The organism is Mesotoga sp. H07pep.5.4, from assembly GCF_003664935.1.
GTDB classification, from domain to species: domain Bacteria; phylum Thermotogota; class Thermotogae; order Petrotogales; family Kosmotogaceae; genus Mesotoga; species Mesotoga prima.
Genome location: NZ_JFHM01000006.1, coordinates 296 through 115638, shown reverse-complemented (window position 1 = coordinate 115638; position 115343 = coordinate 296). Strand labels below are relative to the sequence as shown.

Genomic DNA, 115343 nt, shown 5'->3' with positions numbered 1-115343 from the left:
TGGATCTTCAGATCGGGTCCGACGACGATAACCGCTCTACCCGAGTAATCTACTCGCTTTCCAAGCAGGTTTCTTCTGAATCGTCCCTTCTTGCCCTTCACCAGATCGGTGAGCGATTTCAGTGGACGTCCAGATTTGTCGGATACGGCCTTCCCTACCCTGCCATTGTATATGAGTGAGTCGACTGCTTCCTGAAGCATCCTCTTTTCATTTCTGATTATTATGTCGGGAGCACCTATCTGCAGTAGCTTCGCAAGCCGATTGTTCCTGTTAATGACCCTTCTGTAGAGGTCGTTGAGGTCGGTGGTGGCAAACCTTCCACCCTCTATCTGAATCATAGGACGTAGGTCCGGCGGGATTACCGGGACGACGTCCATAACCATCCACTCGGGTTTGTTGCTTGAAGCTATGAAGTCTTTAACATATTTAAGCCTTCTGAGAAGCTTCAGAGCTCTCGCACTGCTTTTGGGGATGGTCTTCAATTCATGTTCTATAGCTACCTGAAGCTCTTCCAGATCTATACTCTGCAGCAACTTCTTAATCGCAGCAGCTCCGTAATCACAGGTTACCTTTCCGGGATAGAGCTCTTTGTAGGCCTCATATTCATTTTCTATGAGGACTTCACCGATACTTCTCCCAGTCTCCTCAGAAACAGTGGGATCAATCTCAGTGATTATGACTATTGGCCTATCGCTCTCTGTATCCGTTTCCACTTCGAATTTCCCGGGATAGTACTCATCGAAGATCTTGTACTCCGTTGCCGAAAGGACTTCATCTTCAAAAAGGAATCTGTCGGCAAGAGTATCACCCTTATGGACTTCATCGTCATTCTGGACGTATATAAGCGAGCCTTCGAAGACAGGGTACTTTTTTTCTATTCCCGTTTCGTTTGTAACGACTACCCAGTTGAGCTCTCGCTCGGTACTGCTGTCAAGTCTTTCTATCCTGACTTTCCCGTCGATATCCGTTGTAACCGGTCCGTGGGGAGCCTTCACCTTGTAACCCTGCTCGACTTCGAAACTGAGCTTCTTCGTGTAGATCTCATATTCAGTCTGGTACATCGTCATACCTGGAAAGAAGTCGGTATCCTTCGGGTCGGTAACTACATACAGCCTTTCGATTACCCTCTTCGATCCATAATAGATGATGTTCTCGAGATCCTTCGCAGGAATGTTCAGAAGCGAAGAAAGAACACTGGGTGCACTCTTCAAGTACCAAACATGTGTCACAGGAGCGGCCAACTCAATGTGGCCCATTCTTCTTCTGCGTGCTTCTTTAGATTCGACTCTGACGCTGCAGCGTTCACATACGGTACCCTCGTACTTCTTACCCTTGTACTTGCCACATGTGCACTCGTAGTCTTTCGTCGGTCCAAAGATCTTCTCGCAGAAAAGCCCGTCCCTCTCCGGTTTGAAGGTACGATAGTTTATCGTCTCGGGTTTCTTCACTTCCCCGCTTGACCAGCTCCTAATTCGTTCCGGTGAGGCGATATCGATTTCCAGTTTGTTGACCTTTCTTTTGTATGTGCTTACTGGCATCTGCTTCCCTCCTTGAGGGGTAGCTCCCTTCTATTGATTCTCATAATTTGTCCACATCCAGCTCGACATTGTTTTGATCGAAAACCTTAACGTCGAGTGAAAGTCCCTGTAGCTCTTTAATAAGGACCTTGAAACTCTCCGGAATCCCGGGTTCCGGGATGTTTATCCCTTTAAGTATCGCTTTGTAGACATCGTTTCTTCCCTTGATGTCGTCCGACTTAATTGTCAGCATTTCGTTCAGAGTGTGAGCTGCTCCATAAGCTTCGAGCGCCCAGACTTCCATCTCTCCAAACCTCTGCCCTCCGAAGTGAGCTTTCCCACCAAGGGGTTGCTGATGAATGAGCGAGTAAGGCCCGGTAGATCTGGCATGTATCTTATCCTTTGCTATGTGAACAAGTTTAAGCATGTACATGACTCCCACAACAATAGGATAGTCGAAAGGATTGCCGCTTCGTCCATCTCTCAGAGTGACTTTACCGGTCTTCAGATCCTCACTGTCTCCATCCTCAAGGCCAAACCTCTTTCTCGCTTCGTAGAGTTCGGTCATGATTTCTTCTTCAGTAGCTCCATCAAATATTGGAGTTGCAAAATAACGATTAGTGAGCTTTCCAAGCCATCCTAAGTGGGTTTCTAGAACCTGACCAACGTTCATTCTTGATGGAACTCCCAGAGGTGACAGAACAAGCTGAATTGGCGTCCCGTCTGGAAGGAATGGCATATCCTCCTTCGGGATAATATTCGAAACGACACCCTTATTGCCGTGTCTACCGGCAAGTTTATCACCCACATCGAGTGGCTTTCTGATGCCGACGAAAACCTTCACAAGCTTGTTAATGCCGGAACCCAGTTCGGATACCTCTTCCTTTTCGAATACCTTTACATCTATTACTCTGCCTTCGACGCCATGAGGAAGTTTGAGGGATGAATCCTTGACGTCCCTTCCTCTGTCACCGAAGACTGATCTGATTATCTTTTCTTCGGGAGTGGTTTCAGACTCGCCTTTGGGAGTGACTTTGCCAACTAGAATGTCTTGAGAAGTCACATAAGCTCCGACCCTAACTATACCGCTCTCATCAAGGTTTTTCAGCGATTCCTTCGAGACGTTCGGGATATCTGCAGTAATTTCTTCTGGACCAAGCTGAGTGTCTCTGGCAATTGTTTCGTACATTTCGACATGTATGGTTGTAAAGGTGTCGTCTTCCAATAGCTCCTGATTGACAAGAATAGCATCTTCGAAATTGTATCCTTCCCAGGGCATGAAAGCCACAAGCACATTCTTTCCAAGAGCAAGTTCTCCCATTTCAGTTGATGGGCCATCGGCAATCGGAGTTCCTGTCTGGACGATCTCGCCAACGGAAACTATTGGTCTCTGGTTTACTGCCGTGTCTTGATTTGTTCTTACGAACTTGTGCAACGTATATACGTCTTCTATAGGCTTCCCTCTCTCGTCGAGTTCTGGCTTGCCCTTTTCATCTATTCTCTGGACGATTATTCTTCTTCCGTCTACACTAACCACCTTTCCTCTGTGCTTAGAAAGAACCACGTATCCCGAGTCTCTCGCTGCAACTCCTTCCACACCGGTTCCTACAATTGGTGCCTCGGCCTTGACAACAGGCACGGCCTGCCTCTGCATGTTAGACCCCATGAGGGCTCTGTTCGCGTCGTCATTTTCAAGGAAGGGTATCAAAGATGTCGAGATAGAGACTATCTGTTTGGGCGAAACCGACATGTAATCGACTTCCTCCCTGTTAACATATCTCACTTCACCTGCATATCTAATCTCGACATTTTCATCGACGATATTACCCTTTTCGTCCATATCTACAGTGGAATGAGCGATATTGTAACGCTCTTCTTCATCTGCGGCTAAATATACAATATCGTTAGTAACGGCTCCTTTCTGAACCTTTCTGTACGGAGTCAAAAGGAAACCGTACTTATCTATCTTTGCAAAGGTCGCCAATGAAGTCATCAACCCGATATTGGCACCTTCGGGGGTTTCTATTGGACACATTCTCCCGTAGTGCGAGTGATGGACGTCACGAACCTCGAATCTTGCGTGTTCTCTCTTAAGTCCACCAGGTCCAATAGCAGACAGTCTCCTCTTGTTAGTCAGTTCGGCAAGAGGATTAACCTGGTCCATGAACTGAGAAAGCTGACTTGTCGCAAAGAACTGATGAAGCGTAGTCATTAAAGTTCTTACGTTAACAAGGCTCTGAACAGAAATCTTGTCAAACGATGTGTATATTGTAAGCTTTTCTTCCAGAAGCTTATGTATTTTTATGAAAGCCTTCTCGAACTCAGTTTCCATGAGCTCACCGACTGTCCTCACACGCTTGTTTCCAAGATGGTCCTTGGTGTCAAGCAACTCCGGCCTGCTTTCAATCTCGGTCAGATGTCTTGCAGCAAGAACGACATCAAGGACAGTGAGAATAGAGGATTCTTCTGAGTAATCTGTATCTTTTGAGACTTTCTTTCCTTCAACTTCCTTTAGATAGTCCTGGTAGACCTTCTTCAGCCTGCTGTTTACCTTGTACCTTCCTACATCGGAAAAGTCGAAGCGATCAGGGCTGAAATACAAATTGGCAATGTAGCTCTTTGCGGCATTTATTCTTGGAATTTCGCCAGGCCTCAGTTTTCTGAAGAGCTCTATATAAGCGTCGTCCTCAGTCATACCTTCGCCGTATGTCTTCTGCAAAGCATTGAACGTTTTCATTGCAATTGGAAGCGGCATCTTTATGGTCTTCACATCTGCTTCAATTGCTCTAGCAATAATCTCTTCGGTTAGCAGTGTCCCTTTTTCTGCAATCAAATCACCACCAGGCGTCTTTACGTCCTCTAGGATCATACTCCCCACGTTTGCGAGCAATTCATCTTCGTCAGACCCGTCGTATTCGTTTTCGAAAAGCCTCAGAAGGTCAAGGTCGTTTTCATAACCCAGCGCTTTCAAAAATACGAAGAAGTTTAGTTTCCTTCTTCTGTCTATCCTTGCCTGCATGATCTGCTTGTTGGGATTCAAGAGAATTTCGAACCAAGCTCCCTTAACGGGAAGGAAGTGAGCTACATAGATTGGCAAAGAACCAGAAACTGCCTTTGTAGGCTCATCCACGAAATAAACGCCTGGAGACCTTACAAGCTGATTAACAATTACCCTTTCAGCGCCGTTGATTATGAAAGAGGCGTTATCAGTCATATATGGCAAGTATCCAAAGAAGGCCTCTTCCTCTTTGATCTCTCCAGTGTAGAGGTCAGTGATTCTTACCGTTACATAAAGTGGAACCGAATAAGTGAGACCCTTGTCTTTGCACTCCTGAATGGAATGCTTTGCCTCACCGATTCTGGTTGCTACAAAATCCAGAGAGAAGCCTTTCTCGCCCTTCTTAAGGTCCGAACGCTGGATCTGCGACTTGATGGGTGAATACTTCTTCAGAACATTCAGAAGACCTTCATTGATAAACCACTCGAAGGAACGAGTCTGGATCTCAATGAGATTCGGGATTTCAAGAGGTTCATACACTCTTCCAAAGACCCACCGCTCACGTTTGCCAAAATTGGCCTTTCTCATTAGATCACCTCTCGTATGTTTGAGCACACCAAACCCACATCAGAGCGTCTCCCTGATGTGGGTATATTTATTATACAGACAATATGTAACCAGACAATTGCTCAATTACTTCAGTTCGACTTCGGCGCCAGCTTCTTCGAGTTGCTTCTTCAATTCTTCTGCCTCCGCCTTTGGAAGGTTTTCCTTTACAACACCCTCCGGTGTTCCAGCCTTTTCCACAAGATCCTTGGCCTCCTTGAGTCCGAGTCCAGTTATTGATCTTACTACCTTGATAACATCGATCTTCTTTGCACCAAAAGACTTCAAAACTACCTTGAATTCTGTCTGCTCTTCTTCTTCCTCTGCTGCCGCCCCACCATTTGCAGGAGCTGCCGCAACTGCAACTGGAGCCGCCGCGCTCACTCCAAATTCCTCTTCAAGGGCTTTAACAAGATCTGAAAGTTCTGCCACTGTCATTTCTTTTATTGCGCTTATAAGTTCTTCCTTTGTCATCTTACCACACCTCCGCGTGAATCATTCAGCTTTTTTATCCTTTATCGCATTCAAAGCATACAGGAACTTTGTTAGCACTCCATTCAGAGTATAGACAAAACCGGTAATTGGGGCAGCAAATCCGCCTACGACCATGGCGATCAACTGCTCTCGAGACGGCAGCTTTGCGAGGTCTGAAGCCCGGTCACCTGTGAAGAATCTTCCTTCAAGATATCCAGCCTTTATTAGCGGAAGAGTCTTGTTATTCTTATTGAAGTCGGTGATTATCTTTAGGGCCGCGATAGGATCTACATCCTCAACAGTTAGCACTGCCGTTGTACCGCTTATCGAGTCCTTCCATTCGCTTTCTTCGAATCCGGCCTTGTTAAGAGCGAGTCTTACCAGCGTATTCTTTTTTATCGTGAACTGAGCTCTCTCTTTGTAGTTTTCATAGAGCTTGTCTCTAAAAGTAGTTATGTTCTCTACTTTCATGCCTTTATAGTCCGCGAATAGAATCAATGATGAATCCTTGTAAGCTTTTGTAAGACTCTCGACGATTTCTTCTTTTCTCTCTCTTGTTAGCACTTTCGCACCTCCTTTCAGAAAAGCGGCCCCAAAACGAGGCCGCAGAAGGGCAGATCTTCTACACGCCTCGGTAGGTGGCTTACGCTCTTAAATACCTACTGTCTCTGGCATTGAAAATATATCTCAGTTTAGACTAGTTATTTCTCGGTTTCTCTTGCAAAATCGACTTTTATACCTGCACCCATCGTTGTGGTCAGGAATACCCTCTGCACAAATCTCCCCTTGGAACCAGCCGGTTTCATCTTCATAATCTGATTGAGTGCAGAGACGAAGTTCTCGCGCAGTTTTTCCTTGTCAAAAGACTTCTTCCCTATGGGAAGATGAAGATTTCCAGTCTTGTCGTTCTTCACTTCTAATCTTCCCGCTTTGAAACCCTTAACGGCATCTTCAACGTCAGCGGTCACAGTTCCAGCCTTGGGTGACGGCATTAGTCCGCGTGGCCCTAGGACTTTTCCAAGTTTTCCAATATCTCTCATCATGTCCGGAGTTGCTATTGCAACATCAAAATCAGTCCAACCACCTTGAATCTGCTGAACAAGATCATCTGATCCTACAAAATCCGCACCACACCGTTTTGCAGTCTCAGCCTGTTCCCCCCTAGCGAAGACCAAAACCCTGACGTCTTTCCCGGTGCCATTTGGCAATGCAATCGTTCCCCTAACCTGCTGATCAGATTTTGCGGGGTCGATACCCAACTTCAAATGCATCTCGACTGTCTCGTCGAATTTCGTCGGTGGAAAGTTTTTCAGTAAATCTATGCTCTCGTCCACTGAATAACTAACGTTTCTATCAACGGACTTTCTTGCCTGAATGTACCTCTTTGATCTAACCGGCATTCAGATCCCCCCTCAACCTATTATTTCGATGCCCATATTACGGGCTGTACCTGCAATTATCTTTGCAGCGGCATCGACTGTTCTGGCATTGAGATCGGGCATCTTAATCTTAGCAATTTCCTCAAGCTGAGCACGGCTAATCTTACCTACTTTGTCTCGATTGGGGACTCCCGAGCCTTTCTGAATACCCGCGGCCCTGAGTAGCAAGAAGCTTGCTGGCGGGGTCTTGAGGATGAAACTGAAGGATCTGTCTGCGTAGACAGAGATAATTACTGGAAGCACCATACCGGCCTTGTCGGATGTTTCCGCATTAAACTGCTTACAGAAACCCATAATATTCACTCCATGCTGACCGAGAGCCGGTCCAACAGGAGGTGCCGGTGTAGCCTTTCCCGCTTCAAGCTGGAGCTTGATTTGGGCTATCACTTTCTTAGCCATATTTGCCTACCTCCTTGTGGTCAACGGGCTTAGCCCTCCCACTCTTTCTCAGAATCAAACAATCTTTTCTACCTCAGATAAACTGAGAATAACCGGTGTTTCTCTTCCAAATATGCTGACAACAACCTTAAGTTCCTGTCTGTCCGGATCTAGATCCGTTACCTTTCCAACGAAATCTTCAAATGGGCCAGAGTTTATCCTTACAACTTCGCCAACGTCAAATTCGACTTCAATCTTTACCGGCCCGCCCATGTGTTCTTCATACTCTTCAATGCCAACCAATCTAAGAAGAGCCTTAATTTCCTTTTCCTTAAGTTGAACGGGTTGACCGCCAACTGAAACAAAATTGACTACGTTCGGAGTATTCTTGACGAGATTCCATGTTTCCTCGTTCATTATCATTTCAATAAAAACATATCCGGGATAAAGCCTTGTCCTGGTTATTTTGAAGATCTTGATCTCTTTACGTCCTGGAAGGTCGGAGATCTCTACTCTACCTTCCGTCTTAGAGAATATTCTCCTCGTCTCGCCAAACATCTGACCACGCTTCACATGGTTGCCTTTCTTTGCGACTTTGGCGTCATAGCTATCCGGGTGAACGAGATAGACGTCTTCTTCTCCATTCTCTTTGTCGACTACAATCCGTTTCATCTTCTGCGTATAGACGATCTTTCCGTCAAGCTCACAGAAATATTCACCCTGCTTTGCCAGAGGCATCCCTTGCCTTATTCTTGCGCCCGCCTTAATCCCGGTCTCTATCTTTGCGCTCTCAGGAATGTAGTAAGTCTTTGTGTAACGCCTGTCGGCAGTTTCAATGAATATCACGCGATAATTCTTGACTTCAGCGACTGTACCATCATTCTTGACCTTTATCTCAACTTCTTCGGCGACGGGATCCCCTTTGGCAACATCTTCATTGTCCTTAACGAGAAGCCTTGCGTTTGCGGGAACTATGTATTTTTCTGCCGCGACATTCGTTCTATCAAGCTTCGTTTCCTCTGGAACTAGGATTTTACCAAACATGTGCGAAAAACCGAAAGACTCTATCTTAATCTGAATTGCCTCTCTGATAGAGTTTTCAAGGCCTGAGTATGTTTGAATTATGAACCATTTCTTTCGCACAATTAATCACCAACATCGAACAGCATTAAGCAGCGCCTGTCAAAAAATTCAAAAGTGATCCGATCGCATTAGTGAAGAGAACATCTAGAAGTGCTAAAAACGCACCTACTGCAATCAGTATGACGAGCACGGCGCCGGTAGAAGAGATCATCTGCTCCCTATTAGGCCATGTCACCTTCTTAACTTCGTTCTTCACTTCGGAAAGGAACTTCCAAAACTTTGCCTTGGCCATGGGATTCCTCCTGACTCAGTTGAGCCGACTCAACCTTACTTGGATTCTTTGTGCTCGGTATGTTTCCTGCACTTTGGGCAGTATTTACTCGAGTCCAATTTGTACTTTTTTTGGCGGTTCTTGAACCTGTAATAGTTTCTAGTACCACACTCGGAACACTTCAATGTTACAAGAACCTTATTTCCCTTTGTTTTCTTTGCCATTGCATGCACCTCAACAGTAGCAAAATTAATGGTGGTAAGGGGTGGGTTTGAACCACCGAAGGCGTTCCGCCAGCGGATTTACAGTCCGCCCCCTTTGACCACTCGGGCACCTTACCACCGATAGTTAACCTATGGAGCCAACGAAGGGACTTGAACCCCCAACCTGCTGATTACAAATCAGCCGCTCTTCCGATTGAGCTACGTTGGCCCGACGCACGATACCTATTATATCTAATCACTTTATCCCTGTCAACAACTCAAATAAAGAATCTCTTTATCTGCGAAGCGAGTCCACACTACTAATAGTTTACTTAACCTTCGGGACGAGAATCATTAGCATTTCTTCATTTCTTATTCTAATGTAGCCTTCTTCAAGTTCCTTCAGGGCTATCGTGATCTTATCCCCGGCAGCCCTTACGGTAGAAGGATCAAGCTTCGGTCTACCGAAGTCCTCCAGATCCTCCGCTCTCTTGGCAGCGGCTACTGGAATAGCGTACTTGTGCCTTATTCGCTTAAGAAGCAAATCGTAATTAATTATCATATGTTTTCTCCTCAAACAAGAATCTTTCTCCCTTTTCTCTGACCATTCTATCAACACGCAACCTTTCGGCGGTGATGATTGCTTCAAATTGACTTACCGAATGCTTTAAATTATCATTAATAACGAGATACTGAAAGTTCTTCACCTGCTCAAGTTCCCATTTTGCATCTTCAAGCCTTGTTCTTAGAGATTGAGTGTCTTCTGTTCCCCTTGACTGAAGGCGATTGATCAGCTCCTCGTAAGAAGGTGGTGCGACAAATATATAGACGGCGTCTCGGAGTTTGCTCATTAATGACATGGCCCCCTGAATGTCCACATCAAGCAGAATATCTCTGCCCAAATCTACGCTCTTGCTGACCTGATGTCTAGAGGTCCCATAATAATTCCCATGGACTTTTGCCCATTCTAAAAACTCATCTTCTTTCTGAAGTCGTTTGAATTCCTCCGGAGTGACAAAAAAATAATCCTTTCCCTGAACTTCCTCAGGCCGTCTTTCCCTCGTTGCATAAGAAACTGAAAAGTCTAGATTATTGTTGGATCGGAGTACTTCTCTGAGTATCGAGGTTTTTCCGGCACCTGAAGGACCGCTCATCACAAAGACTATACCTTTCATTCTTCGAAATTCTGTCCAGAAACTCTGATATCTTCCAGAAGCTTCTCGATATCGCTGAAAGTCTGCATAAATCTGGAAGCAATCGTCTCGGGCTGAATCGCAGAAAGTATTATGTGATTGCTATCAGTTATTACAATCGCTCTGGTCTTTCTTCCATATGTAGCATCAATCAGTTTTCCTTCGTCCTTCGCAACTTCCTTCAACCTCTTCAGTGGCGCCGATTCGGGGTTCACTATCGCAATGACTCTGTCTCCGATGATAACATTCCCGAACCCGACGTTAATGAGTCCGTACAAGTGAAACACCTCCTACTCTATGTTCTGAACTTGCTCCCTAATCTTATTTACTAGCGTCCTTCCTTCAACTGAGAGATTTGTTATGGCCAGCTTCTTTGACTTTGAAGCAATTGTCGAGAGTTCACGATGCATTTCCTGACAGATGAAATCGAGCTGCACACCGCTTTCCTTCTCAGAAGCCATGACTTCTCTAAATGATTCAATGTGTGAGATAAGCCTTACAATTTCCTCAGAAATATCTGCCCGTTCTGCAAGGAGCGCCACCTCTTGCTCCAGTCTGTTATCGTCGAGTTGACTATCAGAAATCTGCTCTACCTTCTTCTTCAGAAAGTCACGATAATAGAGAACCATATCCTTAGAACTATCCTGCAGTTCCCTTCCAATGGACTCGAGCTCGCACAGGTATTCATTCAATGCTGAGGCGAGATTCTCACCTTCTCTTTCTCGATCACCGTTGAGGACACTAATTGCCTCCATTAGGAGTTCTTCAATTACGCTCCAGATTTTCTTCGCGAGATCTTCCGATGGCTTGCTTCGCATAATTTCTTTGAACCTCGCCATTGAATCAACAGTCACGTCCCCCGCAAGCTCAAAGCGCTCTTTTATTGATTTCAAGGAGTTATAGACAGAGGAGGCTATTCCGAAATCTGGTTGAAGAAGATCATCACTGTTGACCAGAGAAATATCGATTCTCGCCCTTACAGTTCCCCGCTTGAGATTCTCTTTAATAACCCTGGTAACATTCATTTCAAGCTCAGAGAAAGCATCTCCTATGTTCACATCCACGTTCAAGTACTTTGAATTGACTGTCTTCAACTCAACAAATACATTTACATCGCGAACGGTCTTCTCGACCCTCGCAAATCCGGTCATGCTTCTGAGCAATTATTATCACCTCAAAGGCGTTTAGGTCAAACTACAGTCAATTATAACCGTTTGTGGCTAAAATTTCAAAAGAGGAACCGTTTTCTTCAGTTTTTCTATCAAAAACGCCACATCTTCCTCGGTTGTGAACCGAGACATGCTGATCCTAATTGAACCTGAAGCAAGAGAGGAATCAAGTCCCATAGAATCGAGAACGTACTGGCCTCCATCTCCTCTAGAAGAACATGCCGAAGAAGTACCAACAAAGACACCTTCTTCAGAAAGCGCATTAACCAGAACCTCGGATCTGATTCCTGCGAAAGAAGCGTTGACTGTATTGGATATAGAGTTTTCCGGTGTATTCACAACTCCATCTAGTTCCTCAACGGTTTCTTTTATCCTATGCTGATACTCTCTCAACCTGGAAGATGACTCTTGTGTGCACTCAACGGCTCGCTGCAAGGCTGTAGCGGCTATAGCTGTACCGGGGACGTTCTGTGTTCCCGAACGCATTCCCCTCTCCTGACCGCCACCGGTAATTAATGGTCTAATGGGCGCTCCCTGCCTAATATAAGTGACTCCGACACCTTTGGGACCATGAAACTTGTGCGCAGAAAAAGAGGCGTAGTCACAAAAGCAGCTAACGAAATCAATGGGGATCTTCCCAATCGTTTGAACGGCATCCAGATGAAAGAGAACGTTCCGTTTCCTAAGCTCTTCGCCAATCTCCTCATAGGGTTGAATAGCGCCGGTTACGTTATTTACTGCCATCAAGGAGACAAGAAAAGTCTCTTCGTCAACCTCGTCGAGAAGCTTTGCAACTTTGACAATTCCGTTTCTCTCGGGTCCGACCGTTGTATAATCAATGTCTGAACTTGCTTTTAAGTCTTTCAAAGTATTCAGAACTGCTTTGTGTTCGATCGATGTAGTAACGATTCTCTTTTTTCTTCCTTTGAAAAGAACGCTGGATCTTAGAATCCAGTTAATGCTTTCCGTTGCGCAAGAAGTGAAATAGATTTCCCTAGGATCTGAAGAAAGCGAGCGGGCAATCTTTCGGCGTGCTTCCTCGAGGTACCGAGCCTCTCTTAGCCCAAAAGAGTGCATGGAATTCGGATTAGCATACTCTTCGACGCACAGTTTTGCGAATCTCTCCGCGAGATCACTTTCCATTTTGGTAGTGGCATTGTTGTCGAAATAACGCATTAGGATTTTATCATCTCCTCGAAATCTCTTTCATCAATGATCTTGATTCCGAGGTCGCGCGCCTTCTGTTCTTTAGAACCGGGATTTTCACCTAAGAGCAAGAAATCGGTATTCTTTGAGACCGACGAAGCAACTTCTCCACCCAGTTTGATAATTTTCTCCTGTATTTCCTTTCTAGAGTATCCCGGAAGCGTTCCCGTAACCACAAACTTCATTCCCTTCAACGGTTTTGACCCAGGTGAATCTTCGTCCTGAATGTTAACGTATTTCAATAGCTCCTCGACCTCTTTTTTGACTTCCGGAGAAGAGAAGTACTTTTTGATATCTTTGGCCAGCTGGTCACCGATGCCTGAAACGTTTCGCAGTTCCTTTTCGTCTGCAGAGACAAGTCCACGAAGACTACCAAAGTAGTTCGCAAGATCTCTTGATGTCTTTGATCCCACTCCTGGAATACCCAGGCCAGTTATCAGCTTGAAGAGGGGATTGCTCCTGCTCTTCTGGATGGCTTCAATCAGATTGCTTGCCGTCTTCTCACCAATGCCCTCTCCTAGACTAAGAAGATCATCCTTGTTAAGCTTATAGAGATCCGATGGGTTTTTCACAAGGCCCGCCTCAACAATTCGCTCGACCAGTTTCTCGCCCAGTCCCTCGATATCCATCGCATCCCTGGAACAGAAGAACTGTATTCTTCTGATTAATTTCGCTGGGCAGGTGGGGTTCAGGCACTTCAGAGCAACATCCTCTTCTTTCTCTCTCCCCACTTCTCCGCCACAAACAGGACATCTAGAAGGCGGGATTATCCTTTTTTCTTTACCGGTCCTCTTTTCCGGAATACTTCTAACGATTTGCGGGATGATCTCTCCAGCTTTTTGGACTATTACTGTGTCAAAGAGTCTTATGTCCTTCTCACTAATAAAATCGAAGTTGTGCATGCTTGCTCTCTTTACGGTAGTACCTGCAAGTTGAACCGGTTCGAGCTCAGCAACCGGTGTTATAGTTCCAGTCCTGCCAACCCCGAAGGTAACATTGATCAACTTTGTCATAGCCTGCTCGGCAGGGAATTTGAACGCTATAGCCCATCTAGGTGCTTTTGTCGTGTATCCTAATTCCTCCTGAGCATGGAGATCGTCAACTTTTACTACCGTGCCGTCTACCGCGTAATTGAGACTAGATTTCGACTCCGACCATTTCTTCCAAAACGCTATCACACCATCTGTACCTTCAGCTAATTCACTGTTTGGCTCAACTCTCATGCCGATACTCTTCAAGAATTGGAGCTGTTCGCTCTGACTTTTCAGTTGAAACTTTGATGGCTCAACGACATGATAAAAGAACGCATTTAATCGTCTCTTAGCGACCTCTCTGGGATCGAGTTGTCTCAGAGTTCCGGCCGCCGCATTCCGAGGATTGGCGAAGACCTGAAGTTCACCTTTCGAACGAGCTCTGTTGATCTCGTGAAATACATCCTTTGGAAGATAGACTTCACCTCTCACTTCAATTGAAAGATCTTGCCTAAGACGCAAGGGAATAGATTTAATAGCCCTGATATTCTCGGTGACATCCTCTCCAACAAAGCCATTTCCTCTTGTGGCACCTCTCACAAGAAGGCCATTATCGTACTTCACTGAGATTGAAAGGCCATCGATCTTCAACTCGCACATATAGCGTACTATCTCGATTTGGAGCTCTTCCCTTACTCTTTTGTCAAACTGAAGCACTTCCTCTTCCGAGTATGTGTTATCGAGAGAAAACAGTCTATATTCATGAACTACTTCCTTGAAAGAAGCAACGGGTTTCAAACCAACTCTAATGCTTGGCGAATCAGGCGTTTTAAGCTCAGGGTACTGCTCTTCAAGATCAATGAGTGTTCTAAGAAGCCTATCGTATTCGGAATCAGGGATCTCGGGATCGTCCAAAACGTAATACCTGTAAGCATGATAATCTATTTCCTTTCTCAACTCTTCGATTCGCTTTCTAGCTTCTTCAAACGTTATCATTTTGATCCTCCCCGAAAAGAATAACAATCGAGACCGCGTACTCTCGTTCATGGGATATGCTTACTGTAAGGTCAGAGTTCTTTATCAATTGCTTCAGTTCATCGGACGGAATTGGTCTCCCTCCTTCATCAGTGAGAAACTGAATCTTGGAGAATTCGATGTCTTTTCTACCAAGAGCCTTTACAAAGGCTTCTTTAGCCGCAAAACGACCGGCAGCAAACTCCATTCTTCTCCGTTCTCCGCCTAGAGAATCATAGATAACTTTTTCATCTTTACCGAGAATTCTTTGTGCTATAGATTCAGTCATACGAGAGATTTCTACTATGTCGATTCCTGTTCTAATATTCAGGTTCAAACCTCCACAACTGTAACACCACTTCCGCCTTCTGAGGGTGTTCCGATCCTGAAACTCTTCACTCCTTTTGAACGCCTAAGGTAAGCCCAGACACCTTCGGCAAGTTTGCCCGTCCCTTTCCCATGAATTATGTAGCCTTGTTTCTTCCCGCTGGCTTTTAGCATCTGAAGAAAATCATCAATGAGAATTGGAACATCCTCGGTGATATTGCCTCGAATATCTATCTCCTGGCTCGAGTTTCCACTATCTAATTCAAACGAAGACATTTCTGATTCGACTACCGGCTTTCCAACCACTCGGACACGTGATAACGGAACTTTCAGGGTAATCTTGCCCGAATCTATCACTACCCTGTCACCATCTATTTCGCTAACGATCCCTTCAGCTCCGCTTTCCAGAAGCTTAACTATGTCGCCAACTTCCGGAATCTGAGAATCGGTTTTTTCTGGATAAGATGCCCCAAAATTCCTGACCTCTCTTTTTAGGTTGTTAAGTCTCTTCACAGCTTCAACTTTCTTTCTTTCACCGGGAGCCCTTGAAAGGCTTATAGCCATCTCGACATCCTTAATGATCGATCCCAGCTTTTTTTCCAGTTCATCGATTTCCTTACTTACTTCTCTGTATCTCTTTTCCTTTATCATCGATAATTTTTCTTCGAACTCCTTTGTCCTTCCTTCTAGTTCTCTTTTAGTTTTGTCGAGATCTCTTCTTTCCTCTTCCAGTAAAGATCTCTCTCTATGGAGCTTTCCAATTACAGCTTCGAGATCTCTGGCTTCACTATCGATATAGGAGCGGGCTCTATCAACTATTTCTTGTGGAAGGCCAAGCCTACTCGAGACTTCAAGAGCATTTGAAGAACCGGGAATACCCATCAATAAACGATAAGTAGGTTTAAGAGTGGATATATCGAATTCAACACTGGCATTGACAACATCGGAACGCTCCATTGCATAAAGCTTGATTGGGGTCAAGTGGGTGGTAAGGATCAGCCTGGATCTCTCCAGTAGTCTTTCAATGATTGCTATTGATAGAGCCGATCCCTCAACGGGATCGGTACCTGCACCCAACTCATCGAGCAAAACAAGCGAATTTTCATCGGCGTCTCTAATTATTCTGATTATTCTGGATATGTGTGATGAGAATGTACTTAAACTCTGCTCAATCGATTGCTCGTCTCCAATATCGGCGAATAGTCTACTAAAGAGTGGAATCTTCGACAACCCATCTGCAAGAACAGGAAGACCGCATAGCATCAGGAGTACCGAAAGACCTATCGTCTTCATTGCAACAGTCTTTCCTCCAGTATTCGGTCCGGTAATAAAAACACCGTTAACCCCCTCTTCCATGGTGAAGGTGATCGGTACCACCACTTCATCATCGATCAACGGATGTCTCGCATCTTTAAGAAGAAAAAGTCTTGAAGGGGACGGCTCTATGAAGACACCCTGTCGACTCTTTGAGTATCTACATGCTGCGTAAAGACCGTCAAGAACACCAAGTGCCTCAAGCGAAGGCTCAAGCCTTTCAAATGTGCTAAAGAAAAGAGTCGTCAATTCTCTCAGTATCCTTCTGATTTCCTCCTCTTCTCTGGATAACAGAATCCTCATAGAATCATTTAGAGTGATAAGCTCCTGAGGCTCGAAATATACCGTTGCACCGCTACCGGAAGCACCATGAATAATACCTTGATGCTCATTCTTCTTGCTCGCCGAAAGCGGCAAGACATAGCGGCCTTCTCTGGTCAAAATAAGACTATCAGTCAAGCTATCTTTGTATCTGTTCATTATTGAATCAAGTCTTCCCCTGAGGTTTCTATTAAGGTTTTTCAGTTCGTTTCTGATTTCTTTTAGTAAAGGAGAAGCATTATCCTTGATCTGACCATCCTCAGAAATCTTCTTTCTTACCTCACCTATAAAACCACGTTCGCAGGATAGAAGAGCGGCAACCTCATAAACTGCGGGGAAATCTGGAGAGACCCGATCGAAGAACTCTCTTAAACGGCAAACGTTATCCATAGTCACGGCGCTTCGGAAAAGCTCTTCACCACCAAGGCTGAATCCGCGTTTCACTTTTGTAATATAGTCGCTGAGATCGTGAAAAACCGTGAAAGGCGGTTCCCCTTCCCTAAGAAGTATTTCGTTAAACTCACTGGACCTTGTGTATAGAACTTCTGCGTCCTCAGCCTTGGGTCGCAGAGATTTCACTCTCTCTTTGCCGTATTTGGAAGTTGCCTTCTGAGCGATGTCATCAAGAACTGAATCGAATTCCAGCAGCCGGATCGAATCATCGAACAATGAATCCATCGGGCAGTTCCACCTTTCTGACAATCTTTGGCATCAGTTTCTCTCTGTTCTTTCTATCGTAGAGTGCGATTAAGGTATAGACAACGGCAATAGAAGCAAAAGCAACTACAAGAGCCAATCCTTCAGACTTCAAGACCATATTCATTACTATCAAAGTAACGAGAAAGACTGCCAACGGAATACCGTAAACTATCATGGATACTTTAGTAGCACTCATGTCGTTCATCTCAATCTCAACGGTGTCACCTGGATTAACCTCCACTCCGTTATGCAAAGCCCTTATCGTAATCTTTTTATCGCTCGAAGAAACACTGCAACTGCTCCTTGATCCACAAGTAGAACAGGCCTCTGTACGAGCTTTTTCAAGGAGCACGACATCTCCCTTAAGCTCCTTCACAATAGCTAACTCTCTCATGTCCACCTCCGCTAGAAGCGGTAACTAATCTCTCCACCTGCGTGAAAAACTGGAAGTGTTTCCATTCCGAAGAACTTCTCCAGTTCCAGGCCGACTGCTGCTCCGAAGGAGAGAAATCCGACCCGAACATATACAATGGGAGTAATCGAGAAGAAAATACCAAACTTATCAACGTTAGTTGTTATCAGACCTGCTCTTGAAACAACTCTTAGTCCGACAGCCGATTCCTCTGTCAAATCATATGCTAGACCGGCAAAGAGCTTGAGCAATGTATTGAAGTGACCATTTATGTAGAAATCCTCTGATGAAACTGGAGAAACAAAGGAGAAATTACCTCCCAGCTCAAGAGAATTCTTCCCTGTCTGGCTTAATACATAAGCCACATTGATTCCATCATATACCAGTTTATCTTCAGAGCCAAACCCGGAATAGTGAATTCCATCTATAATTAACGAAGCTAGACCTAAAGAGCTCATCAGAAATACTATCAGTAAAGCAATCACAGCCTTCACACGACACCTCCAGTTCATCGAAATTATAGCATGCTATTTGGTGGTGTTGCGAAGGCAACGTGTTCTCTCTTACCATTTTTAAAGTATTAGCTGAGCAGGGCCGCAACATATCCCACGGTCCTGTACCTGTCTCCCATCACCTCACCGCTCGTTGTACTACAAAGCACTTCCATCGATTCAAAAGAATTTCTCACTGCTACAATTGGGCCAAGACCACAAGCCGTTATCCTCTTTTCTTGCGACAGTTCGTAGGACTCTCTGTACTTCCCATCCAAAATTAGGCTTAAAAGCTGATTGTCCTTTTCCATCGTTACCTCATGGGCCTCGTAGTGGTTCAAATCCGAAGAGGCAATCACCAAAACATCATTCCGCCCCATTAACTCCTTCTTTATGATCTCCGACAGACTCAAAGCAACTTCTACTCTCTGATCCGTCATTATCAAAGGAACAATCTTAAAATCCGAGTAAAGGAACTGCAGAAATGGTAGCTGGACCTCAATAGAGTGCTCATATAAATGAGCAGAAGTATCTGGCATTATCATTCCATTTGACTCAGCCATTAGTGACCTGCCAAAATCGTGATCTATCTCGACACTACCCAGAGGCGTTTGCCAAGCCCCTTCGAGCCACAACGACAGCTTCGTACCCAAGCCCGTGTGGTTTGGTCCAACAATCAAGATCGTTGATGGTTTAACGAGCGCGCCCGCCTTCCAGTATGACCATGCGGCTACCGGACCACTAGCCATATAACCGGCGTGCGGCACAATCAGACCGATAGTTCCTTGATTCTTCTCCCAGCCATGTGGAAGACTTCCCGGTCCAACAGGATGGAAAAAACAGTTCCTTATCTGACTTTTGAGTTCCTCTTCGTTATCAGCGTAGAACTTACCGCTAACAACGGGTCTCCTTATCAAGGCTCAACCACCTCCGCTGTGATGAAGATAACCAGTTCTCTCTTATCAGAGGTCTTGTTCTCGGTGGTGAACAGCTTTCCGATAAAAGGCAGATCACTAAGGAAAGGCATCTTGTTGACCGTAACGGTATCCTTATTTGCAACAAGACCTCCAATTGTCAGTGTGTTTCCGTCTGAAATAATCAGCCTGCTGTTTGCCTCTCTAGTCTTCTCACCATAAAGAGTTCTAGTCCCGTCAACGTATTTCTCCGGTTCGCTTACCTTAATGAAAAGATCAAGGAGTATCTTCCCATCATCATTTACCGTAGGAGTTATTCTCAGCTCCACCCCTGTATTCAGGTATTCAATAGTCTCTATCTCCACTGGGTTACCATCGACATACTCAATTGTGCGCACGAGGTAAGGAATCGTATCTCCAATGTGAATCTTGGCTTCTTCACCACTCATCGAAACTATAGAAGGACTTGATATAAGGTCAGAATCGTTGTCACTATCGCTGAGATCACCCTCTATCTTCATAGTTCCGGTATTCACAAGATCATCGATCAGCTGTGTGATATCTAGATAATCGATAATGCCAAAATCAAGATCAATGGAACCGTTTTCGATGAGGATCTCGGGAGCGTTGATTCCGATAGAAGTTTTGATCTCTCGCTGTATTTCGTCAATCAGGGACTCATCAACAAGCCTTGTTTCTATTCTCACCTGCTTCTTCGGCTGTGAAAGGGCTGAACCGATTTCATCGAAGATGTTGTCCACTCTAGACTTTGCAAGCCCTCTGACGACTATATAACCGTTTACGGGATCGGAAAGGACTTCTCCCCCATAGAACTCAATGAGTCTAGTTAACTCTTCGACATTGTGATAGACGCGGTAGACGAGCTCGACATCCGTCGGTTCCTCTCCGGCTTTCTGCTCCTTCTTGGTTACAGCATAAATATCATCGATTCTGACTATTTCGACTGGCTTCGTTGCATTGATCACCTTGACCAGTTTATCCCAGCTGAGGTCTTCTATCGACATAGTGATATTCTCGACGATTTTGTCAACGAAAAGAAGCGATATTCCCAGTTTTTCAGAAACAGTTCTCAGAAGAGCTTCCAGATCTTGATCAGTCACCCTTATGCTCACCATCGAATCTTTAACAACAACGCCTTTCTCGAGAGGATCGATCGCCTTTCTAGACTCCTGAACGTCTCTTACCATCTCTTCGGCTGCGTCTAGCAGGGCCGAACTCTTTGACTTGATAAGCAGCATCTGGAGATCTGCGAAGGTCTGAACGGTGATTCCTTCGATTGACTCTCTCAAAAGATCTGCAAGTTCTTGCGGATTGACGGTCAGATCGGTAATATATCTCGAGATCTCTCTATCGGCGGCAGCCTCTTCAATCGTCCTAGTAATTATCATCAGCGACTCGGGATCGCCGATAAGTAACCACTGTCTGTCAAGGTCGATGTAATCAACTTCAAGACTGAGCTTTGAGATTATCTCCTGAAGCTGATTATCTGAAACAAAGCTCTTTTCGACTCTCACCGACTCTCTCTTCGAATCAACTGCAAGTATACTCAAAGCCTCTCTCGCATTTTCCAGACCCACCTGCGTTCCTATTCCGATAAGCCTTCCAGAGTATTCGATAATCGATCTCAATTGAATCTCTGCAGCCTCCAGGAACTGCGTTATCTGTTCTATACTCCAACCGCTGACAGGTGGAAGATCTTCGATCCTTACCTTTTCAGTTCCTTCAGTGCTACCAATGGTCTGATTCAACTCCGTTATCAACTGTCTTGCAAGATCGACATGTACGCTTTCTCCAACCACTAGAAGCCTATTATCGAACTTGCCTATGAAAACCGATACTCCAATGCTCTCCAGTGCGTCTTTCAGATCATCCATTCCAGACCTTTCACTGCCTTCAGGGCCATATACTCTTGACAAATCGTCATTAAAGGCTTGCCCTACGACTACAATTGAATAAGACAGGAATTTAGTATCCTCTGTCACCGCTTTGGCAAGTATGTCCCTGAAACTTTCTACATCCTCCATATTTCCGACAAATAAATACCTCGTTGGCGTTATCTGAGCAAATGAGATCTCAAGTAGAAGTTCATTAGCGATCGTCTGGAGGATCTCAGGAGTTATGCTTGCAGGTAGATCGATGTATGCGAAATGCACCTGCTGGTTATCCAGCAAGTAGTCGATTATGCTTTGTGCACCGTCCAATGAGTCTGCGCTTCCTATCAGGAGGTATCCTCCACTCACATCAAAAACCCCCGAAAGCTCAATCTCTTTTGCTAACAAATAAGTCTTCAGTGTCTCTGCATCGACACCGGATAGTTTCTTCACAAATCTGAACTCGTTGACGATTCCCGATCTTTCGTTAACCAAACCACTGAGAACCTGTTCGAATTCACCTATGTCTTCAGCCGTCCCAATCATAAAGACTCTCTCTCCAACAGGCTCGAATTTCAGTTTAAGCTCCATCAAACCGGCAATTGATTCGAACTGGTTGATCTCCGTGCCCTCGGGCAGCGCAAAGGTTATGTAAGAGACGGAACCGTCGGCAGAAGTCCCGCTCGCATCGATTCCTATACGGAGAGAGGAAATCAGCTCTTGCGCTCTAGCAAGTGACGCTTTCGTCCCGACTATTATTGCATAGTCACCTGCCTCGATTACACCTACAGGTATCTGAATCGATGTGAAGGCGGTTTGGAGCTGGCTGGGAGTAAGATTCTTCGGGAGAATCGTTATTGTGTAAGAGAGCGGTCCTTCGTCTACACCGGCGCTCTCTCCAAGAGAATCATACACATCTACGGCCATTTCTACATCGGCTTCGCTTCCGACGAAGACAAAGACCGTTTCGCTTTCCAGAATCTCTACCTCCACCCCGATCAATCTGAAGAGCTGACTCAAAAGCTCGGAAGAAACTCCCTCCTTTGATTCAAGGACTTTGAAGACGTTCCCTTCACCTGAATCTCCCGTCGATACCTGAACGAGTTTTTCTATTATTGTAACTGCGTTTTCTATCGATTCTCTCGTTCCGATTATCAGGAGGACGTTGCTAACGGCGTTTATGTCGACTCTTAGATCGAGCTTTTCGAAAACAGTTGTGAGAGAGTTTATGTCAAACCCCTTAGGGAAGGAAAGAGCTTCGAACTCAATCTCCTCAGATTCCGGTTCTGTATTCTTCGTCTCAAATCTGGAGAAAAGCTCAGCGGCTTCCAAATTGTCCTCACCTGAACCTATGAAAACGAGATAATCTCCGACCTCCACAATCTTCACCGAGATATTGAGGGAGGCTAGCAATTCTCTGAACTGATCCACTGAGATCTCTTCAACGAACTCAACGATTGTGTATTCGGGGCTTTGTACTTCCTCTATCCCGAGGGTCGCCGAAATGGAATTGACTAACTCTCTGAAGCTATCTACGTTTCTTTGAGTTCCAATCACGAATAGGTCTTCACCGACTGGAAGGATCTCTACATTAAGCGAAAGCTTTTCGACCAGAGCTGCGATCTCCGTCATTGAAAGCTCTTCACTGATAGGAATCACAGAGTAGACTACTTCATCCTCAATAGGAGTGCCTTCCGGAGTGAGATACTCAACTATTTCATTGGCAGTTCTCAAATCACTGTCGGAACCAATTAGCATTACTTCTCCATCTACCTGAACAGAGGATATGCCTAGCGCCATATCTCCCATAATTTTCTCAAACTTTTCCAGTGTCAAATCTGCAGGAAGCTTGATTAGCCTATAAGAGATCCCCTTGCCAAGATTGCTTCTTATCACTTCGTCCAGTAGGGCAACTGCAAGGTTAACGTCTTCTTCAAGACCGGAAATCGACATACTCTGTCCAAGTTTTGTGTAGGAAAGATTGAACCCGGCCGAAATCAGTATCTCTCTCAGCTCTTCGAATGTCATACCTGAAGGAACAGGATAGAGAGTTGTAAGCTTCTTCGTCTTGAGTTCGAGGCCCTCCATGATATCGGGCAGCTTGGAAAGCTCAGATTCCGGTCCAATCAACAGGTATCCCTGACTGTTTTCGTGAAATACCTGAACCGCCAGATTCATAGCCTCAAAGAATCCAGAGAGAGTCTCTCCCGTCCATCCTTCAATTCTGGGATAGAACTGCGCCGTCAGTTCTTCAGTAGACGGGGCAGATCCAATCTCTTTCAAGAGACCTTCAAACATCTCAATATCATCTTCGGTACCTACAGCAACTAATTTGTCTCCCTCTCCGTAAATTGTGAGCGAGGAGTTCATACTTGAGAGGAGCTTGTTAAGGAAGTCGGTGCTAAGGGAGATTCCAGTGAATATCCTCGAATGGCGAACTTCCTCAGAAGGTTTTTCGGAAACAAGCTCGGAAAGAATAGCCCTGATCTGCTCGATGTCTTTTTCTTTCCCGTAGACAACGAAGCTGTCCCTGATCTCTAGAACGGAAATCTCCATTTCCAGAGTATCTACAATCCCTGTAAGCTCCTCGAGAGTGACCTCGCGGGGAACAATCACCGTTACTCTATGTTCGCTGATTATATCTTCTCTTATTTCTGCGAACCTCATGATCTCGTTCTCGCTCCCGATTACTACTAGCTTCCCTGCAACCGAAAGCGGGAAGACGTTTATATTGAATGCCGAAACAATTGACTGTGCTGCAGCCAGGTCGAATCCGTCCGCGACTTCAACTACCAGGTAGCTCTTCTCACCATCAACCACCTGAACCTCTCTCCTTGAAAGTATAGAAGTTATAGTGTCAACGGCCTTAGCTACTTCTTCACCCTGACCTACAGCGATTACGCCCGTGGGGGCATTCAGTAGATCAACGCGTATTCCTAATCTCGAGAATATTGCTCTAAAGCTTTCGACTTCTTCGGTGGGGATTTCTACGAAGTTAAATACATCGGGTTCCTCTCCCTTGGGCAAAACAACTCCCTCGGAAAGCTCGCTGAAAATCCTCACAGTCTGAATAACGTCATCTTCCGGTCCAATGACCATCGATCTCCCATCTACGATAACTACAGTTACCGCAAGTCCCATTTTTTCGAGCATGCCCTGAAGATTCTGAATCGAGGGAACAGTATCAACTATTTCGTAGTGTGGCTTCTCCAGTCCTGATAACCTGACCGTTTCAGAGTGAATTCTGTCCAGTATGGCAGTTGGACCCACTATTAGATAACCGGACTGAACCGGAGTCACACTGACTTTTGCCCAATCCTTCTCTCCGAGGAAACCTCTCAGGTAGGTAACAAGTTTTCCATCTTCCCAACCGGCAGGATTATTGAAGAACCTTGATTCAATCGTCTCATCCTCTTCGGCCTTAGAAAGCACTGATAATATGACATCATTAGCTTTAGCCGACTCTTCCTCGGTCCCCACCAATACTACTCCGGATGGCGAGGTAAGTAGCTGGACATCCATCTCAAGACTATCGAGAATGGCTGAAAACTCATTTATTCTATCATTCGGTATTTCCGTAAAAGAATACTTCAGTTCTTCATCCTTTTCGAGAGTTACCGTTCGTTCATTAATAGAATTCACGACCTTCGCGGCACTTTCGAGGTCCTCATCATAGCCGACAAGTATGACGTTGTCTCCAAAGCTAAGCGCAGTTGCTTCAATTTTCAGCTCTGCTAATACCTGCCGTATAGTATCAAATGCTCCCTCGCTTGCAGGCATTATTTGGAAATCATATTTTCTTGAACTTGATGGCGCTTCCAGTCCGTTACTCAGAAGTCTTATTACCTCAACAGCCTCTTCTACGCTCTCTTTCTTGCCAACTACGAGGAATTCGTCTTCAACAGGCAGAATCGTTACCTTCAATCCAAGCCGTTCAAGAAGTGAATCCAGTTGCTCGACTGCGGGAAGCGAATTCTCGATAACGAAGAAGGGATCCTCAATTCCAGCCAACCTCGAAGCCTCGTTGACTAGTTTTGATACAACTTCCTGGGGACCGACAACAATGTAACCACTGGAAGATGGTGTAATAGTTATTCTAGAGAAGTCGTCCTCGCCGAGAAAGTCAGCAAAGTAGCTTGCATATTTCTCATCGTTCCAGCCAGGGATTAGCGCAGCAACGTTGGAAACTCTTCCCGGCTCCACCCCCTCACCAGCTACGGCTTCCCTTTCCAGAATCTCGTTTACCGTCTCCAATGCTACTTGAACCTTGCTCCCTTCACCGATCATGATAACTCCAGTAGCGGATGGCAGAAGCTCCACTCCCGAATCAAGTTTGTCCAGAATCGTCTGATAAATGGCAATATCTGCGCTTTGTATCCCAGTGAAGGCGTATGTCGGTTCATAAACCTGCGGAGTCGTTCTCCTGCTGAGAATATCTTCAACAACCGTCTCTGCTCTAGCCACTGCCTGATGTGAGCCGATCGCTATGGCTCCAGAGGGCGATGAAATAAGGGAAACATCTATCGTGAGGCTTTCAAGAATTGCATTGAAGCTTTCGATGTCGTCTTGAGCGATGTCTAGAACGCTGTATTCCATTGCTTCCGGTGAAGCAACATCGAATTTCACACTTTCCATAAGCTGTTCTATTATTATTCCGGTTTGTCTTACGTCTTCCCCCGACCCGATAACGATCGTCGAGCTACCCATTTCTACCAGATCAACGAGTACTCCCAGTCTAACCAGCAGCCCTTCCAGATCATCTACAGGAGGCACTCTTTCAATCACTGTAAATGCAGGGTCTTCGAATTCTCTCAACCTTGATATTTCAGCCTCCACAACGTCTGCCAGAGCTCTTGGAGTAAGAGCAACGAATCCTGTGGAAGATGAAACAATGGAAATCCTCTCAAACTCATCGGCTCCAAGAAAGAGTCTCAGATATTCATTCAAACGAGTAAGATCCCAGCCAGGTATCATTTTTATTTCCAGAGAAATCCGTTCTTCCCTGTCTACTTCCTGAGATTGAAGCTGCATGTAAAGTGCCTTGAACTTCAGCAGGTCTTCTTCGCTGCCTATTGCAATCAGTTTGTCTGCAACGCTTACCGCAAATACTCTGTAAGCTAGAAGTTCTAGCGCAGGTTGTAGTGATTCAACTGTAATCCCGGCTGAAAGAGGCAGAAGAAGATAACTCTCATATTTCTCTTGAAGAGGAACTTCTTTCGTATCTCTAGAGTTGATTGCTTCGATCAACTCTTCCGCGCGATCCAAATCTTGTTCGGCTCCGATTGCAACTACTCCGGCTGGAGTGTCAAGCAGTTCAACTCCAATACTCAAGCGTTCAATTATAGGCAGAAGCTGATCTATGGAGTCCTTCAGAACATCAACAAACCTGTAATCCATTTCCAGTTCAGCCGTTACACTTTCAGAATGGGCCATCACCGATTCGACAACATCAAGAGATCTTGAAAGCTCTTCCGTCGACCCTACCGCAATGACTCCATTCGAGATCTGAACAAATTCGGAGGTAATACCGAGTTTCTCCATAACCGTCTCGAGTGGCGCAATATCTTCTGGTTCGATCGGGAGGAAAATGAATGTCTTCGAAGTTGCGGTCTGCTCTGTGGGCTTTCCCTCTGGGTATATAGCATCGATGAGCTGATCAATCAACTCACCCGTTTGAACAACACTGTCATGATTTCCGACGATCAAGTATTTGTCTTCAACGGGGATAATTTCGACTCTTATTCCTAGCGCTTCAATAAGCAGTTCCAACTGATCGAGAGGAGTCAATCCCTGCTTCACAATGAAGTAGGGGTCCTGAATTTCGTTCAGTCGCGCAACCTCGGCTTCAATAGTTTCAAGAAGATCAATGGGTCCGACGGCGATGTAACCACTTACTGTTGGAGCAATAGAGATTCGAGAATATAAATCTTCGCCCAAGAAGTCGCTGAGATAACTGGTGAATACCTCGTCGCTCCAGCCTGCAACTCTTCGGACGAAGGTAGATACGTTCTTGGAATCTTCAGTACTATCGAATACCTGTTTCTGATCATGAATTGTCTGAACTGCCGTTCTGGCTTTAGAGACCTCTTCAGACGATCCAACTACGATGACACCCGACGGAGATGGAAGCAACTCTGCATCGATGCCCATTTTCTCCAGTATTAAGGAGTAATCTCCTATTTCCTCGAAAGCTGCCGGCACGAATTCAAACACAGCCTGTGCTAAAGCCGTAGAAGGTCTCTTCTGGAGAATCGATTTGGAAGTTTCTATTGCTTTCGAAACCTCTTCTTCTCTACCTACTACAAGGACCCCGGAAGGGGATTCAAGCAACCTAACATCGATCCCAATGCTTGAGAAGATCTCACCAAAAACCTGCGAATCCTTGCTTTCGATTGTAGAAAGCTCAAATACAGTTTCTTTAGATTCCGGGTCCTCTCCGATAGCCTCAACTAATTTCGATATGAGTTCTTTTGCTCGTGCAACATTGTATTCCGATCCAACAACTACAAAATAGTCGTCGACTTCCAGAATATCGACAATGATGCCGAGCCTCGAAAGAAGTGAATTGATTTCATCAATCTGAGGCATCTTGCTTTCTATCGAATAGGATGGACTCTCGATTCCCCTCAGCCTCTCGAATTCGTTCTCTACTCTTTCAACGATCGACTCGGGGCAACTGATTATGTATCCTTTGGCCGTCTGAACGAAGGAGATATTTGCAGTCTTTTCTGGTCCAAGAACTACGCCCAGATAAGATAGAAGACGTTCGGAATCCCATCCAGGAACCCCTGCAATCTCCCTTGATACGAAGGCTCCTTCAACGCTCTCGGTAGTAAGTATCTGATCGTACAATCCGTTGAAAAGCTTTAAATCCTCGCTATCTCCAACAACGACAATCTTGTCATAGATTGGCGTGATAACAAGATCCATACCGAAAACATCTATCATTGAGTTGAGCGAGGCAATTTCCACTTCAGGCTTCGAGAAAATGATCAGATATGATTTCTCGCTTTCAATGTCTCCCTGCTGAGGAAGTATTGATGTCTCCTTATTCATAATCTCTTCGACGATCTTCTTTGCCTTTGCGAGCTGCGCCTCTACACCAATCCCTATGACTCCCGCCGGTGACTCTACAAGATCTATTTCGTACCCTAACAGCGAAAGTATCTCGTCAAGGGTATCGACTAGGGATGGCTCTATATCTATCAAACTGTAACTTCTGGGTCCCGTCTCGATTGTCTCGATTCTAGAAAGAATCGAATCAATCACGACCATCGCTTCTTTCAACCTATCTTCAGTGGCTACAATCGCGACTCCAGATGGCGTGTTGACGAACTCAACTGACAGGTTTAGTTTGTCCAGAAGATCACTTATTCCCTGCACTTCCGAATAAGGAATGTCTATAAATCTATACTCGTAAACAGTCTCACTTTCCGAAACTTCCCCTTGAACGGGTAGTCCGCTGCTAAGCTGTCTTACAAGCCTGGAAGCCTTTTCGACATTGACTTTTGAACCTACAATCATGAACTGGTTGTCGACAGGAACTATTGTTACGGCTATTCCAAGCCTCTGCAAAAGAAGCTCGAACTGAGCAAGTGACGGAATGGAAGTTTCCAGTCTGTAAGAAGGTTCTTCAAATCCTCTAAGTTTTTCAGCTTCAGCGGAAATTGCTTCCAGAACAGACTCCGCTGCAATGACTATGTAGCCGCTTCCCGATGTGGTCAGAGTAATCTCTGAAAAAAGCTCAGTTCCAAGAAAGTCGTTGAGATATGTCCTGAATTTCTCAATATCCCAACCGGGAATAGCTTCGATCTGCAGGGATAACCTGTTCTCCTGACTAGACATTCTATTTTCAACCATTTCTTTGATTCTAGGTATTCTCTCTTCGATAATGGTTTCTATCTCGGCGAGTCTCTCCGGGTAAGCACTGACTACCAGCAATCCTGCCGACTGAATGAAGTCTGCCGTTTCATTCTCCACGAGAATCGTCTGGAGTAACTCGCCCAGACCTGAAGAATAGATTTCGGGAGCGATTTCAAGAATGGATTCTTTTGTTACCCTGTATATCTGCCTTTCGTGCTGTTCCAGTTCAAGAATAGCCTTTTCCATTATTTCCGAAGGCGCATACATGAAGACCAATCTATCTGCAATCTGCTCAACTGTGTACTCATCTTGGACAAGACCCTGTGCCGAGTAGAAGGTTCTGAGAAAGGCCGAGACTTCCTCAAAGGAATCATTAGCTTTTAGTTCAAGATATGTGCTAGAGTAATCTTCGAAAGTGATCCCAGTGAAAAGTGAGAGGAGATACTCTGCTGTTCCTATTGAATTCCTGGAGCCTTTAAGAATGTAGCCCTTTCTTTCGCCCAAGGGCTCGATTAGTGCTCCAGTTATTCGCTCCACTTGAGATCTCACAGACTCCTCTATTGTTAAGTGATAATTCACTATCGTGTAGGAAACCTCCGCAGATATTCCCGAAAAAGAATCCACAGTCTTTTCTAGAACTGGAACTAGATAGTTTGGCAACTCGAATGTTACCTTTCCGATAGGCTCAAATGCTCTATCTACAGCTATCTCTTCATAAGGGGCATAGCTTTGAATAATACTCAGTATGGCGCCAACAAGAGTATTGCCTTCTGTCAAGCCGGACCCGCCAACACTCCCTAGTTTCAGCACATCTTCGATGAGAAAGAAGTTGTCCGGTAGCGTTATTGTTTTTCTTACTTTACTTGAATCTAGATCCTCAGATGTAACATTTTCTCTATAAAGCTCTAGATATTCATAAAGAGCATTTACCTGAGAATCATTCCCGGAAAGAATAAGTTTGTTGAATTCAGGAATGCTTATTATTGTCAGACTCTCAGAAAAAAGCGTTGCATTCAATTTCCTTGCGAGGTCTAAATAAGAGTTGAGAGGAGTGTCTTCCACATCTGTTATCTCCCACGGAATGGTAAATTCCTTCGTAACCGTATTAGTTGTAAGAGCAGCAGAAAGACTCATATGGGTTTGGAGATCTCCGAAAACCATGAGAGAAGCTTCATTTGGCAGATACTCAATAAAACTGTTCACGGGAAGAGTCTTTCTCAATCTCTCAATCTGCTCAGAAACGGTTTCACCCTCCAGCTTAAACTCCACACCAATATAAGTTTTCCAGAACGCGTTTACCAGACTCTGTACTTCTTCAGGTGTCCCGAGGTAGAAGGTTCCATCTGTCAAATAAGAGTAAGCGACCCTGTCTCCAAGAGAAGTGAGAATGTTTCTGAGGATGTCCTCTGGCATCGCAAGTGAAAAACCGACGACGACCTCCTCATCTCTCACACTTGGAGATATTATGTAGGAAAGGTCAAGCATTTCCTCGGAAAAGAGATACGTCATGGCAGTTGACAAAGTCATTCCGTATGTTGTGAACTTCTCGATGTCAACGTCAATCTTAGATCTGAAAAATCTAAGCGTTACGATGTTCTCCCTGATTGTGACTTGTGGCTCGTCGATTGCAGGAATCAGCAAGGCGACATTCACTGAAAGTCGCTTCGGGTCCTGGCGGGTCCAGAGACCCTCAACGGGTCCCATTCTTAACGGCAGATTCATATCACGGCCGCTTACTCCGTCCAGCGCCAGAGAATATATTGTCTTGGAAGGATTAGACTGAATGTTATAATCGGTGACTTCGTTCATAAAAATCAAAGTCACCGTCACTGATTCAGCATCCATAGAAGGTATGACTGAATTCAGTTGATTAGAGAAGCCGATACAGAAGAAACCCAGAACCAGGAATAAGACCGCTATTCTTCTCACATGAATCACCCCATATTCACCCTCGAGTTTACGACCTGAAATACTTGACAACAACAAAGCTGTTTGTGCTAGTGTCGTTCAGCAATACAGCAAATTCCGTAATCCCATACACGATGTAAGAGGGAGCAACCTGTTCTCCCACTCTTACAGTAACTTGAGACTGTCCAGATTCAAGAACAGCATAATCAATCTTGTTTAATCTATAGTATGCGACATACCTTACACCTTCAGCTTCCTCACCAACTTCTAGCATGGAACTGATTACTTCAGAAGGACTGGCATACAGAGGAAGAAAATGATTCTCCAAACTTACGCTACTAACAACTCTATCAGTGTTTATAGGATCAATCTTGATCCTGCTGGCCGCTACGTCTGCAATTTCAACAGGTTCGAGGAGAAATGTCAGAATAACCCCACCTGTTACGATAAGGAAAATCGCCATCACTATTACCATAACGTACTTCTCCATAAATTCAGCTCCCCCTAAAAGATTCCAGTCACATTTAGATCGATTTTCAGTTCAAGAGATAGATTCGAGGGAATGTTGGACTCCGGGAGAATCGGAAACCCAAGATTAGATCTTAGCTCTAGCTTTTTGACAAGTATTCTGGGTTCATTTACAATCATTTCTACGAGATCGAGAATATCCCTTGAGTTTCCCGAAGCAATTATCCCATTGTAGTCGCCGGGCTTCGACCCTATTGGAATTCTCTCTTCAAGATCATTCAAATAGCTTCTAGTGCTCATTGAACCAAGTGCCTCGTTTCTCACCCTTGTAAGGAGCTGAACTTCAAGATAGGCGCTTTCTAAACCATTTACTTCATCAATGAGCAGAGAAGTGTTCTCAAAAGTGCTGTAGGAGTACAGAATAACCAAGAAGAGAAAACCCAAAACAGTCAAGGTAATCAATGACCAGAAAGCAAGTTTTGAGTTTATTCCTTTCTTGTCAAGAAAATTGAGCCTTCTATTCAGCTTATTTGCGTAGTCTCTGTGGACAAAAAACGAATCGCCACCCTCAAAAGGCTCAGCTCCTGCGGGTGCTTTCATTTCTTCGAAGTTGAATCCGTTCTTCTCATTCAATGAGGTCACCTACCTCAAGATCAACTAGCTGAAGTGAGTACAGCTCGGCAAAATCCAAATTACCCCTGACGCTTGGTCTTGCGAGAAGCGTTGGAGTCGTATGCGGAGTCGGGAAAAACATCTCTTTTCCTTCAAAAATGAGATAGTAGAAAGAGTTTCCTACCCCGCTTTCAAACTGTATTCTGGAGGCAATTGTTTTCATTGCGTTCTCGTCCTCAAGATAGGCCTCTATTGTCCTGAAGACATCCATTTCAACTGACTTCAAATCAACATGTTTACGGAGATCATTTACCTGTCTGCTTAGTTTATTTCTTATCGCGATGTACTCCTGCTTCTTTTCATACATCATGTCTATATCTTCTTTCAGATTTCCTGTCAAATAAGTCCCGGTATTGTCGAATAAGTACCCTTTCATTCTTGAAACCTGTCGCAATCTAATTTCGAAAGCCTGGGTCACAAAGAAACGCGACCCGAAAATCAGCAAGATGATTATCAGCAGAACTATCAGAGAGTACTTAAGCCTTGAGACCCGCCTCTTCCTTGAATACAAGTTTACGTCGACCAAGTAACTCACCACCTCTCATGAGCAGTCCCGCCGATGTATATGTTATACCGCTTGTTTCCTTCATCTTAAGAGGCATGCTCGCTACCTCAGTCTCAGTGCCCAGAATTTGCTGAAAGGCTCTTGAATAAACAGCTGTCGAAAGGCTTGACTGGCCTGCAACAAAAAACCTGTTGAAGAGTGATTCGTCGGCTGCAGATGTATTGGGAGAATTAGACAGAGTGTTTGTGAGGTACATTCTCAACTGATACGATATCATACCCTCGAGTCTTTCCGAAGCTTCTTCAATCAAAGAGTCATAATAGGCTTTGGAGCCTATAAGAAACTCTCGTTGCATATTAGTGTTTGGAGATAGAGAGTTATCTTCTTTGAAGTCGCTCGCCACTTCATCAAACCCGTCACTGATGTAGTTCAAGCCTACAACTTCCTCTCCTCTTAGTGTCAATAGAAGCGAGTAGCTCTTATCAACGATAAAAACGATATTATTCCCTTCAAAGACGCTGGTCTGAGCAATCTTGAAAATCGAAAAGGGTTTCACATCAACTATGTTAGGTTCAGGGAAGTTCTTTCCCGTCAGTTCTCCAATGAATTCGTACAGAGCTCTCTTCTTAGTGATAATGAAGGCCGGGACAAGACCCGTTCGAAGTGAAGACAATGAGTTCAAGCAGGCAACATTGACTTCGTCGGGCGGTAGAGAAAACTGAGATGCTGCCTTGAAGCTAGCTACACTTACCAGATTCTTTACTGATTTGACCCGTGGAACTTCGAGATGCTGAAAAACAACATCTTTTGGGTGGAAGGCAGTCACAAAAATCTCGTCGGCAGGAAGAGAATTGTTTTCCGAGAATACTCGTGATGCTTCTTCAAGCGAATCCGAACCCACCTTAAGTACAGAAAAAACGGGCTTTAAATAACGACCTTCAACGACAGCCCTGACGATTTCCGTATAACCCTCGTCTGAATTAACGGCAGTAATCATACTTTGAAACATAATTTACCCCCAAGTCTCAATAACTGACTTTCCCCGTGACCGGCTGGATTGTCAAAACACTGCCATCAGCAAAGTTCAATGTTGTCGACCCGCTAAGTATAGCTATAGAGCCATCACCATTAAAACGAATCCTGAAGTTTTCAGGGTTCTCCCAGTGACAGTCTTCAAATACCATCCCAGTTGTGGATGATACTCTTCTTGATCTGAAATCATAGAACACATCAACGGGCCTCGAACGAACAACTGCTTCGAGACGCTGGCTTTCAATAAACGAATCAAAAGCAGTTTTGCTTAAAACAATTTTCAGACTAGCTATGATGTCAGATGACACAAGTACCACGCCGCTGATACACAGAGAGACCACGACCAGACAGCACAATAGTTCGGTAAAACTCATCCAATGCTTTGCTCCATTGCAAATACAGCACCATAAATCGTTATTGCCAGGAAACCAATAAATCCCCCAATAAATAATATCATTATTGGCTCGACGAGCGAAACAAGTTTCTTAAGTGCATTCTGGACTTGCATGTGATAGAAGTTTGCCACTTTAAACATTACTTCGTCGAGTTTTCCAGTTTCTTCGCCAGTTGCAACCATGCTAACCACGATTGGAGGGAAGACCTTTTGCCGCTCAAGAGCGGCGTTGATGCTTTCCCCTCCCTTTATACTGACTATCGCATTGCCAACGGCTTTCATAACTCTAGGGCTTTGAGAAACCTCTCCTGCAAGTTCCAGAACTGTAGGAAGATCCACACCGCTTGCTACAAGAACAGCCGTCGTCCGTGTGAATCTCTCCATAGCCGTCATGTTTCTTAGGTTTCTGACCGGAGGAATCAATTTGCCTAGAGTCTCCTTTACAATGTTGCCGTACTTACTCTTGAAAAAGAAGAAGCCTCCTATTAACAATGCTAAAAGCAGGACAAGAAGAATTGGCCAATGATTTTTCAGGATGTCGTTCATCTTAAGAAGAATAGCCATTGTTCCTTCAGGCTCGTAATTTCCTCCAAAAGCACTAATCAAATTTGGGAGGATGAAGAAGGAGATCATCCCCACTATTCCCACCGCGAAAACCATCATGAATAGAGGATAAGCCATCGCCGATTTTACCTGATTCTGAAGCTCAACCATCCCCTCATAGAAATCTGCAACCCTTTCGAGAGACTCGTCGAGAACACCACCGGCCTCGCCTGCTTTTACGAGATTGGTAAACAATGGCTCAAACACGCCCGTCTTCTCAAGCGATTCGCTAAAACTCATACCGCCCTCGATATCAAGAACAACACGGGAGATTATCTTCCTGAATCTTCTTGAAAAAAGAACTTGAGTCGAAAGAACTTGCAGCGAGTCTCTTATCCTAACACCGGAAGAAACCATCGTTGCAAGCTGTCTAGAGAAGATACTGACTTCCTTCTGAGAAGCGGGAAATAGAGAGGCCTTCGTATAATTGCGTGTAGTCGATGACTGTTTGATCGAGCTGACAATAAATCCCCTGCTAGAAAGAATTTGGAGGGCCTCAAGTTTAGAATTGGCAGAAAGCTTGCCTTTCTCGGGCTTTCCCTTGATGTTTATAACTTCATAACGGAATTCCGGCATCTCTTACCCCACCTTCTCCAAAAGACAAACAGCATGAACTTGCACGAAACCAGGGCTGCTGCCATTTCCAGATTTGGGCTTAACGTTTACCTGCTCGCTTTCGATTCCAAGCGCTCTGGCAACATTCTCAGTCATTGAACTGACAAACCCTGCTAGTCTAACCTTTTCGATCACGACAACTGCGTCAACATTTAGAATTCGCCACCGACCTCTTATCGACTCAGCTACCTCCATCAGAAACTCTATACTTCTTCGATCTCTGTTTTTTTCATCCTCTGGAAAACTGATGCCGATGTTTCCCGAAGAAGTGCTCCCAAGAATCGCATCGACAATCGCATGACAAAGGGCATCTCCGTCAGAATGGCCCGCAAGATAGAAGGTATCAGATACCTTAACTCCTCCCAGATACATACCTCTGTCTCCGGGCTTGATCGAATGAATGTCGTAACCGATTCCCACCCTGATTCTCATATGAGTCTAATAGGCATAATAACGTATGTATAACCCTGGACATCTACTGGATTCATTTGAAGAGGGCTATTAGAATCAACGAAATTCAACTCCACAGTATCGGAATCAATCTTCTTAGCCGATTCAGAAAGGAACCTGGGATTAAAGGCTATGACAATGTTGTCTCCTTCCTTGTTTGCATCAAGAATCTCTATGGATTCCCCGTGATCAGGGCTTCTAGCAACTATCTTAAACTGCTCATCGTCTATTTCAAACTTGACCGAATCCGATCCGAGCCTTGCGGCAATCGATGCCCTTCTTACAGCATCTGAAAAGACCTCGGTAGAAAGAACAAGTCTGGCCTTGAATGATTTGGGAAGAACCTTCTTGTAGTCCGGAAACTCAGCATCCACAACCTTTGTTACTATCTCAGTGCCGTCAAAAAGGAACTGAACACGCGAACCATCATAGGTTACCTTCAACAAATCAGACATTGCAGCTTTAAGACTGTTTTGCAAATCCTTCATGCTCTTAAGCGTAAGCAGAAAGTGGTCATCGATGTTAAGGTCAATTCTTTCTTCGGAGAGCGCCATCCTGAATCCATCCGCAGCTACAAGTCGAAGGTAACCATCTTCGAATTCCCAGTAGACACTGTTCAGATTTCTCATGAATTCATCCCTAGCAGCACAGAAAATCACTCTATCTATCATCAGTTCAATCGATGAAACCGACACTGCGAATTCAAGTCCTCCCGAGGTTGGTTCAACAATGGGGAATTCCTCGGGATCCATTGTTGGAAGAGTGAAGCGGGCACTTCCCTCCCTAATGATAACGTTTGTATCTTCTGTTTCAAAAACAACTTCTCCCTCTGGAAGATTTCTGACTATTTCGAGTACCAGACGCGCATCTATGACAAAATCGCACCTTCCATCTATGTGCTTTGGTCTCAGCTCTGTAGTAATTGCCGTTTCTAGATCAGTGGCCTGAAGCTTAACCGTTGAGTCATCCTTCATTGAAAAATATATGCCCGAAAGAATTGGCTTCACGCTTTTCGGAGCAACTGCCCCAGAAACCGATTCTAATCTTGTGAGGATTTCTGAACGAGCTGCGACGAATTTCATCATACACCTCCACTTGAAGAGCTTTTCATAAATTATAACATCTATGTGGCATAATCATTATCAGAAGCAACAGCGATAGATTTCTTCCTTTGGGAGAGAACAACATGAATATCGAATATATTCATTCATGGTCAATGGAACCGGTTCAAGCTATAGACCTACAAAAGAAACTCAGGGACAAGCTTACATTTGAGGACTACTCTCGGGAGCCAAGACTAGTGGCAGGAATAGACGTTTCTTTCCCTTTTAGAGAGATTGCGCTCGCCGTAATTGTGGTTATGGAGTTCAGCTCTCTATCCGTAGTTGATCATTTCTTTTCTCTTAAAAAGGTTGAGACGCCTTACATCCCCGGTCTATTGTCGTTTAGGGAGGGGCCCGCTATACTTGATGCGCTGTCCAGATCACCGGAAGTTGACCTGCTCTTCTTTGATGGACACGGGATAGCTCATCCCAGAGGGATTGGTATAGCTTCCCACATAGGACTTTTCGTAGAAATACCGACGATAGGCGTTGCGAAAAGCCTTCTCTATGGAAAGGTCGAAAGCCTCCCGAGAGAGAAAGGACAAAGCAGCAGAATTCTCTCATCAGGCGGTAGATTGCTAGGATATGCGCTATGTACAAGAACGAGTGTGAAACCGGTTTTCATTTCACCGGGAAATAGAATGACTGCGGAAAGCGCTCTCAGGTTATCAATAAGAACAATTGGAAAGTACAGAATACCGGAACCTACTAGACAAGCACATATCCTCACCCAACGATTGAAGAATCAACTTATCCTGTAAAAGACTATCGATGCGGCACCTGTTATCCCTGCATTCTCTACCAATTTGCTCAGAGTGATGCTGAAGGTCCCGTTAAAAGAAGTCATTACGAAAGCCGGGAGTTTTTCCCTTATTCCGTTTATTAGCAAATCTCCAGCTCTGCTGATCCCACCGCCAATGACAATATGTTCTGGATTGAACACATGTATGAAATTTCCGATTGCAATAGCCAGGGCTCTGGTTGCTCTTTCTACGATCAGAGTTGCTGCGAGATCACCCTCCCGTGCCGCGTCAAAGACCACTTTAGAGTTTAATTCAGGCGACGCAAATATCGTTGACTGTGGAAATCTCTTCGAATATTCCCTGGCCAAATTTACTATGGCCGTCGCCGAAGCAAGAGCTTCAAGACATCCGTGAGAGCCACAACCGCAAACTGGTCCTTCCGGTTCAACTATAGTGTGTCCAAGTTCCCCTCCATAGCCTTTGCTACCTGTCATCAAAATACCGTGGGTTATCACTCCCCCTCCGACTCCGGTACCTAATGTAAGGCCTACCATGTGTTGGCTGCCTTTGAACTCACCGAATGCCCACTCTCCTAGAATAAAGGAATTTGCATCGTTCTCTACAAAAGTTCTTATTCCAGTGACTCTCTCGAGCATAGCTGCCAGTCCGAACCCCGACCAATCGGGAAGATTTGGAGAAAACAGCACAGTCCCCGTATCGTGGTCGATCGATCCAGGTGAACCAACCCCGATTCCGATAATTTGTTTTGAGTCGATACCCGACTTAACAAGGAGCTCATTTATCGCTTCACCAATTCTTGTGACGACAGTAGTTCTACCTTCTGACACTCTTGTAGGGATCACCTTTTTTTCGACTATCTTACCGTCTTCCTCAACTATCCCTATCTTTGTCTCTGTTCCACCCAGATCAATTCCTATTACGCGTCTGACCATCATTATCTCCCATCTAGTACTGCTTCTTTTCCATTTCAATCAAATCCAAGAATTCGTCATTTGATCCGGTGCCTCGAAGTTTCTCCATGATTAGTCTAAGTCCCTCTTCTTCCGACATTGAAGACAGCATTCGCCTTAGAATCCAGATCTTTCTCAGAATATCTGAAGGAAGAAGTAGTTCTTCCCTTCTAGTACCGGAAAGAGTAAGATTGATCGATGGGAACATCCTCTTGTTGGCCAGCTGTCTAGATAGAATCAGTTCCATATTTCCAGTACCCTTAAACTCTTCGAAAATAACTTCATCCATCTTGCTCCCAGTTTCAACGAGCGCTGTAGCGATTATCGTAAGGCTTCCGCCCTCTTCTATGTTTCTAGCCGCTCCAAAGAAGTATTTGGGCTTGTAAAGCGCAGAAGGATCCACACCACCGGAGAGAAGCTTTCCGCTGGGCGGAACATAGAGATTGTAGGCTCTTGCTAGTCTAGTAATACTGTCGAGAAGAATGACAACATCATAATTGAATTCGACCAATCTTTTTGCCATTTCGATAGTCATCTCCGCGACTCTAATCTGCTTTTCTGGATGCATATCAAATGGGGCGGCTATTACATGAGCATTTGTGCTTCTTCTGAGATCAGTGACCTCTTCAGGTCTCTCGTCGATTAACAGAATTATTCTTATGGTGTCTGGGTGATTCTCAGCAATTCCGTTAGCAAGCTCCTTCAGCAGTATGGTCTTCCCCGCTTTGGGAGGTGAAACTATCAATCCTCGCTGTCCCTTTCCAATTGGGGAGAAGAGATCAACCATTCTTGTGCTCATTATGTGAGAATCTGTCTCGGTAATCAACCTGTCTTCAGGGTGGATTGGCGTAAGATTCTGAAAGGTAATTCTTTCTGCAGCGAAGTTTATCGCCTTGTGATTAATAGCCTCTATTCTCAATAGCGCAAAGTATTTCTCGCCTTCCTTCGGGGGTCTTACCTGCCCGGCTACTGTATCGCCACTTGTAAGGTTGAATCTTCTTATCTGAGACTGGCTCACATATATGTCGTTAGAACTCGGAAGAAGGTTGTTATCCAGAGTTCTAAGAAAGCCATATCCCCCGTCAGTGATTTCAAGAACTCCCTGATCGAAGAAGTAACCATAAGATTCCGTTTGGGCTTTAAGAACAGCGAATATCAAATCTTTCTTTGCCATCTGCGTATAGCCTTGGACATCATACTTCCTAGCAAGCTTGTAGACTTCTCTGATAGGCATTGCCTGGAGTTGTGAGATATCGATTTCGACTTCCCTTATGTTGTCTTTATCCTTGTCTTTGTCCTTTCTGGGAAGCTCCTTCGATTCATCTGTAGTGCTCTCACTAGTTGATTCCTGAGACTCAGATTCCGAATCCATCTTCTTTTCGGCATCTCTTTTTAATGAAACCTCATTTTCTTTCACGCTTCCTTCGATTTCATTAGAAGTAGCGCTAAGTGTTTCCTCCTTTTTTTCGGGCTTCTCGACTTCAGTCTTCTTTCGAGTAGTTCTCTTTCTGGTCGGCTTCTTCTCACTTACGACATTTTCATCAAGTTCGTTCGGTGTTTCTTCCGTTTTCTTCTTTCTTGGGCTCAAATTTGACGGTACATCCAATCACAACAGGAAGAATGTACCTACCCTCCTTCCGTATCTTTAGGAATTATAGAGAATATGAAGCTTGCAATATTTGTAAGAAAGCATGGAAGACCTGTCTCCGGTGAGCTACAAGTTCTTTCAGAAATAATATACCACTTACGCGGAAAAAATCAAAGCTTATTTGCCTTGCTGTTTCTGATAGCGTTTCCAGTCATCCATGAATCTTTCAATTCCGATATCAGTGAGCGGGTGATTGAATAGTTTGAGAAGTACTTCATAGGGAATTGTCACGATGTCAGCCCCCATGAGAGCTGCCTCAAGAACATGCATAGGATGTCTCACGCTTGCCACAATTATCTCAGCTCTGTAACCGTAGTTAGCGAATATCTGGACAATCTCCTCAACTATTCCCATTCCGTTGCTTGCAATATCATCGAGCCTTCCGACAAATGGACTTACATATGTTGCGCCTGCTTTGGCAGCAAGTGTTGCTTGAAGAGAATTGAAGATTAAGGTAACATTTGTCTTGATTCCCTCGCCACTAAGTGTCTTTACTGCTCGCATTCCATCTCTTGTCATAGGGATTTTCACGACCACATGCTCATTAAGTGACGCGAGTTCTCTCGCCTGTAATACCATGTTTTCGTAATCAGTGGACGTTACTTCCGCCGATACAGGACCCTTAACCGTTTCACATATCTCCACAACTCGGTCTTCGAACTTAACTGCTTCTCTGGAAACCAATGTTGGATTGGTAGTCACGCCATCGACGAGACCAAGCTTCATTCCCTCACGAATGTCTTCAATGTTTGCCGTGTCAAGGAATATCTTCATTGCCACACCTCCGAAGAATGGCTACCTTGCGGTAGCCATCACTTTTTGTCCTGTTTCTTTTCAGCTTTCTTCTCGGGCTTCTTTTCCTGTTTTTCTTCGTTGTCTATTAACTGAAGAACGGCCATTTCACTTGCGTCGCCCCTTCTCATACCTAATTTGACTATTCTGGTGTATCCTCCGTTTCTTTCGTGGTACTTAACTGCAACTTCATCACAGATCTTTTTGACAAGCTTTCTGTCGTTGAAGTTCCTGTTTATCTCTCGATGCAAAGCAAGGTTCTTTGACTTCAGTACCTGTGTTTCTGCACTGTCAGGGCCCTTAGAAGAAATCTCGATTGAAAGTAGAGAAGCCTTCTTTGCCTTAGTAATAATACTTTCAACAAAGGGTCTTAGTTCCTTTGCTCTAGTGACTGTAGTAACGATTGTTCCATGTTCGAAAAGCTCCCTGGCCAGATTTCGCATTAAAGCGACTCGCTGGCTGTGGGGCATATTTAGTTTGCTTCCACTGACTCTATGGCGCATAGCTAATAGGCCTCCTCAAAATCATTCTTTCTTGAGTACGATGTTGAACTTATCCCTCAGTTTCTTTACAACTTCCAGCATGGACTTCTCTCCGAAGTTCCTGATCCTCAGAAGATCAGCTTCGCTCTTGTCGAGAAGATCACCAATTGTGTTGATCTTGTCGCGCTTGAGACAGTTAAGGGATCTGACGGAAAGATCGAGTTCCTCAACCTTCTTCGCTCCAAGGGAATTCGAGTCCTGCTCTTCCACCTGGGGGGTTTCGTCAGTGACTTCCGCTTCTTCAGAAATGATTTCCTCTTCTTCCTGCTTGAGCGCTGAGCTTGTAAGACCTTGAGCCGGCTGGCCTAGACCGTTGGAGAAGACCTCGAAGTGCCTGATAAGTATGTCAGTTGCTCTCAAAAGCGCATCAGAAGGGGTTATCGATTTCTTGGTCCACACATCCAAGATAAGCTTGTCATAGTCTGTTCTCTTTCCAACCCGGACGTTCTCGGCCTGGAAGTTGACTTTTAACACAGGGCTGAAGATCCCATCGATGTAAATCATCTCAACGTCGTGCTCTATTTCCATTTCCGACACGGGAACAAACCCTCGTCCAATCTCAGCGAAAAGCTCGATATAAATAACTGAATCTGTGTTCAGAGTAGCTACGTATTGAGACGGGTTGACTACCTCTACCCCAGTAGGAGTTTTAATATCGCCGGCTGTAATGACTCCTGGTCCCGCTGTCTCGAGTGTGAGTTTCACCGCATCAGAGAATTCAAGTGCGGGTTTTAACTGGACTTTCTTGAAATTAAGGATTATTTCGAGAATATCTTCCTTTACTCCGTCAATAACGTCGTATTCGTGATATTTACCAGGTATCTTTAGTCTTGTGATTGCCATACTCGGTATCGATGAGAGGAGAACCCTCCTAAGAGAGTTCCCGATAGTAGTGGCATATCCTCTTTCCATTGGAGAAAGGATGAATCTTGTAAAATAGCTGTTATCATCCTCTCTTTCTTCTTCAATTCGCAAGTTTTTTGGCATTATTGATGTCAACATTGTTTCGCCCAGAATTCGGGCACACACCTCCTTCCAAGAAGGTAAGAATCGGATTTACTTGGAGTAGAGCTCAATAATCGACTGCAGATCAACTGGAATCTCTACTTCTTCAGTTACAGGATATCTCAGGTAGGTACCTCTAAATGTCTCGTAGTCTACCTCAACCCATGGATAGGCTGTTCTCTCTTTTGCAGCTTCTGCCGCTTCTTTGATCGGTAAAACACTTCTGCTCTTCTCTTTGATCTCCACGATGTCACCGACTCTCAAATTGAAGGAAGGCTTGTTCACCCTTCTACCATTAACAAGAACGTGTCCGTGGTTAACCAGCTGTCTTGCTTGTCTCCTGCTCGAGGCGAATCCCATTCTGAAAACGATATTGTCAAGTCTTGATTCAAGAATCTTCATCAGAGCACTTCCCGTTTCTTCGCTCTTTTTCAAAGCCGCTTCAAAATATCGTCTGAACTGCCTTTCAAGAACACCGTAAATCCTCTTTACAACCTGTTTAGATCTCAACTGCATGCCATATTGGGTGAGCTTTCTAGTGGAGGCTCCGTGTTGTCCAGGGGCGACTGGCCTCTTCACCTGAGAACACCTTGGCGAAAAACATCTTTCACCTTTCAAATACAGCTTAAATCCTTCACGACGACAAAGTTTACACACTGGTCCTGTATATCTGGCCATTCAACTCCCTCCTAAATCAGACTCTTCTTCTTCTGCGTGGTCTGCAACCGTTGTGAGGCAGTGGCGTGATATCTTTGAGCGTCTCCACAGTAAGACCTGCCGCTTGAATTGTCCTGATTGCAGCTTCCCTTCCAGAACCTGGGCCCTTGACTTCTATTCCAACTCTCGTGATCCCTAGCTTGATGGCCTCTTTAGCAATCTTATCTGCGCCCAGTTGAGCCGCATAGGGTGTTGATTTTTTCGATCCGGAGTATCCGGCGGTTCCACCTGACGTCCACATAAGAGTGTTCCCTTCTGAGTCAGTCAACGTAATTATTGTGTTGTTGAAAGAGGACTTTATATGTACTACTCCCCTATCAGTTGTCAGTTTCCTTTTTTTCTTGGCTGCTGGTCTCTTTGCCATTCACTTTTACCTCCCGTTTAGCTCTTCTTACGAATCTTACTGGCTCTAGAACCCTTTCTGGTCCTCCCATTTGAATGCGTCTTCTGACCGCGTACCGGAAGCCCGTTTCTATGCCTGTAACCTCTATAACTTCCTATCTCGATTAGTCTCTTAATCGACCTGTCGACTTCAGTTCTGAGCTCGCCTTCAACCTTGTAATGCTCATTTATGTACTTCGCAATTTTACTAACTTCTTCGTCAGTCAGGTCTTTTGCTCTCTTGTTGCCATCGATTTCCGTTCCTGAAAGAATCTCGTTCGATCTTGTATAACCTATACCATAGATATAGGTCAGGGCAACGAAAGTCTTCTTGTTATTAGGAAGTTCAACACCAAGGATACGTGCCATCTATATCCCTCCTTAACCCTGACGCTGGTTGTGCTTTGGATTTTTTTCGCAGATGACTCTTATTCTGCCATTGCGTCTTATCACTTTGCAGTGTTCACATCTCTTCTTGACCGAAGCGCGGACTTTCAATTCGTTTCTCCTCCTTTGTCTATCCTTTTACGATAAACAATTCTTCCTTTGGTCAGGTCGTATATCGATACTTCCACAACGACCTTATCACCCGGGATCAACCTGATGAAGTTCTTGCGCATTTTTCCAGAGATGTGAGCTAGAACAGTGTGATTGTTCTCAAGTTCGACCTTGAAGGTCGCATTAGGCATCGATTCCACAACCGTTCCATCCATCTTAATGATATCGCTCTTGTCCGACACCAGTGATCCTCCTCACAAACTAGAAAGAATCTTTGGACCATCTTCAAGAATCGCAATGTCATGCTCAAAATGCGCAGCTCGCGATCTATCAGCAGTTATTGCAGTCCATCCGTCTTTCAGAATCTCTAAGCTATAGTGTCCGCTTGCGACCATCGGTTCAATCGCAAGGGTCATGCCAGTTCTTAAAAGCATCCCGCTTCCCTGTCTTCCGTAATTCGGCACTTGTGGATCCTCATGAAGGCTTAGACCGACCCCATGACCGACGTAATCTCTTATTACGGATAGCCCAGCGCTTTCCACACAATTCTGAACGGCATAGCCGATGTCGCCAACTCTGTTTCCTGCGACAGCCATTTCTATACCCTTTAGAAGTGCTTCTTCCGTTCGCTGTAGAAGCAGCCTGTCCTTTTCACTCCTGAAGTCCCCTACTACGAAAGACTTTGCCGCATCACCAATGAATCCGTCCTTGTTGACCCCACAATCCACGGAGACTATGTCACCATCGGCAAAGATTTTTTCCTTCAAGGGAAATCCGTGAATTACCTCCTCGTTTACTGAAACGCATAGAGTGTAAGGATAACCACTATATCCCTTGAATGCGGGGATGCCTCCGCGTTTATGAATCAACTCTTCTGCCGCTTTTTCCATATCGAGAGCAGAGGCTCCTTCAACTGCATAAGACTCCATCTCAGCCAAAACCTCTGCGACAATCTTCGCAGCAATTTCGATTTTACATATTTCTTCTGGAGATTTCAACCTAACCATTTCTAGATGTCTCCAGATGTTCCACAATTTTGTCAGTCACAAGATCAATCTCTCCAGTCCCGTCCACTTCCAAAAACTGGCTCTTGTTACTCGAGTAATACTGGATCACTGGCTCCGTTTTCTCCAAATAGACTCTGTACCTTGCTCGAACTGTGTCAGGCATATCGTCATCTCTCTGAATCAACTCGGCACCATCGTTATCGCAGCGACCTTCAACTTTCGGTCTTATCGTCAGCAGATTGTAGACCTTGCCACACTCTGGGCAAACTCTTCTGCTAGAAATCCGTTTTACGACTTCTTCTTCATCTGCATTAACGAGCAGGGCTACATCGATTTTCCTCCCTAGATCCTCTAGCATTTCATCAAGCGCAGCTGCCTGCTCAACTGTTCTTGGAAAACCATCAAGAATGAACCCATTCCTGGTATCCTCTCTCGACAACCTTTCTCTCACAAGGTCGATCATCAAATCATCGGGGACGAGAAGCCCTTTATCCATAATCTCTTTGACCTTCAGCCCAAGGTCATTGCCAGCAGCCACGGCTTCCCTTAACATATCTCCAGTCGATATGTGAGGAATCTTAAATATCTGGGCTATCCGCTTTGCCTGTGTCCCCTTCCCTGCTCCGGGAGGACCCATTAGAATAATGTTCATCCTATCTCCTTCCTCGTAACTTGCCTTTCTTTACGAATCCTTCATAATGCCTTACCATAAGGTGTGTTTCCATCTGCTGCAATATATCAATAGCTACGCCAACAGCAATCAGAGTCGACGTTCCCCCAATTGCGAGGCCGCCAATACTGAAAATCCCGCCTATAACTAATGGAAGCAATGCAATCACAACCAGGAATATGGCTCCCATGAAAACAACTCTGTTAAGGACTCTCTGAATATACTGCTGAGTGGAAAAGCCCGGCCTTATTCCGGGTATGTACCCTCCGTAGTTACGTATGTTATCCGATACTTCTCTGACATCAAAAACAAGCGAACTATAAAAGAACGTGAAGAAGAAAACCATTCCTCCATAAAGCAATATATAGAGGGGCGATGTCTGAGCAAAGAGACTCTGCATAATATTCCTACCGCCACTTCCCTCGGGGAAAGCCGTAGCAATAAACTGTGGCAGCATCATAATTGCCGAACTGAATATTATCGGTATTACTCCACCCTGATTTACCTTGATAGGAATGTGCGTGGAAACTCCTCCATACACCCTTCTACCAGTAACTCTCCTTGCGTACTGAACTTCGATCCTTCTTTCTCCCATCTGAACATAGATAACCGCCACAACTGTGAACAGAGCGATCGCAAGTAATATCGCCCACTGTAACGGCGATAAAGCTACCACTACCTGCATAATGGAAGCAGGATATCTTGCAACGATACCTCCGAAAATCAGAACTGAGATACCATTTCCAATTCCCCTTTCCGTGATTCTTTCTCCCAGCCAAAGAAGGAACATTGTACCACCGATAAGGGTGGTTGTTGCCAGCAACACAAAGAGCAACCTGCTGGGAATCGCCAAGATAGCCGTGTTCGAAGAGAGACCGAATGATATCAGGAATCCTTGAAGACCCGCGAGTCCAATCGTCAGCATTCTTGTGTATCGAGCATACTTCTTCTTTCCCTCTTCGCCTTCCTTAAGCATCTCCTTCAAACTAGGAACAACAGCAGTCAGCAGCTGGAGCATAATCTGAGCGTTTATGTATGGAGTAACGCTCATTAAGAATATTGAAAACTGCTCAACGGCTCCACCGGTGAAAACATCGAAGAAGCCGATGAAGCCTCCGGCTCCACCTGTAGATAGAGTACCGAAGTACGCAGACCAGGCTTGGATATTAATCCCGGGAATCGGTATGTAGACACCAAGCCTGAAGACTGCCAATGCGAGGAACGTGAAGAGGATTCTGTCTCTCAGCTCAGGAATCTTGAACGCGTTCTTCAGGGCATTCCACATTGTCAGATCACCTCTGCCTTTCCACCAGCAGATTCAATCTTCTCCTTGGCAGTAGCGCTAAAAGCATTAGCTTTGACAATAAAAGACTTTGTCAGTTCGCCTCTCGCAAGTATCTTCACTCCGTCTTTAAGATCTTTGAGTATCTTGCGCTGAACGAGTATCTCGGGTGAAATCTCGCTGCCACTTTCGAATCTCTCTTCGAGAGTCGAAATGTTCACAGTAGCATAAACAACAGATCCTCGGTTCTTGAACCCTTTTATCGGTGTTCTTCTGAATAGGGGTGTCTGTCCGCCCTCGAAGCGTGCAGCTACCTTACCTGTAGCTCTTCCTTGACCCTTATGGCCTCTGGTGGCGGTTTTACCCATTCCCGAACCTATACCGCGTCCTATTCTTTTTTCGGTTGTTCTAGAACCGGGTGTCGGACTTAGATCTTCAACTTTAAAAGCCATCTTCCTACCCCCTTCAGTCATCAAGTTCTTCGACAGCAAGAAGATGTCTTATGGAATTCACCATGCCCCTGATCTGTGGAGAATCGGGCTGAACAATCTCACTGTCCAGCTTTCCAAGGCCTAATGCTTTAACCGTCTTCAGCTGTCTTCTGTTATAGCCAATCGGACTTTTGATTAATCGTATTCTTAAACTCTTTGCCATTACTGACCTGCCTCCTCGCTGAAACCGTGGAAGACTGTCTTTAGGGGTATGTCCCTGATTCTTGCAAAGTCCTGAGGGGATCTCAGACTTAATAGCCCATTTAAAGCCGCTCTAGCCATATTAAGTGTGTTAGATGATCCAAGCGACTTCGTCAGAATATTCTTCACACCTGCAAGTTCAACAACGGCTCTTACAGGCGAATTCGCAATAATCCCAGTACCGGGACCAGCCGGCTTTAACATTATTCTTGCTGAATCTTGTCGTCCGACTGTTTCGTGAGGAATAGTCTCATTTCTCACCGCGACCTCCGTGACATTCTTCTTGGCTTCAAGAACGGCCTTTCTTATTGCAGTCGGAACTTCCCTTGCGCTCCCTATACCAAGACCAACCTTCCCATCACGATTGCCCACGACGGCGACTACTCGAAAAGAAAGATTCTTTCCTCCTGCAACTACTTTTGTAACTCTTCTTATTTCAATTATTCTTTCTTCAAATTCGTTGTCTTCAACCTGTTTTTCCACAGGAGCGTTTCTGGAAGCTCTGGGGTTTCTTCTTCCTTCACGTGAAGATTTCGAATTGCGATCGTTCTTCATCTCTTCAGCCATCTTCTTCACCTCCTCAGAACTGTAGTCCGCCTGCTCGAGCGCCCTCGGCAAGTGACTTTATTCTTCCATGGAATTTGAAACCCCCACGGTCGAAGACTACACTGCTTATTCCCTTATCTTTCGCCTTCTTTGCGAGGAGCTCCCCAACTTTCTTAGCGGCATCAACATTCCATGACTTCTCTATTGAAGCCTTGATGTCTTTATCTACAGTCGATGCAGAAACAAGGGTAATTCCCTTTGAATCATCAATAAGCTGGGCATAAATATGCTTCTCACTTCTGAAGACTGCCAGTCTTGGTCTTTCCGGTGTTCCGGAAACTGCAGACCTGACGCGAAGATGCCTCTTTCGCCTTTGTTCCTTCTTGTCTTTATGTTTGAACACTCCAGCCGCCTCCTTGATTAGACCTTCTTACCGACTTTCGTTCTGACTTGTTCTCCCTTGTAACGAATACCTTTTCCTGAATAAACAATAGGGATTCTCCAGCGCTTTATGTTTGCCGCTACCTGACCAACCTGATACTTGTCAATTCCCTTGACAACTATTGCTTGAGGTGCGGGCACTTCAAACTCAACTCCTGCCGGAGGTTCAATCTCAACTGGATGTGCATACCCAAGGTTCATTACGAGCTTCTTTCCTTGAAGTTGCGCTCTGTATCCCACTCCAACTATTTCCAGCTCCTTGACGAAGCCTTGAGTAACGCCAACAATCATGTTATTTATGAGCGACCAGAAAGTACCGGCATACTTAGCCAATCTCTTGTAATCACTCTTTCTAATAGCAACTTCTTCGTTTGACTTGACCCATATCTCTTTTTCATCGGCCTCGATCTTAACCAGAGGAAGGAGTTCTTGTCTGAGCTCACCTTTCGGTCCCTTGACAGAGATAACACTTCCTTCAATTTTGCAGGACACACCAGCAGGGATTTTTATCGAATGCTTAAGTAATCTAGACATCTGAATTCCTCCCTACCATACGTAGCAGATGACTTCGCCGCCGACGCCTTGAGAACGGGCCTGCTTGTCTGTCATCACTCCGCTGGATGTACTTACTATTGCAATTCCCATACCTGATTTGACCTTTGGAAGCTTATCCTTGTTAACATATAAGCGCTTACCAGGCTTGGAAATTCTTACGATTCCAGATATGACGTTAACCTTGTGTCTCCGGTCTCCCTTGTATTTCAGAAAGACCTTGAGAACACCCTGTTTGCCATCCTCAATATACTTATAATCATCTATATAGCCTTCAGCCTTCAGAATATCAAGAAGTTTCTTCTTCAGGTTTGAAGCTGGAATATCCACGCTTTCCTTAAAGGCAGCGTTGGCATTTCGTATCCTAGTGAGCATATCGGCTATGGGATCACTCCACATTACAATTCCCTCCTCACCAGCTTGCTTTCTTTACACCGGGGAGTTTTCCCTCGGAAGCCAGCTGTCGAAAGCACACTCTGCAAAGACCGAACTCTCTATATACAGCTCTCGGTCTGCCGCACAGATTGCATCTATTATATTTCCTAACCTTGAACTTGGGTTCGCGTTTCCACTTTTCAACTATAGATTTCTTCGCCATGCACTTACCTCCTTAGACCATGACTCTCTTGAAGGGAAGTCCGAGAAGGGCTAGTAATCTTCTGGCCTCCTCATCGGTCCTGGCCGTAGTAACAACAATTATGTCCATTCCCTGAACTCGCTTGATTTGATCCGGTACTATTTCGGGAAAGACCAATTGTTCGGGAAGCCCCATTGCATAATTCCCTCTCCCGTCAAATGAGTCTGGATCAACACCTCTGAAGTCCCTCAGCTTGGGAAGCACGATATTTATCAGCTTGTAGAGGAAGTTATACATCCTCGGACCACGGAGAGTGACTTTCAAACCAACCGGCATTCCATCACGGAGTTTAAAGTTCGCGATACTCCTCTTAGCCTTAGTAACTACCGGTTTCTGTCCTACAATTGTCATGAGCTCTTTGCCGTGCAGATCGAGAAGGTCGGCGTTTCTTGAACCTTCACCTATTCCCATATTGACTACTATCTTAGAGACTCTGGGAACTTCGAGCCTGTTCTTATAACCAAACTCTTTAGTCATAACCGGAATTACTTCATTTTCATATCTATCTTTCAAAGGGACGTATTCGTATGCCATCAACAACTCCTCCCCATCAAACCTTATCGATTATCTCGCCGCACTTCTTGCAGGACCTTACTTTTTCTCCGTTTTCGAGAATTTTGTGTGCGACTCTCGTAGGCTTATTGCAGTTGGGGCAGACAACCATTACTTTCGAAACGTAAATAGGAGACTCTCTTTCGATTATTCCACCTTCACGATACTGGTTAGTAGGTCTCTGGTGTTTCTTTGTGAAGTTCACTCCCTCAACGATTATCTTTTTTTCCGAGGGGAATGTCTTGAGGACTTTGCCTTTTTTGCCCCTATCCTTTCCAGATATTATCATTACGGTATCTTCCTTCTTCACTCTACTCATAATAGCTCACTCCTCACCAGACTTCCTGGGCTAGAGAAGCAATCTTAGAAAAACCCTTGTCCCTAATCTCTCTAGCAACAGGTCCAAAGACACGTGTTCCTCTGGGCTGGTTCTGCTTGTCGATGATAACCGCTGCGTTGTCATCGAACCTTATGTAAGTGCCGTCTGGCCTTCGAATTTCCTTGGCGGTTCTCACTAGAACGGCTCTTACGATATCTCCTTTCTTGAAATCCGTGTTAGGTGCCACATCTCTTACTGCTGCGACAACTATATCACCTACGGTTCCCGATCTCTTTCTGTATCCGCCAGTTACCTGGATGACTTTGATCATCCTAGCACCTGAATTATCGGCAACCCTCAAATAAGATTCCAGCTGGATCATTTCTCGTCACCTCCGGAATCTTCAACGGCCTCGGGAGTTTCGGGAATTTCTCCAGTGTAGACATCCTTCTTCAAGACCTTAACAAGCTTGAATTTCTTCATCTTGCTTAAAGGTTTACATTCCTCAATCTCAACCGTATCACCCATTCCCGCAAGACCTTCAGGGTCATCTGCGTGATACTTCTTTGTAGTTTTCATAGTCTTCCCGTAGAAGGGATGTATATGTGTTCTTGTGACGCTCACAACTATGGTCTTATCCATCTTGTCACTTACTACAGTTCCTACCAGTGTTTTTCTTGGCATGGCGGACTACCTCCTTATCCCCAGCTCACGACCGCGAAGGATAGTCTTTATCCTAGCTATGTCGCGTTTTACTGAAGTTATCTGGGAATGGTTCTTCAACCTGTTCATTTCTAGCTGGAACCTGAGGTCCATCAGCTTTCTCTTCGAATCTTCAAGCATCTGAGTGAGTTCCTCGTCTGTGAACTTCTGAAGTTCAACGGCCTTCATCAGAGCTCACCTCCTATTTGATACCTCGGTACTATCTTTGTTCTGATAGGTAGTTTTGAAGCAGCTTTTTCAAGGGCCTCTTTTGCAAGTTGATCAGGCACTCCGCCTATTTCGAACATGATCTTCCCGGGCTTAACAACTGCTACCCAGCCTTCAACGTCTCCCTTTCCCTTTCCCATTCTGACTCCAATTCCTTTTGACGTAATGGGCTTGTCGGGGAAGATTCGGATCCAGAGATTACCATTCCTCTTCAATGTTCTTGTGATCGCTATTCTGCAGGACTCTATCTGCTGAGCAGTAATCCAATGTGGTTCGAGGGCCTTTATTCCCCATTCGCCAAAATGAACAATAGTCCCGCCTTTCGCTTTTCCATTCATCTTACCTCTTTGTTGCTTCCTATATTTCACCCTTTTGGGCATTAACATTATGAACTACCTCCCCTCTTGCAATTACACCTGTACGTCGCCTTTGTAAATCCAAACCTTCACTCCGATAATTCCCATCTTCGTGAAGGCAGTGGTGTAACCGTAGTCCAGATCAGCTCTGAGGGTCTGGAGAGGAAGTCTTCCTTCCAGGTACCACTCTGTCCTGGCAATATCGGCACCGTTCAGTCTTCCGGAAACCATTATCTTGATACCTCTAGCTCCCTTTCTCATGGCGGTGAATATTGCTCTTTTCATTGCCCTCTTGTAGGAAGCTCGCTTCTCAATTCTAGATGCAATATCCTCAGCAACAAGGATAGCATCGGTCTCGGGTGTTTTAACTTCTTCAATGTTTAACTGGAACTGTCTTGTTATAAGCTTTTCCAGTCTCTGCCTGAGCAGCTTCACTTCACTGCCCTTCTTTCCAATCATCACACCAGGTCTGGCGCACTTGATTGTAATAACTACTTTGCCGGGCTCAGGTCTTTCAATATAGATGTCCGACACTCCGGCAGCCATGTAGTTCTTCTTCAAAAAGTCCCTGATTTTAAGATCTTCAAGAAGATATTCTTTGTAATTCTTCTCATTAATCCAGCGAGCTTTCCAATCTTTACTGACACCAAGCCTGAATCCATAAGGATGTACCTTCTGACCCACTTATGTCACCTCACTCCTGAGGATTGCTAATCTCTTCGCGGTTTGCTACTACAACGGTTATGTGGCTAAAGCGCTTCTGCTGTATATCTGCTCTGCCTCTTCCTCTGGGCCACAGTCGCTTCATTCTTGGGCCGTCATCTACTACGGCTTTCTCAACATACAGACTGTCCACATTCAATCCAAAGTTGTTTTCTGCATTCGCTACCGCAGAACGCAACACTTTGTATACGAGACGCGAGGCCTTCTTTGGCGAAAATTCTAGTATCTGAAACGCCTCCCCAACCTCTTTGTTTCTTATCGCATTTACCACTGATCTAGCCTTTCTAGGGGAAATTCTAACGAACTTCGCAACCGCCTTCGCCTGAGTTACAGGCGTTGCTGCTTTCTCTTCTTTGCGCTTCCTGTGGAAAACGGAACGCTTGCCTCTCTGCACTGACTGCGTCATATCAGCGTCCCTCCTCATCTAACTTCGCCTTTCTTGCTTTTCTTATCGGCATGCCCACCGAACCTCCTGGTGGGAGAGAACTCACCCAATCTGTGACCGATCATATTCTCCGAAATGTAAACCGGTATGTGCTTCATTCCGTTGTATACTGCGATTGTATGTCCGATCATCTCAGGAAGAATCATGGATGCTCTGCTCCAAGTCTTTATGGGCTTCTTTTCTCCCTTTTCGTTCAGTTCTCTTATCTTTTTCAAGAGACTCGGGTGTACGTACGGGCCTTTCTTCTTAGATCTTGACATCTTCAACTACACCCCCTGATCAATTCTGGTTCCTTCGCTTCACTATGAGGCTATCTGAAGGCTTCTTATTCTTCCTCGTTTTATAACCTCTGGCTGGCTGTCCCCAAGGACTCTGCGGAAGATGGCCCTTTGATCGTCCTTCTCCTCCACCCATCGGGTGATCAACTGGGTTCATAGTCATTCCCCTCACTGAAGGTCTTACGCCAAGCCATCTCTTTCTACCTGCTTTTCCATGTATCTCATTCGAGTGTTCCTCATTCCCAACCATGCCAATAGTGGCCATGCACTTCACAACGACCCTTCTAAGTTCACCTGAAGGCATCCTCAAGAGCGCGTACCTTCCTTCTTTTGCCATCAGCTGGGCATAGGTTCCCGCTGCCCTGGCTATTTGACCACCTTTGCCGGGCAAGAACTCGATGTTGTGAACAATCGTGCCAACGGGAATTCGCTCGAGTGACATCGAGTTTCCAACCGCGATTTCTGCCATATCTCCATTCTGAACACTGTCTCCAACTTTAAGCCCTTTTGGAGCCAGCATGTATCGTTTCTCACCATCTACATACTGCAGGAGAGCAATTCTTGCCGTTCTGTTCGGATCATATTCTATGGATATGACTTTTGCGGGGATTCCCATCTTTTCCCTCTTGAAATCGATAATTCTATATCGTCTCTTAGTTCCGCCACCTTGGTGCCTTACAGTTATTCGACCATGATGGTTTCTACCTGCATTCCTCTTTATTGGCTCCAAAAGAGATTTTTCAGGTTCGCTCTTCGTGACTTCTTTGAAGTCCGGAAGAAGCATGAACCGCCTGCTCTTGGTGACGGGATTAAACTTTCTCAATGCCATATCATCTCACCTCACCTTAGTGTTGGCCTTCGAGTTCTTTAATCCTGTACCCAGTTACAAGCGTAACGATTGCCTTTTTCCAGGATCTCGACTTGCCAACAAAGACGCCACGTTTCTTAGGTTTGCCCTTCATGTTCATGATGTTCACCTGTTCTACCTTTACATTGAAAAGCTTTTCAACGGCGTCTTTGACTGTCTGCTTATTGGCATCTCTATGTACTTCAAAAATGTACTTGTTTAGTTCACCAGAAGCAACTGTCTTTTCAGTGATCAGCGGTCTAAGGAGTACATCGCCATAATACTTTTTCTCGATCATCGTCCAAGCACCTCCTCGATCTTGCGAACAAGGTCTGCCGTGATCACAAGCTTTTCATGATTCACAATGTCGTACACATTGAGCCCGTCAATATTTTCTTTACTATTGACGGCTTTGTTTCCAGGATTATCGGCGATAATTACCTTAACCCCATAAATATTCTTTCCTGAAAGTCGTACATTTTGGTATTCGTCCTTTTGCCATGGAAGGACGAAGAGAGTCTTCTGCGTCTTATCGAGTCCAAGGTTATTCAAGACCTCCCTAAGCTGTTTCGTCTTCGGTCTGTCAAACTTGAGATCATCGAGGACAATTAGATTTCCTTCTTTAAGCCTTAGACTTAGGGCAGATCTTAGAGCTACCTTCTTCATTTTCTTGGTCAACTTCATAGACCAGTCTTTTGGCTTCGGTCCGTGGATAACTCCACCATGCCTCCAAAGTGGACTTCTCGTTGAACCAACTCTTGCCCTTCCTGTGTGTTTCTGTGCCCAGGGCTTTCTTCCTCCACCCCTAACTTCTGATCTTGTCTTTGCCGAAGCCAATCCTGCACGTCTACCTGAAAGTTGCATATTAACGTATCTGAACATCAAATCTTCGTTCGGTTCTACATTGAATACGCTCTCGCTCAGTTCAACAGTGCCAACTTTCTGGCCCGCAATATTCACAACGTCGGCTTGAGCCATTGTTGCGTCCTCCTTCCAAACATTTTCGGGGCTATCTGTTTGCGCTCTTAATTACTAAGAGGCCGCCCCTCGCTCCTGGAACTGCGCCATATATGGCTAAAAGTCCGTTTTCTGCATCGACTTTTACTACGGTTAGATTCTTCACTGTCTTCTTCTCGTTACCGTATTGACCGGGCATTTTCTTACCCTTCCAAATCTTCGCCGGCTCAGTGTGATTACCTACTGAACCTAGTTCTCTGTGGAATTTCGAACCGTGTGAAGCTTCTCCGCCCCTGAAGTTCCACCTCTTCATAGCGCCCGAAAAACCTCTGCCCTTCGAAAAACCAGTTACATCTACTTTCTCGCCTTCAGAAAAGACACGAGCTTCTATGATATCACCAACATTGAAATCATTGATGTTACCAACTTTTAACTCTTTGAGAATTCTATGAGGCTTAACCTTTGCAGCCTCGAACTTCTTTACCAAAGGCTTCGTGAGTACTTTTTTCGCTCTTTCAGGCGTAAGCTCTTCGAATCCAACTTGAATGGCGTCATATTCGCCACCATCACTTGTCTTTTTTTGTACAACAGTACATGGACCGGCTTTCACTACGGTAACTCCGAAGGCTTTCCCGTCTTTGTATATAGTTGTCATACCGAGTTTTCTACCCAATATACCTTTCATCTATCACACCTCCGAAGTCTCTTTACAGTTTAATCTCCACATCTACACCTGCGGGGAGGTCAACTTTCATAAGAGAATCTATTGTCTTAGGGGTTGGGTCTAGTATTTCGATAAGTCTCTTATGAACGAGTTTCTCAAACTGCTCTCTTGCATCCTTAAACTTATGGGGAGAAGTCAGAACAGTGTAGAGCGTCCTCTCCGTTGGCAATGGCACCGGACCTGATACTTTGGCATTGGTGAGCTTTACAGCTTCAACGATCTTCTTGGCCGACAAGTCAAGTAGTTTGTGATCGTAAGCTTTCAAGCGAATCCTGATTTTTTGCTTGGCCATGCCTAAATGTTCCCTCCTTCTGTTAACAGGGAAGGGAGATTTTCTCCCTTCTCCTGGAAAGACCTATTATCATTCAATTATGGAACTGACGACTCCGGCGCCCACTGTTCTTCCACCTTCACGGATTGCAAACCTCATACCCTTTTCAATTGCGACGGGGTAAATGAGCTGAATTGTCATTTCTACATTGTCACCAGGAATAACCATTTCGACGCCCTCAGGAAGATCTGCAATTTCTCCAGTTACATCGGCGGTCTTAATGAAGAACTGGGGCCTGTACCCCTTTGTGAAGGGTGAGTGGCGTCCTCCTTCTTCCTTTTTAAGAACGTAGACGTTTGCCGTGAATTTCTTGTGAGGTGTTATAGAACCCGGTTTGGCAAGAACTTGGCCTCTCTTGACTTCTTCCTTTGCAACGCCTCTTAGAAGAGCTCCAATGTTGTCGCCGGCCTGTCCTTCATCAAGGAGTTTCCTGAACATTTCTACTCCAGTACACACTGTTTTCTTCGTTTCGTAAGACAGTCCGATAATCTCTACTTCATCCCCAACATGGACCGCTCCACGCTCGATTCTTCCTGTAACAACAGTACCTCTACCCGTTATTGTGAAGATGTCCTCTATGGGCATCAGGAAAGGTTTGTCAGTCTCCCGTACTGGTTCAGGGAAGTAGTCGTCGCATGCTTTCAACAGTTCGTAAATGCTCTCTGTCCATTCATTTGGACTTTCCGCTTCAAGGGCCTTTAAGGCTGAACCCTTAATTACAGGGAGTTCATCACCCGGGAACTCGTAGGAGGAGAGAAGCTCTCTTACTTCTTCCTCGACAAGTTCTACCAGCTCTTCGTCATCAACAGCATCTACCTTGTTAATGTACACAACCATTGCGGGAACATTGACCTGTCTAGCAAGCAAGACGTGTTCCCTAGTCTGAGGCATGACACCGTCGGTTGCGGCGACAACGAGAATTGCTCCATCCATCTGTGCAGCTCCAGTTATCATGTTCTTGATATAGTCAGCGTGTCCAGGGCAGTCGATGTGCGCATAATGTCTCTTCTCCGTCTGGTACTCGATGTGAGATACGTTGATTGTAATTCCTCTTGCTTTTTCTTCCGGCGCCTTGTCAATTGAGTCAAACGGGGAAAAATCTGCAAGACCTTTGAATGCAAGACTCTTTGTGATTGCCGCAGTAAGGGTTGTCTTACCGTGGTCAATGTGTCCAATCGTACCGATGTTAAGATGGGGTTTAGAACGTTCGAATTTTTCCTTAGCCATGGTTTCCCTCCTCCAAAAACTAATTTGGGATCTTCATTATTTTCCTAGAATCTTTTCTGCAATTCTCTCCGGAACTTCCGAATAATGAGAGAACTGAATGACGTGGATTGCTCTTCCTTGAGACAGAGATCTGCAAACAGTAGCGTAACCAAACAATTCTGAAAGGGGAACGTGAGCTTTGATAATTTTGAGACCTGCTCTAGTTTCAAAGCCCTCAATCTTCGCTCTCCTAGAATTGAGATCGGCAATCAGATCCCCCATGTATTCTTCAGGAGTATTTATCTCTACTGCCATAATTGGTTCCAGCAGAGCCGGGCTCGCCTTTCTCGCAGCCTCTTTGAAGGCCATAGATCCGGCTATGCTAAATGCAATCTCCGAAGAGTCTACTTCGTGGTATGAACCGTCGAGCAAGGAGACCTTCACATTAACCATTGGATAACCGGCGAGATAGCCGGAATCCATAGCTTCTCTTACCCCGCGTTCTATAGGCTTGATAAATTCCCTTGGTATGGTTCCTCCTACAGTTTTATCTTCAAACACGAAATTGGCGCTCTTGTCAGTAATGGGTTCTACACTCAGTATAACGTGTCCATACTGACCCTTTCCACCAGTCTGCCTAACGTATTTCGACTCACCTATTGCTTTAGACCTTATTGTCTCACGATAGGCTACCTGAGGATTCCCTACTCTTAAGCCAACATTGAATTCCCTTTTTATTCGCTCTACAATTACCTCTAAGTGGAGCTCTCCCATGCCGGAGAGAATCGTCTCACCAGTCTCACCATCAACATAGCTTTTAAGCGAAGGGTCTTCTTCAACTAGAGCAAGAAGAGCCTTTGTAAGCTTCGAAGCATCGTCTTTTGTCTGCGGTTCTATCGCAATCGAAATCACGGGCTCAGGAAATTCGATTTTTTCGAGAACAATCTTTTCTTCAGAAAGTGCGATAGTTTCGCCAGTCATAGTATTCTTAAGCCCTACCACTGCAACAATGTCTCCGGCCCTTATATAATCAACTTCTTCCCTCTTGTCGGCATGCATGAAAAGAAGTCTGGAAATTCTTTCTTTTAAGTTCTTGTTCGTGTTTATGACGTAGGCTCCCTTTTCAAGTGAACCAGAATAAACTCTGAGGAATGTGAGTTTGCCTACAAATGGATCGATCATTATCTTAAAGGCCATCGCAACAAACGGCCCATTCTCATCCGGATAGACCTCAATTTTTCTCTCGCTATCGATGATCTCGCCAACCACCGGAGGCAAGTCTTTCGGAGACGGCAGATAGTCTACTATTGCATCAAGAAGTGGCTGGATTCCCTTGTTCCTGAATGCCGAACCACAAAGCACAGGGGTAATTTGTCCCAAAAGTGTTGCCTTTCTGATTGCCGCTTTCAGTCTATCTACTGGAAGTTCTTCACCCTCGATATACAGATCCATGAGTTCTTCATCGAATTCAGCAACATGGGTAACCAGATCCTCTCGAGCCTCTTCCACCTGGGCTTGCAAAAATTCGGGAATATTTGAATATGTGAATTCCGTTCCCTCTTGATTGGTCCATCGCAAGGCTTTCATCTGCACCAAATCGATAATGCCTTCGAAACCAGATTCCGATCCAATTGGAAGCTGTATTGCAACCGGATTTGCCTTAAGCTTTGTAACCATTGTGCCTATGGCAGCTAAAAAATCAGCTCCGATCTTATCCATCTTGTTCATGAAGGCTATTCTAGGGACATGGTACTTATCAGCTTGCCTCCAAACAGTCTCCGACTGTGGTTCAACACCTGCTTGAGCATCGAATACCGCTACGGCCCCATCAAGAACCCGTAAAGATCTTTCAACTTCAACAGTAAAGTCAACGTGCCCGGGCGTATCAATAATATTTATGCGATGATCCTTCCAAAACGCTGTGGTAGCTGCAGAAGTGATAGTGATGCCCCTCTCCTTCTCTTGGTCCATCCAGTCCATTGTAGCCGTTCCTTCATCAACACTTCCGAGTTTGTAATTCTTTCCGGTATAGAAAAGTATGCGTTCGGTCGTAGTTGTTTTCCCCGCATCTATATGGGCCATTATTCCTATGTTTCGGGTCTTTTCGAGAGTTGTAGCTCTTTCTTTCACTATCTTTCCTCCTGCTGAATCAACTTCACCATCTGAAATGGGCGTATGCTTTCCCTGCCTCCGCCATTTTGTGAACATCTTCTCTTTTCTTTACGGCGTTCCCCTGACCATTGTAAGCATCTACTAATTCTAATGCAAGCTTTTCCTTTAAGGGCTTGCCAGATTTTGCTCTTGCAGACGTGACAATCCACCTTATTGCGAGTGCCACTGCCCTTCTTTCAGGAACCTCAAAAGGTATCTGGTACGTTGCACCTCCAACCCTCCTCGGTCTTACTTCAAGAAGAGGTTTTACATTACTCAGAGCCTTCTTGAAAGCTTCCATTGGTGGCTGCTTCGTTCTGTCGGATAAAACCTCCAAAGCTCCATAAACCGTAGCCTCTGCCTTGCTTTTCTTCCCGCCTATCATTATCTTATTGATCAATCTCGTTACTACTGCATCGTTGTAAATTGGGTCGAGCGGTACTTCTCTTTTCTCAGACTGACGTCTTCTCATCTAGAACTGCCTCCTCATTTCTTTGGCCTCTTGGCACCATAACGACTTCTCGACTGCTTCCTGTTTGCCACTCCTTCAGCATCCAATGTGCCTCTGACAATCTTGTATCTTACACCAGGAAGGTCCTTTACTCTGCCACCTCTAACGAGAACCACCGAATGCTCCTGAAGATTGTGACCCTCGCCAGGAATATAAGCAGTAACTTCTGTCCCATTTGAGAGACGTACCCTTGCAATCTTTCTCAAAGCTGAGTTCGGTTTCTTGGGAGTCATTGTGGAGACCCTTACACAAACGCCACGCTTCTGAGGATTGTTTTCTAGAGCCGGCGAAGCAGATTTTTGCTTCAACTGTTTTCTTCCGTGCCTTATTAATTGATTTATTGTGGGCATCTGGTTTCGATTCGCCTCCTTCTAAGCATTTTGCCGAAAGCAATTGTACAATGCAACGATGGCACTGTCAATTGAAGCATTCTAAACGGGATGTTTCAGGTGGAAATTGTTACCCAAGAGTTACCTGAAGTTTTGAAGACTCTTCATGTAGTTTGAAGAAAGCGATTTCGCTATCGATTTTCCCATTTTTGATTGACTCATCAATTTCCTGAAGAAGATCTATCAGGCTTTTGAGACTTTCAGCTGAGTACAGCCTGGTAAGATCATTTCTTTGTTCTTTAGTACTGGAAAAACTGTATCCAACAAGCCTGGCAATTCGAGAAGTACCAATGCTAGTAGTATTTGAGAGTTTTCTTATCTCTGACCAAGAAATATTCATCTTACCTTTTTTAATATCAATTATCGTTCCCAAATCAATTATGATATTCAACAGAACCGACGCAAAATATGCGAATGGGATCATGCATTTCCTCGAAGAGCTTAGAAAGTCCTCTTTGTGATTAAGAAAATCAAACGCCAGTGATTCGACTTCGACTTCCTTGTCAAAATCAATTAGTCTTTCAACCGTGAGCTGGTCTATTTCATTCGAAAAAACGGAAAGCTTTTCAAGCTCTCGAAGTATTCTGTATTCTCTTCTTCCAACTTTTCTGAAAAGCGATTCGGCCGCAGCTCTAGAAATCTTCATTCCTGCACGTTCGCTTATCGTGATGATGTGGTCATTCCATTTCTCTTCTTCCCAGGGCTTTGGAAGATCAAAAAACTTTTTCTCACTCTTTACTTTCGGACTCACTTTTCCATCTAGGAAGACATCGATTTCGTCTTGAAAGAGAGGAAGTAGTTTCTCTATCTGAGTTTTCTCTTCCTTTTTCCAGCTATCAAATCCGGAAAGCCTAACTGACTTTCTTCCGAACATTCCCGAAGTCGAAACAACCATTCTGAATCTGTTTACTTTGTCGGGCATGTCTTCACTAATTGTTAGACACCCCTCTGCTCTTTCAAGAATGAAGAAATCTTTCAGTACCTCACTGTCCCCCAACATCTCGTATATCATAGTTCAGCTCCCCTAACCAAACTTCTAACTGATCTCCAAGGGGCCTTCCTGCCTCTGGAATTTGACTCACCACGCTGCCCGAGCCATGTATTATAATATTGTCTAAACCATAGATCGCGGCGATCTCTTTCAAATCTAGCAGTGAATAACCGCTCAGGTCAGGTGCTTTCCAACTGTAAACGCCCTCATATACTTCCTTTTCAACTCCAATACCGTAGATGTTCCTTACAACTGAAGCAAACATTGGAGCTGCGACAAAACCTCCATAGTATGCCCCCGCTTTTGGAGTATCTATCATTATATATAATGTATACGTTGGATCTTCCACTGGAAAGAAACCATAGAACAATGAATAGTAGCTTTCTTCATTGTAGCCACCCGGACCCGCTTTTTGAGCAGTCCCTGTTTTTCCCGCTATTCTTACTCCGTCGACTTTGGCCATTGTGCCAGTGCCCTCAATGACTACTCCCTCAAGAATGGGAATCATTGTAGAAACAAGCTTCGGTGAAAACAAATCACCTTCAACCTTCTTCGGTATGTTGATCAGGCCTTCTTCATTTCGTATGGCACTGACAAAGGTGGGAGTAATAAACTGCCCACCAGCTGGGAAGACATTCAATGCCTTAACCATCTGGAAGATGTTTACTCCTAAGCCCTGTCCGATTGGAAATTGATAAGGAGATATCAGGGACCAATCTTTCGCCTCGGGAAGAATTCCCGGTGTCTCGCCGGGAAGGTCAACCCCCGACAATTTCCCAAATCCAATTCTCGTTAATTGCCTATACATTTCTTCTTTTCCGAGAGTATTCAAAATTCTACCGCCAACTTGTACCGTGGCCACGTTACACGAGTTAATAATCGCTTCTCTAAAGGTCTGAAGGCCGTGGCGTTCGCCTTCGGTATCGCGGATTATTATGTCAAGTCCAGGTACGGGTTGAATACTTCCATCACAATTGAATGTCATTGTTTCCGTTATCGATCCGCTTTGTAATGCAAGCGAGTAGATAAGAGGTTTAATGGTGGAACCGGGCTCAAATATCCCCATTAAACCAACGTCCCAGTCATAGGTACCGGCATAAGCAAGAATCTTTCCAGTCTTGCTCTCTACAAGAAGAGCCAATCCACCGTCGGCCATATTCTTTTCCACAGTCTCTAGCAGTTCGTCATAGACCATTTTCTGTATATCTATGTCAATTGAGAGATAGATGTCACTGCCATTTGTTGGTTCTTCTCTTCTCGAACTTGTCAGAGTTCTCCTAATCAATCCATCTCTTTTCCCAGAAAGCTCTTCGTCATAATACAGCTCTATTCCATTTAGGGGGATTCCCCCTCCATCTAGCTTTCCGATAATTCTTTCCAAACCATATTCGCTGAAACTAAGTCTTTCTCTCTGCATTTCAAGCGATATATATCTCTTTGTGATCGGTGTGATCCTTCGTTGCATTTCATCGTTAGTAGCTGCGGTACCAAGAAGAAGGAAATTTCTGTTGCTCTGAAGGCTTTCGACCAGTCTTTCGAAGGGTATTCCAAAGGAAAGTTCTACATTTTTTAGAACTCTATCTATTTGATCGGAAGAAGTAAGCAATCTCAAATATCCGAGGTCCAGCCATGCCTCATAAATCAGCGAATCGCTGGCCAATAACCTACCTTTGGAATCGTATATCGATCCTCTTAGAGCCGGTATCTTGTTGACTCCAAGAACCAGAGGTAGGTCAGGTTCAGTAAAAAGGGAAACATACGCTGCCCTCACTGCGAAGACTCCTACGCAAAGAATCAAAAGCACATATAACAGCGTCACCCTGCTAGCAAGTTTATTGATTTATGATCCACCTCGATAAAGTTCTACTTTTCTGCTCTCGCCCCTACAACCGTTTGCAAGTATGAAATTTCCCTAGATACATCTTCAAGTCGCGATTTCATTACTGAGATGCTCTGTTCTCTACTTGATGCCACTTCTGAAATTTTGTCGACCTCGTTGCCAAAATAGAACGGGAGAGCAATTGAGACTGCCAATGAAAGAAAAATCACTAATACTTGCAGAAAACCAAATAAACCCCAAACATCGCTGTTTGCCAAGGCTTTGCCGCCTTCGCGAACCAGCGGCTTCCGCTTCGCTGTTATGGCTTGCACGAGATGTTCCTCCCTTCAAATCCGCTCCGCTGCCCTCAATCTTGCACTTCTTGCTCTTAGATTGAGTTCTACTTCTTCTTTCGACGGCTGCACCGGTTTCTTCGTAAGTATTTTCAGCTCAGATTCCGACTTCTCCCTAAACACTCTCTTAGCTATGCCGTCTTCCAAAGAATGAAAAGAAATAATAACGATCCTACCGCCTTGGTTCAGAAAACCGGGGATTTTTCTCAAAGTACTTTCGATGTTCTCAAGCTCCTGATTGACTTCAATCCTTACTGCCTGAAAAGTCTTTGTTGCGAAATGTCGTCTTCGTTTGTATCTTTCGGCCGGTGGTATTGCCGCCTTGATCGCATCGTGCAAATCCTTCGTCGTAAACAGAGGCCTTCTCGATACGATGCTTCTAGCTATTTTCCTTGCAAAACGCTTCTCATCACCAAACTCGAAAATTATCTTGCTAAGTTCATCTTCCTTGTAGCTGTTCACAACATCTGCTGCCGTTCTTTTCTGAGAGAGGTTCATACGCATATCGAGCGGTTCATCCAGTTCATACGAGAAGCCCCTACCCTTTGCTTTCAACTGGAAAGTGGAAACTCCAACATCCAGGAGAAAACCATCCACTTTCTCAACACCAGCCTGTTTCAATGCAATTTCGAAGTCGACATAAGATAAATTGAATAATTCAACGCTTTCCCGGTAATCTTTGAGATTCTGCTCCGCTATATCCAGAACCTCACTATCAACATCAAGTCCGATGATTTTTGCCCGACCTTTGGTGGCTTCAAGCACTGCTCCGATATGGCCACCTTCACCAGCGGTACAATCAACATAAGTGCCAGTTAAACGCCCACCAAGCAAATAATGGAGCGCTTCGCGAATCATCACGCTCCTGTGGCGTTCATCGTACTGCCTGGACACTAAATTCACTCCGCTCAAGAGAATAATAACATTTTTCTTCCATCAAAGTCAAATTAACGGTGTAAATCATTCCAAGGATTTCTCAATTGATGAGAAGAAGAGCAATTCTTTCTCAATGAATTCATCTATCTCGCCATTCATGACAGATTGAATATCACCCGTCTCAAAATCAGTTCTGTGATCCTTCACCAATGTATAAGGCTGAAAGACATAAGATCTAATCTGATTCCCCCATGAAATCTCTTTCTGGTCTCCCATCAATTTTAGTTTTTCGCTTCTTTTTTTCTCAATCTCAATCTCGAAAAGCTTTGCATATAACATCTTCATTGCATTCGCTTTGTTTTGATGCTGCGATCTTTCAGTCTGACATGCAACAACTATTCCGGTTGGTAGATGAGTAATCCTGACCGCAGAATCCGTTTTATTAACATGTTGACCGCCCGCACCACCTGATCTGTACGTGTCTATCTTCAGATCCTCGGGCCTGATTTCAATCTCTGGAACTTCATCCATCTCGGGAAAGACACTTACGGACGCAAAGGAAGTGTGCCTTCTGTGATTGGCGTCGAATGGCGAAATCCTTACTAACCTATGTACTCCCGCCTCAAACTTCATCTTTCCATAAGCATGCGGCCCAGCTAGATTAATTGTCACACTCTTGATACCCGCTTCTTCTCCAGGTAGCTCATCGACGATCGTTATTTTGTATCTGTTAGCCTCAGCCCATCTCATGTACATTCTCATTAACATGGAGGCCCAGTCCTGAGACTCCGTCCCTCCGGCGCCGGGGTGAATTGAAATGAAGCAATTGTTGATGTCATACTCTCCACTCAGAAGAATCGTAAGTTCGAATTCTCTTACCTTTTTTTCCGCTGACCTGAGAAGTTCTTCAACATGCTTTACATAACTCTCATCTTCTCCTGAAAGTTCTACTGCAATCTCAATACTCTCAAATTCCTCTTCCACATCTCTCAGAAGTTCGATTGTAGATCGATAAGACTGCGCTTCTCTTCCCAGATTCGACGCTTCACGCTTATCGTTCCAAATAGAGGGGTCGCTCATCCTCTTCTCGATTTCCTTTAGTTTTTCATCTATCCGCTCGAGATCAAGCGTAGCCCTGATGGACTCAAATTTCTCCTTCAACTCTTGTATTCTCGAGTTAGTTTCATAACTTATCAAATTACACCTCCGGTTCAACGCTTAACTTTGAATCTTTTAGTGCCCTTCTTTTTTCCAGCAACTTCTTTCTTCTTATCGCCTCCGCTGAAATCAGAATGAACGGCCTGCAGACTCTTAAACTCCTTATCGGCGTTCTGCTTAGCCTTATCGCTATCGACTCTTACAATTCTTACGATAGCGCTTGCTATGTCATCGTATAGAGAATCGGTCAACTGCTGGAATAGTATGAAAGATTCCTTTTTGAATTCTAACACAGGATCTTTCTGACCATAAGCCCTTAGACCCACGGAGTCTTTTAGGTGCTCTATAGCTTCTAGATGCCTTCGCCATCTTTCATCAATCATCCGTAGCATAATGTACTTGATGACCTGAGGAAACTCATCGCCGAAAGCAGACTTCTTTTCCTCATAAATATCGTGAAGCACTGAAAGGGTTTTACTCCTGAGATCTTCCACACTCTTCAGGTTTTTAAGACTCTCAATGTCTCCTGCCGGCAAGAAGCCAAAAGAGACCTTTATTTCATCAAAAGAAGGTAGACGATCGAGACCCGACAATCTTCTTTCTACAACATCTTCGATAATTTCTAATACATTAGAGTCGATTTCCTCACCTTTGAGCACCCAATTTCTATGAGCATATATTGCGCTTCTCTGCTGGTCAATAACAGAATCAAGCTCGTAAAGTCGCTTTCTTATTTCAAAATGCATTCCTTCGATCTTCTTCTGCGCAGATGAAATTATCCTGCTTAGAAGCGGGTGTTCGATTGGTTGTCCCTTTTCAATCTTTAGTGTATTCATAATCGACTGCATGCGTTCGCCACCGAAAAGGCGCAAGAGATCGTCTTCAGTTGAAAGGAAGAATTTTGACTCCCCCGGATCCCCCTGTCTGCCCGATCTACCTACAAGTTGGTTGTCAATTCTCCTGCTCTCGTGCCTCTCGGTACCTAGAACATAAAGCCCCCCAAGATCTACTACTCCCTCACCAAGCTTAATATCCGTTCCTCTTCCCGCCATGTTTGTTGCAATTGTAACTGTCTTTCGCTCACCGGCCTTTGCAACAATCTCTGCTTCCCTTTCATGATACTTGGCATTCAAAACTTCGTGGGGTACGCCTTTTTTTTGCAGCAGCTTGCTCAAGAGCTCGCTCTTCTCTATCGAAGTAGTACCAACAAGAACGGGCTGTCCTTTTTCATAGCGTTCAGCGATCTCATTGATAATTGCCTCATTCTTTTCTTCCCTTGTTTTATAAATCGAATCTTCTTTGTCCTCTCGAATTACCTTCTTGTTTGTAGGAATGATCGCAACTGGTGTGTTGTACATGGAGATGAACTCAGATTCTTCAGTTGCGGCAGTACCGGTCATTCCAGACACCTTCGAATACAGCTTGAAGTAGTTCTGAAAGGTTATTGTGGCAAACGTCACCGATTCTTGTCTAATTTGCACATTTTCTTTCGCCTCTATTGCCTGATGCAAACCTTCGGAATACCTTCTTCCCGGCAACAACCTTCCGGTGAATTCATCAACAATTACGACTTCTCCCTCCTGAGTTACCAGGTAGTCGACTTCCCTTTTATATAGATTCATTGCTTTCAAAGCATTCAACAGATGGAAAATGTAGTCGTAATTGCTTGGATCATAAAGATTGTCGATCTGCAGCAGTTTCTCAGCCTTTGCTATTCCCTCTTCTGTGAGAGTTACTGTTCTGTCTTTTTCATCAACAACAAAGTCCTTTTCCGCTACAAAACGTTTGGCAAAAAATGCAAACTGCCTATAGAGATTGGATGAGTCTTGAGCGGGGCCGGAAATAATGAGGGGCGTTCTTGCTTCGTCTATCAGGATTGAATCGGCCTCGTCAACTATTACATAGTTGTGTCCCCTCTGAACCTTGTTCTCCAGGGAATACACAAGATTGTCTCTAAGATAGTCGAATCCGAATTCGTTAGCAGTACCATATGTTATGTCGCAACCGTACGCCTCTTTTCTTTGAGAAGGTTCCATCGCCGCCTGAATGAATCCAGCTTTCAACCCAAGATACTCATAAACCGGCCCCATCCAACCAGCATCTCTCTTTGCTAGATAGTCATTCACGGTTGCAAGATGGCAGCCCCTTCCAGACAAGGCATTAAGATAGAGAGGCATTGTTGCCACCAGTGTCTTTCCCTCTCCAGTCTTCATCTCAGCAATTTTACCTTCGTCAAGCGCGAGAGCTCCCATTAGTTGCACATCGAATGGCCGCATACCGACCGTTCTCTTAGCAGCTTCTCTAGCCAGCGCAAAGGCTTCCGGAAGAAATGAATCTAATGTTTCGCCCTCGGAGACTCTAGCTTTGAACTCCTCGGTCTTTTTTTGAAAGTCAACTTCTTCATACCTACTCACGGTTTTTTCCAAGCTGTTTATGCTTTCAACCACCTTGGAGTACTTTTTGAGAAGCATATTATTCTTGTCAAATATTCTGGATAACAATCCCATTAAATCACCTCAATAGAAGCGGAGAGCGTGAATCATATTGCCGTTTTCATCAAATGTCTGCTGGTAGAAGAGAGCACTGTCTACGGAAACTCCCATCAAAGACTTGAAGACTTTTTTCATGTCGATGAAAGCGTGTGCTATGTCTTTTTCTAGGCCAAGATTTCGTACAAACTCGTAGCTAATGTTATCACTGAGACTTTCTGAATCGGAAAGCAATCTGTAGTATTCATCGGGCGAAAGGGAAGTCAATACGGTAGTTTCGTTGGAAAAAATAAAGTAAATTGTGTCAAAATCGTTCTCAAGCTCGTAGATCCTACTGTCCTTATGTGCTGACTGCAAAGCACCCCACTCTTTCAAAGAATTCTCGAATTTCTCAGTGTCTGAACTTTTGTTCGTAAATACGACTGTCACTCTGGGTGTTTCTGAAACGAGATCTCCATATATTCTTGCGTTTCCTATACTCTCCTTAGAAAGAAGTACAACAAAATCAGCGAGCTCTCTATAGGGCTCTAAATCAAGTTCAAACCAGTGCGCAAGCTCCTTTCTCAGAGTTTCAACGGATGAAGACGGAAAGAATACGGTGTAATCCCCAAAAGTCTCTTTGGAGGCCTCCAGTTCTTTTGTGTCAGTAACAGAGAGCATCTTTTGAATATCTTCACTGCTGAGAAAAACAGTATCCTGAACTATTGTTGCGGTTAATGTGTGTCCTTCTGGCCTAGCAAATAAGATAGTGCTTTCAATCGAGAAAGTTGATTCCAGCCCCAGATCTAGATGAAAACGGTCTCCATCAATGTAACCGGCCAAAGCGTAATCATAGCTCATTTCAGCAACTTCCCTTCCTTTGCCGTTAGATTCTAGAAGCCTTTTACCTTCACCTTCATAGGTTTTCAGGGCAAGTGTAACTGCATCTTTGTTTCCACCGATTATCAGGTAATCGTCGCCGGCATTATAGAAAAGCGTTCCAGCGTTGCTTCTGAGTTCATTGACGCTTTCGCCGGGCTGAACAAATATCGACATATCAAGAAGGGCCGCCACCGCCTTCAACAATTCGAAGGAACTGTCCGTTCTCCAAGCCATGAAAACTCTGTTCTCAGTAAGCTTTAGTTTCTCAAGAAGGTAAAAAGGATCGAACATCAACAGGTCGTCAAGTGAAAGATCGATTCCTTCCCCGGCAAGTAGTATGTCATTGTTCAACGCTGACTTAAGGAAGCTGGTATCGACTTCAGCGTTGTATCCTGCCGCATCGATTATTCCATAAAAAGCTCTTTCGGCTCCGTATCCATTATCTCCGAGATAGGCTCCAAAAAAATTCGTGTTATCCCTAAGAGCCTCCATTGTTGATCTCAATCCTCGAAGTATAAGAAAATAACCAACATCTTCAGGCACGAAATCAAAGATCTCCTGGGCCATTATTCCGGAAAAAGAAAGAATCAGTAACAAACCAACTAATAAGGATTTCAAACCTTTCCCGATCACCTAACCGTCAAATCGGGGTTCTCCCTCCCTTCAAATCTGATGATTACATTCTTCTCAAAATACTTTCGACTCTTCGGCCACCGGTTAGAATCGCCACTGAGTTTGTTTCTGATTACTGTATGAAGCAGATACTCAAATTTACTTTCTTCGTACTGATTAGCAAGGATCAAATCCTTTGGCTAATTTCGGAAATACAAAATAGCGACTCCCTCAACCAATTACTTTTTTCTCAGTCCGGAAACAGCTTCAAACGGATCCTTTAGTAGATTGAAGCTTCACTTCTGTCGCCCAGAAAACTTCTTGCAGTTCCGCCGATCCAGCTGTTGAACCTTCTTCTCTTGAGCATCGACAAGCGCAAGTTTTCTGATTTTGTAGATCCAGGTGAATCTCCTCTCCTTCCAATGGCTGATCTTTCTCCGCCCACAATAAGATAGACTAAGGTAGATGTGGCACTATCAAGCATTAGCTGATTGAAACCATTATGTGAGGAGCTACCCGATTTATCTTGCTCTCCAGTATAGGTACCAATTCTACCGATTGCTACCACTTTCATTTTGGACTTAATCGACGCACTCGCCTTTCAAGTCTTCCCACAAAAATCCGGTACGCAGAAATTACCTTGCAGCCCGGTTTAAGAACAATCATACCATTAATAATGAATTTTCCGCTTCACAGTAAAATTGATGATCCTGTTCTCCTTTCAGACAGCACTAGTTCAAACAATTGTTCATCAAATCTAGGTCTCGAATTCATCAAAGATAACTTTGTAAAATACGAGTCCCTGAGGTGGAGCCGTTCCCGGTAATGTTGATCTGTCATGAGAAGAAAGAAACTCAGATACCGATTCTTCTGAAACACTTCCTGTTCCGACTTTTACAAGCGTTCCAACAATGTTTCTCACCATTCTCTTTAGGAACGAAATGCCTTCAACCCTTATAAGTATTATGTAAGGTTTGTATCTTATTATTCTTATCGCCGTAATAGTTCTAACAGGATTTCTATCGTCCTTGCCGGTCCTGAATGCAGCAAAATCATGTTCGCCCAGGAGATTGACTGCCGCTCTTCTCATTGATTTAATATCGAGAGAATAGGGAAACCACCAGACAAACCTTCTTCTAAAAATATCCGGTTCACTCGAAGTTTGTATGTAATAGTGGTATATCCTTTTCTTTGCGGCGAATCTTGGGCTGAAATTCTCATCGACTTCATGTACTTTCCTGACATACATGTCAGATGGAAGATTTGCGTTCAATGCGTCTCTCATGGTAGTTGCTTCCAGGCGATCCAGATTAGAATCGAAGGCAATTACCTGTCCGAACCCGTGAACACCAGTATCGGTACGCCCTGCGCCTTGACTAGAGATGCAAAATTTATGGATTCTATGAAGCGCTTCTTCAAACTTGCCCTGAACCGTCCGTAGTCCCGGCTGGTTCTGGAAACCGAAAAAATCTGTTCCATCGTAAGATACTATAGCAGCGAATCTCTTCATAATCATTTTAGAGCTATCAAGTCAAGCATTTCAGTGTAAAGATAAACGATAGAGGAAAGGTCCTTCCCCATTTTTGGTAGATCTCCATTATAAACTGTCCAAAGAATTCTTCCTACAATGGTTTCTACATACTTTATTAGTGATTTCTCAAGCTCTTTTTTTTCGTTTACACTCAACTGTAGTTCTCCAGTTTTCATGGCAAGCCATGATGAGAACCTTTGGTCATTGAAGCTAAGCGATCCTTCTTCGTAGTCCTTTAGCATCTTGTAAACTTCTTCGGTAGTTTCCCTAATCGACAAATTCTTTGAAATGACCTCAAACGTTGTCTGATCGAAATAACCTTCAAGAGCTTCTGGAACTTCTAGTTCATACTTAAAGTACAGCAGATTCGAGTCGCTGTGCTTTCTTTCGAAAGTGATCTTCCGCCTCATCGCGCTCTCAAGGCCATAAGCACTAAGGCAATTCCAATATTTATGTTTAAGCAACTCAGCTGAATGATCAGTAGACCACGTGGTCATGAAACCAGTTTTTGTTCTGTGATCAAAAGTAGCTCTTTTTGGTGTAAGGAAGTCATCTCCCCTATAAAGAATGTGCGCGTACCTGAAGTTCATAAGCATACAATCCTTTCAACCAGTTCTTTCATTTCTTCGATCTTCTTCTCTGCTTCTTCTCTATTTTCTCCCCTGGCCATAAGGTAGAACTTGATTTTTGGCTCTGTTCCTGAGGGTCGCACTATTATTTTGCAGTCGTTCTCCATTTCCATTGATATTACATCTGAAGGAGGAAGGTTACCATAACCATTCAGATAATCCCTCATTTCTCTGATGGCCATCTCTTTTAACTTCGATGGCTCAATATGCCTGAGTCCTGTCATTATTGACTCAATCTTTTCCTTCCCTTGAATCCCTTCATACTCTTTGTTCACAAGTGCCTCTTGGAAGTAGCCAAACTCGCTATAGATTTCTTCAAGATAGTCGATCAATGTCATCTCTTTGCGTTTAAGGTATCCGCCGATCGCGCAGGCTAGTGCGGCCGCGCTGACCGCATCTTTGTCTCTTGCATGTTTTCCAAACAGCGAGCCGTAGCTCTCTTCAAATCCAAAAAGATAGTTCCCTTTTCCATCCATTTCAGCTTTTTCGATTATTTCTCCAATAAACTTGAACCCGGTAAGAGTCTCTTTGACTTCAACACCATATTTGGATGCGATCCTCTTCACAAGATCAGTCGAGACGATCGTTTTTACAATGAACGGATCTGACGGCAGTGAATCTTTCATTCGCTCCAGTATGAAGGAAGTCATTATTGCGCCGGTCTGATTTCCGTTTAGTGGGGCATAATCACCATTGTGTGCCACCATTATCCCCAGCCTATCGCAATCGGGGTCCGTTGCTATTACAAGATCTGCGCCTATCTCTCTCGCAACATCCAGAGCCATGGAAAAGGCTCTTGGATCTTCGGGATTTGGGCTCTGCACCGTCGGGAAATCTCCATCCGGTATAGCCTGCTCCTCAACTCGTTTCACTCTGTGTCCGAGCACTGTAAGAGCTTTGTAAACGGGAAAGTTTCCACTCCCATGTAGGGGTGTGTAAACAACATTCAGTTCTTCATAGTCAGAAGTAAGTCCTAGTATGTTTTCTTTCACGGTGTCGATGTATTTCTCAAGAAGGGAATTCGGGATGCTATTTATCAGTTCACTTCTTGGACTGAAATCCTCAAAATAGTCCGATGCTTCGACTCTTTTTATTATCTCTTCTGCATAGCCGGGTACGGCCTGGGTCCCATCGGAAGTGTAGACCTTAAAACCGTTGTATTGCGGTGGATTGTGACTGGCCGTTATCACGACACCACCGCTAGCTTTCAACTCTCTCACTGCATAACTAAGTATTGGAACCGGCATGGGTTCGATGAACACGTGCACTCTAATTCCCATGGACGAAAGAACCTCGGCTGTCGTTTGGGCAAACTGCGCAGATTTATGTCTGGTATCAAACGCTATTACAACAGATGGATCACTGTAATTCTCTGAAATCCAGCGCCCAAACCCTAAAGAGGCGCGCTTGATGGTGTAAGAATTTATCCTATTTGTACCTGCACCCATTACACCACGCATTCCACCTGTTCCAAATTCGAGATCCAGTGAAAATCTCTCTCTAACTTCTTCAGGAGTGAGATCCTTCAGTTCATCTCTGATCTCATCAGATGCATTATCTAGCCATCTCTTGTACTCCTGATTAACTGCTCGTTCACCTCTAAGCACTCTACCACCTTCCAACAGATCTAAAATGATTAACTGCTCCGCTTTCTAGAATCTCAATGACATCCAGTCTAGCTTCCTCAAACTTAGGCTCTTCAGTAAGAATATATCTCTGGGCAGCCAATTCCAATCTCCTAATTTTCCTTTCATCTACACGATATCTCGGGAGTACTAACGAGCTTCCCCCCTTTACTTCAACAAACACCAGAATCCTGCCTTCAAGAGCAACGATATCTATTTCCCCGAATCTATACGCAACATTCCTTGCTATTATCCTGTATCCGTTTTCTTTCAAGTATTCGCATGCGAGATCCTCGTATCTCTTACCAGCCTCCTTGCTCATTGCTCATTTCTCTTCTTTATAAATCCTTGGCACCTTCAAATAGCTCCCCTCTGTATCGGGAAAGAGATCTCGAATGAGTCTCGATTCCTTGAACTCAACCAACTCGTCTTCCCTAGGCTCGAGGCTCTTCTCAACAGGAGTGACCATTTCTTCGGCGTCAGGATCTACTCCATCTAGAAGCGTCATATACTGCAGTATCTCCTCAATATCCTTTTTCAGTTCAATACGCTCGTCTTCAAGTAGTTCAAGCTTTGCAAGGCCTTCAAGATGTTTAAGGAGTTCATCGCTTACTTTCGTTTCCATTTTCATTCCTCCTCAACGCTGACTTCACGAAGATACATGGCTGCATGCTCTGGAGGCATAGGGTTTATGTAGAAACCCGATCCCCATTCAAATCCGGCAACCCTTGTAAGCCTTGGTACTATTTCCAGATGCCAGTGGTAGTGATTCGATTCGTCAATTCCTCTTATTCCTGTGTGCAGCATGAAGTTATACGGTGGATTATCTAGAGCTTTGTAGATTCTTAGCAACGTATTCTTGAGAATTATCGAAAAACTCTCGATTTGAGTAGCAGATATCTCTCCAAAATTGTGACTATGAACCTTCGGAACAATCCATGTCTCAAAGGGGAACCTCGCAGCGAATGGTTCAAACGCTACGAAATCGCTGTTTTCTTCAACTACTCGAGTCCCTTCAAGAGTCTCTTGATTCACCATATCACAATATACACATCTCTCTCTGAAGCGATAATACTCAGCTGCACCAGCTATCTCTTCTGCGACTCTTTTTGGAACTATTGGTGTAGCAATGAGCTGACTATGCGAATGGACAAGCGAGGCGCCAGCTTCTCTTCCATGATTCTTGAATATCAAGATGTACTTTATCCTGTTGTCCTTTTCGAGTGTCTGGAGACGTTCTTTGTATGCCCAAACTACTTCTCTAACCTGTCCATACGATAGAGTCGCCATTGAAGCGTTGTGATCCGGTGTCTCAATGATGACTTCGTGGGTCCCGAACCCCTTTATGACATCGTACATGCCGTGACCGAATCGCTCGGGCTCAATATTTGAATCCAATGCAGGAAACTTGTTTTGCACAACTCTCACCCACCAGCCCGGACTGTCCTTAACAGTATCTGCGGGCCTAAACGCCATGATTTCTGGAGGTGTGGTGTGTTCATTGCCATAGTCAAACGGACAAAAGGCTGATTCAACATTTTCTTTAGCATTTATGAAATCATGAGGTCGTCGAGCTCTTTCGGTCGCAATAATCACCCACCTCTTGATTATCGGATCCTTTCTAAGTTCAGGCATCGTTATTAACCTCCAGAATCTTCTTATACAGGGAGAGGTAATTCATTGCCGAGACTCTCCATGAGAAGTCCTGTCTCATCGCATTTCTAACTACTTTCTTCCAAAGTTCTGGTTGAAAGTAAACTTTGAGAGCTTTCTTCAAAGCTCCAAGCAGCTTTTTCGCATCGTACTCTACGAATCCAAAGCCATTACCATTGTTTTCAGGATCAAATTCATGAACAGTGTCCGCGAGTCCTCCAGTGTATCTGACAATTGGAACAGTCCCGTATCTCATCGCAAACATTTGTCCAAGTCCACATGGTTCATATCTAGAGGGCATCAAAAACATATCTGCTCCACCGTAGATTTTTTGGGCAAGATCGAGATCAAAGGTCAATCTCGCAGCCACCTTTTCCGGATAATTCTTTTGAAGTATCCTGAACATATCTTCATACTTGCTCTCTCCCGTCCCCAAAACTACAATTTGAATGGGAAGCTTCATCAACTCGTCCTTGATATCTTCAATCAAATCAAGTCCTTTTTGATCTACAAGACGTGAAATCAGTCCAATCAAAGCATCATCTCTTTTCGGAAGACCCACAAGTTGCTGTAAATTAGATTTATTGAATTTCTTGCCCTCAATATTGTCCTGCGAAAAGTTTGCCCAAAGTCGTTCATCTCTTTCGGGATCATATTCGTAGTAATCGATCCCGTTCAAGATTCCAACCAGGTCGCTCCGCCTCCTAGAAAGGATTTTTTCAAGGCCGGCACCATATTCTTTCGTCTGGATTTCTTTTGCGTAGGTTGGAGATACAGTGCTAAGCTTATCTGAAAAAACGAGCCCAGCCTTTAGAAAATTTATTTTTCCTGCCTCAGAGATTTCGTCCCAATTGCTTTTTTCGATTCCTGACAGATCTAGATATTCCTTACCGTATACACCTTGATAGGCGAGATTGTGAATAGAAAGAAGGGTCTTGCACTCTGCTTCACACTGTTTAAGATATACTGCGATCAAAGCGGTTTGCCAATCGTTGAGATGGACGATATCGTAACCTTTGTCAACTGCAAATCCGGCGGCGGCATCGGAAAAGCTCATTGCCTGAAAACCAAGATCCGATGCACCATAGATCTCCTTTGAGTCCATAAGTCTTTCGTTATAAAGCAAAAAAACGTTCACATCGCTCTTCGGCAACTTCGCTCTGTAAACCTCAAAAGAAACCTCTCTTTTGACAAACCTGGTACTGACGTTCTCATCCGTTTTGATAGCCATATTTTTGTCTATCGACTTATGAAATGGCATTAACAAATCAATTTCGACTCCGAGCTCTTTAAGATACTTCGGAAGGGATCCTGCAACATCGGCAAGACCCCCTACCTTCGCTATAGGATAAACCTCGTAAGATACAAAAAGCACCTTCATTCAATCACCTCTTGAACAGCGGGAGGTCATGAGAGAAAATAACAGCATCTGCTCTCTCAAAGTGTTTCAAGACAAAAGCAGCGGCTGGATCTGATCTCATTCCTTTTCGCATTTCGTGATAATGTATCTGTCTTGCGCAGACGTCTCCACAAATGAAAACCCTTCCATGATTTTCCGTTTGGAGAAAGAAGGACACATGATCTCTTGAATGATATGGCGAACTGAGAACATCTATTGCTCCCAAAATCCTTTCGCCACCCGAGAAGGTCTCTATACATTTCCAGGAGTCAATGATCTTACTATACACAGATCCAATTATTGGACCAAATGAACTGTAATCTCTAGTGGAGAAGCTTTCATGTAAATGTATCGTCGCCTTAGAGAAAAAAACACTGTTGAAAGCATGATCAAGATGAAAATGAGTGAGCAATATATCGGTTATATCGTCTGGGGAGAGACCCAGAGAAGTTAATCCGTCTTCCAAAACTTTCATCGAAGCGAACCCGCCTGGATCGATGAGAATTTTCTTGTAATCTTCCACAAGCAGAACACAGCTACTTGTGGATGCATCCATCATTCCCGGCACGTACACTAAGGAGCCGGGAAAGAGGAGATTCAAATCCAAATCACATCACTCCTCGAAAAATCAGACCTACAATCCCTATAATTATACAGTAAAAGCCAAAGAATCTCAGACGTCGCTTCAGAACAAGTTTCTTGAGGAGCCAAAGCCCAACAATACCAGTTGAAAAGGCAAGAAGACATGACAAAAGGACGGTTGATATAGGAAGACTTACTTTGGAGAGTTCCAAAATACCGGCACCAAAGGTAACTGGAAGACTCAAAAGAAAGGAGAATCTAACTGCGTCACTTCTAGTCATTCCTATAAGTAATGCCCCGAATATCGTCAAGCCACTTCTTGATAGTCCAGGAGCTATTGCAGCCGCCTGAAAAATGCCTATTGAAAGCGCGCCTGCAATTGAAAGATCAAGGATTTTACGTTCACCCTTCAAGCTATCCGAAATGAATAAAGCAGCCGCTGCAGCAAAAAGCATTATCGAAGCAAATGCCACATCAGAGAAGAGAGATTTGATTTCATCCTCTAGGAGGAAACCAACTAGAACTGCAGGAATAGTTGCAACAAGAAGCAGCACAATGAATCTGAATGAGATTTTCCTCTTTTCAGGTTTAGATAGGCCTGTGAGTATTCCCCATATATCTTTAAATGTGAACAACAAAACGGCAAAGAAAGTTGCCAGATGAAGCACCGCAAAAAATGCTGCTTTTGATTCTGAATCAAGAGGAACTTTGAGAAAACTGGAGAAGATTGTTAGATGACCAGACGACGAAACGGGAAGAAATTCCGTAGCACCTTGTACTGCGCCTAGAATTAGATAGCTTAGTGTTTCAGACACTGAAACCCTCCTCTTCGCTTATGCTTTCAAAAGAGATCCCCTTTTCCCCAAGAATGTCAGCGATCAAGCTTATGTCTGACTCATCTGTTCTTATTACAACTCGCTTGAATTCCTTACTTTCTGCGGTCGAAGTGATAATAGAGAGAATGTTAACCTCCCTTTCTGCAAGAAAATCAACTACATCTCTCAGAGCGCCCGGCTTGTCCTCGAGAATTATCGAGATTCTGGCACCGGGTCTATCCATAGCAGTAAATTCCATTAAACCTTCCAAAATTTCGAAAACACCAATTGCCCCTACGACGACAAAATCGTCATTGACTACTGGAAGGACATAGTCATGACTCTCAATAAGCATTAGCGCGGCATCTTCTATGAAATCGGAGTCACGGCAGTAAAACACCGGCTCAACAACAATTTCAGAGAGTTTTCTTGAAAGATCAAAGTCATCGATCGCATCCAACCTTGCAGTCCCAGACAGTCTTCCTTCTTTATCAACGGAGATTATGTTTGTGAGTCCCGCTAATGCTTTGACACTGAAGACATCCTCAAGAGTTGAACTTTCCTCGAAAACCGGGTAGGTTCTGTTAATCCACTTCTCAATATTCATAAAACCGCCTCTTTCCATCGTTAAGCCTTTTATTTGATAAGCCTAACAATTATAATTGTAACAACATAGATTCATGAACGTACTCAGGAGGTGTTTCCGTGTTTCAAGGATATGTGAAACTTCTGGAACTGGCAACGAATCTCTTCACAATGTACAGGTGGAACAACACACCGACTCTTCTAAGAACCAACGAGGCCGAAAATGCCTTCATTTCTGCCCAGTACTGCCTGCTAATGTCTGAAATGGCAATTTTGAAAGGTTTCGAAATCGACCAAAAGGAGCTCTTCCAGAGACTCGTCTTAAAAGAACTGCCTAAATGCTTGCTTTCAGACATCTCGGTTGATACTAAAATTCTAATAAAATCCCTTTCACCTGACAAGTGGAACGATGTCTTTGAAAAGACAGTGGAAGAGATTATTCAATACTTGCCTGATGAGAGACACGATGCCTTCTTTTTTTCAATGGTGCACTCCAAAGATAATTCGGTCGAAGGAAAGATTATCCAGACTGGAGATCTTCTATCGGCCAAACTGGAAGCCGGTCTTCATGCCAGAAGCTTTCCGGAGTTCTTTGAAAGACCTCTGAAGGACCTTGAGGCTAGGATCAAAGATTTCGAGGAATTCGGTCCATATCGTCTGATAACGGGCAACAACTGGCTCAGCCGATACACAAACGCCTTAATGGTTCTTCTGAGAGCCATTCGCTGGAACAGGCTCAACAGGAATGTCCCAACCACTGTCGCCGCTCATTCTTTCTACGTAACAATAATCGCATATATACTCTCATGTATTGAGGAAGAACAAGGAAACAGTGTAAACCCTGTTGAATCTGTCAAACGCGCTCTGCTTCATGACATTCCCGAAAGCATGACTGGAGATATAATCACGCCGACGAAAAAGAAGGTTCCAGGCTTCGAGGAAGTGATTGCTCAGGTTGAAGAACAGATGGTTACCGAGAACCTCCTAGACGGAATGCCAGATGAACTTATCAAAGAACTAAAATCCAGAATGCTGAATCCCTTTGAATCAGCGGAAGGCAAAATTGTTTGGGCTGCCGATCAATTTGCCGCAACAGTTGAGTGTCTCATGGAAATACGCTCTGGTAATACACAGTATGCCTTCAGAGATGCAATGAATAGAATGCTAGATGATCTCTCAAGATCCGATCTTCAAAGCGTTCAGTTCTTGACTAAATCCTTCAGATGGAGCCTTGACTGGACAGGTCGCTAATTAAAGTTTTCTGAGATAGTTTTCCAGTCTGTTTAGTCCTTCGTCGAGTTCCTCCAAAGAACTGGAGAAGGACATTCTTATGAACCCCTCATAGCTGAATGCGCTTCCAGGAACCATTCCCACTTTTTCTTCTTCAAGGAGGGCTATAGCAAAATCGTTTGAATTCTTGAACCTGCCGCCGAGAAATGGCCTTATATCAATGAAATAGTAGAAAGCGCCCGCCGGTTTGTGAAATCTCAGACCGATTTTTTTCAGTTTTGAGAACACGAAGTCCCTCCTGGCTCGAAACTCTTCAACCATTGAAGAAGTGTCAACTTCAAATGCCTTCAGTGCTGCGTACTGAGTTATAGTATTGACATTGGATGTAAGATGACTTTGAATCTTGGAGATAGCCTTGGCCAGTCTAAGTGAAGTTGCCGAATAACCTATCCTCCAACCCGTCATGGCATAGGTTTTGGAGAAGGCATTTATTACCGCCGTCCTTTCTTTCATCCCATCAATCGAAGCAATGGAAAAATGTGCAGCATCATATACCAGCTTTTCATAAACCTCATCCGAAATGACAAGGAGGTCGCTCTCCTTGCTTAAGACCGCAAGATCTCGAAGGAAGTGTTCAGGATATATGGCTCCTGTTGGGTTGTTTGGAGAGTTGATTATTATGGCTCGTGTCCTTGCGCTTATAACCTCTGCGATCTTCGAAATCTCTGGAACAAAGCCCTTATCAAGCTCAGATGGAACAACCACTGGACGACCACCGCAGAGCAGAATCTGTGCTTCGTAGCTCACCCAGGCAGGCGAGATAATTATCACTTCGTCATCCACGTTCAGCAAGGCCTTAAGTACATTATAGATTGCTTGCTTTCCACCGTTTGACACAACAATTTCATCAGGAGTGTAGCTTAAGCCGTTCTCCTTCAGCATCTTCGTAGCGATTGCTTTTCTTAATTCATCTATGCCGGAAGCATTGGTGTATTTAGTTTTTCCCTCGTTGAGAGCAGTAATGGCCGCCTCAACTATGGGACGTGGAGTAGGAAAATCAGGTTCGCCGGCAGTGAATTTGACAACGTTCTCTCCCGCCTTAGAAAGCTCAAGGGCCTTCTTATTGAACTCTAGAGTGGCCGATGGTGTTACGGAAGAGACAAAGTGCGACAGATCCATTGGAGCACCTCCGAAATAGATAATTCTCTTTAGTGAGAATCTATATCTTGTTTATTATTTCTAAGACAACCAAAGCAAAGTCATTCAGGCTGTCTTTCTTGCATAGTCTCGCGCCAGCCTCTCTTTTTCTCTTTCCATTTACCAACGAAGATCCGACTGCCATAACAATTTCTGTCATACCGTACTCGAGCTTTTCGATGAACTCGATCCGGAAACTTGGTATAACCTCTCTAATGGCAGCCACAGTCGACTCAACGATCGCCATATATTTCTCGTCATCTCCAACATCGACAATCGAAGAACCTTCAAGTTCTTTGCCATCGTAGTCTAGAACCACAGTAATATCAAGACGCCTTGTCGTGGCCCTAGTTTCAAGGCTTGTTAGCTGAAAGTTGTACCCTTGAAGTTCTTCCTTCTGGTAAGGTCTTACTACTGAAGCTTCATCCTCGTCGTTAGAATCAAGAGATATCTGCGCTATAGATACTATCTTTCTATCGATCTTGATTCCGGTTGAGGCATAAATAGCTGTCTCAATATCTCTGACCAGTTGCTTTGCAGGCTTGGTAATATCTGCCAATACATGAATCTCGACCATTTCTCCGCTTTCATCATAGACAATTCTTGCACTATGAACCCCAGGCAGTTTAGATACAACGTTGTCAACTGCTAGCTTGTTAGGCATTTTTTCAACCCCCTCGACCTTATAAGATCAAAGCAAATAACAAGGACAAACCAAGAAACCCTCCCGCTGCCAGAAGGGAATACCAGCCTTTCCTATCGTAAGGTTTGTAATCTTCAGGCTTCACTTCGCTCTTTGGCTTTCGCACCTTCTTTGTCCCAATCTCAAAAAAGATCAATGACAGAAAAAGCGCGCCCATAGCTAGAATAAAAAAAGCATTAGAAACGAACTCCATTGAATTACCCCCGTACGAAACCGTTGTTCCGCCACAAAGGAACCAGATCGTACAAGTTGATTTTAGCACAAAAGGATAAATCTTCACTAAAGCCAAGAGACAGAAGTTTTTTTGCGTGTACTCCGTTTTCAGCAATAAAGTCTTTCAAATCGATCCTAACCGATTCATAAAGAAAAGAGGCTATCCAGCAACTATCGTTTATACCGACATCTCCCAAGCGTTTGACAAGCGCCCCCGCAAGCAGTGTGTCCTCCAGCGAAGGCTCTCCGTCACTACCTGCGCATTGGATTTCAACTCTTCCTTTCTCTCTTTCTATGTGTCTGGCAATGCTTTCCAAATTAAGGAATGAAGCAACTGTGATCCTCTTTGCTTTTCTTGATTTTAGAGCAGCTACAGTTCCATTAGTAGTTGTCATAACAACTTCCTTTCCCTTCACAAAACTTTCAGAAAGCTCAACCGGCGAATTTCCTAGATCAAAACCCGGTATTTTCAATGCTTCCCTCTCCCCCACTAGAACTACCTCGGGATTCCTATTTCTTTCTTCCAGCGCCTGTTTGACATTAGAAACCGGAATGACTTTCTCTGCGCCTAGTTGAAGAGCAGTCGTTATAGTACTACTGGCTCTCAGAACATCAATTACTACAGCGAGATCCGTGCTCTCATCAATTGTCCGTGGAAGAAGATTCACCCTAAGTAACATACGTTAGTTCTCCTCCATATGGCGCCACAGATTGAGCTCTAGCAGTCTCATTTCTGCTCCTTCAATCTTAATTGTGGAAATCGAGCAGTTGTGTAAGGAAAGTCTGTAGTGATTTTCCAGAGGGAGGCCTGCTGCGTAGCAAATTGCGGTTCTGATTAACAAGGCATGCGAAACCACAATCACATGTTTCCCCTGAAAATTTCCAGAGAGATATCTGATGAAACTCGCCGCTCTTCTCTGCACTTCCCCCAGAGGTTCAGTTCCCGGAATGTCTGCCCATGGATCCTTCCTCCATTTCTCTATCAGATTGCCATAGCACTTCAATGCTTCACTTATCTCAAGGCCATTCCAGAGTCCTACATCCGCTTCGCGGAGTACCGGGTTAGCAACTGGTGTCTCAGCATATGAAACAGCAATTATCTCGGCGGTTTCCTTTGCCCTTTTCAAGTCGCTGGAATAGATTGCCGCTACACTGGGAACGTGTTCTTTAAGAAATGTGCCAGTTATTTCAGCTTGCTTTCTTCCCTTTTCAGATAAGGGAATATCGGACCTTCCCTGCCAGCGGTTACTATTGTTCCATTCTGTTTCTCCATGCCTTACAAAATAAATGTACATTGCTTCCTCCCCAATTATCTCCAGATTATCTTATCGGCATCTACACCCATTGGCCTTGCCCCAGGTATGATTTTTTCGGTACCCCTAACTTTGACAACTACGTTTTCTCTCTTGGAGCCGACTGCTAAGAATGACCGATCGATCTGGCCATGAAAAATCCTGTTCACTTCTAAAATTCTCTCCTTCATTTCAATAGGATTTCCATTATTGAACAAGACGAAACCTTGAAGAGGAACGTGGCTTTCTATCTGAATAAAGGTCCTTCCGTCAGTAACGAAACTCTTTCCAAGATAATCGATTCTCTTGTAGGGCGATATCCCTGTTCTCAGAGAGGCAACGGCGCTTGTTATTTCAAAGTCAGTAACTTCCGATGAAATATCCGGTCGCTGAATCTCTGTGACATTGAATCCAAGAGTCTCAATCTCCATCATGGCTCTCTCAACAGGGGTGTCTTCCTCTCTTGCCTCTTGAAGCTCTTCTTTATAACCGAACACAGATCGTATTGACTTCAGTTCGGGGTTCACACCCGTGAGGGCGTCATTCATTTTCTTCAGAAGATCGTTTCTGCTGCCATAGCAATCCAGGTAGCCACTCTTTATGAGTCTCTCAAGGTCTCTTGCCTGATACTTTGATCTGTTGTTCCTTACGAACGTGAAGAAGGAATCCTCAAATGGTTTTGGCTTCAGTTCACCTTTCTTCAGCAGTTGTGGAATAGAAAGCGATACAATTTTACGGCCCTCAACTTCATTTTCTATGCTTAATTTGAGTCCCCTGTCCCTCATTTCGGCGACTAGCCTTCCAAAAGAAGTCCGTGGTAATTCTCGCAGCATGAGGGGATAGAAAATCTCCGGATGGTTTGACTTGAAATATGCTAGCCAGAAGGAAATCACAGCGTAGCTTAGACTATGAGATTTGTTGAAGGCATAACCGGCAAAATCAAGAAGGAACGAATACAACTTCGCTCTTCTTTCATCTGGAAGTCTGCTGTACCCCGGCGAGCTCTTAAACAACCTGTCAACGGCATCCCTATCTTTCTTCGAAAGAGCTCTTCTGAGAAGCTCCCCGTCATCCGCTTCAAGAGATAGTAAGCTCGAAGCGATCTTTAGGACTTGTTCCTGATAAACGAGAAGCCCTGCCGTCTCAGCAAGAACGGGAACTCTTTTCCTCATCTTCTCGATTTCAGAGGGAACTCTCGAAAGCTTAAGGAAACGCTCTGTAACTCCAGATTTAATTGGCCCTGGTCTGTTTAATGCGATGCATATAGAAAGATCCCTCAGTGACGAGGGCTTTACGGATCTAATAATTTTCGTAGCGTAAGGTGCTTCCAGCTGAAAGATACCGGTAGTATAACCGCTTCCCAATGTCTCATAGGTATTTGAATCGCATGCCGGACTTTCCCAGGGTTCCTTACCTTGTGTCATTTCCTTCAAAAGAGAGAGATTTCTCAAGCCCAAGATATCAATTTTCTGCAGACCAACTATTCGAAGAGAATCCATATCCCAAAGAGAAACAGGTAGATCTTCACTGAAATCGATGGGGATCAGTCCCTTCAAAGAAATGCCGGAAAGTATGACACCGGCAGCATGAAGTGAATAACCCGAAAAGAGACCGGCGATGAGTTTTGACATATCAAACAACCGCTTCATGTCTAAATCTTCTTCAAAAGCATATGGAAAGCGCTTCCCATCTTTACTCCATTCAATGAGCTTAGAGATGTTATCTTTGCTGATCCCCAATTTTTTCCCGAGTTCGCGGGCTGCTCCTTTGAATCCGTAAGTTGAATATGTCCTGATAAGACAGAAACGATCATTTCCAAAGTATTCATACATTTTCTTCAGCAGCACTGGTCTTGATTTGTCGTCAACATCAAGGTCGATATCCGGTGGATCAGCTCTCTTCAAGCTAAGAAATCGCTCAAAGAACAGGTCTTCCGCAACAGGATCGATTCGGGTAATTTCAAGCAGATAACTTACAAGTGAACCAACAGCCGAACCTCTACCCGGGCCTATCCAGCAACCAATGCTCTTCGCGATGTCGACGATCTTGGAAACGGTCATGAAATAATCCTGAATATTCTTTGCAAGAATTACTGAGAGCTCCCTTTTAAGCCTCGACAAGTATTCGTCGCCCATTTTTTTCTCCTCAAGAGCTTTACACAATAAGGAAGAGAAAGATTCTGCCGACACTCTCACCGGAAAAACATGCTCAATCCTCTTCAAAGAGAAATTGCGGGGAAGTTCTGAGAGTAAGTGAAGTAGATCGTGCTCAAGCTCGCGATAATTCTTGTCGTTTGGCAGTGAATAGTCAGCTACCTCAATTTCAGGCTGTAACGACGCATATACCCGGAATTTCTCGCTTTCATGATCAAGGTAACGACATTCCCAAATGGGATTTCCTGAAGAACTGTCTAGATTTCGGGGTTTTCCGGAGATATGAATCAAGTTTTCTGAATCATTCGTTTCTTTTCTTAGAAGTTCTTCAAAACCCCTTTCATTTCTCGCAATCCAATAATCGTTCCCAGTTCTAATCCCTGGTACTGCTACTATTCCAGATCTGGAAAGAGAAAGATGCCACTTCGCGTAGGAAGAAAGTGATGAATCAAGAATCACGCATCTTTCGTAACCCCTTTTTTTCAGTTCAGCTGTAGTCGATATCTCTTCAAGGACAGAAGCATGAAGTTCGTACTTGGTAATAACAAAGGCAGTCTTCATCTTTTCGCCTCAAGTTCTGAAAGATTAACTATAGCCTCTTTCATGTCCTCTGGGAGCCTGGCTATGAAGGTCATTCTTATTCCTGACCGAGGGTGAGAAACCGTTAGTTTCATGGCATGAAGCATCTGTCTCTTAATTCCAAAAATCTCGTCTTCTCTTGCCTTTCCATAAACCGCATCTCCGAGAAGCGGGAAGCCCTTCTCTTTCATATGCACCCTTATTTGATGTGTTCTACCTGTCCTAGGCCTTACAATTATCAATGAAGCAATACTTGAAAAATTCGAGAGAGTTTGAAAATATGTGAGGGATTCCTTGCCATTCTCATTTACCGACATCTTAAGTCTGTTGACTGGGTGCCGAGCAATCGAGTAATCAATCTTTCCGAACGGTGGTGTCTTTCCTCTGACGAGCGCAATATACTCTTTAGTAGTCAATCTGCTCTTGAACTGACTTGAAAGTGAAACATGCGCAAGGTCATTCTTGGCGACAATGATTATCCCGCTCGTATCCTTATCGAGCCTGTGAACAATGCCCGGTCTAGTTACACCACCTATTCCTTGAAGATCTTTACAGTGATAGAGAAGAGCATTTACAAGCGTACCTGTTTGCTTTCTTGGAAGTGGATGAACAATGATACCAGGATCCTTGTTAACTACGATGATATCGCGGTCTTCAAAGACAATCTTTAGCGGGATGGCCTCAGGTTCTACAGACGCGACTTTTGGTTTTTCGGGAAGGTCAAAAGTGATTGACTCTCCGATCTTAACCTTATAGGATGGTTTTCTGGGTCTACTGTTAACAAATACCTTGGAATTTTTTATTTGCCGTTGCACAAAAGTGCGGGAAACCCAAAGCGGAGCTTTCTCAACGACTACCTTATCAAGTCTCCAGCCATCTTCACGGCTGGAGACTATTATCTCTTGAAGCACGCTTCTCCCTTCGATATACAGAGAGTGTTAACAAGGCTGCGCCAAAAACAATGCACAAATCCGCAAAATTGAAGATCGCAGGAAAGCCCTTTAGTTCAAAGAAATCAACCACATGTCCAAGCCTCAGTCTATCTATCAAATTGTTTCCAAGAGCCCCGCCAACAATCAAACCAATGAGAAAGGATTCCCATCCGGATAGTTTAGAAGAGTGAGCATTAGAAACAATTACTATCATAGCCGCAATACCGATGGCAACAAATGCAAGCAACCATGGCTCCTGATTCTTGAAAAGCCCAAATGCAACACCGGTATTTCTAACGTACCTGAGGCCAAAAAGCTCCCCAATCAGATCTATCCGTTGAAAGTAAGTCATTCCGTTTTCCACGAAGTACTTACTCACTTGATCCATTATTAAAGCCAACGTAATCCCCAAAAGAGACAGCAATTATTATCACTCCACGTGACGCAAGAACAGCAAGCGGCCGATCAACCCATCTGTTCGGCTAGGGCTTCCATTTCTGTTTCATCTATATCCGAGTTGTCGTAAACTTCCTGAACATCGTCGTTATCTTCAAGAATATCAAGGAGCTTAAGTAGCTTTGCCGCATCTGAACCTTCAACCTTCAAAGAATTACTGGGAATGTAGCTCATCTCATAAGACAGAGTGTAACCATTTTCTTCGAGTGCAGTCTTCACATCAGATACAGACTCTGGAGAAGTTACTATTATAATAGGATCTTCTTCATCCTTAATGTCTTCGGCACCTGCCTCGATGGCAAGAAGTTGAAACTCCTCGAGATCAGAAATCTGCTCCTTTGCTACGGTTATAACTCCCTTTCTTTCAAACATCCAGCTGACTGCTCCGCTTTCCGCCATTGATCCACCATACTTGGAAAGGGTGTGTCTTATCTCTTGGGCCGTTCTGTTCTTATTGTCGGTAAGACATCTAATAAGAAGCGCTACTCCTCCCGGAGCGTACCCTTCATAAAGAGCCTCGGAGAACGATTGACCTTCGAGTTCACCCGCGCCTTTCTTGATTGCCTTTTCCATGGTGTCTTTTGGCATGTTTGCAGACCTGGCTTTTTCTATGGCACTTCGAAGAGAAGTGTTTGTATTAGGATCTGACCCACCCTCTCTTGCCGAGACCATAAGTTCTCTGATAATTTTCGTGAAGACCTTTGATCTCTTTGCGTCTTGCGCGCCCTTCCTGTGCTTGATATTCGCCCATTTGTTGTGCCCGGACATATCATATCCCTCCTATTTCATCCAGAATATCTGAAGTAGATCTACCATTGACCATTCCATCTTCCACAAATGCAATTACCCCTTCGTAAGAAGCGGTGCCTTCTTTAGATAATATCTTAAGAATTTCCTCCGCTGTAACCATCGACTCTATCGGCTGGGAATATTTTACCACATGGACTGTTCTAAGGGAGGTAACTGAAAGATCCATAAACACTTCTCCAGCATTGTATTTCTTATATCCGCTCTTTGTTTTCTTGGTGACTATTGCACTAGCATCAAATCGCTCTGGGTAATAACTCCTTTTAGGAAGAATTAATGCTGTTCTATAAGAATCTAATAAATCATCAATCTTCGCATAGTCACGGGGCAAATACCAGGCCTTTAAAGCTCTGATAGTGAAGTTGGAAACAGAGTTCAGCAGATTCACCACGTTCTGACTGAGTTTATCGGTTTCGAGAAGGACGTAATTAGCGAGACTCATCACTCCCGTTGGCAAGGCCGGTGAAAAACTGATCTTAATTCTCGGGTGAAATCCCTGGGTATACGCTACAGGCAATCCCGATCTTTTGATTGTCCGTTCTATTGCTGTAGCACTTTCCTGGTGGGATAGAAACCGCAGAAAACCTCCACAACAGAAGCGAACTACCAGTTTATTGTTATTCAATTAAACCTCCGGCACGCTCAGATAGGAAACCTTTGTTCTTCAGGTCGCGTGCAGTTATAATTGTATTTGATCTGCCATAACTTTTCAACAAAGTGAAACCATCAAGGGGTGAGAGCGCTGAAGTGGATGATTATGTCCGATTCCCATGATAATATGCCAAGAATTTCGGAGTCCGTAGAGATTGCTGTTGACCGAGATGTCGAGGTTCTTATTCACTGCGGAGACCTTGTGTCCCCCTTTGCCGCAAAGGCACTGACAAGATTCAAAGGTGAACTACACGTGGCATTAGGAAACAACGACGGAGAGATTGTCGGGCTGAAGAACATTCTTGGTAGCTCTCTGATAAAGGGGCCCGCAGAGATCAAAATTCATGGTCGCTCGGTAGTCTTAATGCACGAACCTTTTGGATTAAGCGGAGCGGTAATCACGGATTTCCTTTTCTACGGACATACGCATCATCTTGATATCAGGTTGAATTCAAGGCCTGTTATCATAAATCCAGGGGAGTCTTGCGGCTATCTCACGGGTAAACCGACTGTTGTTGTAATTGATCCGGACAATCTGGAGTATGAGTTGATCCAGCTCCGATGATGAATTTTCAATTATAACATCTCATTAACCGTGAAATTCATTTGGATACGTATAATTAGACGGCAAAAATATTAATTCAAGGTGAATGGAGGTAGTTTCTGGTGGAGAAAAGCTTCGTTAAAAAAGAAGAGAATGTCGAGACATTTCTCTTTGCTTTTGATTCGGAAGAAATACGGAAGGCAGAAAATGATGTTGCAAGATACGTAAATCAACAATACACTATACCTGGGTTCAGAAAAGGCAAGGTTCCGCTAAGTATTGTAAGAAATTTCTTGGCGGAGAGCTTTGAAGAAATGGTTCTCGAAGTTCTTTCCGATAAAATTGAAGAAGAATTGAAGGACGAAAAGATTTTGGTTCCCGCAGTAATCACTGAGCAAAAGATGGAAGGTGAAGGTGCCGTAATTGAGGTGAAGCTTCACAGAGACCCCGAGGTAAAAATCCGAGACTATGAAAATCTTGACCTTAAAGTTCCAAAACAGGATGAAGTAGTTCTGAATTACGTCAACAACCGCCTGGAAGAACTTAGAAACGAACACGCTATAGTTGAACCAAAAGACGGGCCTGTTGAAAACGGTGACCTAGTAAAGATTGAGTACACGATAATTAAGGATGGCAAGAAAATCGCAGAGAATAAGGTTCAGGAACTGAGCGTTGTTCCTGAAGATGATAGACCAATAGTCAAGAATATCATAGGGAAAACAAAGGATGACGTCGTAGAGTTTACAAGAACATTCGAAGACTCCGATAATGAATATTTTTATTCAGTAAAAGTCCTCGACGTTCTACGAAAGAGTCCTTTGGATCTAGACGATGAATTTGCAAAAACCGTGAATGCCGAAGCAAATACTCTTGAAGAATTAAAGGAAATTGTTCGCAGAGAGGGAATGGAATCATTCTTGAACTGGAAGAAAGACTTCTTAAGGCAGCAAGCGATGGACAAAATCAATGATCTTGTCGAGATTGAGATTTCCGATGCGACTCTGGATTATCTTGTTCAGAGAACGATAGAGAATTCCAAGAAGGAGAAAAGTTACGAAAAATACCTTAAACAGGCTGGAAGCGAAGAGAAACTCATCGAAGAACTCAGGTCTGGTGTGTTTGATGAAATAAAGAAAGCTAGGTTCATCGATGAAATAGCATCGAGAGAGGGCTTCAGAGCTGAAGAGGAAGAGATTCAAGCTTATGCCGAAGAAATGGCTCCATATTGGGGAATTTCCGCTGAAAGAGCAAAAGAAATGGTTAATACTCGTCGAGATGTTAAAGAAGACATCGTTTCAACTATCATCAGAAACAAGGTTCTGGACAATGTCATCGAAAAAGCTTCTATTAGTGATATGGAGCCTTCATCCGATGAACAACTGGAGATAAGTGAATCCGGCGTAGAAGAAGCTCCTCCTAAGGAATAGATGAGGTTTTTTCTGACTTCTGGAATACTCATAGATCTGGTTTTGAAGTGTCGGAAAGAGGGGGTTTGAGTGAAGAAGATAGTAGTTTCAATTGTGATAGCATCAGCCTCTGCGGTTGCACTATTTTTCTTTTTGAGAGCAGTCTTCAGCGGTCAACTGATCCTGAATCCTGTAATTGTTGAGAATCTAGGCCCCTTTTCCGTTAGATGGTATGGAGTTATGATTGCCACCGGAATCATCGCTGCTTATCTTTTGGGACGGCGTCAGGGTCTAAAGGAAGGCATCAAAGAAGATTACTTAATCGAGGGAGTCTTCATTGGAATTGTTTTTGGCGTACTGGGCGCCAGAATCTATTATGTTGCGTTCAACTATGAGATCTATCGCGGAGATTTCTGGAGCATCTTCAGAACGTGGGATGGTGGCCTGGCAATACATGGAGCTTTTTTTGCCGCTCTCCTTGTTACATTTCTTTATGTTACATTCAGAAAGAAGGCAGACTTGAGATTTCTACAGGTAACTGACATTTTCACAGCTGTATTACCTTTAGCTCAGGCCATTGGTAGATGGGGGAATTTCACAAACTATGAGGCATACGGTTCACCCACTGATCTTCCTTGGAAGATGTTCGTACCTTTAAGATACCGAATGCCGGGTTACTCCGAATTTGAATACTTCCATCCAACTTTTCTCTACGAAAGCCTGGCGAATGTAGTCATTTTCGCTGTACTATACTGGTATTTGGGGAAAAGAAAGAATTATGGTGAAGTAACTGCTCTTTACATGGTTTTATATTCAATTGTTAGGTTTTTCATTGAAGGCCTGAGGTTAGATAGCCTTTACATAGGTCAAAGCGAAGTAAGAACTGCTCAAGCAGTTTCTGTAATCTTACTCATAGTAGGAATAGCTTTGTTTATTTTTTCCCGGTATAAAGGTAAACAAGTGAAAAGAGTTTCCTGAATGCCTTACCTCTATGTGAGAGCTCCTTTTTTATTGAATCCCCAAGAACACCAAAGGTTTGAGAATAACCTTGGGGAACAAATATTGGATCATAGCCGAAACCGTTTTCACCGGCTTGTTTCCTTGCAATAATTCCTTCAACTTGCTCCTCAACTCCAACCAAAACGCTGTTCGAAGGATCATAAAACAGCGCAGCACAGACAAATCGAGCTGCTCTGTTTTCTTCGTTCACCATTCTGTCAAGAATGATCTGCATCTTTTCAGAGTAATGACTGTTCTCCATGAATCTCGCAGAATTCACTCCTGGAAATCCTCCAAGAGATTCAATTACAAGCCCTGAATCTTCCGCAAGAAGTGGTACTCCAACATCCTTGTAAGCTTCGATCTTCTTCAATGAATTTCCGAAGAAGGTCCCTGCATCTTCAACGATGTCTTTCATTGGAGCGATTGCTTCAATGGATTCAACATCAAATCCTTCAGGAAGAATGAGGCGTACCTCTTTGAGTTTGTTTTCATTAGAAGTCACTAAGTAGAGCTTCACCTCTTGAGCTCCTTGATCTTCCTTACAACAACTGATGGATTTTCCGATCTGAAGACTGCAGCTCCCATTATAAGAATATCTGCACCTCTATTTACGAGATCCTGAGCGTTGTCGAGGCTCACTCCTCCATCCACTGCGATTTCGAACTTCAAGTTTCTTTCAGTTCGAATACGATCTAGCACATCGATCTTTTTGGCAGCTTCGGGTATAAATTCTTGGCCGGTGTACCCGGGATTTACGGTCATAACAAGTACACCATCGGCACATGAAAGAACCTCATCTAGAAGGGAGACGGGCGTAGATGGATTGAGAACGACAAATGCTCTCGAACCGGTTTCTCTAATTTGTCCAAGAAGTCTGTGAAGATGATAATTACCTTCAACATGTACGTGTAGATTCTTTGCGCCTAAGGCGGCATACTCCTTCACGTATCTGGAAGGATCCTCTATCATCAAGTGAACATCAAGGGGAGGATGATGCAGTCTTCCCAGCGCTTCCATGATCGGCACGCCAAAAGTTATATTGGGAACAAACATTCCATCCATCACATCTATGTGCAAGTAATCAGCGTCACGGACTCTTATGACCTCACGTGCGAGTTCAGTAAGGTCTGCGGCAAGAATCGAGGGAGAGATTCTAGCCATATTTTCGCCCTCCCTTCTCCTGTTCTCTTTCCTTCAATTCATTATACATAATCAAATAGCTTTCGTAACGACTTCTATGAATAGAACCGGCTTCCACAAGCTCCTTGACGTAGCATCCAGGCTCATCGACATGGACGCAGTCACTAAACGCGCACATTCCTTGTTCCTGGGAGATTTCTGGGAAACACTTGTCCAGGTTTTCTGGAGCAATCACTGGCAGTTCAAGATTTGCAAAACCCGGAGTGTCTGCTATTAATCCTCCAAACTCGAATTGCAGGAGTTCAACATAAGAGGTCGTATGTCTACCCCTCTCCAAACCCCTTGAAATCTCTGAAACCCTTAGCTTAAGTCCCGGGTTAAGAGAATTTAGGAGGCTGCTCTTACCCACTCCCGACATGCCGGCCATAACACTTATCTTACCTTTCAAAACTTCTCGAAGACGATCGAGGTTGATTCCGTTCTTAGAAGAGACCGGACAGATTTCGTAGTGCTCACCATAGACATCTGAAAACCTATCTAGTTCTTCATTATTGATTAGATCGATTTTGTTGACTACTATCGTAACAGGCAGTTTCGCGTACTCGGCAAGAACAAGGAAACGATCCGTAATGAGATTTTGAACTGCCGGTTCCTTCAACGAAAGCACAAGCAATATTTGCTCGATATTCGAGATCCGTGGACGCAGAAGCTCCGTCTTTCTGGGAAGAATGCTTTCTATGCGCCCCTGACCGTCACCGCTTAAAGCATATTCAACTCTATCTCCAACGATAGGTCTGATCCCCTGCAATCTAAAACGTCCTGGCATAGTACATATTAGCCGCCCGCCTGTTTCAGCATCAACAACCTCCATATTTCTGCTGCCAAATCTCACTACCACTCCTTTTCTTCTCTCCAAAACTATTCCCTTCTTTTCTGCCTTAACTGACCACATGCAGCGTCAATATCAGTGCCTTTCTCGTGTCGGACTGCGCATTCGAATCCGGCCTTTTTGAGACTCTCTGAGAAGACAGCAATTTCTTTATCGGATGGTCTATCGAAAACCGGCTTCACTGGGTTCACGGGTATTATGTTCACGAAGGATTTTATCCCCGTCAGGAATTCCCCAAGTTTTGTCAAATCTTCCGTAGAATCATTCACTCCCTTTATCAGAGCGTATTCAAACGTAATTCTATTACCGGTTTTTTGCTGGTAATAATCAAGCACCTTCCGCAATGAATCGAGTGGATACTTCTTGTTGATTGGCATCAGAGAACTCCGTGTCTCTTCACTTGCGCTATGAAGTGAAACTGAAAGTCGGACGTCCATTCCCGAATCGGCCAGTCTCTTTATGCCTTCGGGAATCCCAGCGGTTGAAATAGTGAAATGACGAATCCCCAGGTTTCTACCTACGGGATCATGAAGAATCTTTATTGCCTTGTAGACGTTGGCCTCGTTAAGAAAAGGTTCTCCCATTCCCATAAATACAATATTATCGACTGGTCTGCCGATGCTATTCTCCATAAGAATTACCTGAGAAACTATCTCACTCGCAGAAAGGTCTCTTGTGAAACCACTGGCTCCAGTTGCACAGAAGGAGCAGTTGAGAGCGCATCCAACCTGAGAAGAGATGCAAAAGGTGATGTGGCGGGGATGTTTCAAAACAACTGTCTCAATGTGGTTATCGTCTTCCAACTTAAGCAAGAATTTCTCTGTACCGTCAATCGAAATCTGCCTTTCCACTTCTTTCATCGTGGTAAATCGAAAAAGCGAACCGAGCTTGTTTCTAAGACTCATAGGAAGATCGGTCATCTCTGAAAAGTCAAGGACCCTCTTCACATAAACCCACTTGAAAATCTGATTTGCCCTGTAGTTCTTTTCTCCGAATGAAATTATTTCCCTTCTCAGCTCGTCCAGATCCAAAGAAAGAATGTCCTTCAATTTGCACTCCTAACTCTTGCCAGATAACATGCGGCCGGTGCCTTCCATGGTTGTAGCCAGTATCCTTTGCCATCAAATCTCGCAGAGATCTTATGCTCAGCGAAGAAGTCCTCCATCATTACAGGTTCAAAACCTTCGAGAACGTCGAGGGCATGCTTGTTTTCCTCTACAGTAAAAGCCTGACTATAGTATATGAACTCATTATGCTCTCTTGAGAAGTTGCCAAGCGATTCCACAGCCACTTTTGAGTAGCCGTCAATTTTCTCCGGAGTCAACGTGTGGAGAAGCCATGGCATTGAGTTGATTTTTCCTGTAAGACTTCCCTTATGAGTCAAAACCGGGATAGCTGTTTTTGAAAGCAAGTATTCAATTTCGTCGATGATCTGAAGATTCTCTATACTACTACCTTTTTGAAAAACACAGGATAGATCCGAATACTCACTCTTGTCGAATATAAAGCCGTTTTTGATCAACTCATTCTCTCTTCCCAAGGAAAGAACTGTTTGAACAGGGGGAGTCTGATTGTGCTCCAGAAACTCTTCAAAGTCGTCTATCCAGGCAAATTCCCTCCAGTAATTTACAAGCCATTCCGGATGGGAATAGAGGATGTTAAGAGGTTTTCTTTTCGCAGGGCCTCCATTTATTAGCTTCCTGAGTACCGCATTCACAAGACCCTTAAACTCTTTCACCACAATCATATCTACCGAAGACTTCAGTGCTGCGTATTCCGGGATGCTTTTCATATAAAGAATCTGAAATGCGCCGATTCGTAACGCATTCAGCACAGCATGGGGCAATTTGCTTGGTTTTGTGAGAAAACGAGACAGTTCGAAGTCGATGCTAACTCTCTTTCTCAGACACCCGTAGATGATATTCATGCAAAACGAGCGATCTTGGGAAGAAAGCGTGGACAGCGCTATATCCAATTTTCTAAAGGAGATATAACCATTTGCATCGAAAAAAGATAGGGTCTGTAAAGCAATGGAACGAGCTCCCTGCATCAGTCTCTGCCAGCACCCGACAAGAAAAGCATCCTGAATAACTGAAGAATAGCGGTAGCCGCAGATGCAACGTAAGTCATTGCTGCAGCTCCAAGAACTGAACTTACGCCCTCAAGCTCTTTAGAAGGCATGCCCATTGACGAGAGAAGCTTTTTCGCTCTCGAACTTGCGTTGAACTCGACCGGCAGCGTCACTAGCGTGAAGAAGACAAAGGCAGAAAAGACCAGAATCCCTATTCTAATAAGGACTGGCGAAACCATAAGAAGTCCAATAATAAAGATTATCCACGAAAGAGAGGAACCGATCTGCGCAACAGGGACTACGGCGTTGCGAACAATCAAAGGTACATATTTCTCCTTATCTTGAATAGCATGACCGATTTCGTGAGCCACTACACCTAGAGCTGCTATAGAGGAGCTGTTGTACGTTGTATCTGAAAGCCGAACGATTCTATTCTTTGGATCGTAATGATCTGTTAGATTTCCCCGTATTCGTTCAATTTTAATATCATATAGTCCTGCATTGTCAAGAAGCTGCCTCGCAAGCTGAGTTCCATTAAGTCCAAAGGTAGATTTCACTTTGGAATAATGCGCAAATCTCGAACTAACAAGAAACTGGGCGTAAGCTGCCAGGATTATAGCAGGAATGAGAATAATAAAAGTTGGATCCCAAAACAACTTAACCACCTCCTATTTTTAATTATATAACCGTTGTGTTCAACAGTCAACGCAACACTAAGACGGGGTGTCCTCCCGCCTTCAATAGGTCCGAATCAATGCGGCAACTTCTCAAAACTTATAAACATTTCGACCAGGAGAATCTCGAAGTGATTTCCTCAGTTCCACACCCACCGGGCTCATTTAAAGAAACTGGATCAAAAATTGATCCACGAATTCTTGCTTTAACTACCTCAGTTCAAACCCTATTGCTTATTCCAGGAGAATAATTCGCAGGCTGTTTTAAGGCCGTGACCCGTGAATACGGATGCAATCGTTTCGTTAGGATCGGTTTTCGAAATGTACTTCTTTAAACCCGCTATTGTTGCCGCGGAAGTTGGTTCAACGAAGTGACCTCTCTTTGACATTTCCTTCCAGGTTTCAATTATCTCCTGCTCAGAAACCCCCACAAAAGTGCCTCTACTGTCTCTGACCGCTTTCAATATTTGAGCACCTCTTACGGGCTTTTCAATCGCAATTCCTTCCGAAACAGTCGCTTCCGCGTTTACATCAGCAGAATCTTTTTGATTCATTTCGAAAGCACGAAGAAGCGGGGCACAGTTCTCTGCTTGCACGGCAATAATCTTTGGAAGATTATCAACAATTCCGGCTGAATACAATTCCCCAAATCCAATAGATGCTCCCAACAAAAGAGTCCCATTTCCTACTGGAACAACAATAGCTCCAGGACTATTCCAGCCAAGCTGTTCACAGATCTCGAACGCAAGAGTCTTCGTTCCATGCAAAAAGACTGGATTATAGACATGACTTGCATAAAAGCTTTCTTTAGTTTGCTCGAGAATCTTTCTTGATACATCTTCTCTCGAGCCTTCAACCAATCGGACTTTCGAACCATAAGCCTCTATCTGTCTGAGCTTCCCAACCGAAGTATGGTCGGGAACGAATATTTCACAGGAGATACCTGCTCGTGCAGAATATGCTGCAATAGAGCATCCTGCATTTCCCGAAGAATCCTCGACTAAAGATGAAACTTGGTGTTCTCTTGCATAACTTACTAGGAGACTAGCGCCCCTGTCTTTGTAAGAACCAGTCGGAAGAAGGTGATCCATTTTAATAAACACATTCTTCCCACATATTTTCTCTTCAATCAATGGAGTATAACCTTCAGACATAGTTACGATGGACCGATCACTTTCGATCGGCAGTGCTTCGCGATAACGCCACATATTGTGCGGTCGCTGTTCAATATCGGCAACTGGAAAATGAGACTCGAATTCCAGGTCAAAAAGCCCTCCGCACGAGCATTTGAAGGCTTTTGATCCTAAAGGAAATTTCCGCCCGCATTTAGAACAGATGAAGGAAGTCACTTTTAGAAAGTGAAGTTAACGAGAAGATAAGGTCGCGCAAATGGAACCGTACTAGACGGCTCTAGTTGCCAGTACCCATCAAACCCCGCATCCAATCCTATGCTTGAAACATTGCTTCCGAGACCAATTCTTGTGTAAAGAGGTGTGCCGGCCATTGTTCTCTCTCCTCCAATGAGAGAAGTGATGTGTTTTAAAGACCAGAAGATCTGTCCCTTCACATAAATGCTCTTGTGGACTGTGATTTTGGTCTGGATTCCAAGATATGTGTGGTCAGGCAAACTGAAGCCTTTGACAACGAGGCTGGACCAGTCGAAAGAAAAAACGTACGCATGGATCGTCCCCTGAAGATAAGGGATACCTGCCGAAAACTGAATGAATACCGGTGTAACCAAGGCACCCGAACTCATGTCCAAATTGAACCCTATTCCGACACTGACTGCCATAGAAAAGCCATACACTGAAAGAATGGTGATTATAGAGACCACTACCAATTTTCTCACTACGATACCTCCTAAAGGAACCAGTTTTACTTTTCAGTGAAAACTTGTAGTGTAGATCATTGGGAGATCAAAATCCCTCTTCGCTATTTTAATGCCCCATATCTGAGTATACGCCTTCTTTCCGAGGACAAGACCCCGTTCCATATCGGACCCTAGCCTTTTAATTCCCTCTTCAAAACTCTCTTCGGGTATCAATCTCAGGGACGAGTAGGCCTTGTTTCTGTACTGCTCAAAGTGCTGTTTCTTGAATTCAAAAGAGGTCTTCACCTTCGTCGTATATATTCCCTCGAAGCCTGCTTTCTTCATCGCAGAAATAATCGAAGAATTTCCAGGATATCTACCTCTATCTATATCAAGAGTCTCAGGGAAATAACTGGTTAAGGTTCTCTCAGAAATGTCTTGACAGGAGTCCGTCACTGTCAATACGCTCCCATCATTTTGCAGGACTCGAAAACTCTCCTTGAACAGATTTTCAAGATCAGAAATATAATGTACGAGGTTAATATTGAAGACGAAGTCAAATTCAGAATTTCCATATGGAAAAGGACCGTTTGCATCTGCAATAGCGAGTTCAATTCTCTGATTCTTCTTTGAACCCTCTGAAATCATTGAAGGGCTGGTGTCAAATCCGAAACCATGAGCATAGAGAAGCTCTGAGAGAATACTCAAATAGTCAGCTGTGCCACAACCTACTTCCAGAATTCTGTCGGCATATCTAATTCTATTAGTAATGTGCTCCACCAGCTTCTCGTTGGGATATCTATATTTGGAATATACCAAGGCGAACTCATCAAAGTCAAAGCTCTTTTTGGGTTTCATATAACTTCTCCTCTTGAATAGTGTACCAAATGATTTCGACAAACACGCGTAAATATTTGCGGTGTTTTTCACTTCCGAGCTGTTATGTTGCATTTGTGATGCTGAACCAACAAGCTCGTGTATAATTAAACCAAAAAGTGTTCGATGGAGGTTGAAGGGTTTAAATGACTGCAAGGGACGTACTTACAATCCTTGGCGCATATGCACGAAGCTTTGGTGAGAGTTTAGTAGATAAACCTACCATAAACAAATCCATTCTTTCAAGCAATATCAAGTTCTACAAAACGCTTAAATGGATCAATATACTTGCCTCGTTTCTCCTGTTTGTGCCAGTTTTTGGATCTATTCGTGACTTTAACCTACCTCACATGGTTGGTTACCTCATTATGGCGGCTTTTGGTTATTCAACCTGGATATTCCAAGGTATTACCGGAGTTCCCATCTACGAGGAGACACGGTTTCTTACACTGTTGCACTTAACTCTCCACAGTTTCTTTGGAATATGGCTTGAATTCTACAACAACTTTCCCCTTTTCGATGATTTCCTTCATTGTTTTGGTGGATTCTGGGGAGGTTTTTCACTCTTTCCGTTCATTTTCGGTTCGGCAATCGCTTGGTCGAACCTTCCTCCAAAAGCTGTTGAGTGGAAGGTCTGGCTTTCAGGAATATCAATTGTAAACATGATAGGCGTCTTTTGGGAAATCGGAGAGTTCATTTCCGACAAAATCTTTGGCAGATATCCCGGCTACCGCATGGCTCAAGAAAGTCTTAACGACACAATGCTCGATCTCATATTCAACAATTTTGGTGCAACGATCGGAATATTGCTATTTTGGAGGTACCTGAAAAGGTCTAAAGACATAAACACATTTGTGAAGGATATGGGTAACAAGCTGGGTGAGTTCTTCGTGAAAGAGAAAGAACTTCTACGCCGCTAGAATGAGCCCAATTTTCGATAGCAAGAACGTCGAATTCATGTTTGCTGTGCTGAGAACAGATCAATTCGATTCTGTTCAACAATTTATCAATACTCTCACAAATTCCTCCCTGATTAACGAATCAATCGCTTCGTCAAAAGAAGAAGATCTAATCGTGAAGTCAGAACTTGAGTCTAGCCGCCAAGATTGCGGGAACAGACAATCTACTTAAGAGACACTCTTTCTCTTATAATCGTTTAGTGTCAGTTCAATTCTCTTGGTAACACTTCTCACGAGCTAGAAAGGCTCTTTAAGCAACCTCATTAAGGTCTTCACAGATTCTTGCCATCGTGCCCAAACTCCTGAATCGTGGACGAGTATGTATTATACTATAGTAAACTGTCCTGATATGTTCGCTGATTTGTGAGGTGCGCCGGTTTGAGGGAATCCTGGGAATACTATAGTGAAATTGCTAGCAGATATGACTACATGTATGAGGAACCTTACTGGAACTTATATCATCGTATTGTCGAAAGACTGCTGGAAGACCATGTGAAGACAATCGGAAGAACTCTTGACATTGGTACTGGTACGGGAAGATGGGCCCTCTATCTAGCAGAGAAAGCTCACGAGGTTGTGGGAGTCGACCTTTCGCAGGAAATGCTTAGTGTCGCCTCCATGAAAGCTGGCCTGGCCGATCTTAAGATTGATTTCGTTCATTCAAATGCCGAAAGGCTTCCTTTTGAAAAGGAATGCTTCGATTATGTGCTGGCAATGGGGGACCTCCTTTCATACGCAAAGAACACATCGGAAGTCTTGGCTGAGTGCCAAAGGGTTCTCAAAAGGGGTGGGCTACTTCTTGCCACGGTTGATAATGCGTGGGCCTTCTTGCATGATTTCCTTTCGCGGGGAGAGTACTCTATGGCAAAGAGATTGGTTGAAAAGGACAAAATTCCAATAGGAGACAGCTCAGTTAGTAGCATAGTCTTTGCCACAAAGCCCTTTTTTCCGGAGGAAATTGGGCATTTGCTTAACATGAATGGCTTTGACCTCATAGATATTTCATCGGTGGTTGCCTTCTATCCATATGACGAACAAGCGCTGGCAGCAAAAATCGACAGCGCAGTGGATTGGGAACTCAAATACTGCAGGAACCGCGAAACCTTGGCTCGTTCAGAGCATCTCTTCTTATGCGGTAAAAAGAGGTGAAGAATGACAAAGAGAAGAAGAACATCTCCTGCACTTTCAATTGGATTATTTTTGATAATGGCCGCCATAATCGGTTTCGTATTTTCGCTCATCTCCATTAACAGAATTGGACAGATGAAGGCGGAGCTTTCACAGATGCGCAGGCAGTACGATGAAGATCTTAAAGCAATCGAGGATGATTTTGAAGCTAAACTAGCAAGTGTCGAAAGACTTCTCGGATCGGGCGGAACGCTCGAGCAGTATATCGTTGCGAAGAACTTTCTGTCTAACTATGCTATTGACTTGGAAACAATAATTACAGAAGCACAAAGTTCAAGCGACAGACCGTACTTCAGAATATTCGTGACTGGAACAAAAGAAGTCTGGGTCGGGGTGAAGAAAAACTCTGCAGATACAGCTTACTTCTTTCAGAAAAATCTCAAACCCGGACTTTCTCAAGAAAAGTTCTTCTATTTCAAGAATCCCGAAATTGAAACAAAATACACTGTAATGGTTGGAAGAGATGCATATGTTAGATCTGGAGCACCAGAAAACATATACCTTCTTTTTTTTGGATTTGGTTCCGGCAAGTTAGTTAAGATGCCTTCGGTAGAAATCACAAATATCTCTGAAGCTCTGGATCTCTATATCCCGGGATCCTGATCTTTGACTGAGGAAAGAATAACTGAGAACTTAGTTTCTTTGGTCGGATGGGTTGTCTTTACCAGAGAAGAGACTTCAGAGACAACAGAGCGAAAACCCCACAAAAAACAAGGAGCTGCTCTCTCTATTCAATTCTCAGAGCATCTACTGGGTTCTTTCTGGATGCCATTCTTGAAGGTATCAGGCCCCCCAAAACTGTTAATAGAATACTGGCCACCATTAAAGAGATCACGTAAAAAGGATTTATATAGGCCACGTTAGATAGACCGGTAAGTCTTTCGATAATTGAGTTAAGTGGCACGATCAATATCGAAGCAAACAATATTCCAAGGGCCCCGGAAAACGCTCCTATGATGAAATTCTCCGCGTTGAACACGGTACTGATGTCCTTCTTTCTTGCTCCAAGAGCCCTCAGTATCCCTATTTCTTTTGTTCTCTCAGTCACCGATATAAATGTAATAATTCCAATCATTATTAGCGAAACGACAAGCGAAATAGCAGCGAAAGACAACAACACGAATGTTGAGCCATTTAGTATCCCCGCGAGTAATCCCGTTATCGTTGACGCGAGATCAATGTAAAGAATCCTATTCTCAGCGGCTTTGCCTTCGTTCCAGGAGTCCAGGTATTTCAAGACCTCTTCTTTGGATTTGAAATCTTTGGGATAAAGCACGACGGAAACAGGAGTTTTGTATGCTCCGAGCTTCTGAAGAATATTTCTTTTCGTTATGGGTAGATTTACGCCGCCCACCAATCTTGCAGTAATATCGGGTGGTATCACTGAGAGGACATTGAACAAATCCGAAGCAAACTGTTCTCCGGACAGAACATTTACATAAAGATCCTTCTGGGCGAGGACAATCTCCGAATCTACGGCATTCTCAATGAATTTCTGGGCGAGACGATCGGAGTATGCTATTCCTTCGTCAAGAACTGAGAACTCAATCTGTGCTTTGGGTCTTAAAATGCCGACTATTTTCAGCATTATCCCGAGATCACCATAGTAAAGATCCATGAGGTCTCTTAGAGAAGTCTTCGGCGTAAAACTCATCCCTTTTCTCAAGTAGAAATCGTCATTGTAAATTGCCTTGATTTCTAATCCAATGATTTCTTCAAATCCAATCCTCTCTTTATCATGATCAAGACCCAACGCTTGAAGAATCACATTTGATATTCTGTTTCCTTTTCCAACGATCATTACAAGATCGGTGAATTCCTTAGGAAAGGATCCCGCAACTAAGTCGAAATTGTTCTCGAGATAACCCGGAGACTCCGGGTCGAGATCTTCCGGATACGCCGTGAATTTGATTGAAGTCTGATCAACAGTTTTCGCCATTTCTCCGTACTTTGCAACCAAATTCATGTTTATATGTCGCGTGTATGTGAAGCCCGAAAGAAGTTTGGGATCTATGCTCTCAACATAAGCCAAGTATTCATCAGATAGATCGTTGTTGTGAATTAGAATCTCATCACGGGGATCGTATGGATAGACAAATCGCCCCAAGACATCACTATCATCTTCTTCAAACCGCTTTTCAGACTCAGCTTGGCGATACTGCTGCGACTCCAGATCAACTGTTGTCTGACTCACCATTATCGGAAACGTAGAGAGAGTCTGCGACTCGAATTCTGATAGCTGCCTTCCAAAACCGCTAGAAAGTGCCAAGACAAGAAAGATTCCGACTATGCCAATGCTAGAAGCCAGTATCGTAAGTGCTGTACGCCATTTCTTTGTTAGGATATTGGTTGCAGAAAGTCTCAGGGCAGCTGGAAAACTCATACTTGTTTTTTTTATAATAAGTTCTGGTTGAGGATCGTCATCATCTGAAGGACGGGAGTCGCTTACGATTTTGCCGTCCTTAAGTTTGATTATCCTATCTGCGTAGCGATTAGCGATTTCTTCATTGTGAGTTACCATTATTATGAGTTTTCCCCTCGCTACCTCCTTTATCAACTTCACAGTTTCTTCACCTGTCTGAGTATCTAAAGAACCAGTAGGTTCATCTGCCAAGATGATATCGGGGTCATTGGCAAGGGCTCTTGCAATAGCAACTCTCTGCATCTGACCATTCGATAGCTGACAGGGCTTCTTATGAGCTTGATCTGCTAAGCCCACTTTTTCTAGCAGCTCTATGGCTCTCTTTTCTTTTTCTGAAGAAGGCACACCGCCAAGTGTCATACCTATTTCAACGTTATCGAGAAGACTAAGATGTGGGATCAAATTGAAGCTCTGAAAAATGAATCCGATGCTCTTGTTTCTGTAAGCATCTAGCTCCCAGTCTTTGAAATCCCTTGTGGATCTGCCATTTATAACTAGATCACCCATGTCGCATCTATCGAGCCCACCAATAAGGTTCAAAAACGTTGTTTTGCCTGAACCGCTTGGCCCAAGGATTGCAACGAATTCGTCGTTTGAAAAGCAAATGGAAACCTTATGCAGGGCTGTTTGTTCTAGTTCTCCCGTTCTATAGATTTTCGATGCTTCCTTCAGCTGAAGCATTTGTGCATCACCCTCTGAAAAAGTATTAGCAGGCCATAGACTGATTATATTACTCTAATAGCTGAATCATGAAATTCCCGAGAAGATCGTTCTTGCAATCTCCCCCTTTAGGGATCACTGTCCCCATAGTTTACAAGTTCGAAAGGCGAAAGTTCAAGAAATCGCAGGCTTTTTTCTGGAGTGTTTTGAGAAAAGCAAAATAGGAACCATAAATTCGGAGAGTAAATCCTTTTCAGAAGAGAAAAACCTGTCAAACTGATTGGACAACAAATATTTCGGATCGTTCAGGCAAGAACTAGTTTAGAATTGAACCATTCACTTTGCAAGAGGAGAAACTCAGAACTTGTCCCATCTCCGGGCAATGCAGACTGACATCTCTATTTTGAGGGAGGTTGAATATGAAGAGGATGGCCTTGCTTTCTATCTTGGTTCTTATAGTACAACTTGCATTTGCATTCACAGGTAGCTTCGGAGGCTCAAGAACAGAAGAGTTGAGCTCAGTTGTCGGAGGATCAGATGGTATTTTGGCAGTTGGCTTTTCCGAGTACTATGATGAACCCTATATGCAGACAATTGTTATTAAAACTGATTCAGACGGCAATATATCGTGGACAAAGGAGTACGGAACACCGGTAGATGATATCGGTAGATGCATAGTCTTGACTGATGAAGGTATGGCCCTTCTCGTATCTCGTGTAGAGATGACAAGCGGCGCAAAGCTAATGGCCACATTGATTGACGGGAATGGCAGTCAGGTTTGGCAGAACTTCTACGGAAAATACAGAGACTATTCTCCCTGGAGTGTGGTCGTCACTGATGATGGATTTGTTATTGCCGGTCAGTGTATGACTGACAACAATTACCTTCAGGCCAGTCTGATCAAAATCGATCTTTCAGGAAGAACAGTATGGGAGAGAGAATTCGGAAAAGATGGCATTGATGGAGCTCAGGCAGTAACGAAGCTTGACGATGGCAATATTCTGGCCACTGGCTATAGCTGGATCGAGGAACGTCAGTACCTATGGCTGGCTTTGCTAGATTCGTATGGAAAGACACGCTGGCAGAAGCTCATCGGCAATTCGGAAGGTCCCTTTCTCGAAGGGAGGGCTGCAATCGAGGCCGAAAACGGATTCCTTGTCGGCGGAATCTCCAGTAGTTTCTCAGGAAAGGCCTATTTAGCGAAGATTGACACATTCGGCGAGATTGTTGAAGAAACACTTCTTGACGATAAATACCCTGCACTACTCTCAATTCTGAAAGACAATGACAACTACGTGGGGTTGGCATCATTTGTAACTGTTGAAGATGAGGGCTTCGGATTGATAGAGATCACCAAAGAAGGAGAAGTCTTAACTCATGAGGCTTTTAATGTGGATTCATTTGAACCACACGCATTTGCCAGAATAGGCGCTGGGAAATTCGTCGTTGTTGGAACAAAATCGACTGACGAGAACGGAAGGCAGGCGTACTGGATATCGGCCGATTTTTAGGAAAGAGTTTCATTTAGTAGTTCCACAAGTCTTAATCCGGCTGATCTCAAGCAAATCTAGCAAAATGCGTTTTCTATGCCCAGAAACTAACCAAAACCAAGAAGTTCTGTTAATGCGTTTTTCTTGTTTGAAGAGATCAAATCAGTTATTTCAGCTTCATTAAGACAGCTCAAAACACACGTAGATCGCTTTCCTTAAGATATTGTAATTGCCCAAAGACTACAGATATTCGGCGGAGCTTTCATTAAAGGCTTTCTTAACAGAGTTCTGCTGAATCTCGGCTATGATGCTTCTATACGCATCAAAAGATGAAAGTTTGATTCTGGAAGTGAAAATTCCAACTTCAAAGACAGATGGGTGAGACATGGGATGATTAGAGGTGTATTTTTCGCAATAGCAGCTGGGATAGTAATCGCTATGCAAAGTGTTTTTAGTGCAAGACTGGGAGAGAAAATTGGCTTCTTCGGTTCAAACTTCTTCATACACGGTACGGGATTTCTTCTCGCCTCGGTACTTCTCTTTTTCTTCGGTAAGGGTGAAATGAGCCTGGAGTCACTAAAAGGACTCAATCCACTCTACTACACCGCAGGATTCATAGGTGTCTTGATAATTCTAAGTATTTCTCAAGGTGTATCTTCTCTAGGTGCGAGCAGAGGCATCGTAATAATTGTAGTAACCCAGATAGTCTTTGCACTTATCATAAACGTCACAGGACTGTTTGGCGAGCTGCCTATCGATCTGACTCCCTCCAAAGTCATTGGATTGCTCTTAATGCTCTCGGGCGTTCTGGTATATCAGCTGGCAAAATAATCTCAAAATGAGGATTACATCGCATTGTCAATGAATGATAGAATTGCGCTGACGGTCATTTCTTGTTGCTCGAGAAGGGTTATTAATGCATCTCCGTCCCCTCTTTGTGGTCCATAGTATCCGAATTGCGCATGATTCCCCCCACGCAGCTTCAAGTAAGTTGTTTCTTCAGGGAGTAGAGCTCTTCCGCTCTCCAGAGCTTCAATGTCAAGTACTTTATCGTTGCTACCATAAATCGACAGTACATGAATACCTGATTCAGATAGAGAAGTGTCTTTACCGGGATAAGAGGCAAGCAAAATGAGACCGTCGACTCTGCCCTGATTATAGTAAGCAAATTTCGCTGCCATTGAACCCCCAAGAGAGTGCCCGGCCAAAATCCATCTCCTAATCTCTGGATTGTCTTTCAAGATATTTTTTGCTCTGTTTGGAGAAAGTACGGCAAGATTAAGGGGCATTTCTACAAGGAAACATGAAACACCGCTTGTGGCTATTCTCTTAAGAAGTGGAGCATATGATACTGGATCCACGAGGCCACCAGGATAAAACACTATTCCAATCTCACTTCCTTTCGCAGGAGTGAAGATGTGAGTTCCATCTTTGAAACAGTAAATAACTTCATTTGAACTCGAAAGAGAGTAATAGGCATCTTTACTAGGTTGATAAGGTCTGAGGAAATTGAGGACGCTCAGGGTAAGAAATACAGTCAGTGATATTGTTGCAATCAACAAGATGTAAGTATTACCCCTTTTCATATTTTCACTTCCCAGTTAAAATTTAGACTCTACCCAGAAATTCTGAGCACAGGCAGTATGGTACGACTTTTCTCAGTCTATCCTCAGAAAAATGATCCCATCTACTACAGCATTCAACCGCCAGTGAAGATTCAACTTGAAACATCCACCCATTCGGAATTGAAACGAATCGGGTATCAAGGGCAAAGTCCTCAGTATTCCCGACAATCAAAAAACTAAAACAGTAAAAGGACCTTCGAAAGAAGCCAAATAATCGCGAAAACAATCAGCCCAACAAAGGCAAGACCGAAAATTACCCGGAGTCCGAAAAAAGCGAACTTCACCGCAAGACCCAAAAAAACCAGCCCTCCGAAAATTGCCAGAATAACAATAAATACGTTCATTCTCTACCTCCAACAATCTATAATCTGCTATCAGACCTATCAATCTTGAAACCCGAATCGATTACAGCTAGACAAGCGTCAACTACTTCTTCATCGTAAAGAACACCAGAGTTGCCCTTGATCTCTTGCACAGCTTCACCAAGTCCCCTAGAAGCTCTATACGGTCTGTGAGAAACCATTGCCTCCACCACATCGGCCACTGCCACGATTCTTGATTCCAAAGATAGTTCTGATCCAATAAGACCTTCTGGATAACCTGATCCGTTTATCCTATCGTGATGGTTCTTGACAATCTCCGCTATTGGCCCACCAAGTTTTACATCGTAAAGGATTTCGTAGCCGACTATTGGATGGCGCTTGATCAAAGACCACTCAAGATCAGTAAGTCGAACCGGCTTTGAAAGTATCTCAACCGGAATCGAAACCTTGTCGACATCGTGCAGCAAGCCGGCAATTCTGACGGTTCTACTCCTATTATCATCCAGACCGAGCCGCTCTGCAATGGCAGTAGCTAAACGACTCACGTTCTTCTGATGGCCTGCCGTGCATGGATCTCTCGCCTTTACTACCTTGCTAACAAACTCTACAGCTCCTTCAAGAGCAGTGTGCAATCTCCCCAAAGTTTCCGAAAGTTTATTTTTCGCGGCAAGGGCTTCCGTTATATCGACAACTATCAGGTTAATCAGATCCATATCTTCCATGCTAAAAGGAGAAGCAAAAATCTCGACGTCGACTATTTTTCCAGAGGACTTTTTCTGCCTGGAGACTACACTAGGAGATCTTCCAGCAGCGAGCTTACGTATCTCAATTAGGGATTCGTTATTCGCAGCCAAATCCTTCATTGACATTCCTTTTAGCGTGTCAAGATCATATTGGTAAAATCTGCATGCAGCTTCGTTAGAATCTACGATTGAACCCGTTGTCGAATCTATGAGAAGCATTGTTGCACCGTTCATTTTGAAGAAGCTCTTGTAGCGATGCTCACCATTAACAAGCTCATCTTCTTCAAGAGCAAGCGTCAGAACGTCACCTACGGACACGGCGAAGTTCTTTTCATTTGAAGTCCATTGCCTTGCAATCTTCATATCGCAAAAGAGAGGTCCCACGATGACTCCTCTGATCCTCAGGGGGATATCTAGAATCGCTTTTTCTCCAACGTCTTGCAGACTAGCAATGAAGTTGCTTTTTTCTTCTTCGTTCACTTCGGAAATACTGAAGAACCTCTTTGCTTGAATCAACTGAAGATATTCGGAAGGGAGGTCGTGATCCATAGCTCTCGACTTATCTTCTCTTGCCTCTCCACCAACCAGGTCAGAGCTAATAATCAGATCCATCTCACCAATTCTCTTTAGCATATATATCCCGACACTATGAACACAAAGACAAGAGCCTACTATTCTTTCGGCGCTCTTCTTAAACTCATCAAGCGAGAAACCACTCCCAGCAGCCATTTTTGACAGTGCAAGCAGGCCATCGTTCGTTTTCTTTCTGAATTCTTGAATTCTAAGTGATTCAGACAAATCGTAGCAAAGGCTTACAACCTCACCAGAAGGAAGTTTATTAACATAATTTGTCCACCAGCCTTCTTGATCTCCGTAGACATATTTCTCGGCCTCTACTTTCTCAGGGGTCCCGGTATTATAAACCTTTCTCATTGCTTCGAAGAGACTACTCTTTTCTACACCAGTAAAAAACATCAATTAACTCCTAGCCAAAGGTTACGAGTCCAGTTCTATTAAGATTTTCGCGAGGCGCTTTGAATTCCTTCAGAATAAATCGTTCTCCATCTTAACTGTTTAAAATTAACAGGCCTCCATTCTTATTTTCTATCAACTCTTGGAATCGGGCCTCACTTTGTATGATTTTCTCTTCTTTTTTCTCTCTTCGGTCAGATCTTTGAAGACAAGAATAACACCAGTTGTTTCACCGTCTTCTCTAGATATCGGAGCTGCAGAATCGGCAATTGAGTAGATTTTTCCGTTCTTTGATCTGAGCGCAGTATGATTTGCCAGTCCAACCTTTTTGCCGGTTTCTAGCACATGCTCTACTGGAATAATTGCAGGTTCATCTGAATCTTCACTAAAGATCTCCATAACTTCAGAAACTCTCTTGCCGATGGTGCTGCTTTCGCTAAGACCAATAAGACTGCAGGCAACTTCGTTAACAAAAGTGACTATTCCAAAAGCATCCATCGAAAGAACTGCATCACCAATACTTGAGAGGTTAGCGCGGTACTGCTCTTTGTTTTCAATGAGCATCCTTGACACCTCGATGATTGAATTATTTTCCCGAGTCTCTCTGTAACCGAAAGAATCATTTGAGACTACTCATAGAGGAAGGCGATTTCCCCGTCACCATAATAATATACGGTTAAGCTCCCAACATCATTACCCCTAACTCTTATTGGCTCACGAATAAAACGATCGCTTTTTACGACTCTACTCGATTCATACACTCTGTCATTGTAAACGATTACTGCACAAGTGTTCTCGGGTTCCAGAAAAGCATCGGGAAGGATTTCCAAGAGACCAATCAGAATGTCGTCAATGGAGTCCTCTGCTATGTCGACTAATCTCGAGAAATCATGTAGAAGTTCAAGTTCTTTGTTTCTTTCCCTTAGCTGCGCCTCAAGGCCTAAACGTTCAACTCTTATCTGCCATTTTCTCTTAGCCATAGTTTCGTCCCCCGGTAACTTTGTTGCCCCCGGATCTTTTGGAGACATACAGATTTCTGTCTGCCCTTCTGATCATGTCTTCAAGTTCATCTCCATGTCCTTCAAGACTGGCAATTCCCAGGCTGGCACGAACCTTTATTGGGATTCCCTTATAAGTAATTCTCGAGTCATCAAGCGAACGACAAATCCTCGTCGCAGCTTCTTCGGTGTTCGTGATATCAGTCATCGGGAGCAGAATTATGAATTCATCGCCACCATATCTCGCAAAAATATCTGCGGCTCGCAGAATCTTGGTACATATGTTTGCAACCCTTTTTAAGACAAAGTCTCCGGCTAGATGTCCAAGCATGTCATTCATATTCTTAAAATTATCTATGTCGAACATTATCAATCCCATTTTTGTGTCATATCGTTTTGCCTTTTCGATTTCTCTTTCTCCCAGTTCGAAAAGACCTCTCCTGTTGTATACACCTGTAAGATAGTCCCTTATCGAAAGATCTCTTACCTCCTCGTGAAGGCGGGCGTTATTTATACCTATTGCAGCAATATCTGCAAATGCCTTGAGGGCATCAAGATGCCGCTTCTTAAACTTTCCGCCTTCTTCGCTGTCAACGGCGATCATTCCAATCGTTTCATCTCCAATAACCAGAGGAACGCCCATCCAGGATTTGATGAATATGAAGTCTGGTTTGTTGAATTGCTGGTACGCTCTCTGAGCATCTTCTGCTAGAATGATTTTTTTGTTTTTTACTACATCGAAGCCCGGACTCCCTTCTTCCATTGTGAATCTGGTCCCGACAAAAGAATCCTTTCCAGGCCAGCTACCGCCGACAATGATTAGATGATCCCCTTCAACTAACTCAACTGCGGCACTGTAGAATGGTATTACTTGTCTTAGACCCCCAACAATAGATTCGATTACCGTTCTCATGTTCAGATCCTTAGTAATCGCTTCGGTCGCCTTAATCAATGACTGCGACGTGATGTGGTTTCTCTTCGTAGCAACAAGATTTCTGATTTTCGTGAGAGAAAGAGAAACCGTAGTCCCAACCAACCTATAGAGACTCATACTTTCTTCGGTAAGACCTGTCACACGTTCTGTAAGGGTTTCAAAGGAACCAGCAATCTCATTATTCGATTCAAGTGCAATGCATATGTATCTCAGTTCCTTTCCTTCTATGATTGTATTTTGAACAATTATTCGATTTTCTCTGAGGGTTTCCTGAGCCTTTGAGTCCTTCATGAGATTCAGCGGAAATGCCTCGGTGTCGCCTCTCGAAACCTCAAGATCAAGATATTCATCCTCACTAAATGTGATCTTGCAACCGACCATTCCCTTCTCTTCGTATGCGCGATTCACAATCTTGGAAGCCGCTTCATGAAGATTATCACCGCTCAGAATCAGAACGTAAAGATCGTTCATGAAGACCATCATACTATCTCTGGCTTTCAATTCGGCCTGCAGCTTCATCTCACCGGTGACATCCCGTGACGACATCGTCCAACCCTCGACTTCTTTCCCATTAAACAAAGGACTTACAGCTGTCTCCATCCACAATATTCCGCCGCTCTTAGTTCTTGCTCTATATCTGAAGCAACCGTGTTTCTTTTCTCTCAGAAGAACCTTGGACTCCTCAATAACTCTTTCACGATCCCTAAAGTCAATAAGATCTAGAGCATTCTTCCCTACAAGCTCTTCAGCCACAAACTCCAATGTGTTTACTACCGAGGGCGAAACATAGGTGAAAACCAGTCTTCCATCAACTACGGCAAGAATGTCCAAGACGTTGCCTTCGAACTTCTTCAGCAGTTCATCGCTTCTTAGTAGTCTTTCCTGAAGAAGTGACTTTTCGTTATTTCCAGTCTCTTCGCTGAACTCTTCTCCAGTCATGAGCGCCAACAATTGAATCGCACATTTCACAAAGTCCTTTTCCTCCACAGACAGATTTCTCTCATGCAATTCGATCTCTAAGACCAGAACACACTCCGGCAATCCAGGGGGGCTTTTGATTAACAAGATCCCTTTTCCAGCTTCCGAAAATGTATTTGATCTGCCTTTTCTCATTAGCTTCTCAAGTTCCGATTTTCTACTATCTCCAGTTCTCGAACCGCAGACGCACATTACTGAGTCAGACTCTTTTCTCCAGTCGCAAACCATCTTGAGGAAAGAAGAACCATGATGAGCTCTTTCAACTGTGCAAAGAGTAAGACTATTGACAGAAAGAGAATCACCAACAGTTGAAAGAGCCTTTTTAATCTTTTCCAAGCTCTTCTCATTGCCAACGAGAACCGAGATTATTCTTCTCACTGAACTGAACAGGTTTCTACTGTCGGACTCCATTCGACCCTCCGAGGAATGATGAGGCGCTGTAATGTTCTCAGTTGATTATAGCATTGCCATTTCGTGCCAAAAATCAAACGCAGAGATAATGTCCTTGTAAACATGGAAGAAGCCGCAGTTTAGCTGTGATCTATTTTCTGTTTGACCTCTAAGATATCTTAGAGTCATTCTTTTGGTGCGATCTGATTGCTCCTCTGCATCCTTCGGGGACATTAACGTGTTCTCTCATCAAAACTGTTTGTGTCACCCTGCAGATGACCAAGTGACACCTTCCTGTTAATGACATTTATTACTTAGAGTCACGCACATTCCATTGACCTATCTGTTCTCTGAGATACCGAAGGCTAACTCTCCATTGTCATCGGTTGTGGCTCTCATCTAATGCCGCTGATACTTCAGACCAATGATTCAACTTAGCAATGAGAAGCTTAAAAGAATTTTTTATACCCATCTTCGACCAAGGCACTGAGTACATAATCCTCAAGTCTCATCTTCCAATTTGGTGCCAACTGAACTATTAATTTTGCCGAGAAACATCTCCGACCAGAATCTCTTTCTCACCGACGAAGGATATTGACCATCAAATGCTTATCATCTGTGTGTGTATAGTGTTAAAGTTTAGTCGAGAACTGATATCTATTTATCCGGTAGCTGATTATCCGGTAGCTGAGTTTCCGGCGAGATGGTTCTCGAAAACCATAATCATGTGTGGGATGGACTTGACTCATATAGACTATAAATTTCTAATCACTTACAGGAAGTGGTACAGATGTCTCGAAAGTTTGCTATGGAGTTTGTTCTGGCTATTTTCCTAATGGCACATGGCCTTGTTTTTTCCTTCCCCGTTGTTTGTGGCGACCTTGGCCAATTCACTTTTACAGATGCCATTTTCTACCTGCGGAAGCTGATCTTCGGTACGATTTCGAGACCTTACGAAGAAAACTATCAGGCAGAGCTCCCTGATTCGGCATGTGCAATAACTATAACCGCACTTGGCGATCTAATGTACAGTAGAGGGCTTGTAATCGCGGGCGATCCTTACTCAAGTGTGGAGAAGAGTCTTTTTCAAAGTGAAATTGTGTTCGCCAATCTCGAATTCCCAATAGACACTCGGTTCCCCGAATCGGCATTCCCAAAATTCAACGGTTCTTCCGAATACTTTGAGAAAGTAGTGACGCCTTTGGGAATTAATGTTATGAATATCGCAAACAATCACTCTCTTGACAGGGGTATCGAGGGACTGAGATCGACCCGTACTTTTCTTAATGACCGTGGAATCCATTGTGTTGGATTTGGAGAAGAAAGTCGATTCTCAATAATTTCATTCGATGAAGTTAGAATCGCTGTCTCAGGTTTCACGTTCGGCACAAACGGAGCCACCGTGAATAGTGAATCCAGTCTGAATGTTGCCAACCTAAACACATTTGAGGATGCAGAGACTCCGCTGTCAAGGATCGTTCCTATCGTTGAATCTATGTCGGAAGAAGCATCCGTTATCGTGCTTAGTCTTCACTGGGGACTTGAGTTTGAGAACAAACCTACTGAAATGCAGGTGGAAGTCGCAAGAAGGCTCTGCGATGAAGGAGTTGACTTGATTATCGGTCATCATCCTCATGTCCTTCAACCACTGGAGGTGTACTTAAATGCGAGAGGATCAACTTCGCTAATCATCTATTCTCTGGGCAACTGGATTTCTTCTATGAAAGCTAAGGATTGCAGAATCACAGCATCGCTAAAAATCGAGCTTTCCAAAGACGGGAGTGTTTGTGGAATCAAGGTTTTCCCTTATTTCTTTAATCTAAGCAAGATGCAGCTTGTGCCTCTGTCAAATCCTGCCCTTATCCCCGAATCATTTGCATACTATTTGGATAGTAGCCCATATTGTTCACACTAAGGATTCCAGTACCGACTAGTTATCCTCACCTGACTGATTTATGGTCTTTTCTGATAACAATCTTCCGTCATTGCCTTTCTCAGTCAGTATTTCAGCGAATAAAGGGATTCTAACACAATCCAATAATTGTCAAATTTGTCCTTCCAGATTTTTTATGTAACATCAAAGGAGATTGAAGTGACTATCAGGAACACTGCTTTAGCCCTCTTGGAAGAGTTTAATTCAGTATGAGACATGACCGATTCTAGATAAAGAACTCTGGAAAGTTCGTCTTTCTCTTTAAAACGAGAAAAGAAAGCCTTCCAAGAGATGATTTTCCAGCTCCACAATGTTGAGTATACTTTCAGTTCCAAGTGGAAGAGGGAGTTAAGAGCTCATACTTACTTCAAAACAATAACCTTTGAGGCCTGCTATTAATTGCATAAAACATTTCCAATGCTAAACTAAGTTATCGGACATTGGAGGTGAAAGATGCGCTTTCTTGAACAATACCTTGAAAAAGAAGTTAGACCTGCACTTGGGTGTACGGAACCTGGAGCGATTGCATTTTGTGTTGCTCTGGTGAGTAGCCCAGGGGGATTTCACCCCCAGGCTCTCTCAGAACCGGACTTGAATCTCTCGATTCATCCGGCTCCCATTATCCAGCCGAATAGAATATCCCCATCGTCCAGTGTACAAATAGACGAGGCTCCCTGCGAGCAAGAGTTTCTAGCCATTTACCCGCTTTTGTACGACCTCTCCTTTTCTTGTACTTGTTTCTTACCCACTGAACTAAGGCTTTGTTTAGCCGACTCA

122 protein-coding genes, 2 tRNA genes, 1 pseudogene and 1 other annotated feature (1 of these 126 cut by a window edge) are annotated in these 115343 nt (G+C 44.0%); of the genes and pseudogenes, 11 read left to right on the top strand and 114 right to left on the bottom strand.

Annotated features, from left to right (window positions below; genetic code table 11):
* The 31 genes from Y696_RS03965 to dnaN form a co-directional block, all read right to left on the bottom strand.
* Positions 1-1538, bottom strand: the 5' portion of a protein-coding gene (locus Y696_RS03965; protein WP_014730510.1) for a DNA-directed RNA polymerase subunit beta'. Its footprint begins 3157 nt before the window's first position; 1538 of the gene's 4695 nt are visible here — the first part of the coding sequence; it begins with the start codon at positions 1536-1538; its stop codon lies off the left edge, out of view.
* A gap of 40 nt (positions 1539-1578) precedes the next feature.
* Positions 1579-5103: a DNA-directed RNA polymerase subunit beta gene (locus Y696_RS03960; protein WP_121509793.1), complete on the bottom strand. Its 3525-nt coding sequence runs from the start codon at positions 5101-5103 to the stop codon at positions 1579-1581.
* Positions 5104-5208: 105 nt separating this feature from the next.
* Positions 5209-5595 (bottom strand): 50S ribosomal protein L7/L12, encoded by a 387-nt coding sequence (rplL, locus tag Y696_RS03955; RefSeq protein WP_006492415.1) that lies wholly within the window; start codon positions 5593-5595, stop codon positions 5209-5211.
* 21 nt (positions 5596-5616) lie between these two features.
* A complete protein-coding gene (rplJ, locus tag Y696_RS03950) occupies positions 5617-6159 on the bottom strand; it encodes a 50S ribosomal protein L10 (protein ID WP_006492414.1) in 543 nt (180 codons plus the stop codon).
* Between the two features lie 7 nt (positions 6160-6166).
* Positions 6167-6285 (bottom strand) — a sequence feature (ribosomal protein L10 leader region).
* 11 nt (positions 6286-6296) lie between these two features.
* Positions 6297-6995 (bottom strand): 50S ribosomal protein L1, encoded by a 699-nt coding sequence (rplA, locus tag Y696_RS03945; protein WP_099772056.1) that lies wholly within the window; start codon positions 6993-6995, stop codon positions 6297-6299.
* A 12-nt stretch (positions 6996-7007) separates the two neighbouring features.
* Positions 7008-7433, bottom strand: a complete 426-nt coding sequence (gene rplK / locus Y696_RS03940) for a 50S ribosomal protein L11 (protein WP_006492412.1) — start codon at positions 7431-7433, stop codon at positions 7008-7010.
* Between the two features lie 54 nt (positions 7434-7487).
* Entirely contained in the window at positions 7488-8555 is a 1068-nt protein-coding gene (gene nusG / locus Y696_RS03935) for a transcription termination/antitermination protein NusG (protein WP_014730506.1), read from the bottom strand.
* A 25-nt stretch (positions 8556-8580) separates the two neighbouring features.
* Positions 8581-8787 carry a preprotein translocase subunit SecE gene (gene secE / locus Y696_RS03930; RefSeq protein ID WP_006492410.1) on the bottom strand — a complete coding sequence of 69 codons (207 nt, stop codon included), beginning with the start codon at positions 8785-8787 and terminating at the stop codon, positions 8581-8583.
* Positions 8788-8822: 35 nt separating this feature from the next.
* Positions 8823-8990 carry a 50S ribosomal protein L33 gene (gene rpmG / locus Y696_RS03925; RefSeq protein ID WP_014730505.1) on the bottom strand — a complete coding sequence of 56 codons (168 nt, stop codon included), beginning with the start codon at positions 8988-8990 and terminating at the stop codon, positions 8823-8825.
* Positions 8991-9019: 29 nt separating this feature from the next.
* Positions 9020-9106: transfer RNA gene (locus Y696_RS03920), tRNA-Tyr, on the bottom strand.
* A 16-nt stretch (positions 9107-9122) separates the two neighbouring features.
* Positions 9123-9198: transfer RNA gene (locus tag Y696_RS03915), tRNA-Thr, on the bottom strand.
* A 99-nt stretch (positions 9199-9297) separates the two neighbouring features.
* Entirely contained in the window at positions 9298-9531 is a 234-nt protein-coding gene (locus Y696_RS03910; protein WP_006492408.1) for a DNA-directed RNA polymerase subunit omega, read from the bottom strand.
* Positions 9521-10144: a guanylate kinase gene (gmk, locus tag Y696_RS03905; RefSeq protein ID WP_006492407.1), complete on the bottom strand. Its 624-nt coding sequence runs from the start codon at positions 10142-10144 to the stop codon at positions 9521-9523. The genes Y696_RS03910 and gmk overlap by 11 nt, the downstream gene beginning before the upstream one ends.
* The gene (locus Y696_RS03900; protein WP_014730503.1) at positions 10141-10440 is read right to left on the bottom strand and encodes a DUF370 domain-containing protein; all 300 of its coding nucleotides are present in this window, start codon (positions 10438-10440) and stop codon (positions 10141-10143) included. Before Y696_RS03900 ends, gmk begins: the two co-directional genes overlap by 4 nt.
* 12 nt (positions 10441-10452) lie before the next feature.
* Positions 10453-11325 (bottom strand): YicC/YloC family endoribonuclease, encoded by an 873-nt coding sequence (locus tag Y696_RS03895; RefSeq protein WP_006492405.1) that lies wholly within the window; start codon positions 11323-11325, stop codon positions 10453-10455.
* Positions 11326-11382: 57 nt separating this feature from the next.
* A complete protein-coding gene (locus Y696_RS03890; RefSeq protein ID WP_121509792.1) occupies positions 11383-12507 on the bottom strand; it encodes a cysteine desulfurase family protein in 1125 nt (374 codons plus the stop codon).
* A complete protein-coding gene (gene ligA, locus Y696_RS03885; protein WP_121509791.1) occupies positions 12507-14504 on the bottom strand; it encodes an NAD-dependent DNA ligase LigA in 1998 nt (665 codons plus the stop codon). The genes Y696_RS03890 and ligA overlap by 1 nt, the downstream gene beginning before the upstream one ends.
* Entirely contained in the window at positions 14491-14859 is a 369-nt protein-coding gene (gene acpS, locus Y696_RS03880; protein WP_006492402.1) for a holo-ACP synthase, read from the bottom strand. Before acpS ends, ligA begins: the two co-directional genes overlap by 14 nt.
* Positions 14856-17162, bottom strand: coding sequence for an endonuclease MutS2 (locus Y696_RS03875; RefSeq protein WP_121509790.1), 2307 nt, complete (start codon positions 17160-17162; stop codon positions 14856-14858). The genes acpS and Y696_RS03875 overlap by 4 nt, the downstream gene beginning before the upstream one ends.
* Positions 17143-17577 carry a SoxR reducing system RseC family protein gene (locus Y696_RS03870; RefSeq protein WP_121509789.1) on the bottom strand — a complete coding sequence of 145 codons (435 nt, stop codon included), beginning with the start codon at positions 17575-17577 and terminating at the stop codon, positions 17143-17145. Before Y696_RS03870 ends, Y696_RS03875 begins: the two co-directional genes overlap by 20 nt.
* 11 nt (positions 17578-17588) lie before the next feature.
* Entirely contained in the window at positions 17589-18089 is a 501-nt protein-coding gene (locus Y696_RS03865; RefSeq protein WP_006492398.1) for a hypothetical protein, read from the bottom strand.
* 86 nt (positions 18090-18175) lie between these two features.
* Positions 18176-19003, bottom strand: coding sequence for an AmmeMemoRadiSam system protein B (gene amrB, locus Y696_RS03860; RefSeq protein WP_006492396.1), 828 nt, complete (start codon positions 19001-19003; stop codon positions 18176-18178).
* Positions 19000-30684, bottom strand: a complete 11685-nt coding sequence (locus Y696_RS03855) for a type II secretion system protein GspD (RefSeq protein WP_259459843.1) — start codon at positions 30682-30684, stop codon at positions 19000-19002. The genes amrB and Y696_RS03855 overlap by 4 nt, the downstream gene beginning before the upstream one ends.
* Positions 30685-30712: 28 nt before the next feature.
* Positions 30713-31153 (bottom strand): hypothetical protein, encoded by a 441-nt coding sequence (locus Y696_RS03850; protein WP_006492394.1) that lies wholly within the window; start codon positions 31151-31153, stop codon positions 30713-30715.
* Between the two features lie 14 nt (positions 31154-31167).
* The gene (locus Y696_RS03845; protein ID WP_259459794.1) at positions 31168-31773 is read right to left on the bottom strand and encodes a hypothetical protein; all 606 of its coding nucleotides are present in this window, start codon (positions 31771-31773) and stop codon (positions 31168-31170) included.
* A complete protein-coding gene (locus tag Y696_RS03840) occupies positions 31757-32179 on the bottom strand; it encodes a hypothetical protein (protein WP_259459842.1) in 423 nt (140 codons plus the stop codon). Before Y696_RS03840 ends, Y696_RS03845 begins: the two co-directional genes overlap by 17 nt.
* A gap of 100 nt (positions 32180-32279) precedes the next feature.
* Positions 32280-33317 (bottom strand): hypothetical protein, encoded by a 1038-nt coding sequence (locus Y696_RS03835; RefSeq protein WP_006492391.1) that lies wholly within the window; start codon positions 33315-33317, stop codon positions 32280-32282.
* Between the two features lie 16 nt (positions 33318-33333).
* Positions 33334-33714, bottom strand: a complete 381-nt coding sequence (locus Y696_RS03830; protein ID WP_006492390.1) for a hypothetical protein — start codon at positions 33712-33714, stop codon at positions 33334-33336.
* Positions 33711-34913, bottom strand: coding sequence for a type II secretion system F family protein (locus Y696_RS03825; protein WP_006492389.1), 1203 nt, complete (start codon positions 34911-34913; stop codon positions 33711-33713). Before Y696_RS03825 ends, Y696_RS03830 begins: the two co-directional genes overlap by 4 nt.
* A 3-nt stretch (positions 34914-34916) precedes the next feature.
* Positions 34917-35372 carry a 2-C-methyl-D-erythritol 2,4-cyclodiphosphate synthase gene (locus tag Y696_RS03820; protein WP_259459841.1) on the bottom strand — a complete coding sequence of 152 codons (456 nt, stop codon included), beginning with the start codon at positions 35370-35372 and terminating at the stop codon, positions 34917-34919.
* An 8-nt stretch (positions 35373-35380) separates the two neighbouring features.
* Positions 35381-36484, bottom strand: coding sequence for a DNA polymerase III subunit beta (gene dnaN / locus Y696_RS03815; RefSeq protein WP_006492387.1), 1104 nt, complete (start codon positions 36482-36484; stop codon positions 35381-35383).
* Positions 36485-36588: 104 nt separating this feature from the next.
* On the opposite strand from dnaN, the gene Y696_RS03810 reads away from it, so the two are divergent.
* Entirely contained in the window at positions 36589-37266 is a 678-nt protein-coding gene (locus Y696_RS03810) for an endonuclease V (RefSeq protein WP_006492386.1), read from the top strand.
* On the opposite strand, the gene Y696_RS03805 is transcribed toward Y696_RS03810, so the two are convergent.
* The 56 genes from Y696_RS03805 to Y696_RS03530 all read right to left on the bottom strand — a co-directional run bounded on the left by Y696_RS03805 (position 37251) and on the right by Y696_RS03530 (position 78348).
* Positions 37251-38204: an ROK family protein gene (locus Y696_RS03805; protein WP_006492383.1), complete on the bottom strand. Its 954-nt coding sequence runs from the start codon at positions 38202-38204 to the stop codon at positions 37251-37253. The genes Y696_RS03810 and Y696_RS03805 overlap by 16 nt on opposite strands.
* Positions 38205-38214: 10 nt before the next feature.
* On the bottom strand, positions 38215-39807 hold the full coding sequence (gene rho, locus Y696_RS03800; RefSeq protein ID WP_183084176.1) for a transcription termination factor Rho: 1593 nt from the start codon (positions 39805-39807) through the stop codon (positions 38215-38217).
* A 177-nt stretch (positions 39808-39984) separates the two neighbouring features.
* The gene (gene fsa / locus Y696_RS03795) at positions 39985-40641 is read right to left on the bottom strand and encodes a fructose-6-phosphate aldolase (protein ID WP_006492380.1); all 657 of its coding nucleotides are present in this window, start codon (positions 40639-40641) and stop codon (positions 39985-39987) included.
* A 38-nt stretch (positions 40642-40679) separates the two neighbouring features.
* On the bottom strand, positions 40680-41162 hold the full coding sequence (locus Y696_RS03790; protein WP_006492379.1) for a bL17 family ribosomal protein: 483 nt from the start codon (positions 41160-41162) through the stop codon (positions 40680-40682).
* Positions 41163-41183: 21 nt separating this feature from the next.
* Positions 41184-42203: a DNA-directed RNA polymerase subunit alpha gene (locus Y696_RS03785; RefSeq protein WP_039882853.1), complete on the bottom strand. Its 1020-nt coding sequence runs from the start codon at positions 42201-42203 to the stop codon at positions 41184-41186.
* Positions 42204-42257: 54 nt separating this feature from the next.
* Positions 42258-42884: a 30S ribosomal protein S4 gene (gene rpsD, locus Y696_RS03780; protein ID WP_121509786.1), complete on the bottom strand. Its 627-nt coding sequence runs from the start codon at positions 42882-42884 to the stop codon at positions 42258-42260.
* Positions 42885-42900: 16 nt separating this feature from the next.
* Positions 42901-43287: a 30S ribosomal protein S11 gene (gene rpsK, locus Y696_RS03775; protein WP_121509785.1), complete on the bottom strand. Its 387-nt coding sequence runs from the start codon at positions 43285-43287 to the stop codon at positions 42901-42903.
* A 17-nt stretch (positions 43288-43304) separates the two neighbouring features.
* Complete coding sequence (rpsM, locus tag Y696_RS03770; protein ID WP_006492373.1) at positions 43305-43673, bottom strand: 30S ribosomal protein S13; 369 nt, start codon at positions 43671-43673, stop codon at positions 43305-43307.
* A gap of 12 nt (positions 43674-43685) precedes the next feature.
* Positions 43686-43802, bottom strand: coding sequence for a 50S ribosomal protein L36 (gene rpmJ / locus Y696_RS03765; RefSeq protein ID WP_014730478.1), 117 nt, complete (start codon positions 43800-43802; stop codon positions 43686-43688).
* Positions 43799-44044 carry a translation initiation factor IF-1 gene (gene infA, locus Y696_RS03760; protein ID WP_006492372.1) on the bottom strand — a complete coding sequence of 82 codons (246 nt, stop codon included), beginning with the start codon at positions 44042-44044 and terminating at the stop codon, positions 43799-43801. The genes rpmJ and infA overlap by 4 nt, the downstream gene beginning before the upstream one ends.
* Before the next feature lie 12 nt (positions 44045-44056).
* Positions 44057-44809 carry a type I methionyl aminopeptidase gene (gene map / locus Y696_RS03755; RefSeq protein WP_006492371.1) on the bottom strand — a complete coding sequence of 251 codons (753 nt, stop codon included), beginning with the start codon at positions 44807-44809 and terminating at the stop codon, positions 44057-44059.
* Positions 44802-45461 carry an adenylate kinase gene (locus Y696_RS03750; RefSeq protein WP_006492370.1) on the bottom strand — a complete coding sequence of 220 codons (660 nt, stop codon included), beginning with the start codon at positions 45459-45461 and terminating at the stop codon, positions 44802-44804. The genes map and Y696_RS03750 overlap by 8 nt, the downstream gene beginning before the upstream one ends.
* Before the next feature lies 1 nt (position 45462).
* Complete coding sequence (gene secY, locus Y696_RS03745) at positions 45463-46764, bottom strand: preprotein translocase subunit SecY (RefSeq protein ID WP_006492368.1); 1302 nt, start codon at positions 46762-46764, stop codon at positions 45463-45465.
* Positions 46765-46766: 2 nt separating this feature from the next.
* Entirely contained in the window at positions 46767-47213 is a 447-nt protein-coding gene (gene rplO, locus Y696_RS03740) for a 50S ribosomal protein L15 (protein ID WP_039882850.1), read from the bottom strand.
* A 13-nt stretch (positions 47214-47226) separates the two neighbouring features.
* The gene (gene rpmD, locus Y696_RS03735) at positions 47227-47415 is read right to left on the bottom strand and encodes a 50S ribosomal protein L30 (RefSeq protein WP_006492362.1); all 189 of its coding nucleotides are present in this window, start codon (positions 47413-47415) and stop codon (positions 47227-47229) included.
* Positions 47415-48020 (bottom strand): 30S ribosomal protein S5, encoded by a 606-nt coding sequence (rpsE, locus tag Y696_RS03730; RefSeq protein WP_121509784.1) that lies wholly within the window; start codon positions 48018-48020, stop codon positions 47415-47417. Before rpsE ends, rpmD begins: the two co-directional genes overlap by 1 nt.
* Before the next feature lie 13 nt (positions 48021-48033).
* On the bottom strand, positions 48034-48402 hold the full coding sequence (gene rplR / locus Y696_RS03725) for a 50S ribosomal protein L18 (protein WP_006492360.1): 369 nt from the start codon (positions 48400-48402) through the stop codon (positions 48034-48036).
* Positions 48403-48419: 17 nt separating this feature from the next.
* Positions 48420-48974: a 50S ribosomal protein L6 gene (gene rplF, locus Y696_RS03720; protein WP_006492359.1), complete on the bottom strand. Its 555-nt coding sequence runs from the start codon at positions 48972-48974 to the stop codon at positions 48420-48422.
* A 12-nt stretch (positions 48975-48986) separates the two neighbouring features.
* A complete protein-coding gene (rpsH, locus tag Y696_RS03715; RefSeq protein ID WP_006492358.1) occupies positions 48987-49391 on the bottom strand; it encodes a 30S ribosomal protein S8 in 405 nt (134 codons plus the stop codon).
* A 13-nt stretch (positions 49392-49404) separates the two neighbouring features.
* Positions 49405-49590 (bottom strand): type Z 30S ribosomal protein S14, encoded by a 186-nt coding sequence (locus tag Y696_RS03710; RefSeq protein WP_014730470.1) that lies wholly within the window; start codon positions 49588-49590, stop codon positions 49405-49407.
* 12 nt (positions 49591-49602) lie between these two features.
* Positions 49603-50163, bottom strand: coding sequence for a 50S ribosomal protein L5 (gene rplE / locus Y696_RS03705; RefSeq protein WP_006492357.1), 561 nt, complete (start codon positions 50161-50163; stop codon positions 49603-49605).
* Positions 50164-50179: 16 nt separating this feature from the next.
* Entirely contained in the window at positions 50180-50500 is a 321-nt protein-coding gene (gene rplX / locus Y696_RS03700; protein ID WP_006492356.1) for a 50S ribosomal protein L24, read from the bottom strand.
* A 13-nt stretch (positions 50501-50513) separates the two neighbouring features.
* On the bottom strand, positions 50514-50882 hold the full coding sequence (gene rplN, locus Y696_RS03695; RefSeq protein WP_006492355.1) for a 50S ribosomal protein L14: 369 nt from the start codon (positions 50880-50882) through the stop codon (positions 50514-50516).
* Positions 50879-51184, bottom strand: coding sequence for a 30S ribosomal protein S17 (gene rpsQ, locus Y696_RS03690; protein ID WP_006492354.1), 306 nt, complete (start codon positions 51182-51184; stop codon positions 50879-50881). Before rpsQ ends, rplN begins: the two co-directional genes overlap by 4 nt.
* 6 nt (positions 51185-51190) lie before the next feature.
* On the bottom strand, positions 51191-51391 hold the full coding sequence (gene rpmC, locus Y696_RS03685; protein WP_006492353.1) for a 50S ribosomal protein L29: 201 nt from the start codon (positions 51389-51391) through the stop codon (positions 51191-51193).
* The gene (gene rplP, locus Y696_RS03680) at positions 51391-51816 is read right to left on the bottom strand and encodes a 50S ribosomal protein L16 (protein WP_006492352.1); all 426 of its coding nucleotides are present in this window, start codon (positions 51814-51816) and stop codon (positions 51391-51393) included. Before rplP ends, rpmC begins: the two co-directional genes overlap by 1 nt.
* A gap of 24 nt (positions 51817-51840) precedes the next feature.
* Positions 51841-52470, bottom strand: a complete 630-nt coding sequence (gene rpsC, locus Y696_RS03675; RefSeq protein WP_006492351.1) for a 30S ribosomal protein S3 — start codon at positions 52468-52470, stop codon at positions 51841-51843.
* A 10-nt stretch (positions 52471-52480) separates the two neighbouring features.
* Positions 52481-52915, bottom strand: a complete 435-nt coding sequence (gene rplV / locus Y696_RS03670) for a 50S ribosomal protein L22 (RefSeq protein WP_039882848.1) — start codon at positions 52913-52915, stop codon at positions 52481-52483.
* A 14-nt stretch (positions 52916-52929) separates the two neighbouring features.
* Positions 52930-53214, bottom strand: a complete 285-nt coding sequence (gene rpsS / locus Y696_RS03665) for a 30S ribosomal protein S19 (protein ID WP_039882973.1) — start codon at positions 53212-53214, stop codon at positions 52930-52932.
* A gap of 19 nt (positions 53215-53233) precedes the next feature.
* Positions 53234-54061 carry a 50S ribosomal protein L2 gene (gene rplB / locus Y696_RS03660; RefSeq protein ID WP_006492348.1) on the bottom strand — a complete coding sequence of 276 codons (828 nt, stop codon included), beginning with the start codon at positions 54059-54061 and terminating at the stop codon, positions 53234-53236.
* A 16-nt stretch (positions 54062-54077) separates the two neighbouring features.
* On the bottom strand, positions 54078-54377 hold the full coding sequence (gene rplW / locus Y696_RS03655; RefSeq protein WP_006492347.1) for a 50S ribosomal protein L23: 300 nt from the start codon (positions 54375-54377) through the stop codon (positions 54078-54080).
* Positions 54374-55057 (bottom strand): 50S ribosomal protein L4, encoded by a 684-nt coding sequence (gene rplD, locus Y696_RS03650; RefSeq protein WP_006492346.1) that lies wholly within the window; start codon positions 55055-55057, stop codon positions 54374-54376. The genes rplW and rplD overlap by 4 nt, the downstream gene beginning before the upstream one ends.
* A gap of 31 nt (positions 55058-55088) precedes the next feature.
* Entirely contained in the window at positions 55089-55721 is a 633-nt protein-coding gene (rplC, locus tag Y696_RS03645; RefSeq protein WP_006492345.1) for a 50S ribosomal protein L3, read from the bottom strand.
* Between the two features lie 22 nt (positions 55722-55743).
* On the bottom strand, positions 55744-56052 hold the full coding sequence (gene rpsJ / locus Y696_RS03640) for a 30S ribosomal protein S10 (RefSeq protein ID WP_006492343.1): 309 nt from the start codon (positions 56050-56052) through the stop codon (positions 55744-55746).
* A 69-nt stretch (positions 56053-56121) separates the two neighbouring features.
* A complete protein-coding gene (tuf, locus tag Y696_RS03635) occupies positions 56122-57318 on the bottom strand; it encodes an elongation factor Tu (RefSeq protein WP_006492341.1) in 1197 nt (398 codons plus the stop codon).
* Between the two features lie 36 nt (positions 57319-57354).
* Positions 57355-59427: an elongation factor G gene (gene fusA, locus Y696_RS03630; protein ID WP_014730462.1), complete on the bottom strand. Its 2073-nt coding sequence runs from the start codon at positions 59425-59427 to the stop codon at positions 57355-57357.
* 25 nt (positions 59428-59452) lie between these two features.
* Positions 59453-59920 (bottom strand): 30S ribosomal protein S7, encoded by a 468-nt coding sequence (gene rpsG, locus Y696_RS03625; RefSeq protein ID WP_006492339.1) that lies wholly within the window; start codon positions 59918-59920, stop codon positions 59453-59455.
* 14 nt (positions 59921-59934) lie between these two features.
* Positions 59935-60309 (bottom strand): 30S ribosomal protein S12, encoded by a 375-nt coding sequence (gene rpsL / locus Y696_RS03620; RefSeq protein WP_006492338.1) that lies wholly within the window; start codon positions 60307-60309, stop codon positions 59935-59937.
* Positions 60310-60418: 109 nt separating this feature from the next.
* Positions 60419-61360, bottom strand: coding sequence for a DNA polymerase III subunit delta (locus Y696_RS03615; protein WP_121509783.1), 942 nt, complete (start codon positions 61358-61360; stop codon positions 60419-60421).
* On the bottom strand, positions 61332-63110 hold the full coding sequence (locus Y696_RS03610) for a penicillin-binding transpeptidase domain-containing protein (protein WP_039882844.1): 1779 nt from the start codon (positions 63108-63110) through the stop codon (positions 61332-61334). The genes Y696_RS03615 and Y696_RS03610 overlap by 29 nt, the downstream gene beginning before the upstream one ends.
* A 92-nt stretch (positions 63111-63202) precedes the next feature.
* The gene (locus Y696_RS14175) at positions 63203-63490 is read right to left on the bottom strand and encodes a hypothetical protein (protein ID WP_006492335.1); all 288 of its coding nucleotides are present in this window, start codon (positions 63488-63490) and stop codon (positions 63203-63205) included.
* A 15-nt stretch (positions 63491-63505) separates the two neighbouring features.
* Positions 63506-64405: a 16S rRNA (cytosine(1402)-N(4))-methyltransferase RsmH gene (rsmH, locus tag Y696_RS03600; RefSeq protein ID WP_121509782.1), complete on the bottom strand. Its 900-nt coding sequence runs from the start codon at positions 64403-64405 to the stop codon at positions 63506-63508.
* 66 nt (positions 64406-64471) lie between these two features.
* Positions 64472-65584: a peptide chain release factor 2 gene (gene prfB, locus Y696_RS03595; protein WP_006492332.1), complete on the bottom strand. Its 1113-nt coding sequence runs from the start codon at positions 65582-65584 to the stop codon at positions 64472-64474.
* 14 nt (positions 65585-65598) lie between these two features.
* Positions 65599-68052, bottom strand: coding sequence for a preprotein translocase subunit SecA (gene secA, locus Y696_RS03590; RefSeq protein WP_006492331.1), 2454 nt, complete (start codon positions 68050-68052; stop codon positions 65599-65601).
* A 9-nt stretch (positions 68053-68061) separates the two neighbouring features.
* The gene (locus tag Y696_RS03585) at positions 68062-69513 is read right to left on the bottom strand and encodes a hypothetical protein (protein ID WP_051070393.1); all 1452 of its coding nucleotides are present in this window, start codon (positions 69511-69513) and stop codon (positions 68062-68064) included.
* A gap of 274 nt (positions 69514-69787) precedes the next feature.
* Positions 69788-70081, bottom strand: coding sequence for a hypothetical protein (locus tag Y696_RS03580; protein ID WP_006492328.1), 294 nt, complete (start codon positions 70079-70081; stop codon positions 69788-69790).
* A gap of 183 nt (positions 70082-70264) precedes the next feature.
* Entirely contained in the window at positions 70265-71017 is a 753-nt protein-coding gene (gene truA / locus Y696_RS03575; RefSeq protein WP_039882972.1) for a tRNA pseudouridine(38-40) synthase TruA, read from the bottom strand.
* 2 nt (positions 71018-71019) lie between these two features.
* Complete coding sequence (locus tag Y696_RS03570) at positions 71020-71448, bottom strand: hypothetical protein (protein ID WP_259459720.1); 429 nt, start codon at positions 71446-71448, stop codon at positions 71020-71022.
* A gap of 176 nt (positions 71449-71624) precedes the next feature.
* A complete protein-coding gene (locus Y696_RS03565; protein WP_006492323.1) occupies positions 71625-73274 on the bottom strand; it encodes a phospho-sugar mutase in 1650 nt (549 codons plus the stop codon).
* A gap of 1 nt (position 73275) precedes the next feature.
* Entirely contained in the window at positions 73276-73614 is a 339-nt protein-coding gene (locus Y696_RS03560; protein WP_006492321.1) for a YraN family protein, read from the bottom strand.
* Positions 73615-73617: 3 nt separating this feature from the next.
* The gene (gene gatC, locus Y696_RS03555) at positions 73618-73917 is read right to left on the bottom strand and encodes an Asp-tRNA(Asn)/Glu-tRNA(Gln) amidotransferase subunit GatC (protein WP_039882840.1); all 300 of its coding nucleotides are present in this window, start codon (positions 73915-73917) and stop codon (positions 73618-73620) included.
* Between the two features lie 2 nt (positions 73918-73919).
* Entirely contained in the window at positions 73920-74927 is a 1008-nt protein-coding gene (galT, locus tag Y696_RS03550) for a galactose-1-phosphate uridylyltransferase (RefSeq protein WP_006492319.1), read from the bottom strand.
* A complete protein-coding gene (locus tag Y696_RS03545; RefSeq protein WP_006492318.1) occupies positions 74920-76326 on the bottom strand; it encodes a glycogen synthase in 1407 nt (468 codons plus the stop codon). Before Y696_RS03545 ends, galT begins: the two co-directional genes overlap by 8 nt.
* 4 nt (positions 76327-76330) lie before the next feature.
* Entirely contained in the window at positions 76331-76951 is a 621-nt protein-coding gene (locus tag Y696_RS03540; RefSeq protein WP_006492317.1) for an MBL fold metallo-hydrolase, read from the bottom strand.
* A 1-nt stretch (position 76952) separates the two neighbouring features.
* Positions 76953-77741 carry an undecaprenyl-diphosphate phosphatase gene (locus Y696_RS03535; protein ID WP_121509781.1) on the bottom strand — a complete coding sequence of 263 codons (789 nt, stop codon included), beginning with the start codon at positions 77739-77741 and terminating at the stop codon, positions 76953-76955.
* Positions 77734-78348, bottom strand: coding sequence for an ACT domain-containing protein (locus Y696_RS03530; protein WP_006492315.1), 615 nt, complete (start codon positions 78346-78348; stop codon positions 77734-77736). Before Y696_RS03530 ends, Y696_RS03535 begins: the two co-directional genes overlap by 8 nt.
* 98 nt (positions 78349-78446) lie before the next feature.
* On the opposite strand from Y696_RS03530, the gene Y696_RS03525 reads away from it, so the two are divergent.
* On the top strand, positions 78447-79577 hold the full coding sequence (locus tag Y696_RS03525) for an HD family hydrolase (RefSeq protein WP_006492314.1): 1131 nt from the start codon (positions 78447-78449) through the stop codon (positions 79575-79577).
* Here Y696_RS03525 and aspC read toward each other — a convergent pair whose 3' ends face one another.
* The 10 genes from aspC to Y696_RS03475 are packed head-to-tail and all read right to left on the bottom strand — an operon-like array spanning position 79578 to position 88513.
* Positions 79578-80735 (bottom strand): aspartate aminotransferase, encoded by a 1158-nt coding sequence (gene aspC / locus Y696_RS03520; RefSeq protein WP_006492313.1) that lies wholly within the window; start codon positions 80733-80735, stop codon positions 79578-79580.
* Between the two features lie 40 nt (positions 80736-80775).
* Positions 80776-81417 carry a hypothetical protein gene (locus Y696_RS03515; RefSeq protein WP_006492312.1) on the bottom strand — a complete coding sequence of 214 codons (642 nt, stop codon included), beginning with the start codon at positions 81415-81417 and terminating at the stop codon, positions 80776-80778.
* A 19-nt stretch (positions 81418-81436) separates the two neighbouring features.
* Positions 81437-81649 carry a hypothetical protein gene (locus Y696_RS03510; RefSeq protein WP_006492310.1) on the bottom strand — a complete coding sequence of 71 codons (213 nt, stop codon included), beginning with the start codon at positions 81647-81649 and terminating at the stop codon, positions 81437-81439.
* A 4-nt stretch (positions 81650-81653) separates the two neighbouring features.
* Complete coding sequence (locus tag Y696_RS03505) at positions 81654-82349, bottom strand: 2-phosphosulfolactate phosphatase (protein ID WP_121509780.1); 696 nt, start codon at positions 82347-82349, stop codon at positions 81654-81656.
* A 3-nt stretch (positions 82350-82352) separates the two neighbouring features.
* Positions 82353-82964: a histidine phosphatase family protein gene (locus Y696_RS03500; RefSeq protein WP_006492307.1), complete on the bottom strand. Its 612-nt coding sequence runs from the start codon at positions 82962-82964 to the stop codon at positions 82353-82355.
* 14 nt (positions 82965-82978) lie between these two features.
* On the bottom strand, positions 82979-85675 hold the full coding sequence (locus Y696_RS03495) for a DNA polymerase III subunit alpha (RefSeq protein WP_006492305.1): 2697 nt from the start codon (positions 85673-85675) through the stop codon (positions 82979-82981).
* A complete protein-coding gene (locus Y696_RS03490) occupies positions 85672-86604 on the bottom strand; it encodes an RluA family pseudouridine synthase (protein WP_006492303.1) in 933 nt (310 codons plus the stop codon). The genes Y696_RS03495 and Y696_RS03490 overlap by 4 nt, the downstream gene beginning before the upstream one ends.
* Positions 86573-87049 (bottom strand): signal peptidase II, encoded by a 477-nt coding sequence (gene lspA / locus Y696_RS03485; protein ID WP_006492302.1) that lies wholly within the window; start codon positions 87047-87049, stop codon positions 86573-86575. The genes Y696_RS03490 and lspA overlap by 32 nt, the downstream gene beginning before the upstream one ends.
* A gap of 41 nt (positions 87050-87090) precedes the next feature.
* Positions 87091-87849 carry a YebC/PmpR family DNA-binding transcriptional regulator gene (locus Y696_RS03480; RefSeq protein WP_006492300.1) on the bottom strand — a complete coding sequence of 253 codons (759 nt, stop codon included), beginning with the start codon at positions 87847-87849 and terminating at the stop codon, positions 87091-87093.
* A 1-nt stretch (position 87850) separates the two neighbouring features.
* Positions 87851-88513, bottom strand: coding sequence for a TIGR03936 family radical SAM-associated protein (locus tag Y696_RS03475; protein WP_006492299.1), 663 nt, complete (start codon positions 88511-88513; stop codon positions 87851-87853).
* Between the two features lie 132 nt (positions 88514-88645).
* Here Y696_RS03475 and Y696_RS03470 point away from each other — a divergent pair, with 132 nt between their 5' ends.
* From Y696_RS03470 to lgt, 3 genes are all read left to right on the top strand, one after another.
* Complete coding sequence (locus tag Y696_RS03470) at positions 88646-89104, top strand: YfcE family phosphodiesterase (protein WP_006492297.1); 459 nt, start codon at positions 88646-88648, stop codon at positions 89102-89104.
* 101 nt (positions 89105-89205) lie between these two features.
* Positions 89206-90510 (top strand): trigger factor, encoded by a 1305-nt coding sequence (gene tig / locus Y696_RS03465; protein ID WP_006492295.1) that lies wholly within the window; start codon positions 89206-89208, stop codon positions 90508-90510.
* Positions 90511-90579: 69 nt separating this feature from the next.
* Positions 90580-91467 (top strand): prolipoprotein diacylglyceryl transferase, encoded by an 888-nt coding sequence (lgt, locus tag Y696_RS03460; RefSeq protein WP_006492294.1) that lies wholly within the window; start codon positions 90580-90582, stop codon positions 91465-91467.
* Here lgt and Y696_RS03455 read toward each other — a convergent pair.
* From Y696_RS03455 to Y696_RS03415, 9 genes are all read right to left on the bottom strand, one after another.
* On the bottom strand, positions 91421-92008 hold the full coding sequence (locus tag Y696_RS03455) for a non-canonical purine NTP pyrophosphatase (protein WP_006492293.1): 588 nt from the start codon (positions 92006-92008) through the stop codon (positions 91421-91423). The two genes, lgt and Y696_RS03455, sit on opposite strands and share 47 nt — an antisense overlap.
* Positions 92005-92652 carry a ribulose-phosphate 3-epimerase gene (gene rpe / locus Y696_RS03450; RefSeq protein WP_006492292.1) on the bottom strand — a complete coding sequence of 216 codons (648 nt, stop codon included), beginning with the start codon at positions 92650-92652 and terminating at the stop codon, positions 92005-92007. Before rpe ends, Y696_RS03455 begins: the two co-directional genes overlap by 4 nt.
* Positions 92645-93547 (bottom strand): ribosome small subunit-dependent GTPase A, encoded by a 903-nt coding sequence (gene rsgA / locus Y696_RS03445; protein WP_006492291.1) that lies wholly within the window; start codon positions 93545-93547, stop codon positions 92645-92647. The genes rpe and rsgA overlap by 8 nt, the downstream gene beginning before the upstream one ends.
* 2 nt (positions 93548-93549) lie before the next feature.
* Positions 93550-94569 carry a 23S rRNA (adenine(2503)-C(2))-methyltransferase RlmN gene (rlmN, locus tag Y696_RS03440; protein ID WP_006492290.1) on the bottom strand — a complete coding sequence of 340 codons (1020 nt, stop codon included), beginning with the start codon at positions 94567-94569 and terminating at the stop codon, positions 93550-93552.
* Complete coding sequence (locus Y696_RS03435; RefSeq protein ID WP_006492289.1) at positions 94566-95570, bottom strand: transcription antitermination factor NusB; 1005 nt, start codon at positions 95568-95570, stop codon at positions 94566-94568. Before Y696_RS03435 ends, rlmN begins: the two co-directional genes overlap by 4 nt.
* Positions 95570-96247 (bottom strand): zinc metallopeptidase, encoded by a 678-nt coding sequence (locus Y696_RS03430; RefSeq protein ID WP_006492288.1) that lies wholly within the window; start codon positions 96245-96247, stop codon positions 95570-95572. Before Y696_RS03430 ends, Y696_RS03435 begins: the two co-directional genes overlap by 1 nt.
* Positions 96248-96492: 245 nt before the next feature.
* Entirely contained in the window at positions 96493-97614 is a 1122-nt protein-coding gene (thrC, locus tag Y696_RS03425) for a threonine synthase (RefSeq protein ID WP_039882836.1), read from the bottom strand.
* Positions 97615-97616: 2 nt separating this feature from the next.
* Positions 97617-98114, bottom strand: a complete 498-nt coding sequence (locus Y696_RS03420; protein ID WP_006492285.1) for a hypothetical protein — start codon at positions 98112-98114, stop codon at positions 97617-97619.
* A 33-nt stretch (positions 98115-98147) separates the two neighbouring features.
* Entirely contained in the window at positions 98148-98933 is a 786-nt protein-coding gene (locus Y696_RS03415) for a class I SAM-dependent methyltransferase (protein WP_006492283.1), read from the bottom strand.
* A gap of 164 nt (positions 98934-99097) precedes the next feature.
* Between Y696_RS03415 and Y696_RS03410 the strand changes: the two genes are divergently transcribed.
* The 3 genes from Y696_RS03410 to Y696_RS03400 all read left to right on the top strand — a co-directional run bounded on the left by Y696_RS03410 (position 99098) and on the right by Y696_RS03400 (position 101701).
* Complete coding sequence (locus Y696_RS03410; protein ID WP_006492281.1) at positions 99098-99871, top strand: hypothetical protein; 774 nt, start codon at positions 99098-99100, stop codon at positions 99869-99871.
* Between the two features lie 417 nt (positions 99872-100288).
* A complete protein-coding gene (locus Y696_RS03405) occupies positions 100289-101059 on the top strand; it encodes a class I SAM-dependent methyltransferase (protein ID WP_006492279.1) in 771 nt (256 codons plus the stop codon).
* A 3-nt stretch (positions 101060-101062) separates the two neighbouring features.
* Positions 101063-101701 carry a hypothetical protein gene (locus Y696_RS03400; RefSeq protein ID WP_006492278.1) on the top strand — a complete coding sequence of 213 codons (639 nt, stop codon included), beginning with the start codon at positions 101063-101065 and terminating at the stop codon, positions 101699-101701.
* A gap of 124 nt (positions 101702-101825) precedes the next feature.
* Here the strand turns inward: Y696_RS03400 and Y696_RS03395 are convergent, their stop codons facing one another.
* Positions 101826-104201: an ATP-binding cassette domain-containing protein gene (locus Y696_RS03395; protein WP_006492277.1), complete on the bottom strand. Its 2376-nt coding sequence runs from the start codon at positions 104199-104201 to the stop codon at positions 101826-101828.
* A gap of 398 nt (positions 104202-104599) precedes the next feature.
* Here Y696_RS03395 and Y696_RS03390 point away from each other — a divergent pair, with 398 nt between their 5' ends.
* A complete protein-coding gene (locus Y696_RS03390; RefSeq protein WP_006492276.1) occupies positions 104600-105691 on the top strand; it encodes a hypothetical protein in 1092 nt (363 codons plus the stop codon).
* 369 nt (positions 105692-106060) lie between these two features.
* Complete coding sequence (locus tag Y696_RS03385; RefSeq protein ID WP_006492275.1) at positions 106061-106501, top strand: DMT family transporter; 441 nt, start codon at positions 106061-106063, stop codon at positions 106499-106501.
* A gap of 14 nt (positions 106502-106515) precedes the next feature.
* On the opposite strand, the gene Y696_RS03380 is transcribed toward Y696_RS03385, so the two are convergent.
* The 6 genes from Y696_RS03380 to Y696_RS03360 all read right to left on the bottom strand — a co-directional run bounded on the left by Y696_RS03380 (position 106516) and on the right by Y696_RS03360 (position 112654).
* Complete coding sequence (locus Y696_RS03380) at positions 106516-107256, bottom strand: alpha/beta hydrolase (protein ID WP_006492273.1); 741 nt, start codon at positions 107254-107256, stop codon at positions 106516-106518.
* A gap of 215 nt (positions 107257-107471) precedes the next feature.
* Positions 107472-107639 carry a hypothetical protein gene (locus Y696_RS14005; RefSeq protein ID WP_006492271.1) on the bottom strand — a complete coding sequence of 56 codons (168 nt, stop codon included), beginning with the start codon at positions 107637-107639 and terminating at the stop codon, positions 107472-107474.
* Positions 107640-107656: 17 nt separating this feature from the next.
* Positions 107657-109336, bottom strand: coding sequence for an HD domain-containing phosphohydrolase (locus tag Y696_RS03375; protein WP_006492270.1), 1680 nt, complete (start codon positions 109334-109336; stop codon positions 107657-107659).
* A gap of 132 nt (positions 109337-109468) precedes the next feature.
* Positions 109469-109897, bottom strand: a complete 429-nt coding sequence (locus Y696_RS03370) for a PAS domain S-box protein (protein WP_006492269.1) — start codon at positions 109895-109897, stop codon at positions 109469-109471.
* Between the two features lie 65 nt (positions 109898-109962).
* Positions 109963-110313, bottom strand: coding sequence for a hypothetical protein (locus Y696_RS14235; protein ID WP_257211965.1), 351 nt, complete (start codon positions 110311-110313; stop codon positions 109963-109965).
* A complete protein-coding gene (locus Y696_RS03360; protein WP_121509778.1) occupies positions 110306-112654 on the bottom strand; it encodes a diguanylate cyclase in 2349 nt (782 codons plus the stop codon). Before Y696_RS03360 ends, Y696_RS14235 begins: the two co-directional genes overlap by 8 nt.
* Positions 112655-113423: 769 nt before the next feature.
* Here Y696_RS03360 and Y696_RS03355 point away from each other — a divergent pair.
* Positions 113424-114548, top strand: a complete 1125-nt coding sequence (locus Y696_RS03355; protein ID WP_006492264.1) for a CapA family protein — start codon at positions 113424-113426, stop codon at positions 114546-114548.
* Between the two features lie 637 nt (positions 114549-115185).
* On the opposite strand, the pseudogene Y696_RS14410 reads toward Y696_RS03355, so the two are convergent.
* Positions 115186-115343 (bottom strand): annotated as a pseudogene (locus Y696_RS14410) (group II intron reverse transcriptase/maturase); the annotation flags it as partial.

Bases quoted from the DNA above. Each gene is read 5' to 3' on its own strand.
- rplK (WP_006492412.1), bottom strand. From the start codon at position 7,433: ATGGCTAAGAAAGTGATAGCCCAAATCAAGCTCCAGCTTGAAGCGGGA.
- rplD (WP_006492346.1), bottom strand. From the start codon at position 55,057: ATGGCTCAAGCCGACGTTGTGAATATTGCGGGCCAGAAAGTTGGCACT.
- fsa (WP_006492380.1), bottom strand. From the start codon at position 40,641: ATGAAGATATTCCTTGACACGGCAAACATTGAAGACATTCGTGAGGGA.
- Y696_RS03570 (WP_259459720.1), bottom strand. From the start codon at position 71,448: ATGAGGCGGAAGATCACTTTCGAAAGAAAGCACAGCGACTCGAATCTG.
- map (WP_006492371.1), bottom strand. From the start codon at position 44,809: ATGGTTAGGTTGAAATCTCCAGAAGAAATATGTAAAATCGAAATTGCT.
- tuf (WP_006492341.1), bottom strand. From the start codon at position 57,318: ATGGCTAAGGAAAAATTCGAACGTTCTAAACCCCATCTTAACATCGGT.
- rpsD (WP_121509786.1), bottom strand. From the start codon at position 42,884: ATGGCCAGATATACAGGACCAGTGTGTAAACTTTGTCGTCGTGAAGGA.
- rplX (WP_006492356.1), bottom strand. From the start codon at position 50,500: ATGAGTAGAGTGAAGAAGGAAGATACCGTAATGATAATATCTGGAAAG.
- Y696_RS03505 (WP_121509780.1), bottom strand. From the start codon at position 82,349: ATGTTACTTAGGGTGAATCTTCTTCCACGGACAATTGATGAGAGCACG.
- rpmD (WP_006492362.1), bottom strand. From the start codon at position 47,415: ATGGCAAAGAGTTTAAGAATACGATTAATCAAAAGTCCGATTGGCTAT.
- gmk (WP_006492407.1), bottom strand. From the start codon at position 10,144: ATGAAAGGTATAGTCTTTGTGATGAGCGGTCCTTCAGGTGCCGGAAAA.
- Y696_RS03580 (WP_006492328.1), bottom strand. From the start codon at position 70,081: ATGAAAGTGGTAGCAATCGGTAGAATTGGTACCTATACTGGAGAGCAA.
- rpsG (WP_006492339.1), bottom strand. From the start codon at position 59,920: ATGAGAAGACGTCAGTCTGAGAAAAGAGAAGTACCGCTCGACCCAATT.
- dnaN (WP_006492387.1), bottom strand. From the start codon at position 36,484: ATGAAATTCGTCGCAGCTCGTTCAGAAATCCTCACAAGATTAGAATCG.
- Y696_RS03835 (WP_006492391.1), bottom strand. From the start codon at position 33,317: ATGTTTCAAAGTATGATTACTGCCGTTAATTCAGACGAGGGTTATACG.
- rpsK (WP_121509785.1), bottom strand. From the start codon at position 43,287: ATGGCAAAGAGACCAGCAGCCAAGAAAAAAAGGAAACTGACAACTGAT.
- rpmG (WP_014730505.1), bottom strand. From the start codon at position 8,990: ATGGCAAAGAAAACAAAGGGAAATAAGGTTCTTGTAACATTGAAGTGT.
- rpe (WP_006492292.1), bottom strand. From the start codon at position 92,652: ATGGCTAGAATCTCTCCCTCGATTCTTGCCGCAGACCTTACTGAACTC.
- Y696_RS03355 (WP_006492264.1), top strand. From the start codon at position 113,424: ATGTCTCGAAAGTTTGCTATGGAGTTTGTTCTGGCTATTTTCCTAATG.
- rpsL (WP_006492338.1), bottom strand. From the start codon at position 60,309: ATGCCCACAATAAATCAATTAATAAGGCACGGAAGAAAACAGTTGAAG.
- rpsS (WP_039882973.1), bottom strand. From the start codon at position 53,214: ATGTCAAGATCTAAGAAGAAAGGCCCGTACGTACACCCGAGTCTCTTG.
- rpsE (WP_121509784.1), bottom strand. From the start codon at position 48,020: ATGGCTGAAGAGATGAAGAACGATCGCAATTCGAAATCTTCACGTGAA.
- Y696_RS03395 (WP_006492277.1), bottom strand. From the start codon at position 104,201: ATGCTTCAGCTGAAGGAAGCATCGAAAATCTATAGAACGGGAGAACTA.
- rplW (WP_006492347.1), bottom strand. From the start codon at position 54,377: ATGATCGAGAAAAAGTATTATGGCGATGTACTCCTTAGACCGCTGATC.
- rplO (WP_039882850.1), bottom strand. From the start codon at position 47,213: ATGGCTTTTAAAGTTGAAGATCTAAGTCCGACACCCGGTTCTAGAACA.
- Y696_RS03495 (WP_006492305.1), bottom strand. From the start codon at position 85,675: ATGAAGACTGCCTTTGTTATTACCAAGTACGAACTTCATGCTTCTGTC.
- rpsJ (WP_006492343.1), bottom strand. From the start codon at position 56,052: ATGGCCAAGCAAAAAATCAGGATTCGCTTGAAAGCTTACGATCACAAA.
- Y696_RS14005 (WP_006492271.1), bottom strand. From the start codon at position 107,639: ATGAACGTATTTATTGTTATTCTGGCAATTTTCGGAGGGCTGGTTTTT.
- Y696_RS03480 (WP_006492300.1), bottom strand. From the start codon at position 87,849: ATGTCCGGGCACAACAAATGGGCGAATATCAAGCACAGGAAGGGCGCG.
- rplV (WP_039882848.1), bottom strand. From the start codon at position 52,915: ATGACGCAGTCAGTGCAGAGAGGCAAGCGTTCCGTTTTCCACAGGAAG.
- Y696_RS03840 (WP_259459842.1), bottom strand. From the start codon at position 32,179: ATGAAAGGGTACTTATTCGACAATACCGGGACTTATTTGACAGGAAAT.
- rpsH (WP_006492358.1), bottom strand. From the start codon at position 49,391: ATGTGGAGTGATCCCATAGCCGATATGCTCACTAGGATACGAAATGCC.
- Y696_RS03750 (WP_006492370.1), bottom strand. From the start codon at position 45,461: ATGAACATTATTCTAATGGGTCCTCCCGGAGCAGGGAAGGGGACACAG.
- rplF (WP_006492359.1), bottom strand. From the start codon at position 48,974: ATGTCTAGATTACTTAAGCATTCGATAAAAATCCCTGCTGGTGTGTCC.
- Y696_RS03435 (WP_006492289.1), bottom strand. From the start codon at position 95,570: ATGCAGGGAGCTCGTTCCATTGCTTTACAGACCCTATCTTTTTTCGAT.
- Y696_RS03410 (WP_006492281.1), top strand. From the start codon at position 99,098: ATGACTGCAAGGGACGTACTTACAATCCTTGGCGCATATGCACGAAGC.
- secE (WP_006492410.1), bottom strand. From the start codon at position 8,787: ATGGCCAAGGCAAAGTTTTGGAAGTTCCTTTCCGAAGTGAAGAACGAA.
- rplB (WP_006492348.1), bottom strand. From the start codon at position 54,061: ATGGCATTGAGAAAGTTTAATCCCGTCACCAAGAGCAGGCGGTTCATG.
- secA (WP_006492331.1), bottom strand. From the start codon at position 68,052: ATGGGATTGTTATCCAGAATATTTGACAAGAATAATATGCTTCTCAAA.
- Y696_RS03875 (WP_121509790.1), bottom strand. From the start codon at position 17,162: ATGGATTCATTGTTCGATGATTCGATCCGGCTGCTGGAATTCGATTCA.
- rpsM (WP_006492373.1), bottom strand. From the start codon at position 43,673: ATGGCACGTATCCTTGGTGTTGAACTTCCTAATAACAAGAAGACTTTC.
- ligA (WP_121509791.1), bottom strand. From the start codon at position 14,504: ATGATAACGTTTGAAGAAGCTAGAAAGCGAATCGAAGAGTTGAGAAAG.
- Y696_RS03470 (WP_006492297.1), top strand. From the start codon at position 88,646: ATGTCCGATTCCCATGATAATATGCCAAGAATTTCGGAGTCCGTAGAG.
- rplA (WP_099772056.1), bottom strand. From the start codon at position 6,995: ATGCCGGTTAGATCAAAGAGGTACATTCAGGCAAGAAAGTCCGTTGAT.
- Y696_RS03375 (WP_006492270.1), bottom strand. From the start codon at position 109,336: ATGTTTTTTACTGGTGTAGAAAAGAGTAGTCTCTTCGAAGCAATGAGA.
- rpmC (WP_006492353.1), bottom strand. From the start codon at position 51,391: ATGAAGGCCGTTGAACTTCAGAAGTTCACAGACGAGGAACTCACTCAG.
- rplC (WP_006492345.1), bottom strand. From the start codon at position 55,721: ATGAAAGGTATATTGGGTAGAAAACTCGGTATGACAACTATATACAAA.
- Y696_RS03910 (WP_006492408.1), bottom strand. From the start codon at position 9,531: ATGATAATTAATTACGATTTGCTTCTTAAGCGAATAAGGCACAAGTAC.
- Y696_RS03400 (WP_006492278.1), top strand. From the start codon at position 101,063: ATGACAAAGAGAAGAAGAACATCTCCTGCACTTTCAATTGGATTATTT.
- rplN (WP_006492355.1), bottom strand. From the start codon at position 50,882: ATGATCCAGCTGGAATCTTATTTGAGGGTTGCCGATAATTCAGGTGCT.
- Y696_RS03805 (WP_006492383.1), bottom strand. From the start codon at position 38,204: ATGATGGTCAGACGCGTAATAGGAATTGATCTGGGTGGAACAGAGACA.
- Y696_RS14235 (WP_257211965.1), bottom strand. From the start codon at position 110,313: ATGGCTAAGAGAAAATGGCAGATAAGAGTTGAACGTTTAGGCCTTGAG.
- Y696_RS03870 (WP_121509789.1), bottom strand. From the start codon at position 17,577: ATGAGAGAGTTAGCTATTGTGAAGGAGCTTAAGGGAGATGTCGTGCTC.
- Y696_RS03825 (WP_006492389.1), bottom strand. From the start codon at position 34,913: ATGCCGGAATTCCGTTATGAAGTTATAAACATCAAGGGAAAGCCCGAG.
- galT (WP_006492319.1), bottom strand. From the start codon at position 74,927: ATGCCTGAACTTAGAAAGGATCCGATAATCAAGAGGTGGGTGATTATT.
- gatC (WP_039882840.1), bottom strand. From the start codon at position 73,917: ATGGAAACGAAAGTAAGCGATGAACTCCTTAAACATCTTGAAGGCCTT.
- Y696_RS03710 (WP_014730470.1), bottom strand. From the start codon at position 49,590: ATGGCGAAGAAATCTATAGTTGAAAAGTGGAAACGCGAACCCAAGTTC.
- rplP (WP_006492352.1), bottom strand. From the start codon at position 51,816: ATGTTAATGCCCAAAAGGGTGAAATATAGGAAGCAACAAAGAGGTAAG.
- Y696_RS03830 (WP_006492390.1), bottom strand. From the start codon at position 33,714: ATGAGTTTTACCGAACTATTGTGCTGTCTGGTCGTGGTCTCTCTGTGT.
- Y696_RS03510 (WP_006492310.1), bottom strand. From the start codon at position 81,649: ATGGAGTTCGTTTCTAATGCTTTTTTTATTCTAGCTATGGGCGCGCTT.
- Y696_RS03615 (WP_121509783.1), bottom strand. From the start codon at position 61,360: ATGATATACGAGATGTTGGGGGACAGTGAGGTACTGAAAGATTTCTTC.
- Y696_RS03850 (WP_006492394.1), bottom strand. From the start codon at position 31,153: ATGGAGAAGTACGTTATGGTAATAGTGATGGCGATTTTCCTTATCGTA.
- rplE (WP_006492357.1), bottom strand. From the start codon at position 50,163: ATGGCATACGAATACGTCCCTTTGAAAGATAGATATGAAAATGAAGTA.
- Y696_RS03360 (WP_121509778.1), bottom strand. From the start codon at position 112,654: ATGGAGTCCGACAGTAGAAACCTGTTCAGTTCAGTGAGAAGAATAATC.
- Y696_RS03515 (WP_006492312.1), bottom strand. From the start codon at position 81,417: ATGCCTAACAAGCTAGCAGTTGACAACGTTGTATCTAAACTGCCTGGG.
- rpsQ (WP_006492354.1), bottom strand. From the start codon at position 51,184: ATGCCAAGAAAAACACTGGTAGGAACTGTAGTAAGTGACAAGATGGAT.
- Y696_RS03545 (WP_006492318.1), bottom strand. From the start codon at position 76,326: ATGAAGGTGCTTTTTGTATCTTACGAGGTTTATCCTATAGCGAAGGTA.
- Y696_RS03785 (WP_039882853.1), bottom strand. From the start codon at position 42,203: ATGTTGACATCAATAATGCCAAAAAACTTGCGAATTGAAGAAGAAAGA.
- Y696_RS03790 (WP_006492379.1), bottom strand. From the start codon at position 41,162: ATGCGCCATAGAGTCAGTGGAAGCAAACTAAATATGCCCCACAGCCAG.
- Y696_RS03810 (WP_006492386.1), top strand. From the start codon at position 36,589: ATGAATATCGAATATATTCATTCATGGTCAATGGAACCGGTTCAAGCT.
- Y696_RS03390 (WP_006492276.1), top strand. From the start codon at position 104,600: ATGAAGAGGATGGCCTTGCTTTCTATCTTGGTTCTTATAGTACAACTT.
- secY (WP_006492368.1), bottom strand. From the start codon at position 46,764: ATGTGGAATGCCCTGAAGAACGCGTTCAAGATTCCTGAGCTGAGAGAC.
- Y696_RS03560 (WP_006492321.1), bottom strand. From the start codon at position 73,614: ATGAGCAAGGAGGCTGGTAAGAGATACGAGGATCTCGCATGCGAATAC.
- Y696_RS03385 (WP_006492275.1), top strand. From the start codon at position 106,061: ATGATTAGAGGTGTATTTTTCGCAATAGCAGCTGGGATAGTAATCGCT.
- Y696_RS03500 (WP_006492307.1), bottom strand. From the start codon at position 82,964: ATGTACATTTATTTTGTAAGGCATGGAGAAACAGAATGGAACAATAGT.
- truA (WP_039882972.1), bottom strand. From the start codon at position 71,017: ATGAAGAGATTCGCTGCTATAGTATCTTACGATGGAACAGATTTTTTC.
- Y696_RS03415 (WP_006492283.1), bottom strand. From the start codon at position 98,933: ATGAAACCCAAAAAGAGCTTTGACTTTGATGAGTTCGCCTTGGTATAT.
- Y696_RS03890 (WP_121509792.1), bottom strand. From the start codon at position 12,507: ATGCGTTATTTCGACAACAATGCCACTACCAAAATGGAAAGTGATCTC.
- Y696_RS03530 (WP_006492315.1), bottom strand. From the start codon at position 78,348: ATGAATATTGAGAAGTGGATTAACAGAACCTACCCGGTTTTCGAGGAA.
- Y696_RS03380 (WP_006492273.1), bottom strand. From the start codon at position 107,256: ATGAAAAGGGGTAATACTTACATCTTGTTGATTGCAACAATATCACTG.
- rplL (WP_006492415.1), bottom strand. From the start codon at position 5,595: ATGACAAAGGAAGAACTTATAAGCGCAATAAAAGAAATGACAGTGGCA.
- Y696_RS03960 (WP_121509793.1), bottom strand. From the start codon at position 5,103: ATGAGAAAGGCCAATTTTGGCAAACGTGAGCGGTGGGTCTTTGGAAGA.
- aspC (WP_006492313.1), bottom strand. From the start codon at position 80,735: ATGGATCTGTCGCACTTTGTCTCTTCCGTAACACCATCGGCCACTCTA.
- Y696_RS03370 (WP_006492269.1), bottom strand. From the start codon at position 109,897: ATGCTCATTGAAAACAAAGAGCAGTACCGCGCTAACCTCTCAAGTATT.